Genomic DNA, 115,343 nt, shown 5'->3' on the forward strand with positions numbered 1-115,343 from the left:
GGCTCGCGTTCTGCCCGTCGGGCGTTCGTGAGACATGGTTTCCAAGGCGCTCAGACCCGCAGATCCACGGTGTCGTTCTCGGCGGCTTCGGGGTGGGCGTCCAGCAGGGGCTGCACCTCGGCGGCCAGGAACTCGCGTACCTGGTTGCCCGCGCGTCCCGTGAAGGCCCGCGGGTTCATCATCACGGTCAGGTCGGTCAGACTGAAGGGAATGTTGGGGTCGTTGGCCAGCCGTTCCAGCAGGTCGTTGTCGCCGCCTTCCTCCTTCACCCGGCGTGCGGTGGCCATGGAATGGCGGCGGATCACCTCGTGCAGGCGCTGGCGGTCGCCGCCGCGCTTGACCGACTCCATCAGCACGGTCTCGGTGGCCATGAAGGGCAGCTCGGCCATCAGGTGTTTCTGGATCACGCCCGTGTACACCACCAGCCCGTCGAAGAGGTTCTGGAAGATCAGCAGGATCGCGTCGGCGGCCAGGAAGCCCTCGGGAATCGCGATGCGCTTCTGGGCGCTGTCGTCCAGGGTGCGCTCGAACCACTGGGTGGCGGCGGTGGCGCCCAGCCCGGCGGGCAGCGCCATCATGAACTTGGCCAGGCTGCTGATCCGCTCGCTGCGCATGGGATTGCGCTTGTAGGCCATGGCGCTGCTGCCGATCTGGTGTTTCTCGAAGGGCTCCTCGATCTCCTTCAGGTGCTGCAGCAGACGCAGGTCGTTGGTGATGCGGTGGGCGCTGCGGCCCAGCCCGGCCAGCCAGTCCATGATGCGCGCGTCCTCCTTGCGCGGGTAGGTCTGTCCCGTGACACGCCAGAGCCGCTCGAAGCCCATCTTGCGTGCGACACGCTCGTCCAGCTGGCGCACCTTCTCCTCGTTGCCCTCGAAAAGGGTCAGGAAGCTGGCCTGGGTGCCCGTGGTGCCCTTGACGCCGCGGAAGCGCAGGCAGGCCAGACGCTGCTCCAGGTCTTCGTGATCCATCATCAGGTCCTGCAGCCAGAGGCTGGCGCGTTTGCCCACCGTGGTGGGCTGGGCGGGCTGGGCGTGGGTGTAGCCGAGAGTGGGTGTGTCGGCCCAGGTGGCGCAGAAGGCAGCCAGCCGCCGGATCACACCCAGCAGACGGCGCTGGAGCAGCAGCAGTCCTTCGCGCATCTGCAGCAGGTCGGTATTGTCGCCCACGAAACAGCTGGTGGCCCCCAGGTGGATGATGCCCGCGGCCTCGGGGCATTGCAGGCCCCAGGCGTGCACGTGGGACATCACATCGTGGCGCGTCTCGCGCTCGCGGGCTTCGGCCACCTCGTAGTTGATCTCGTCGGCGGTGGCGCGCATGGCCTCCAGCTGGGACGTGCTGATCTCCAGACCCAGTTCCTGTTCGGACTCGGCCAGAGCGATCCAGAGCTTGCGCCAGGTGCGGAACTTGGTGTCGGGGCTGAAGATGCGGCTCATCTCCGCACTGGAGTAGCGGGCGGTCAGCGGGTTTTCGAAGCGATCGCGCGGAGAATTCATGGGGCGGGTCCCGGATTGTGTGAATGACCGCCCAAGATAGTCATGCGTTCCGGTTGGCGCTCCCCGGCTCCGGGGGGAGTTCCCTGTCATTTTCTCGTGCGCCGGAATGGATTCGCGGGGGGCGTCTGTCGATAAATGCACTGGCAGGTACTGTGATCTCCCCTTGCGAGGAACCCCATGAAGCATACCATCCTGGCTCCCGACCTACGAAACCGGGAAGCACTGGAATCCTTGTTGGTCGAACATGAAGCGCTGGGATACAGCGTGGTGGGCATGGGCAACATCTCGGGCGAGCGGCTGTTCATGTTCAAGGACGGCAAGCAGTGGAGCCATCAGGTGGTGGCGGTCACCGGGCGCAAGGACGACACCCTGAAGAAGATCCTGCTCCAGCGCGAGCATGAAGGCTGGATGGTCTGCGCCATCGGAGCCTGCGGCGAAGCCACGGTGATGATTTTGAAGCGCCCCGCCCCCAGCGAACCCAATTGATCCCACCCGACCTTGATTGAAGAAGAACCCCGACGCCCTCCGCCGGGGTTTTTCGTGAGACAGCCATTGACGGCCTGCCCAATCCGGGGCGCATTCCTACCTTGGCCCCGTGTTCCCGCAACGGACCTTAGACCCCCTGAGGAGGATTTCATGTTCGAGATCATTGATGTACACGCACGCGAGGTACTCGACTCCCGCGGCAATCCCACCATCGAAGTGGAAGTTCAGCTTTCCGGTGGCGCATTCGGCAGCACCATCGTGCCCAGCGGAGCCTCGACGGGCGCCTACGAAGCCATGGAACTGCGCGACGGCAATGCCAAGCGCTATGGTGGCAAAGGTGTCAGCAAGGCGGTCTACAACGTCAACGAGCTGATCGCTCCCGCCGTGCTGGGCATGGACGCCAGCAGCCAGGTGGAACTGGATCATGCCCTGATCGCCCTGGACGGCACGGCCAACAAGAAGAAACTGGGCGCCAACGCCCTGCTGGGAGTGTCGCTGGCCAGCGCGCGCGCCGCGGCCGACGCCGCCGAGCTGCCGCTGTACCAGTATCTGGGCGGCGTGCACGCCCACGTGCTGCCCGTGCCGATGATGAATGTGCTCAACGGCGGTGCCCACAGCGACAACAACGTGGACATCCAGGAATACATGATCATTCCGCGCGGGGCCAGCAGCTTCTCCGAAGCCCTGCGCATGGGGGCCGAAACCTTCCACTCGCTGAAGAAGGTGCTGCAGAAGAAGGGCTATGGCACAGCCGTGGGCGACGAGGGCGGGTATGCCCCCAGCCTGGGCAGCAACACCGAGCCGCTGGACCTGATCGTGGCCGCCATCGAGGGCGCGGGTTACGAGCCGGGCAAGGACATCTTCCTGGCTCTGGACTGCGCCGCCAGCGAGTTCTACAACAAGCGCAAGAAGCGCTATGTGCTGGCCGGCGAGAACAAGGAATACACCTCCGAGCAGCTGGTCGAGTTCTACGCCAAACTGGCGAAGAAGTACCCGATCCTGAGCATTGAAGACGGCATGGACGAGAGCGACTGGACCGGCTGGAAGCTGCTGACCGACGCTCTGGGCAGCAGGATGCAGCTGGTGGGCGACGACCTCTTCGTCACCAATGTCACGCGCCTGCAGATGGGCCTGGACAAGGGCGTGGCCAATTCCCTGCTGGTGAAGGTCAACCAGATCGGGACCCTCACCGAAACCCTGGACGCCATGAGCCTGGCCATGCGCAACCGTTACACCTGCGTGGTCAGCCACCGCAGCGGCGAGAGCGAAGACACCACCATCGCCGACCTGGTGGTGGCCACCAACGCGGGCCAGATCAAGACCGGCTCGCTGAGCCGCACCGATCGCATCGCCAAGTACAACCAGTTGCTGCGCATCGAAGAAGCCCTCGGCAACGCCGCCGTGTATTACGGCTCCATCTGGCGCTAGGGCGGCATTCAAGGATTCGATTGATCGCGCCGGCGCGCAACCTGCTGCGCGCCGGCCATCGCTTCAAAGGCCGCTGTGAACGTTCTCTCGCCCAAATACCGCTGGATGCTGCTTGCTGCCGTGCCACTGCTGGCCTGGCTGCTGCTGTTTGACGGAGGATTCCTGGAACAGCGCGGGTATCACGCCAGACTGGATTCGCTGCAGGGGCTCAAGCTCCAGCTGGAAGGCGAGAATGAGCGCATCTCGGGCGAGATCAATGCCCTGCGCCGCAAGGACCCCCGTCTGCTGGAGGAAGAGGCCCGCAAGATCGGCATGGTGCGTCCCGGCGACGAGGTCTACTATCTGGTGACCGACGAGGATACCACACGCCTCAACGATCAGCGACGCGGCGAGCCGATTCCCGGTCCCGACCAATCCGGATCCTCCACGGACCCTCCCGCGGAGCCGAGGTGAGCTGCCGGTTCGCACCTCGCTGCCGTCCGCTCCGGTCATGAGAGGGAAGGCGATACTGCCTCTGCTGTTGCTGCTGGCTTCTCCCGCGCTGGCCCGCATTCCGGGCCTGGGAGCCCGACTGGAGCGCGGGCTCGAGTATCACACCATTACCCTCGATTCCCGCCTGGAACAGCCTTTCTGGGCCGACACCCTGCGTCTGCAACTGCAACTGGATGTCCGTCAGGGATTTCGCCAATACAACAAGGAAAGCGCGCGCCTGCAGCAGAGTCTGGTGCTGGGCTGGGAACGTCCGGCCGGGGACTGGAGCTGGTTGCTGGAAGGACGCAACAGCGCCTTCTCGGAGACTTTCCAGGGCGACCGCGAACGGCGCCGTACTCTCCAGGGTGATCTGGCGGCCGGCCTGGCCCATCGCTGGCCGCTGGCCCGGGTGAAAGCCCTGGCCGGTGTCGGTGGCGATGCCCGGCGGGAAAGCACCGAAGGCGGCCCCCTGTTCCGGTTCTCGGGCGAGAGCCGTGGTGAGGAAGGTCCCTTCAACTGGGCCGGGCAGAGTTCGGGGCGACTGGAAAATCTGGACCGTCGGCGCAACCGCGGAGCCGATCTCTCGCTGGACGCCCACTACGGAGCCAGCCCCATCGCGCGGGACGACGCCCGGCTGGCCCTGCAGTACCAGCGCGAGGATCTGTACCTGGACACGGAGTCCCGCCAGCTGGAACGGCGCACCGAGGTATCCACCACTTTCGGCAACACCCTGCTGAGCCGCCCCGTGGACTGGAGCGAATCCCGACTGGAAACCAATGTCTGGCGCCTGCGCCAGGATCGTCTGCCCTGGGAAACCCCGGCCGAGGTCACCGCGGCGCTCAGCCAGCCCACTCGCGAAAGTCGCCACGAGGATCTTGGTTTCGAGGCGCGCTTCAGCCAGCGCGCCTGGTGGGGACCCTGGGAAGGACGCTTGGGCTTCGCACTGCGCCGCCAGCGCCAGGACAGCCGCTATCGCTCCCCGGGCGAGGCTCTGCAGACCACCCTGAGCCGCATTCTGTCCAATCGAGTGGACAGTGGAGTGAGCTGGCAGCAGGGGGCCGACAGTCTGGGGGTGGGCGCCAGCCTGGAACTGCGCCGCCGCGACACGGACCAGCAACGCGGCGAACAGGTCCGCGATGCCGATTACACCGATCGCCTGGCCCTGGATCTGCTCTCCGGGTGGCGTCACGAGCTGGGGCCCTGGGCCCGGATCTGGCTCTCCGCAGGTCTGGCCCGCATGGGCGAACAGCATCTGCAGGCCAGTCGCAGCTCGGCCAACCACGAGAACCGGCGCTGGCTGCTGGAGTTTCGGCACCAACTGGCTCCTCAGGGGGCCTGGCGCCTCGAGGGCAGCGCACGCACGCTGGCGGCCTACCGACTGTTCCAGTATGAATCCGTCGAAGATCCGCGCAGCACTCTTCAGCGGCGCTGGATCCTGGAGGAAACCCTGCTGAGCGCCCCCTTTCCTCTGATCGGGCGCCTGTCCTTCTTTCCGGGCTGGCGCGAGCGCCTGCGCGTGCGGGCCGGGCTGGTGCTGGAAGATGGCGGACGCTACCTGCGCCAGAGTCATCTGGAACTGCTCTCCGATTCCGCCAACGAACGCCAGCTGCACCTGCAGTGGCGCATGCAGCGCGCAGGCCTGCTGCTGGCGCCGGGCCTGCGCTGGTTCAGCCATCGGGACTATGTCTGGGAACTGGACCAGGGCCAGCGCGAGCGCCTGCAACGCCGCGACCTGTTCCGCCGGGGGCCGGATCTGGAACTGGAGTGGATGCGTCAGGGGCTCAGTTCCAGCCTGACCCTGTTCGGCGAGCGCGTGGATGACAACGCGCGGCGCGACTGGAATCTCTGGGCCACCCTGAATCTGCGCCTTGAATTCTGACTCGTCGCGGGCGGGCTTTGCCTGTTCACCCGATTTGCCCGCAAGCTCAGGCTTCGTAAGTTCTGCGCCTGTTTTCACCCGTAGATGATCCGCACGTCCGCAGCCAGGAAATCCCAGATGAGCCAGCAGAAATCCAGCAGCCCGCGTCGCCTGAGCGTGCAGCACTTCGCCCGGAGCAAGCAGGAAGGCAACAAGATCGTGGTGCTCACGGCCTACGACGCCCTCTTCGCGCGCCTCGAGGACCAGGCCGGCGTCGATGCGATTCTGGTGGGCGACAGCGCGGGCATGGTGGTGGCCGGACACGAGACCACCCTGCCCGTGACCATGGAGCAGATGCTGTACCACGCGGCCTGTGTCACACGCGGTGTGAAGCGCGCCTTCGTGATCGTGGACATGCCCTTTCTCAGCGTGCAGATCTCGCGCGAACAGGCCCTGACCAACTGTGGCCGGATGCTGGCCGAAACGGGTGTGCAGGCGGTCAAGATCGAAGGCGGTGGAGCCATCGCGTCCACCATCGCCAGCATCGTGGACGCGGGCATTCCCGTGATGGGCCATCTGGGGCTGATTCCCCAGAGCATTCACAGTCTGGGCAGTTACCGCACACGGGGCACCGAGACCAGCGAGGCCGAGACCTTGCGCCACGACGCACTGGCCCTGCAGGATGCGGGCTGTTTCTCGCTTGTGCTGGAGAAGGTGGAACCGGGACTGGCCAGGGAAATCAGCGCCTCACTGCGGATCCCCACCATCGGCATCGGCAGCGGTGTGGACTGCGACGGCCAGGTGCTGGTGAACGTGGACATGCTGGGCCTGTTCGAAGAGTTCAAACCACGCTTCGTGCGTCAGTTCGCCCATCTGGCCGAGGATGTGCGCCGGGCCGTGGGAGACTACGCCACGGCCGTGCGTTCCGGCGAGTTTCCCGGGAAGGATGAAGTCTGATGAGCGACACTCCGCGTCTTCTGCGGACCCTGGACGAGATGCGCCTGCAGCGCGCGGGCTGGCATTCGGCGGGCCTGACCATTGGACTGGTGCCCACCATGGGTTTTCTGCACGAGGGACACCGTCGCCTGATGGAGCTGCTGCGGCCGCAGTGCGACAGGCTGGTGGTCTCGGTTTTCGTGAACCCCAGCCAGTTCGGCAAGGGCGAGGACCTGGCCAAGTACCCGCGTGATCTGGAACGTGACACAGCGCTGTGCGCCGGGGCCGGGGTGGACGTGATCTTTCACCCCGAGGCCGAGGAAGTCTACCCGGCGAGCTTTGACACCTGGATCGAACCGGGTCAGGCCGTGAAACATGCCTGCGGGCCCTGGCGCCCGGGGCATTTCCGCGGTGTGCTGACCATTGTCTGGCGACTGCTCAACTGGGTGCAACCTCATCACGCCATCTTCGGGCGCAAGGACGCCCAGCAGCTCTGGCTGATCCAGCGCATGGTCAAGGATCTGGAGATGCCGATCCAGATCCACGAAGGTCCGCTGGTGCGCGAGGCTGACGGCCTGGCCATGAGTTCGCGCAATACCTATCTGGATCCAAGGGAACGCCAGGCCGCCGGGGAGATCAACCGGCTGCTCAAGGCGGCCGCGAAGCGCACCATCGAGGGCGAACCTCTGGAAGCGATCCGCCAGGCCACCCTGCGCTCGCTTGCCGACCACCCCCTGCGGGCTCCCCAGTATCTGGAATTCATCGACTGGGAAAGCTTCACCCTGCGCAGCGACCGGCCGCTTTCGCGCCGCACGGCCCTGCTGACCGCCGTACAGGTAGGGCCGGCGCGCCTGATCGACAATGTCTTCATCCGTGGGGATGGCCACCTGGAGATCTAGTTGACCGAGCCCGGCCAAGGTGCGGGCCTGCCCTGCCGATGACACAGTGTCCGCCACAGCGGGCCGGACCATGAATCAAGCCACCGGGAGACGCACGTTGACACAGGAACTTTCCGTCATCATTCTGGCAGCGGGCAAGGGTACCCGCATGAAATCCGATCTGGCCAAGGTGCTGCACCCGGCCCTGGGGCGTCCCATGATCGACTGGGTCATCGACCAGGCCCGGGCCGCCGGCTCGTGCCGTACCGTGGTGGTGGTGGGCCATCAGCGCGAGGCGGTCATCGATGCGGTCAGCGCACGCGGGGTGGAATTCGCCGTGCAGGCCGAGCAGAAGGGCACGGGGCATGCCGTGCAGATGTGCGCACCGTCATTCGGCTCCGCCAGGGGAGATGTGCTGGTGCTGTCCGGGGATGTGCCTCTGCTGCGTGGCGAGACACTGGCCGACCTGCTCAGGGAGCATCGGGCCGCTGGCCGGCAGGCCACCGTGCTGACCGCACTTTTTGACGATCCCACCGGCTATGGCCGGGTCATCCGGGACGCCGACGGCGCCGTGCGGCGCATTGTGGAACACAAGGACGCCAGCGACGGCGAACGCGCGGTGAAGGAGATCAATTCGGGGATTTACGTCTTCGATATCTCCTTGTTGTTCCAGTACATAAAGAAGCTGGACAGCAACAACTCCCAGGGGGAACTTTACCTCACCGATGTGGTTCGTTTTCTGGTGGAAGACGGGCACTCCGTGGGCGCGGTGATCGCCGCCGACCCCAACGAAATCAACGGTGTCAACACCGTGGACCAACTGGCCGAAGTCGAAACCCTGCTCCGCGCCCGCCGCTGAATCTGAGTCATCAATCGACGATGTGACCGCACGAGCGGAGCTGCCCGCACTGAGCAGCTTTCCCGAAGAGCCCGCCCTTTTTCCCCCGCCCCCCGGCGGGGGCAAAAAGGGCGGAGCTGCCCGCACCACGAGGCATCGCCGAAGCGCCCGCCCTTTTTCCCCCGCCCGCCGGCGGGGGCAAAAGGGCGGAGCTGCCCGCACCGCGGGCAGCCAGTTGTCAGGGTGACGGGGCAATGTTTAATTGGCGCCACTGCCGCCGGCAATCATGTGGCAGGGACGCAGAGAGGGAGACGCACATGGGAACCACATGCCATCCACTGGCTTTGGCCGGGTTGGGAGTGCTGCTGGCCAGCTCCGCGGTTCTGGCGGGTGCACCCTATCGCGATGCGCCGTCCCGCACCGGCCTTTCGGGAATCGTGCTCAATCCGGGCACCTCGTTCAATCGGGGCATTTCTCCCCTGTTCGACCCTTCGCGCACCCAGTGGAGCCACAGCCTGAGCTACGGGATGGCCAGTGGCGGGGGCGGCAGCGTGGGGCAGGGACTGTTCATGAATTCAATGGACATGCGTCTGGGGCAGCGCACCGATTTCAAGTTGCACATGGGCGTGCTCAACACCACCTACAACAGCTACAATCCCGCGGCAACGGGCAGTGATCTGGTTGGAGGAGCCGAATTCATGTGGAGCCCGACCGACAATCTGCACCTCCAGGTCGGCGTGTTCCGCGGCATGGGCTCGCCCACGACACCCTGGTCGCCCTGGTCGGGATCCAGCGGCCTTGGATACAGTGGTTTTCGCGGCGGAGAATGACACACCGGAATTGCTGTCCATCCTCGTCTTGTCCTTGCCCGCCGTTCTGGCTCGTGCGGGCCCCGTTCAACAGAATCAATCCAACCGGCTGAGCGGCTTCTGGTCGCTCACTTTTTTGTGTGGGAGCCATGTCATTCAAGCGTGATGCCGATTCGGGAAACCCCACCGGTGCCAGTCGATCCCGTCAGGGGAATCACAACTTTCTGCTGATCCTGTGTACCACAAGTTGCCTGCTGAACACCCTGCTGCTTCTGCTGCTGCTGTTCCGTGGGCAGCCACCGCTGTCGGCGGCCCAGCAGGTAAGCCAGGAATCACAGCCGGTTCACGAAGCCCTCACGAGTGAGAGTTCCCCACCGGAACGTGCTGGCGAAACCGTGGCGGAGGCCGTGATCGACAGTGTGGGCGGGATTCCCGATTCGCTGCTGGCCGATCACGTGGACGCGCCCACCGAGTCCGTCGCGCTCGCGGAAACGCCCGCCCCGACGGTTGCACCACCGCCCGTGATCAAGCGCTCGAGCATCCGGATCCAGGTGCTGAACGCGACCAATGTGTCCAAACTGGCGGCCCGGGGCGGAGAGACCCTCAGCCGCAAGGGCTACGATGTGCGTGAGACGGGCAATTCCCAGCGGGAACGCGGCGGGAACACGCGCGTGTACAGCCGGATCCAGGATACCGCCGCCGCTCTCCAGGTGGCCAGTGATCTGGGGCTGGGTTCCGAGCGGGTAAGCCTGAAGCCCGACCGGGAGCTGGTGGATGTGGACGTGACTGTGGTGATCGGTGTCGATCATCGCACCATCGGCGCACTGGGCGCCGGCAACTGAAGCGGGAGTCTGTCTTGAAGAGTATCTATCTGGCCCGTCGCCTTGCGCGCATGGCCTGGGCCAAGAAAGCGGAAGACATTGTGCTGCTGGACGTGCGCGGCCTGTCCGATGTCTCCGATTTTCTGGTGATCTGCACCGGCAGCGTGGGTCTGCACGTGCGCGCGATCACCGATTTCGTGGTGGATCAGGCCCGCGAACTGGGCGAGCGCGTTTACATCACCGAGAAGGACTCGGACGAGTGGATGATCGCCGACTTCGTCACGGTGGCCTTCCATTGTTTCCAGCCCGCGAAGCGGGAGTATTACGATCTGGAACGCCTCTGGCGGGACGGCATCCGCATGCCTGTGGATGAGGAAACCGGTACGGCGATGAGCCTGAAGGATGCCCAGGACCAGGCGGAGGCGCGTCGCAAGACGGCCGATGCTCCCGGCAAGAAGAGGAGTGCCCAGGGGTGAGCAAGAGCATTTTGGTGGTGGGATCGACGGCCCTCGACTCGGTGGAGACCGTGGCCGGTCGGGTGGACGACGCGCTGGGTGGCAGCGCCTTTTTCTTTTCGGCGGCCGCCAGCCTGCTGGCACCCGTGGGACTGGTGGGCGTGGTCGGAGGGGACTTCCCCCGCGACGAAATCAACTTTCTGGCCGAGCGCGGTGTGAACCTGGACGGGCTCGAAACGGTGCCCGGCGGGCTCACCTTCCGCTGGGGCGGACGCTACCACGAGAACATGAATGATCGCACCACCCTCTTCACCGACCTGAATGTCTTCGAGAGCTTTGACCCGCACATTCCCCACGACCAGCGCAGCGCTCCGGTGCTGTTTCTGGCCAATATCCAGCCCACCTTGCAGCTGAACGTGCTGGATCAGATGATCGGACCGGAGCTGGTCGTGACCGACACGATGAATCTCTGGATCAACCTGGCGCGTCCGGAGCTGCTGGAAGTGGTGCGCCGCACGGGCATCTTCATCGTCAACGACGAGGAAGCCCGCATGCTCACCGGCGAAACCTCGCCTCTGCGCGGGGCACAGGCCCTGCAGGCGATGGGGCCGCATACCGTGATCGTCAAGAAGGGCGAGCATGGAGCCCTGATGGTGGGCCCCGAAGGCCGGCTGTTCTCGATGCCCGCCTGGCCGCTGGCCGACATCACCGACCCCACGGGTGCCGGCGATACCTTCGCCGGCGGTTTCGTGGGCAGCCTGGCCCACGATGGTGCCTGGGGCTGGAGCCAGCTTTGCCGGGCGATGGCCTGGGGCAGCGCGATGGCCAGCTTCTGCGTCCAGGACTTCTCGGTGAATCGTCTGCGTACCCTGGACCTTGCCCAGGCCCGCGAGCGCTTCGAGGGCTTCAGGGCTCTCACCACCATTCCTGCCTGAGGAAATCCAGATGCCCTCATCCCCCGTGCCTCTGCTGGGGCTGTCTCCGCTTGAATGGCGTGACGCCCGCATCTGGCTGGTGGATCAGTCCTCCCTGCCCGGCACCCTGCAGGAACTCCCGATCAGCGACTGCGAACGCCTGGTGCAGGCGATCCAGCGCCTGGAGATCCGGGGTGCTCCGGCTCTTGGTCTGGCGGGCGCCTGGGGAGTCGCGTTGGCCTGTCATCAGGCCTTGCCACAACGTGCATTCAAAGCGGAGGTCAGGCACTGGGCCGCCCGTTTGCGGGCCGCACGCCCCACGGCGGTCAACCTGGTCTGGGCCGTCGATCGCGTCATGGCCCGACTGGACCAGGAAGCCGATGGAACCTGCTGGCCCGCTCTGGCAGTAGAAGAGGCCGGCCGCATCCAGGCAGAAGACCGACAGGCCTGTCATGATCTCTGCACGCATGCGCTGGACTGGATTGTGGATGGATGCTGGCTGACGATCTGCAATGCCGGGCCTCTGGCCACCAGCGGCATCGGCACGGCGCAAGGAGCCCTGCTGAGGGCCCACGCCGAAGGACGCCGGATCGAGGTGCTGGCCTGCGAGACCCGTCCGCTGTTGCAGGGAGCGCGGTTGACCACCTGGGAAATGCAGCGGGCAAACGTGCCCTGCCGCCTGATCACCGACAGCATGGCCGCGGCGGCCATGCGCCAACTGGAGGTCAAGGGAGTGATCGTGGGAGCTGACAGGATCGCCGCCAACGGGGATACTGCCAACAAGGTGGGAAGCTACAGTCTTGCCCTTGCCGCCAGATTCCACCAAATTCCGTTCCTCGTTGCAGCGCCCGAAAGCAGCCGCGATCCGCAGTGTCCGCAGGGAATCGACATCCCGATCGAAGAACGCGATCCCGCCGAGGTGCGGGGCTTTGCCTGTCATGGCTGGGATCCGGTTCGCTGGGCCCCCGGGGACGTCGCCTGCTGGAATCCGGCATTCGATGTGATTCCCGCTGAACTGATCACCGCCATCATCACTGAAAAAGGTGCCACCCGGCCAACCTCTCACCGGGGTGCCGGACATCCCCACAAGGACTGATGCCATGAAACGCACGATCATCACCCTGGCCCTGCTGGGCCTCATGAGTCTGCAGGGCTTTGCCAAGTCGATGGAGCAGACCAGCGCTCTCATCTATTACAAGCAGGGCGATTACACCAAGGCCCTCGAGTTCGCCGAGGCCGGTCGCGACAAACACGTTCAGGAAGCTCCCTTGTATTCGCTGTTGGTGGAGCTCTACGCTCGCCAGGACCGCTTTACCGAGATGAACGAGGCCTACAAGCTGATCTCCAGCGTGTCGGACACGGAGAAGAACATCCAGAAGGCACTGAAATCGGCGGACCAGGTCATTGGCAAGATCTGGGTCCCCAACTTCAATCAGGGCGTGGAAAATCTGACCAAGGCCAACGAGCAGTTCGAAGCTCATGATACCACGGCCTGCCGCGCCAGCTACGACCAGGCGATCGCCGGATTCGTTCAGGCTCTCAAGATCAAGCCCGAAGATCATCCCACGCGCAAGGCGCTGGCCAACACCTGGCGAACCTCGTGTTACACCTATCCGCGCGAGGAGCAGTTGCGCCGCGTTGGGGAATCCGTGGCGATCTGGCAGAGCATGCTGGACGAGCACCCCGATTCCTCGGCCTTCCAGCTCGAAATCGTCAAGTTGTGGGACATTCCCCGCGAATCACGCAAGACCATCGAGGCGGCGGATCTGTACACCGAGCACTTCGGTGAGAACAGTGAAGTACTCAAGCTGGCCGGCTACGCCCACTCGGAACTGGCCAATGACGAATCCGACGAGGCCCAGAAGAAGGCACTCAAGCTTGAAGCCATTGAGTACATGCAGCGTGCCCTGTCCCTGGACCCGACCGATCCCGACCTGAGTTTCGACATGGCCTTCCTGTATGGCCAGCTCAACGATTTCGAGAAGTCGCTGTCGCAGTACACGGCCACCCTGGCCCTGCCGGGCCTCGATCCCGAACTGACCTTCGAGTGTCACAAGCAGATGGGGCTGGTGGCCCTGATGGCCTCGCAGGAAAGCGATGACGAGAGCTGGCTCGAGCGCAGCATCGCCGCCTACGAGAAGGCCTATGCGCTCAAGCCGGAAAGTGCCCATGTGCGCAACAACCTGGGCATTGCCCTCCTGCGCCTGGGAGCGGCGCGCGGTGACGCGGAGATGATTGGACGTGGCAACGGGCTGATCGGAGGCTGAGAGACAGTTGGCTGCCGGAGCGTTCCAGGATCTGCCCGTCCACGTGGCGGTGATCATGGATGGCAACGGCCGCTGGGCGAAGTCCCGGGGGCTGCAACGGGTTGCGGGTCATCGGGAAGGTGTCAACTCGGTGCGCGAGCTGGTGGAAGTGGCGGGCGAGCTGGGCATTGGCTATCTCACCCTGTATACATTCAGCTCGGAAAACTGGGAACGCCCCAAGGCCGAAGTCTCCGCCCTGATGAACCTGCTGCTGAACACCATCCGCAAGGAGGTCAACCGCCTGCACGCCAGCAATGTGCAGGTGCGCGCCCTGGGGTTTCTGGAACACCTGCCCTCCGGGCCCCGCCAGGGGCTGACCGAGGCCATCGAGAAAACCCGCGACAATACGGGTCTGGTGCTGAGCCTGGCCCTTTCCTATGGCTCACGTCAGGAGATTGCCCACGCCATCAACCGGATCATCGCCGACGGCCACAAGCAGGTCGATGAAGCGCTGATTTCCCGCTACCTCTTCACGGCCGACCTGCCCGATCCGGACCTGCTGATCCGCACGGGAGGCGAGTACCGTCTCTCCAATTTTCTGCTCTGGCAACTGGCGTACACCGAAATCTACGTGTGTGACCGTCCCTGGCCCGAGTTCCGCCGTCAGCAGTTCATGGATGCGCTGAAGGTCTACGGCAACCGCGAACGGCGCTTCGGCAGGACTTCCGAACAGCTTCAGACATGAAACCCCGCCGCTGGGTGCTTGTGAGCACACTGGTCCTGCTGCTGGTGGGCACGTTGCTCACCGGGGCCTGGTACCTGCTGGACATGCCCGAGCGACTGCGCCTGCAACTGCTGTCCGGCATGGAGCGCGCGGGTCTGCGTGATGCCAATCTCGAGCAGGTGCTGCCGCGCCTGATGGGTCTGGAACTGCGTGGCCTGACCTTTGCCAGTGCCGACACGACGGTGCACGTGGAGTGCCAGCGTGTCACCGTGACCGTGTCACCCGTCCGCTGGATGCTGAATCCCCGCCAGACTCTCTCCCTGATCAACAGCATTCGTCTCGACAAGCCACGCCTGTTCTGGCGCCCCGGCTCCGGCCGGAGCACGGACGCGGGCTTTTCCTTCGAACTGGACAGCATGGTCGGGGAAGAACTGCGTCGGCTGCTGCCCACCGTGCCGCGGATCCGTCTCACGGATGGCTCGCTGGTTCTGGTTGGCCAGGGCTGGAACCTGGCCCTGCTGGATCATCTGGAAGGATTGGTCTGGCACAGCGAGCATCACCTCGAAGTGCTGGTGGAAAGTGATGTGCCACGCGGTTCGCTGGCGGCGTCCGACACGCCGGGGGCCGAGTCCCGTGGCTTGAAACTGCGGGTGGACCTTGAACCGGAAAGTCTGGATGGGGAGTTCCGCCTGGATGTCCAGCAGCTGCGTCTGGGCAGTCAGCTGCTTCCCGGGCTGGATCGGCACCTGACGGGAGAGCTGCACGCCCGGGCGTCCCTCTATGGGCGGCTCCAGGCCGGAGTGCTGGACAGTCTGTCCGGTGGTGGCGAACTGGATGCGCCCCGACTGAAGGTGACCGGCCTGGATTCCCTGCTGGATTTCAGGGCGGAGATGGAGCTGGATCGCCACGAGTTTCGACTGCTGTCCGCCGAACTGCAGTGTGCGGGCCAGACGCTGGTGGGGCAAGGCAGCGTGGACCGCGAGTATCACCTGGACTGGACGCTGCACGAACTGCAGCTGGCGAAACTGGCCTCGATCCTGCCAGCCGGAATCATCCAGAGTGATCTTTCCGGCAAGCTGAATCTGGCACTGTCGCTGCGCGGTGCCCTGAAATCCCCGGGCCTGCGCGCGGAGATGGATGGCCAGCTGGTCCTGGACGGAGTCACCTGTGATGCCTTCGGAGTTCGGGTAGCGGGCGGATTGGACAGTCTGGTCGTGAGCGATCTGCGTGCCAGCGGCCCCCGTGGGACGATTCGCGGTTCGGGCCTGGTGAAGCCGTGGCTCTCGTCGCCCAGAACGGTGCTGGAACTGAATCTGGATCTGCCACTTGCCCAGGGCACGGGAGCTGCCAGCCTGCTGCGCGCGGATCAGGCACTGGAGCTGCTGGCGGTGCTGCAACTGGACTCAGAGGGGCCTCGTGTACACTTCACGGGAACCCTGGGACGTGATCCCGTGGCCCTGCATCTGATCGGCCAGTGGCGCGATCAGGTACTGAGCTGCCAGTTCCTGGACACTTCCCAGAACGCGACCGGCAATCTGGAACTGTCGACCAGCGCAGGCCTGCCCCGGCTGCATCTGGAGCTTGCCGAACTGCTGGACCCGTTGCGGGCCCTGCTAGCCGACTCACACCCGCTGCCAACGCACACCGGATTGTCACTCACGCTTGACCGACAGGGCAGCCAGTGGTTCCTGGATCTGGGCCTGCAGAGCCCAACGGCCTCCGGTCAGATCAGTGGCCAGCTGGCGACGTCCGGCACGGGCGCCCTCGCTTTCGACGGCATGTTTGACGGCCAGACCCGTTTCAACGACCCCCTGGAAGGCAGTGTGTCCTTGAGGCTTGAGGATCAGCGTCTGGAGCTGGACAGTCTGCGCCTGCTGAACAGTCTGGTGCTCACCGGGGGCCTGAATCTGGCCACCCGCGATTACCGGCTGGAACTGGACTCCGGGCCGCTGCCCCTGCGCACCCTGATGAACCTGCTTCCCCGCGAGGAAGCGGCCCCCGAGATGGGGCAGGTGACATTGCTGCTGGCCGGCGAAGGCAATCTGGACGATCCGGGCCTGCGGGGCGCGATTGACTACAGCCTGCAACTTCCCGACAGCAGTCTGTTGCGCTGGTGGTCGCCGCTGGAGATGAGCATGCACTGGATCCATGCCCCGGGAGGACAACTGCGTCTGGGGCTGACCGATCTGGCCCGCACGGAGATCGGGTTCGCGCCCGACCTGAGCACGGGTGCCGGGCAGCTCTGGCTGGATGAACTGGAGCTGTCCAGCCTGCTGCCCAGGAACCCCTACAAGCTGTCGGGACAGATCATGGGGCAGGCGCGCCTGCGTCTGGATCACGGCAAACCCCGCCTGATGCTGGCCGAACTGGACATGGCCCGGCCCTCGGGAATCGGGCTCAGCTTCGACCGCTTGAGCGTGCGTGCCTCACAGCTCCCCACGCCCGATGAGGATGGCCGCCCCGTGATCCAGCTGGACAGTCTGGTCCTCAGGCGTGATGGCATCGAGCCGCTGACCCTGCGAGTCGAGGGGCAACTGCCCACCGAGCGTGAGGCCGAAATGGACCTGAACGCCACGCTCTCGGGCAATCTCTTCCAGCTGGTGGCCCGGGAGAACACATTCATCGAAGCGGGTCAGGGCCGAACCGACGCCCAGGTGCGCATCACGGGCACGCCGGCCAATCCTCTGGTGCTGGACGGCAACCTGACGCTGAGCAATGGACGCCTTGATCTGGAATCCGTGTTCACCCGGGTGCGGGATCTCAATCTGGACCTGCGACTGGTGGATGGCGAGCTGGAGATCCGCCGCTGCGAGTTCCATTCCGGCAAGGGCAGCGTACGGATCCGCAATCGGCCGGGTTGGGTCACGGAGTCCGGCGAGGAACTGCAGCCCTGGCAGATCTTCGGTACCAACCTGGGTGTGCTTGAAGTGCAAATGGGCGATCGGGACCACTATCTGGACACGGTGATCCCGGGCCTGATGCAGCTGGACTGGAACTCGGAAGTGCGCCTGCGCGGACGGGTTCCCGGCGAGAACTTCGTGCTGGCCGGACCTTTCGAGCGCCCTGTCGTACGCGGAACCATTGATGTGCGCAACGCGCGCTTCACCTTTCCCTTCATCGTGAGCGAACGTGAGCCGACACCGATCCTGCTGGCCACGGTGGGTTTTCTCAACACGATCGAGTGGGACCTGCAGGCCGTGCCCGGACGCAATTGCAACTACTACAAGGAAATCCAGGGCTTCGAGGACGTGACCTTCTTCGATTCCTTCCAGGGATATCTGGACCGGATCACGGTGGATGTGTATCTGGACCGCGATCGTGACCCCATGCTCTTCCGCGGCCAGATCGATGACGACAGCTTCCGCATCGAAGGCACCGTGACCAGTGGCCGCGGTGATATCAAGTACCTCTTCCTGAACTTCCAGGTCGACGAGCTGGGCATGGAGTTCGACAATACCAGCCTGCTGCCGATCGTCTGGGGTACTGCCGATTACTATGTCTACGATTCCGGGGTGAATGCACTGCCGGGCCAGCTGGACTTCGGGGCGAACTCGCGCACGTTCTTCCTGAAACTCGTGGTGGAAGACGAGTTCGGCAACCAGCTCGAGCGGGGGCGTTGGTCGGTGATCAGTCTGAAGCTGGAGGACGAGCAGGGGCGTGCGGTGGAGCAGTTCCTGCCCGAGCTGGGCATCGATCCGCTGGATCCATTGGGAAGTTTCCAGTCGGTGCTGCCCGGTGTGGTGGCCGGTTTCCTGCCCTTGCCGCTGACTCCCGTGGAAAGCCGTCTGCGCCGCGCCCTGGGGCTGGACCTGGTACGCATCTCGCTGCCCGTGCTGCAGAATACCGCCGAAGACCTGCTGGGTACCCAGAAGGACTACCGGACCTCATACTGGAACTACCTCCAGGGCAGCAGGGTGACCGCCGGCAAGGAACTCAGCCCCAAGTACTTCCTCTCCTGGACCGGACAGCTGCAGTCCAGTTCGGGTCTTGAAGTGCGCCAGAACGTGAACCTGTACCAGCTGTATTCACTGGAGTATTCGGTGAACCGGGATCTGAGCCTGACCGGTGAGCTGGTCTTTGACCCGCTGAACGAGAACAGCGCCTTCAAGGGCGATCCGCGTCTCTTCCTGCGTTATCGCGTGGACTATTGAAACCCTCAGGTGCTGTGAACCACCAGGACATCGCAGGGCACCGAATTGATGATGCGTTCGTCGATGGAATCGGTAAGCCAGCGCGTCATCAGGTTCTGGTGTTCATGTCCGATGATCAGCAGATCGGTGCCTGTGCAGGACTCGCGAATGGTCTCGATCAGGTCATCGGTGGCGACCACCTCCACCTCGATGGGCACTCCACCGGTGTTGTAGGGCTGAATCAGCTCCTGGATCTCCTCCCGCGAGTAGCGATGGTCGTAGGTGACCCGGCCATAGAGTCCCACCGCACCCGCATCACTCTCGTTGATGTGCAGGAAGCGCAGGCTTGCCTTCTGTTCGCTGGCCAGTTCACAGGCTCGTTGCACCAGCTTGACATCGGTTTCGGCGTGACCGAACAGGGCCAGGATCTTGTGGAATGCCATTGGATTCTCCTTTGGAAGTGGCCGGCGGTGGCAGGGCTGCAATGTGCTCAATCCGGCGGGCCGAATGAAGTGTATCGGCTTTCCTGCGGGAAAAACCAACCCATACCCGGCATTCCTTACTTCTGGCGGGCGGGCATCGGTCTTCAGCTTGCGGGCGCAGGAGTGATTTGCAAGGTTGCGCGCTGGAGTCACCAAGAGCCTGCGGGCAGGAGTCATCATGCTGAGTGAAAAATTGGGTCAGATGCTGAATCAGCAGATCAACATGGAGTTCTATTCCTCCAACCTGTATCTGCAGATGAGCGCCTGGTGCCAGAGCAAGGGACTGGAAGGCTGTGCCGCATTCCTGCGTCGCCATGCGGGCGAGGAAATGATGCACATGCAGAAGATGTTCGACTTCGTGAACGAGTCGGGCCGGATGGCCCTGGTGGGTGCCATTGAAGCGCCCACGGCCACTTTCGAAAGCCCGGCGGCCCTGTTTCAGGCGGCCTTCGAGCACGAGCAGCAGGTCACGGCCAGCATTGGCCAACTGGTCGAAGCCAGCATGGCCGAGCGTGATTTCTCGACCCTGAACTTCCTGCAGTGGTTCGTGAGCGAGCAGCACGAGGAAGAGGCTCTCTACCGCAACATTCTGGACAAGTTCGAGCTGATCGGAACCAGTGGGCAGGGGCTGTTCTTCATCGATCGCGAAATCGCCCAGCTGGCCGTCGGTGCCGGCGACCCCGGGACCCCCGCCACCTGAGCTTTGGCACACACTGAGTCACCGACTTTCCACGCAACGGCGCACATGGTGCGCCGTTGCCGCTCCGGGCGCGCGCTGAGACGGGACCCGTGACGAAAACGAAGAAGGGCGCCCCGCGGGGCGCCCTTCCGTGCTTGCGATCACAGGAGCGTGTTACTTGACCAGCATCAGCTTCTGGCGGTCGGTCACGCTGCCGGCCTTCATCTCCAGCAGATACATTCCGCTGGGCAGATGGGAGGCATCCCAGTCGAGACTGTGGCTGCCGGCTTCCAGCGGGCTGTCCAGCAGAGTATCCACACGCTGTCCCAGCATGTTGAACACCACCAGCTGAACGCGTCCACTCTGGGCCAGGTCCAGGCTGATCCGGGTGGTCGGGTTGAAGGGGTTGGGGTAGTTGCCCGCCAGACGGGTGGTCAGGGGCAGGGTGGGATTCTCATCCACATCCACACCGTCCACGATCATCTGCAGGGGCACCACGACTTCGGACGCATCCGGGTCGTTGGTGGCGATGTGCAGGCTGGCGTTGTACTCACCTGCGGGCAGTTCGTAACCGGCGGTGCTGCTGAAGGCGACGGGAATCATCACACTGGAGCCACCCACGACCACGCCGCTCTCGGATCCGAGCACGGCCCAGGCCGGCGGACTGATGCGCACGGCGTAGGGCGTTTCGATGACCTGGTTGTGGAACACGCCAATACCGGTATCACCGTCGGCGCCCTGCAGACCCGCGGTGCCACTGTGACCACTGCCCACCGACTGGTACTGCAGGGTGATGTCACCATTGGCCCGCAGAATGGCCTGGAAGGTGAAGGGACCACCGTTGGCGCCCGGGTTGTAGTGGGGCACGCCGGTCCAGCTGACCACCAGGCTGTCCTGGTTGTTGGTGTACCAGCTGCAGTAACCTTCGGTATCATCCACGGGGCGCAGGTCGTCCCACCAGACCAGCACGGAGTTTTCGGGAGCCAGCGAGGTCGGCAGCTCCTGGTTGCTCCAGGCACCGGACCAGGAGGAGAAGCTCAGGAACCCGTTGGGGCTGATCCGGACACGATCGTAGGGTGTGCCGTACAGATAGAAGTCGAAGCCCAGATCGAACCAGCCCGCGGTGCTGTCGTTGTGGGCGAAGGTCACGGGCGTGGCGTCCGCTTCATCGACCCAGTTGAATTCAGGACCCAGATCTTCGTTGCTGTCCAGCCATTCATACCCATAGGAATCGGGGCCACCGCTGTCGCGTGCGTCAAAGGTCAGCCACAGATCGTAGAGCATGGTGACTTCACCCACGTTGCCGATTTCGTAATCAGCCGTGGTGCTTTCGCCCTGGACCAGATTCACCGTGAGACCGGCGGGGTCGAAATTCAGCGAAGGCGGAGTCAACACACCGTTGATGGTGGTGGTGAAGAGCACGGCGGTACCCGCTCCGATGCTGTGCATGGTCGGGTTCAGGATGTTGTAGTGCTTGAGTGTCATGCCCTGGAAGGAGGTGTGATCCTTCATGCCCACGGTGCAATAGGGGAAGTCCGTGCCTGCGCTCTGGTTGTCATTCCAGACCTGGTACTGGAACATGAATTCGCCATCGCCGGTGCCCGTGGGATAGAAATTGGGGTCGTAGAGAATCACCTGGAAGGTATTGGGGCCGCCACTCTGGTTGGCGTTCACGTTGTACCACTCCACCACCCAGCGGTGGGCGGGGGCGTCGAACCAGGTGTAGACATTGCCCGAGCCGGTGGTCAGGTGGTCGTCCCACATGGGGGCGATCATCGCATCGGGACCCTGGCCGCTGGGCAGGTAATGGTTGCGGAAGTCGGTCTCGTAGAGCGTGCCCATGTCGGCGAAGGCCAGGAACCCGTTGGAGCTGATGTAGGCCTGCGTGTAGTACTCACCATAATAGGTGAAGCCGAAGGGCATGGTCACGCGCACCATGTCATCCTGCTCGTCGCCTTCGTCGCTGAGGGGAACCAAGGTGCCGGGGCCACCGGCCACGGGCGAGATTTCCACCCAGTTGAAGGTGGGCGCCTGGGCGTAGGTGTTGTCTTCATCCTCGTAGGCCCAGTAGCCATACTCGTCGGGACCGGTGGGGTCGTTCTGGCCCGGGTTGCCCACGGGAACCAGCAGATCCACTCGCTGCATCACCACGGTGTTGGCCGCGATCTCAAGGTGCAGGGGCAGGTTCATGCCCACCAGGGCGTCCTGGGTGATGTCCACGTTGAAACTGAAGGTGCCGCTGGCCGACGGGGCGATGTCGGATCCGGTCTGGGCACCGCTGGTGACCACCACGAAGTCTTCGGCATCGGAAACCAGAGTCACCGTGGGGGCTTCGGCAGCCATCGAGCCACTGTTCTGCAGCACGACCTGCAGGCTGCGGCTGCTGGCGGGCAGCCAGACGCCCATGGGGTAGGTCTGGGCGGTGGGCAGGATGCTGGGGCCGGCCACCGTGACACGGGCCAGGAAATCGGCCGAGCCTTCGTTGCTGCTCAGGTGAATGATCACGGGGATCGTGTCACCGTCCATCAGATCGGCCGCGGGGCTGATGGTGCCCCCGGTGACCGCGGCACTGGTATTGCCGGCAGGCAGGTCGGCGGAGGTGAGATCGGTGCCGGTGATGCTGCCGTACATCGGATCCATTTCCAGATCCATGCTGATGCCGGTCAGGGCGCCGGAGCCGGCGTTGCTGAAGGTGAATTCGAAGGGCTGGGCCACCACACCGGGCAGGGCTTCACCGCCGTTGACGTTCCAGGTGGCAAGGGTGGGATCGACGCTCTGCGGACCCACGGTCACCACTTGCTGCACCGGGCGCGCGCGATGGTGGCTCACGGTCAGGGTCATCGGACCGTCGCTGACACCGTCCAGATCCAGCCAGACGTGTCCGTTCTCGTCGCTCATGGTCACGGACTGATAGTCGCCCGCACCGCCGGCCTGCCAGGCCGCCACGATGATGCCTTCGGCGGGCTCGCCATCGATGCTGACGTCGAACTCGAGGAAGCCGGCGCCATCACTGATCGAGCTGGGCACGGTGAACTCCAGTTCGTTCAGCAGGCCGCCCCACATGCGCATGCCCGGATCGCCCATCAGGTTGCCCCAGTTGGCGAAGTTCACCGCCTGCTGGTCGCCCGCGGGCAGGGTCATGTACAGTTCGTACTTGGAATGCACCAGGCAGCTGCCCACTTCGGGGACATCGCCCTGAAGGAAGGCATGATAGAAGCCCACGGCCATCACGTTGTTGTAACGGGTATGCGTCGAGGCGGTGGCGTAACCCATGCAGGCCACGGCGGCACCGGGGGTGGTGGCATTGCCGCCACGGAAGAAGTTCTCGGTGAGGTCGTCACCGCCCACGAAGTCGCCCGTGGAGCAGGTGAAGATGGTGGCCACCGGAGTCCGGGGACCCTGGGTCAGCGCTTCGATGGTGGATCCGCTGAGACCTTCCATGCCGATCCAGCCGCGATAGTTGTAGAAGCTCATGCCGGCGTTGAACAGTCCGGGCACCGGGGTGGAGCTGCTGCACCAGAGGGTGTCGATGTCGTTGTAACCGCGGATGGACACCAGTCCGGACGCGATGTTGCGTGATACCTGACGCATGGACAGGTAACAGGCGCTGCTGCCCACCACCAGGCCGGCGTGCTGCAGCCAGGACGGGTTGGTCACGTAGGGGTTCTGCTCGTAGGTCAGAATCTTGTTGCAGACCGTGGTCAGCTGGGTGGCATTGTCCACGGACAGGCGGCCCACGGCCACATCACCCAGGATGTCGGTGCCTTCGATGCGGGTGTAGTAGTTGTCGTAACCACTGGTGCCGTCGGCGGCCACCGCATAGGAACCGTCGGTATCTCCCACGAGCATCACGAACTTGACCGGCTCGTCGCTGTTGTACTCGGTCGTGATGCGGTTCTTGATCGAGACCGCGTTCGAGAGAATGCCGGACGAGGATTCGATGACCACCGTGTGACCACGCTGGCGCTTCCACTGCAGGAGGTCCAGCAGACGCTGGTTGGTGAGAGCCGCGGTGGGCGCGAAGACCAGGTACTTGCCCGGCATCTTGCCCGGATCACTCCAGACAGCGTCGAGGGTGCTGTCTGACTGACGCGGGTTGACGATCGCATTGGCCAGCTCGGCTTCCAGCACCCTGGCGGAAGCGGGCAGCTGCCATTCGCGCTGGTTGACGGGGTTGACCCCGTCGAAGGTCACATCCAGTTCCATCGAGGTCCAGACCCGGGTCTCACCCGTGAAGGCGTTGACCTGCACGGGGAAAACGCTGAGTTTGGCCACGCGGTGGTTGCGCACCAGAGCGGGTTCGTCCAGCAGCACGTTGTAGGACGGGTACCAGGCATCCTCACCGTAAAGAGCCTGATCCTGGAGCCAGGGCTGGGGGACTTCGGCCTCGTTGTGCAACTGGTCCTGCACGGGCATGGGCAGGACGTTGCCGATCACGTGACTTTCGCCTCCGACCACGCGCACCTGGACGTCCGAATGGTCGGGCAGTTCCAGCAGGCGATGGATGGCGGGCAGGTCGGGGCGCCCCGGTTCACCGATCAGACCCGCGTCTTCCATGGTGATGAGGGTGTAGACCTGCCCATTGACCGGAATCGTCTCCAGATCCGCCGGGGCGAACTGGATACTGAGGTGAAGCGGATCACCCACTCCGGAGCCCTCACTCCGGACCTGCAGGTCCAGGGCGGTGCGGGCGGCGCAGAGGGAGACAGCGCCGGCAAGCAGAAAGCAAGCCGCAAGAGCTCGACGCATGGAGTACTCCTTGTTTATGACCGAAAGCTTGAGAGCGTTGCGAGCCGTGCCGGCGGGAAGGAGGGCCGGCAAACGGTCCGGGTTTCCCCGTTCCAGTTGAACCAGCCCGACAAAATGGAATTATCCTCAGCCAATGCAAGGCAATTCTCCAGCGTGAAAAAACACTGTCATGGCATGGCTGTGAATGGGATCCGAATCCTGGGGCCCGACAACAAGATCTGCGGCACCTGACGAGGATCCGGAGCTCCCCGCGCGAGGATTTCACTTTGCAAGAATAGTGCCGGGAGGGATTTCTTTCGCAAGTCTTTTTCCCTTGGCGGGCGGGCGGCGAATCGCCTCCTTTTTCGCGGCTCCCCAAAGCCGGAACCCAGGAATCCGCCGGGCGTGAGAACGCTGACGCCCGCAAGGAACTTGATCCGGCACTGTCGAAGCCCCCCCGCATGTTCGCGCTGCTTAACAAATTGTAAGCCTTTGTCCTGCCGCACGTCCACGACCGAACTGGATCCCGGAACGGATGTCCCGCGGAGGGGCCTTTGTGCCGCTGTTCAGCATGCAGGGAACGTCCTGGATCTGGGGGCCGTAAACCGGAACGGAAGTTGCATTCGACCCCGGTCTGATTGTCGCCTGCTGCAGGAGCATTCAGCCCCCACCGCGCTTGACACAGCTTGATCGAAAGGAACTGGAATGAACCTGTTGCGTTGGTCGCTTCTGCTGGCCATCTCGGCGAGCCCGGTACTGTCCGCGGAGCAGACGGCTCCCATGGCTGTGCCCGGAATGCACGTCTTCCAGTCCGCCGATCGCGACTGGAGCATGGAAATCCTGGATCAGTCGCCCGCGGGTCTCACGGTGGAGTTCCGGCTGAACCGGCTTGAGATCCAGCAGGATGGAGACCGGCACCTGCTCTTCGTTGACGGGCTCAACACCCTCTCCACGCCCTCCCTTCCCGAACTGCCCAGCTGGTCCGGAGTGTTCGCGGTGCCGCCGCGTGCCGGCCTGGGGCTGAACGTGCTGGAGAGTGATTCCCGTGTGATCGCGGGAGTGGTGCCGAGGGCTGCCGAGGACTGGCAGAGCGATTATCCCGGCAGCGGCCTGCCCGAGCGACGCGAGAATGCGCAGGTCTACGGCGGGGGACATTTTCCCGCACGTGTGTCCAGCTATGGCGAGCCCGCCCTCTGGCACGGAGTCCGGGTGGTGCCCCTGGACATCACGCCCTTCGACTGGAATGCCGCCAATGATGAGTTGACGGTATACACGCGTCTGCTCGTCCGCCTCGATTTCCAAGGCAATGACACACGCAACACGCGTGAGATCGATCGTCCTCTCTCGCGTCTGGCACGCGACATCGTCCGGCCCGACCTGCAGAATCCCGCCCAGCTGGACGCCGACGTCCGCCTGGATCCCCTCGAGCAGAGTTCACTGGGGCGCTATCTGGTGGTCATCATCGATGCGGGCATACCCTACCTGCAGCCCTGGGTCGACTGGAAGCGCCAGATGGGCTACGAAGTCACGGTGGTGGCCCAATCCGAGCTGGGCGGAACCCCGACCTTCGCCACGGTCAAACAGCGTGTGATGCAGGAATACACGGACAACGGGCTTGACTATCTGCTGCTGGTGGGGGACTACGATCTCACGCCACAGCTGTACAATCTGCCCTCCAACACGGTCCAGAGTGGTCAGCATGCCGAGGGGACCTGGGGTGGCGACATCGTCAGTGATCACGAGTACACCCTGCTGGAAGGCACCGACTATTTCCCCGAGATTCTGGTGGGGCGACTCTCGGTGGACTCGCACCAGCAACTCTCGACCCTGGTCACCAAGCTTGTGGCCTACGAGAAGACCCCGCCGATCAGCCAGACCGACAACTGGTACCGTGATGCATTGATGATCTACGATGTGGCGCTGGCCGGCAGCCGGCGTGAGACCAAACTGGCCGTGCGCGACCTGCTGTTCGCGGATGGCTTCGCCCACATCGACACGGTGCACAACGATTACTACAACAACAACCTCTCGCCGAGCATCGTGACCAACTTTGTCAATCAGGGCGTCAGCTTCGTGAATTATCGGGGCTACGGGCATCGTTACCAGTGGGTGGGCCCCGAGTTCGGTGTCACGCAGATCATGAACGACCTGAACAATTTCAATGCCTGGCCCGTGGTCACGTCCATCGTCTGTGGCGGGGGCGATTTCGGTTCCAACCAGTTCGATCCCTGTTTCGGCGAAGCCTGGCTGCGCGCCGCCACCGGTCCCAATCCCCGAGGCGCCGTGGCCTTCATCGGGCCTTCCGAGCTGGATACCCACACCAAATGGAACAACGCGATCGATCTGGGCATCTACCACGGCCTGCTGCACGAGCGCATCCACAAGATCGGCGCGCTGATGATGCGCGGCAAGACCGAACTCTGGACCCAGTTCCCCAACGAACGCATCGAGGACTGGAGTCCTGCGGGCGCCGGAAACTGCGTGCCACACTACTTCCACTCCTACAATCTGCTGGGTGATCCGGCGATGGAGGTGCGCACCATGGAGCCGCTGGCGCTTGCCCTGGATGCCCCTTCGGCCCTGGCCGCGGGCCCGCGCCAACTGCATCTCCGCGTCACGTCCAGTGATACTGGACAGGCGGTCGCCGGAGCCCATGCCTACTTCTACCAGGCCGCGTCACTCAGCGGCAAACTGGCCACCACCGACGCCAACGGCGATGCCTGGCTGGATCTGGGCGAACTTGAAACCGGAGACTATCTGCTGACCGTGCATGGCGTGAACCTCTATCCCGTGCAGCGCACGGTCACGGTCAGCGACATGCCCAGCGCCCTGGCCCTGACGGGTTTCACCGTGCAGGACGAAGACGGCAACGGCGACGGAACGCTGAACCCCGGTGAAGACATCGAACTGGTGCTGGACCTCTACGAGGCCGGCACCGATGGTCTGGCGCAGGCCGGCATGCTGAGTCTGGTTTCGACCGACGAAGGCCTGACCGTGACACAGTCCGAAGCCAGCATCGACCCGCTTGCCCCGGGTGGCGAGCAGCAGGTCGGCGGTTTCCTGCTCTCTCTGGACCCGCAGGCGCTTGATGGCGACACCTGTCCGCTGGACCTGTATCTCGATGGTGAGTGGGTGTCGCGCCTCAACCTGTCCGTGTCCGCGGCGCATTTTGCGGTGGATGCCATCAGCATCAGCCAGGGCGAATTCGAACCAGGCGCGATGGTGGAGTTCTCACTGAGGTTGCGACTGGAAGGCGAATACGATTCTCCCGAAGGATCGTTGCGCCTTCACGTGATCAGTGGTGGCGTGGACCTCCAGGACGAGCTGGGCAGCCTGCCGGCCATCTCCCGGAACGGACAGGGTACCGCCGGACCCTTCACGATGACCCTGTCGGAAGAGCTGCTGCCGGGCACCCAACTGGCCTTCGAGCTCGAGTTCACGGCTCTCGATTCCCGGCCGCTCGACCGGCGTCCCTGGAGCGTGACCATCGGCACACCCGGTGTCCAGGATCCGCTGGGCCCCGATGCGGCCGGCTACGTGATCTACGATTCCGGTGACACGGGTCACGAGCAGGCTCCGGCCTTCATCTGGGAAGACATCAGCAGCTTCGGTACTCCCCTCAACATGCACGACGAACAGGATTCCTGGTGGAATGGTGGCATCGATGGCGACAGCCGCGTGGTGGACCTGCCCTTCATGTTCACCTACTACGACCAGATCTGGGCCACGCTCACCGTCAACAGCAATGGCTGGGTGGCCATGGGCGACCAGCACGAGCACGTGAGCGGTCACAACACCACCCTGCCCGCCGCCCAGGGAGCCCCCGGAATGGTGGCCGTGTTCTGGAACGATCTCTACAACCACACCGGCAGCGCCCCCTTCGGGGATGTCTACACCTGGTACGAGCAGGGCACGGGCGAATTCATCATCCAGTGGCACAACATGCGCCCGACCGAATCCTCCAGTTTTCAGCAGTTCCAGCTTGTGCTGCGGGATCCCCAGGTCTGGCCTACCGAATCGGGCAATGCCCAGATGCTGATGTATTACAACCAGGTGACTCCCGCCACCGGCGAGAATGCCACCACGGTGGGCATCCAGGACTATCTCCACCAGGTGGGGCTGCAGTACGCGTTCAACAATGTGCTGGCCAGCACGAGCGCTCCTCTGGCCAATGGTCTGGCCCTGCTGGTGACCCAGGGACCCGTGCTCGAGAGCACGTCCGTTGGCGCACATGACGCGCGCCCGACCGATTTCCAGTTGCTGGCGATGGCGCCCAATCCCTTCAATCCGTCCACCATGGTCAGCTATTCGCTGGGCAGCGAGGCCCGCCTGGGCTGGACCCTGTGCAATCTTCTCGGGCAGCAGGTCGCCAGCGGGCGCACCGAACGAGTGGCGGCCGGCGAACACAGCTTCCGTCTGGATGGCGCCAGCCTGGCCAGCGGAGTCTACTTTCTGAGGCTGGAGGCCACCATGGCCGACGGCACGAAGCACTACCGGACCGGCAAGCTGGCGCTGGTGCGCTAGCCGTTCCGGATTGACAGGACATTCAGCGCACCCCGGTGGGTTCCTCCGCCGGGGTGCGCTGTCCCAGGGCCTTCGGAACGTCCTCACGCCTGCTTTGGCCCTGCCCGTGCAGTTCCCTCCGCCTTCCTATCTTCCTGCCCAAAAGAAACCGCCAATCGCCCATGTCGTGCCACCAGTCATGAATCGCCTTGCCCTCATCCTCCCACTCCTGCTCCTGCTGAGTCTGCAGCTGAAGGCGACCGTGACCCTGGAAGGGCGGCTGCGTGACCGCACGGACGGTGATGCAGTGGCGGGCGCGCTGCTCAGCATTGACGTGCTCGCGCGGCTGACCACCAGCGACGGGCAGGGAGCCTGGCAGTTCCAGAACCTGCCGCCCGGCAGCTGGGTCCTGCGCGTGCATCATCTGGCCTACCGGGATCTGGAGCAGGTGATTCATGTCGGCAGCGCCGAGACTCCTCCCCTGGAGTTGATGCTGGAGCCCCGGGTGCTGGTGCTGCCTGAGCTGTCCGTGCAGGGCGGCGGGGAGCCGGGTGTGATCCAGCAGGACGGACCCGGGCGCAGTCATCTGCGGGTTCCCGCTGGCGCGACGGAGGATCTGGCCGAACTGGCCGCGCACTTTCCCGGCGTGCGCGTGATCCGGGAGGGCGGAGCGGGTGCGGTGGCCACACTCAGCGTGGACGGCAGCCCGGCCAGGGAAGTGCTGGTCTGCGTGGATGGTGTGCCACTGAATGCGGGTGGCAGCCATGCGGTGGATCTCAACCGACTGACACTGGGCCCACTGGAAAGCCTGGAATTCCGCCGCGGCGCGGACCCGGCCCGCGGAGCACTGGCCGGCGTGCTGAACCTTGTGACACGACGACGCCCCGATCCCCGGCAGCGTCTGGATCTTGAGTGGGTGAGGCCGGATGCCCGCTCGCTGGCGCTGGGGCTGCAGCATCGTCCGGGGCGCGGGTTGCTGGATGCGGGGCTGCGTTTCCAGCGCGGAAATGGGCGTTACGACTACACCGACCCCCAATCCGGCCTGCGGCTCGAGCGCCGCAACACGGACTCCCGCCGTGATGCGTTCTCGCTGGGCTGGCGCCCCGATCGCGGAATGCTGGAATCCGTGGGGCTGTCCTGGCACCGGCGGGAGGGCGGCATTGGTGACCGCATCGATCTGAGCGACCAGTGGCCCCTGCGGGAAGAGGAGTCCAACAGCAGCCTGCAGGCCCTGTTCCGCAAGGGACCGGCCAGCAGCGGCAGGCTCTGGATCCAGGACGACCGGCGTGTGACGCGTGGATCGCTCTGGGGCCCGCGCGAGGAGCGCGAGCGCAGCATCGGTCTTGCCATGGAACACGAAGTGGTCCGTGCCGGGCGTGTGTTCCAGCCGGGTTGGCGCCTGGAGGGGCGCGCCCTGACGTTTGATGCCGAGTACAGGAACGATGTGCTGAACGCCCGGCGTGACGAGCTGCGGCCCGTGCTGTGGCTGCGTTCTTCCCGGCTCAGGCTGGAAGCCGGACTTGAAGGCTGGCGTGACGAGCGCCGTCTGCACGCGGTACCCATCGCGCTGCTGGAAGCCTTGCAACCGCTGCGGGCGACGGGAAGCGGTCCCGAACTGGGTCTGTGGGCGCAGGCCAGCCAGGGAGCGCGCATGCCTTCCTTCCTTGAGAGATTTCCCGTGGGCGGCACGGAGCTGGAAGCCAATCCGGACCTTGATCCGGAACGCTTTCGTCAACTGACTCTGGGGCTGCGCGCCCGCATCGGCACGGATGCCCGCTGGGTCAGTGCCGAAAGCGGTGTCTCACAGCGGGACGCCCGCGACCTGATCGTCTGGCGCCAGAGTCAGGCTGCGGCCTGGAAGCCCTTCAATCTGGGGCAGGCCCGGATCCGGCAATGGTACCTGTCGCTGCAGGCCCGGCCGGCCGCAGGTTGGGACTGGCTGGGCGAGCTGCGGCTGGCCGATTCGCGCAATCGGACGCCGGGCATCAACGCGGGACGCTACCTTCCCCTGCGTCCATTGAACGAATGGCGTGCGCGTCTGGACTGGAGCAGCCCGGGAGTCGACCCCTGGAAACTGGGGCTGGAATGCCGGGGAGCCGGGCGCAGTTTCGCGGGCGAGTCCAATCTGGACGGGCTGGACGCTGCCGCGCTGGATCCTTGGTGGGTTCTGGACCTTTCGCTGGGACGTGAGCAGCGCGTCAGGCGCTTGAGCTGGGGATGGGGCCTGTCCCTGGAGAACCTGCTGGACAACGAGTTGCGAATGGTCCCCAAGGTGCCGCTCCCGGGGCGCAGTCTGCGACTGGGAGTCTGGTTGATCCATTCATGAAGGAAGCGATGAAGCCGACTCTGACAATGATGATGTGCCTTGCACTTGCCAGCCTGCTGTGTTCATGCGAGGACTCGACGAACTGGCAGACGCTGGAGGGCGGATTGGCCGGGCAGGTTCTGGTGCTCAATTCCGGCTCGGGCACCAACAGTCTGTCACTCTGTGATCCCGGGCGGCTGCAGGTCCAGCGGGATGTGGCCCCCACGGCGCTGCTGCCCAACCATGCCTTCCAGCAGGGCGATCGTCTCTTCGTGACCTGTTCTGGCGATGATCGCATCGTGTCCTACGCCCTGGGCGACAGCAGCCTCGAGGTACTCGAGAGCTGGAGCCTGAACGCTCTCGACGGGCGCCAGGCCGGAGAATTGGTCTACACTCCGTGGAGTTCACTCTTTTTTGGCGGCGAGATCTATACCAGTCTCAGCGCGCGCAACGAAATCTCGGCGATTCCGGAGACCGGTGACAGCCTGCGGGCTTTCGCCACCGGCAGTTGGCCTCAGGGACTCTGTCTCTCGGGTGACACTCTGTATGTGGCCTGTACCGGTTTTTCCCTCAGTACTCTGGAATTCGGCCCGGGCACCGTGCGCGCACACCGGCTGCCGTCGGGTGAGGAGCTGTGGCGCACGGAGGTGGGCGCCAACCCTCAGCGGCTGGCTCTGACTCCCGCGGGGGAGCTGCTCGTGCTCTGTTCGGGGGACTACGTTCTGCGGGAGGGCCAGCTGGTCGTGCTGGATCCCCGAAATGGTGCGGAAAGCTGGAATCTGCCGCTGGGAGATTTTCCCGGGGCGATGGCTCTGGATGGACGTGATCTCTGGCTGGCCGCCTGGGGCCAGTACGACCTGCAGCCCGGAGGCACCCAGGAAGGGCATGTCACGCGCGTGTCGCTGGACGAGCGCGCCTTCGATCGGGGGCCGGAAAATCCCTGGCGCGTCCAGGCCGGAGCCACGGACCTCTGCCTGGCCGGCGGTCGTCTGTTCGTGAGCTGCTATGCCCAGGACGCACTCTGCGTGATCCAGGGTGACAGCCTGCTGGAGTGCCTGCCCGTGGGGCACGGCCCCGGCGCACTGTTGCTTCTGGAATGACACGCACACACACGCCCGACAAACTTCTGGAGGGAGGATTGCCATGGTTCGGTTGACCCGGATCTACACCCGTACCGGCGATGGCGGCCACACGCGTCTGGGCGACGGCAGTGAGACGGCCAAGAACAGTGCCCGGGTGGAGGCCTACGGCTGTGTGGACGAACTGAATTCCGTGCTGGGCATGGTGCTCTGCGAGACGGAGCTGGACGCGGACACGCGCCGGGAGCTGGAGCGGATCCAGAATGAACTCTTCGATCTGGGTTCCGATCTGTGTGTGCCCGGCGAAGCGGGTGCATCCCTGCGCATCGGGGCCGAGTACGCCCAGCGATTGGAGCAGGCCATTGACCGCGCCAACGCGGATCTGCCCAGTCTGGACAGTTTCATCCTGCCCGGTGGCTCGCGCGCGGCGGCGACCCTGCATCTGGGGCGCACGGTCTGCCGACGGGCCGAGCGTCGTTTGCTGACCCTGATCGATGAAGAGGGCGACGCGGTCAATCCTCAGGCGCTGATCTATCTGAACCGGCTCAGCGATCTGCTTTTCGTGCTGGCCCGGGTGGCCTGCCGCGGTGGACGCGAGGTGCTCTGGGTTCCGGGCGGGCAGCGAGACTGAGCCCTGCCCATGCCAGTGAGCGCTCTCCGGCAGCCGCGCCGCCTTGCTCTTGTGAGAGCCAGATGCTAGACTTGCGGGCTCCGGCCGGAAGCCGGATCGGGTTTCCCGGCCACGACACTGCCGGGTCCCGCTGGGCGATCCAGGGGCGTCCGCAAGCGAACGCCTCGCCAGTTTCAGGTGTGCAAGCGGCCAGATTCCATGTTCGACTCTCTCCAGGACCGTTTTGAAGGCATCGTCCGCTCACTGAGGGGACAGGCCCGGATCTCGGAATCGAACATCGAAGAAGCCGTGGCGGACATTCGCCGCGCCCTGCTGGAAGCCGACGTCCATGTGAAGGTGGTGCGCGATTTCATCGCCACCATCAGCGAAAAGGCCCTGGGTGCCGAGGTGCTGAAGAGCGTCTCCCCGGGGCAGCAGTTCACCAAGCTGCTCAATGATGAATTGACCGAGCTGCTGGGCGGCCACGCGGAACCGATCCGCTGGGTGCGCGGTGGCCCCACGGTGATCATGATGGTGGGCCTGCAGGGAAGTGGCAAGACCACCTCCGCCGGCAAGCTCGCCGCCCTGTTGAAGAAGAAGGGGCGCAAGCCCTTCCTGATCGCCGCCGACATCTACCGCCCCGCGGCCGTGGAACAGTTGGTGGTACTGGGCAAGCAGATCGGAGTCCCGGTCTTCACGCCCGTGGACCAGGATCCTCTGCGCACGGCCGTCGAGGGTCTGGCCGAAGCGACTCGCCGGGGTGCCGACACGGTTCTGCTGGACACAGCGGGCCGGCTGCACATCGCCGAAGACATGATGCAGGAGCTCGAGCGCATTCGCGAGACCCTGCAACCGGCTGAAATCCTGTTCGTGGCCGACGCCATGATCGGTCAGGATGCGGTGAACGCGGCGGGCGAGTTCAATCGCCGGCTCGAATTCACGGGCGTGATCCTGACCAAGCTGGATGGCGACACGCGCGGCGGTGCCGCGATGTCCATCCGCAGCGTGACGGGCAAACCGGTCAAGTTCGTGGGCGTGGGCGAAAAGCTCGACGCCCTTGAGCAGTTCCACCCCGATCGCATGGCCCAGCGCATCCTGGGCATGGGCGATGTGGTCACTCTGGTCGAGAAGGCCCAGGAGCAGATCGACCGGGTGGATGCGGAAAAGATGGCGGGCAAACTTGCCCGCGCTGAATTCGACCTGGAAGACTTTCTGAGCCAGATGCAGGTGATCAAGCGCATGGGTCCTCTCGAGGGCCTGTTGAAGATGATCCCGGGCATCGGCTCGAAAATCAGCCAGCTCAACATGGATCCGAAATCGCTGGTGCGCACCGAGTCGATCATCCATTCGATGACGAAAGCGGAGCGCAAGCAGCCCACCCTGATCAACGGCAGCCGCAAGCGCCGGATTGCCCGGGGAGCCGGGCGCAGCGAGAATGAAGTGCAGGCCCTGCTGACCCAGTTCACCCAGATGAAGGGCGTGCTGAAGCAGATGGCCTCTTTCGGCGGGTTGGGCAGTCTGATGGGTGGTGGAGGCGCAGGTGCCGAACCCGGTGCGGCACCGGGTCGGATGCCCATGCTGCCGGGAATGCCCGGCATGCGGCAGTTTTCCACCAAGCCGGGTCGGGCCAAGAGCAAGAAGAAAAAACGCTGAGATTGCCGGAGTAAGGATTCCGGCCCCACTGACGACAGGAGTATCATGGCTGTCAAGCTGCGGCTGACCCGTCTGGGTCGCAAGAAACGCCCCTTCTACCGCATCATCGCGGTGGACTCGCGCCAGCGGCGCGATGGTAGTTACCTGGAGAGCATCGGCACCTACAATCCCCTCGGGGAATCTGCGTCGATCTCCATGAACCATGAGCTGGCCCTGAAGTGGCTCGGTTACGGTGCCCAGCCTTCGGACACGGTCCGTTCGCTGCTCTCCCGCAGTGGCGTGCTGCTGCGCTGGGACCTTACCAAGCGCAAGGCCACCCCGGAGCAGATCGAAGAAGCGGTCAACGCTCACCTCAAGCTGCATGGCGACAAGATCCAGGCCCGTGTGCAGGAGCGCAGCGCCAAGGCCGAAGCGGCCCGCAAGCTCGAAGAGGAGAAGGCTGCCAAGGAATTGGCCCAGGCGCAAGCTCAGGCTGCCGCCGCCGCCGCTCCTGCCGAGGAAGCTGCTCCCGAGGACGCGCCCGCTGACGAGGCCCCCGCAAGCGAAGAGAACGCCGGCTGAGCAATCCGCCGGACCGGGTTTTCGTGAACCGGTGCGCCCTGCATGCAAGAATACATTGACATCGGTCGCATCCTGCGCCCCAAGGGCCTGGATGGGGAACTCTGGGTCGAGGCCTGGTCCGATGATCCGGGGCGCCTGGTCGATCTGGATGAGTTCTACTTCCTGCGGGACGGACGACGCCAGCGCCTGGAGCTGAGCGACGCGGTATTCGAGAACGGCAAGCTGCTGGTTCGCTTCACGGGTGTGGACGATCGGGATTCGGCCGAGTTGCTCAAGGGCATCGTGTTGCAGATCCATCGTCGTGACCTGCCGGAGCTGGACCCCGATGAATTCTTTCTGGCGGATCTGGTCGGTCTGGCGGCGGAACTGGAAGATGGTCGCCCGGTGGGCCGCGTGGATGATGTCATGGACATGCCCGCCAGCCCGCTGTTGGTGATTGTCTGCGGCGAACACGAGGCGCTGGTGCCCGTGATCCGCGAGTTCCTGACCGAGGTTGACGTGCCCGGTGGACGAGTGGTGATTCGCCCCATCGACGGAATGCTGCCCAAGGGCATGCTGGACACAGCGGCCCGACTGAAGGAAGAGACCGATGGTCATTGAGATCATCACACTCTTTCCCGAGATGTTTCGCGGGCCGCTGGATGAATCCATCGTTGTGCGCGCACGGCGCGCGGGTCTGGTGGACATCCGGGTACACGATCTGCGGGACTGGACCGACGGCCCCCACCGCAAGGCGGATGACGACCCTTTCGGTGATGGCGCGGGCATGGTGATGAAGGCGGAACCGTTGATCCGCTGTGTCACTGAACTCAAGTCGAAGGCCACCCTCCCGGTGACGGTTGTGCTGCTGAGCCCCCAGGGGCCACTCTGGAAGCAGGAGCAGGCCCGGGTGATGGCCAGGGAAGAGAGCCACCTGCTGTTGGTGTGTGGCCACTACAAGGGCGTGGACGAGCGCTTCATCGAGCGCTGCGTGGACCGCGAGATCAGCATTGGCGATTACATTCTCTCCGGTGGGGAGCTGGGCGCGATGGTGCTGGTCGATTCTCTGGTGAGACTGCTGCCCGGTGCGATTGGTCGGGCGGAATCAGCGGGCACCGATTCTCTTGAAGACGGCCTGCTGGATGCACCACAGTACACGCGCCCTGCGGAATTCGAAGGGATGGCGGTGCCCGAGGTGCTGCTTTCCGGGCATCACGCCCGCATCGAGAGCTGGCGAGCCGAGCAGCGCCGCCAGCGGACACGGGAAAAACGGCCGGATCTGTTCCGGCTTTTCGAAGAGAAACTGAACAAGACCCAATAGAACGAGGATTGACCCATGAGCCTGCTCAAGAACTCCTGGGACCCCGGCCTGCGAACGGACCTGCCCGAATTCGGCCCCGGTGATACGGTGGATGTGCATGTGCGCATCATCGAGGGCAACAAGGAACGTGTGCAGATCTACACCGGCGTGGTCATCGCCCGCAGTGGCGGAAACTCCATCACCGCCACCTACACGGTGCGCAAGGCGGAGAAGGGCTTCGGCGTCGAGCGTATTTTCCAGCTGCACAGCCCCAAGATCGAGAAGGTGGTCGTGCGCCGTCGCGGCATGGTGCGTCGCGCCAAGCTGTACTATCTGCGCCAGCGCTCCGGCAAGGCGGCACGCATCCGCGAAAAGTCCACTCGCTAGTTGATTGCGGGCCCCGCCGGTTCAGGCCGGCGGGGTTTCCCTGCCCATGACTCCTGCCTCCTCTCCCGCGGCCCTGCGCCGCAGCGTGCGGCTGGCCCTGCTCACGGCGGTGGCCGTCTCACTTGGTTACACCCTGATGACACTTCCCATCGAACTGGTCACCTTCACCGTGGTGCTCGCCGGTGTGCTCTGTGGTCCACGGGGCGGTCTGGCCGTGGGACTGATGACCCAATTCATCTATGGGGGGTTCAATCCCCTTGGCAGTGCCTTCGGCATGCCCTGGCTCTTCGCGGCCCAGTTGCTTGGCATGGGTACCGCCGGTTTGCTGGGCGGAATCCTTGCCCCTTTCCTGCGGCGTCCCGGTTGGAGCGCATCGTTGTTGGCCAGCCTGCTGGGCCTCCTGATCACCGCTTTCTCGCAGGCACTGCTCTCACTGTCCTTCGCTGTGGTCAGCGAGAACCCCGGTGTGTTCTGGACCTGGTTGCTGACCGGTTCCGTGTTCACCGTTGGATATCTGGCCTGGAACGCCATGGTCTTCGCTCTGCTGCCTTCCCTGAGTCGCCGGCTGCAGGGTTCCTTCATGGATGAGGACCTGGTCTGATGAGGCACCCAACGAGAATCTGTCAGGATGCTGGCCTTGCAGCAGGCGTTGTGCCAGCGGAGGGTGCTGGCCTTGCAGCAGGCATGACGCCAGCGGAGGTTGCTGGCCTTGCAGCAGGCGTTGTGCCAGCGGAGGATGCTGGCCTTGCAGCAGGCGTGGCGCCAGCGGAGGCTGCTGGCCTTGCAGCAGGCGTTGTGCCAGCGGAGGGTGCTGGCCTTGCAGCAGGCGTCGTGCCAGCGGAGGATGCTGGCCTTGCAGCAGGCGTCTTGCCAGCGGAGGGTGCTGGCCTTGCAGCAGGCGTCGTGCCAGCGGAGGTTGCTGGCCTTGCAGCAGGCGTTGTGCCAGCGGAGGGTGCTGGCCTTGCAGCAGGCATGACGCCAGCGGAGGTTGCTGGCCTTGCAGCAGGCGTTGTGCCAACGGAGGTTGCTGGCCTTGCAGCAGGCGTTGTGCCAGCGGAGGTTGCTGGCCTTGCAGCAGGCGTGGCACCAGCGGAGGTTGCTGGCCTTGCAGCAGGCGTTGTGCCAGCGGAGCTTGCTGGCCCTACAGCAGGCGTTGTGCCAGCGGAGGATGTTGGCCTTGCAGCAGGCGTTGTGCCAGCGGAGGGTGCTGGCCTTGCAGCAGGCATGACGCCAGCAACCAGATCCCGCACACCCAGCTTCGCCCTGTGGCTTGGCATGTGTTGTCTGCTGCCGATGCTGGCCAGAGCGCAAGCACCGGCAGACAGTGCGAATGTGTCCAATTCCCTGCGAGTGTTCACCGCGCTCGACTCCAGCCATGTCGTCATCGTACCGGAAAGTGACATTGCGGATTCCAGCGGCAGCCTGGCATTGCCGGACTCGCTCCGCCCGGCCCCGGATACCGTCCTCACCGGCTACAGAGCATTGCGCCGCAGTTTTCGGCGACTTGCCCCCCGCACCGGAATGGCCGCACCGGGAAGCCTGTTGCCTGACAACGGCACCGCCGGAGATCTTGTGGCAAGTGTTGTGGACACACGTCCCGGCCAACACCACCAGAGGCCCTGGCCGGACCGCAGCGTTGAGGATCTGGCCGACGAGCTGCAGCGCTGGACCCTGGGCCCACAACTGGATGCCGGGCAGATCGGGCAGCGCCAATTCCTGGCGCTGGATGGCATCGACGACCGCTCGGGAGGAGTGCTGCTGGACGGCGAGCACCTGCACAACCGCCTGGATGGCCGCAGCGACCTCAGTTGGCTCAGCGCCAACCTGCTGCGCCGTGAGACTCTGGATCCCTGGCAGCGCATGGCCCCCGGCTATCCGGGGGGCGTGATCCAGCTTGAGACACGCTCCGTGGGTGATTCGGTGGAAGTGCAAGTCGACTGGATGGACGGCTTCCTTGGGCTCGTGACCAACGATGTGGTGGCAAGCAGGCCGCTGGGGCGTGGTGGGCTGCAGGTGGGCACGCGTCAGGTATACACACACGAACGGATTCCGGGGGCCAAGGCCCAGGAGAACCTTTTCTTCGGGCACTGGGAGCATCCGCTGCCCGCGGGCTGGCTGGTGCGCCTGGACAAACGCCTGCTGCGCATCAACGGCAGCCTGCTGAACACGGGCGACGATCGCGAGATCCACCAGAATCTCAACCGCCTGCGACTCTGGCAGGAACGCAGTGCGTGGCCCCTGTTGCTGGCGATTGACGCACAGAGCCGCTGGGATCAGTACCTGTACAAGGTCGATCGCCGGGTGGACGACCGCGGCGATTTCAAGCGTCTGGAACTGCAGGGACGCAGCAAGGCCGACAGCACGGGGAAGGCGCTGGGACTGGGTGTCTGGGCCGAGCGCCAGCATCTGGGCAGTGTGGATCTGAACCGCGTGTTGACGGAACAGGGCACACATGGCAACTGGACTCTGAAATCGTCCACGGGCCTGCGCTGGACTGGCAGCGGGCGTCTGGGAGCGCGCAGCGATCGTCGGACCGCATTCTGGGATCTGGGACTGGGGCTTGACGGGCGACTGGACGGGCTGCCCCTGAGCTGGCAGGTTCTGGGACAAAGAGGGCGGCATGCTCCCTGGCCGGACCAGCTCTGGATGACCCGAGTACCCGGCGAGCGCGAGCAGACGTCCAACCCATGGTTGCGTTTCGCGGAAGCCACGCTGCTGCCAGATCCCCGTCTGCCCGACACACGCTGGCAGCGCGAGGAACTTCGCCTCGGCTGGCACGGTGCCTGGCCCGGAAACGGCCAGGGACAGGTTTCCCTTCGACTCTGGCGCCTGCACCTGCACGACCAGCCCACGGAGCGCGAGCTGGCGGACGACAGCGGAAACTGGCAGTGGGAGCCGGTGAATCGCGTGCAGGATGGCGCTCAACTCATCGTCGAAGGTCAGCCCGCTCGCCGTCTGAGCCTGCGGATCGCCCAGGCCTGGTTCCCCGAGAGCGAGCAACCTCTGACACGCGAAGCGCCCACCTTCATCAGCGATGGCGCTCTGGGCTGGCACAACCGCTTCTTCGGTAGCGAACTGGACTTTCACGCCACGCTCGGCGCGCATCACGAATACGGTGCGGTCAATTCTCTGGGGCAGGATCTCTGGACACGCCCCGAGCTTTGGTTGCAACTGCACGCCCGCCGCGGCCACTTCACCCTCTGGTGGACCTTCCGCAATCTGCTGCACGCCCGCAATGCCCGCATGGAAGGGCTTCCTCTGAATGGCTACGAGGAGATTCTTGGCGTACGCTGGGACTTCGCGGATTGAGAGATCCCGCGCGGGAAGCGACTTCACCGCTCACATCACACAGATACGCGAAGAAACCCGGGCACACGGATTCCGCAGAATCGTGTGCCCGGGCTTTTCAATCCAGGATCAGAACGAGGTCTGCTTCTCGGTCTGGTTGTTGGCGTCGATCACCGTGATGCCGGTGAAGGCCACTGGGGCCAGGCTGAGAGTCATGGTGCCGGCACCGACCATGGTGAACGAGGACACGCCTTCGCCAAGGAGAAGGCTGGCGCGCACAGGTCGCTGAGTGTATCGCAGCAGATGGTGGTCACCCTCAGGGTCGATGGTCCAGTCGAAAACATGCAGCCCTCATGCCGGGCCGGAACCTGTCTGCCCTGGAACATGCACCGGACCTGTTGCAGGACACCGACAGCATCACGAGTGCTTTTCGCGGCAGCACCGGGAGTTTCGCCATTCCAGTGACTCCTGTCCCTGCTCCCCAGGCTGAAGCATGACCAGCTCTGGAAACAGCCGCGACAGTACTCCTGGAGCCCGGCGGATGTCGCGGACCCGCGCTCGTTGGCGACAGACAGACCAGATCGCTGACCGAGAGTGCTTGCTTTCCTTCAGGACCTCCAGAAGAGCCGAGTTCCGGTGGGACGACCCCGACTTGAACGAGGGCGTAGCCTGACCCGCGCCGCGATCCGCTGGGTGTGATCGGCCCGCCGTCAGTGCTAACGATGTTATTGAATTCTGACACGAACGAGCCCGGGGCGAGGAGCGCGGAATCGTGATCCAGATTGCGACAGATTTTACACAGCGTGAACAAATCGCAGGCTGGACAGATGTGGCAAAGTCAATATTGACAAGGGTCTGATCACGAGGATTTCTGGCACTCTCCTTGCAAAACCAACAACAGCAATCAAACACATCAGTCAAGCCATCAATCAACGCTTCGCTCGGCAGGGGCCTCGCTCCGTGCCGCTGACGCTCCGGGAGGTTTCATGAGTCCAGCACGCATTCCATCCAGTCTGTTCCACGCTGTGCTGCTGGCCGGTTTCTGCGCTCTTGCGGCGCAGGCGGTGCCGCAGTACACGGTCAGCAATGGTTCCAGCATCATCGATGTGCACGTCGATCCCTACTTCCTCGATCCAGGGGACGATGTGATCGACTTCTACAGCTACGGCAGCCCGCAGAGCAGCTCGGCCAACACGGGCTTCGAGCAGCTCAACACGGCCCTGATCTATCTGACGCTCGACGATCAGGGCAACTATGGCCTGGTGACGGTCATGGACAAATGGGGCGGGGGCGGCGGCAGTGCCAGCCTGAGCTACTCGGGCCTGCCACTTGGGTCAACCGCGTCGCTCAATGACGATCCCGGTGATCCACACTCCTTCAACCCGGCCACGGGCAGTGGCACGAACTCCTGGAACTGGTCCAACTGCTGCACCGACGGCGCGGCCTGGAGCCTGCCCGATTCCAACAATTTCCAGATCACGATGAACTACACCTTCAACTCGGGTCTGGACACTCTGCGCTTCATCACCTTCGATCCCTGCGACCAGAGCCAGCTGCTGTTCTTCGACCTGGATGTGAGCCAGCCCGTGGTACTGACGGCCACCGACGGCGGCCAGCCGCTGCCCGACTGCAACGACAACGGCGCCGCGGACTTCTGCGACATTTCCGATGGCACCAGTCAGGACTGCAACAGCAATGGCATTCCCGACGAGTGCGAGGAAGACTGCAACGGCAACGGGCTGCACGACAGTTGCGACATCGCCACGGGCGCCAGTCTCGACTGCAATCTGAATGGCATTCCCGACGAATGTGAGACGGACTGCAACGCCAATGGCATCCCGGATGACTGTGACATCGCCAGCGGATCCAGCGCCGACTGCAACGCCAACGGCATTCCCGATGACTGCGAGATCGACTGCAACCTGAACGGCATCCCCGACGACTGTGACATCGCGCTGGGCACCAGCCAGGACTGCGACCAGAACGGCGTGCCTGACGAGTGTGATCCCGATTGCGACGACAACGGCACTCCCGACGCCTGCGAAGCTGATTGCGATGGCAATGGCACGGCCGATGTCTGCGAATGGACTGACTGCAACAACAACGGCCAGCTTGACATCTGCGACATCCTCAGTGGCGCCAGTCTGGACTGCAACGCCAACGGCCTGCCCGATGAGTGCGAGGACGGCTATGTCGACTGCAACGTGAACGGAATCTGGGATCTGTGCGACATCGCCATGGGCACCAGTCTGGACGAAGACCAGAACGGCGTGCCCGACGAATGCGAAGGCACGGCGGGAGCCAATGACCGTCCGGTCGACTTCGGCCTGCTGGGGAACTACCCCAACCCCTTCAATCCGAGCACGGTCATCGAATTCGGTCTGGCCGAGACGTCTCCGGTCCGGTTGGCGGTGTATTCCGTGGATGGGGCCCTGGTGCAGGTGCTGGTGAACGGCATGCAGGAACGTGGTCTGCATCGTGTGGTCTTCGATGCCGACCGGCTGGCCAGCGGCGTCTACCTCTACCGCCTTGAGAGCGACGGAAAGCTCGACAGCCGGAAGATGCTCCTGGTGAGGTAGTTCTCGCAACCCATGCGACATGAACCCCTTGCCGGCGCCCTGCGTTGGCAAGGGGTTTTTCCGCCCCTCAGGTTCCTGTGATCCTTGGCGGAATGGACTGTCGACCCGGCGGACGGCCACTGCCGTGACCCAGTTGCAGTACAGAATCCAGACAACGAACGACAGCTGAAGGAACAGATGATGAAGCGAACACACACCATTCTCGGGGTCCTGGCGCTTGCCGCCCTGGCGACACAGGCCGGCGCGGCAACCGATGTCTCCGGGAGCGCATACGGTGCCTGGGCGGCCGGGACCTACCGCGTGACCGGCGACCTCTCGGTGGCCACCGGCGATACACTGACGCTGGCTGCCGGAGTCGTGATGAAGTTCCTGCCCGGAGCGGGCCTTAACTGCAACGGCACCGTGCTGGCGCTGGGCACTTCCGTCGACCCGATCGTCTTCACTTCGCGTGACGATGACAGCCACGGCGAAGTCCTGGGGGATTCGGATGGCACTCCTGCTGCCGGTGACTGGGACGGTCTGTACTTCAATGGATACCTGGGCGGTATCGGAGGCGGAGACTTCAGCAATTGTCTGCTGCGCTATGGTGGTGGAAACTCCAACTCGTCCAACCTGTACACGTACTACACGGACGGGTTCCGCTTCATCGACTCCCGTTCCGAGTTCAGCTTGGTGCACGGCATGAGAGTGCAGGCGGGATTGCTGGAAATCAGCGGAAGCGAATTCCACGGCAATGGTCTGCATGGCATTTCCGGGGAGTCGAACGCCGACCTGATCATCGTGGACTGCCTGTTCAGCGACAATGTCGATAGCGGCGCCCGGTTGAGCGGCGTGAGACCCGCTCGCATGGGTGGCAACGGCGGGACTGGCAACGGGATGAACGGCCTGGCCTTCCAGGGCACACTGTCAGGGCGCTGTGCTCTGTCGGCCAACGCTCCCGGTTTTCCCTTCGTGCTGTCAAATACCCTGACCGTCGGAACGGCAGATACCCTGGAAATCGGGCCCGGCTGCATCATCAAGTGCGAAAACGTGGCAAGCATCAACTCCACCGGCCATCTGATGTTGAACGGGACCCAGGACAGTCTGATCGTCTTCACCTCGATCCATGACGATTCGATCGATGGTGACACCAACGGGGATGCGGAGTCGATTCTGCCCGGCCCGGGTGACTGGTTCGGCATCTACTCCAATGGCTACCTGAGCTCGCTGGGTATCTGCCATGCGCAATGGGCGTCCTTCCTCTATGGCGGCGGCAACTCCTGGAATGCTGCCCTGTATCTGTACTACTCGGACGAGGCGAACCTCACCCACTGCGAATTCGGCTACAGCGCCGTGTCCGGTGTGCGTGCCACATCCGGATCTCCCGTGGTGCAGAACTGTTCATTCACCGGAAATCAGGGCAATGGCATTCTGGGCAGCAATACGGGTATGTCTCTGGAAGCATGCAGTTTCAGTGACAATGTGCTCTACGGTGCCCGGCTGGACGGAACACCCAGTTCGCATGGCGGAGGCAACAGCGGGTCCGGCAACGGATCGAACGGTATCGCGATGAGCGGTACTGCTGCCGGATCCATCACCTGGGGTGCCAATCAGTCCGATTTCTGCTACATCTTGCTGGGCCTGCTCAGCATTGGATCGGGTGACACGCTCAGTCTGGCTCCGGCCACGGTCGTGAAGGCGACCAGTACCAGCCAGTTGAACGTCTACGGAACCCTGCTCTGCCCCGGCACCGAAGCGGATCCGATCATCTTCACCAGTCACAATGACGACAGTGCGGGCGGTGACACCCACAACGACATGGATGCGGTTGCCCCGGCGCCCGGCGACTGGCGCGGCATTCAGCTGTACGGTTACCTGAGCAATCAGGGGATGGCCGATTTTGATTGGTGCAACATGCGCTATGGCGGCGGGAGCAGCCTCAACACGAATCTGCTGGGATACTACAGTGATCAGGGCAGTTTCGACAATTGCCGATTCGACTACAGTCTGCAGGATGGAGTGCTGACCCAGCATTCTCTGTTCGAGATGCAGGACTGCAGTTTCACGGGCAATCTGGGCAACGGCCTGCGCACGCCGAGTGGGGCCTCGCCTTCGCTGTTCGGTTGCATATTCAACGGCAATGGCAACTACGCCGCCCTGCTGTCTGCCGACCAGAACAACTACGGAGGCAACTCGGGCAGCGGCAATGGATTCAATGGCATCGGAATTCAGGGAAATCTTGGATCGAACCTCACCTGGCAGGCCAATGATCCGGATTTCGTCTACATCTTCAGCGGCGATTTCTCGATCGGTCTGGGCGATACGCTCTGGCTTGAAGAGGGACTGACCGCCAAGTTCCAGCCCGCGGCCACCTGCGCCGTCTATGGGGTGCTTCAGGCCATGGGCAGCGAGCTGAACCCAATTCTGATCACATCCATCCGCGATGATGCCTGGGGCGGCGACACCAACAACGATGGCGCGGCCAGTGATCCGGCAGCCGGTGACTGGGAAGGGTTCTATCTGTATGGCTATCTGGGCAACACGGGCGTGGGCGAATTCACCCACACACATATGCGCTACGGAGGCGCCGCGCCCTTTGGTGCCATGGTCAAGCACTACTACTCCGACTCGGGGCAGTACTCACATGTGCAGCTCAGCCAGAGCGCCGATCACGCCATCGAGACGATTCAGTCCTCGCCCGTGCTGGCACACAGCCAACTGACGGACAATGCAGGGAATGGTGTCCACATTTCCTCGGGCACTCCGGTGCTGGGAGCCGTCGATCAGTCGGCCGGGGGGTTCAATACCTTCACGGGCAATGATGGAGGAGGATATCAGGTCTGGAGCAATACGGCGTCGGTGATCCAGGCGTACTACAACAACTGGGGCACCTATGATGCCATCACGATTGACGATCATATCCGCGACAACGAGGAATCCGCGGCGGGTGAGGTGCGGTTTGCTCCCTTCATCACCCTCGAGGGACCGCCGCAGTTCGTGACCATCCAGGTCGACAATCAGGCCGACACCGTGCACCTGTACTGGGCGCCCGTGCTGAACGCCATTGGCTACACTGTCTACAGCAGCGACTCGCCCTGGTCGGGCTTCACCCTGGATGAGAGCGGCACCTTCAGTGATGCCAGCTGGGTGGCGCCCAGGACCTCCGACTTGAAGAGCTATCTGGTGCGCGCCGTGACGCCGTGATGACACGGAAGCGCCTTCTCGGATGAGACAATACCACAAGGGGCAGGGTCACACGACCCTGCCCCTTGCTCTTTTTCGGTCGAATGTGCTCAGCACCCGCCCGACTTCTTCTTCTTGCCGGCATTGCCGCTGGAGATCACGGGCGGCGGTGCGCTGACCGTGGGCTTGGTCTCGGCGCCACTGAACCAGGCGGCCAGTTCGGCCCGGCGCTGGTCCGCGGCCCTGCCCGCCTCGCTCCAGTCCCCGCTGGGAGTGGGTTCCAGCACCGAATGGATCCAGTTGTCGACTCCTCCCTCCAGCAGCAGATAGCTGGGACCATTGGGCCAGGTGCTGAGGAAGTCCGTGGCCGTATCCTTCTCGGCCAGCAGCACGACTCGCATGCCCGGCAACAAACCGGCAGGTGCCACGGCCGGGTCGTCGATCGCATGCAGGTTCGGCAGATGCAGGGCATCTCCCCGGCCGCTGAGATCCACCAGATACAGGGAAGGATCCCGGCGGATCACGGCATCGGCCAGTTCCACAGGGGCCAGGCTACCGGGTGTCCGGGCCAGCGCGGCACCCGGAGTGACCGGTCCTCCCGTGACGGCCGCGATCACGCCCAGCAGCACCAGAGCACCCACGACCGCATACTTGGCACCATGGTCCCTGACCACGGTCTTCTCAAGGTGCAGCCCGGAGTTCTCAAGGCGCTCCTGCATGATGCCTTCCACCTTCTCGGCACCCACGAAGGCCGCCAGAGCCACCAGCGCGATGATCACCGCCAGCCAGGAACCGGAGAGTCCCAGCAAGGTGGGGAAGGTGCTCACCTCGCCCGCCCCCGAGTGATACAGGGCGTCCATGAAGGGAATGCCATCCACGCCCAGCGCGAAGGCCATTGTGCCGATGAAGACTCCCAGCAGCACCACCAGCGCATCCAGCTTGCCCGAGACGAGCGACACGAAGGCCGTGCCGGGGCAGAGTCCGCTGATGATGAACCCGACTCCCAGCAGGAACCCCCCCACGATCTGGGGGGCCAGAAAGGTGGGATTGATCCAGACCTGCCCCAGGTCCACCAGATTCCAGGACTGCATGGCGTACAACCCGCCCATGGCCACGATGATCGCGGTGAACATGACCTTGAAGACGGTCATGTCGTACAGGTAGAACTGGGCGGCCAGCTTTCGACCATTGCCGAATCCGGCGCGTTCGAGGGCGAAACCGAACACGGCGCCAATCACCAGGGCGGTCAGCAGACCGCCTTCGTTGCCCAGGATGCCGCTGGGCACGACGGGAAATGTCACAGCCATTGTTTCCTCACGAACCAGGCGACCGAGTACCCTCCCGCGAACACCATCATCATGAAGGCCCAGCTGCCGCTGGCCAGCGCCGCTCCGCCGGAGAGCGCCTGGCCCGAGGTGCAGCCGCGCCCCAGTGCGGCCGCGAATCCCATGATGATGCCACCCAGCAAGGCCAGCCAGAGACGCCCGCCCCGGCTGATCCGCGGGCTGCGCACGACTTCGGACTTCAGGCGGCCAGCGGTCAGTGCCGCCAGAAAACCCCCGATGAGCACACCGATGACCTGGATCACCAACCAGTTGGAAAGGGGATTGCCCCGTGTCACGTAGCTGCCGAAGGCGGAACTGCCTTCGGTCCATTCGGGGCTGAAGATGTCGCACGCCCCGGCGAGCACACGCTTGGGAAACGCGCTGGCGCCCAGGCCCTGCCCGGCGACCACGAAGGCGGCCAGCAGGGCGAGGCCCAGCAGCAGTCCGGCGAGGTAGGGGTTCCAGTAGGGTTTTGTGTTCATGGCACCCTCAATTCAGGCTGATGCTGCCGGCGGACATCCAGTGCGAATGTTGTCCGGCGTAGATCATGATCCAGCGCAGCGCAAAACCTCCGGCCAGCACCATCAGGGCAGCGGCGCGACCGGGCACGGCGCGATGTTTGTACTCGATGAATTCGGCCAGCGCGGGAGTGAACAGGCCAAGGCCCACCACCAGGCTCCAGAAGGCGGCCGTGTACGGTCCGCCGAAGATCAGCTGCACGGCCTGCAGCGAGGCCTCGCCGCCCGAGGCCAGCCCGATGATCCAGAGCGCCAGGATGCCCAGTTCCGAAAGGATCAGCAGAAAGTCGATGAAGCCCAGAAAGCGCCGCTCCGACTCCTTGAGCTTGAACAGCAGCATGAATGCGGCGCCCGTGGAGACTCCCGAGACCAGGAACAGGGGCCCCAGCAGGGAGCTGTTCCAGAAGGGGCGACTGGGAAATGCGCCCAGCAGAATGCCCGTATACAGCCCCAGGATCGAGCCGCTGATGATGCTGAGGGCGGCGAAATTGCGCTGGGAACGCAGGCTCCAGTCCGACCAGGTCCGCAGAATGGGCAAGCGGCGCACAATGGCCTCACGCCAGCTGGCGGGTGTGTCAACCCAGGCCATGTGTGCCGACACCGGATAGACCAGCAACAGCACCCAGGCACCCCAGCTCATGGGTGTGTAACTGCGCAGGATCAGGTAGAAGCGCCAGGCGTTGAAGCGGTTTTCCAGATCGATGAACAAGCAGAGCATGCCCGCACTGATCAGCACCAAGTTGGCCCAGGGCAACAGGCCCAGAGCCAGCGAGGGCGGATCGTCGCGCCGCCAGAGACGCATCGCGCCGGACAGAACCATGATTCCGGCCACGATGCCACCCAGAAACAGGTAAACGGCCACTTCACCGTGCCAGACCTCGAGGCTGGGGTCGATCATCGGATTCTGCCGGGTGGTGGTGATTTCCAGCAAGATGACCTCCTACTTCAGATAGAAGTGCATGGGCCGGGTGCCCGCGTCGGGTTTCAGGGTGTACGACTCCCGGCGATCCAGCAACTGCGACAGCTCACTGCCGGGGTCGTTGAGATCGCCGAAGACGATGCTGCGTGTGGGACAGACTTCCTGGCAGGCGGTGGTGGCCATGCCGCGGGCCATGCGGTGCGCGCAGAAGGTGCATTTGTCCACGGTGCCCGTGCGAGGATCCACATGGCGCGCGTCGTAGGGGCAGGCCGCGATGCAGGCCTTGCAGCCCGAGCATTTGGCTGGGTTGATGCGTACGCTGCCGTCATCGCCATAGTGGCTGGAACCTGTCGGGCAGGCGCGCACACAGGCGGCATTCTCGCAGTGATTGCAGCGCTCCGAACGCACCGTCATGCTCAGGTCGGGAAAGCGGCCCCGGGTTTCGGTGGTGACCCAGTCGCGCACACAGCCCACCGCCAGATCATTCTCGGTCTTGCAGGCGATCACGCAGGCGCCGCATCCTACGCAGGTGCGGGTGTCCACGGCCATCCCGAGGCGCTTGCTCATGCGTGGGTCCCTCCCTCGTCGCTGGCCGGGATGACCGTGACGAAGTTCACGTTCATGCCCGTACCACCCATGATTGGATCCACCTTGGTGCTGGTGACCAGTTCGGCCGTATCGATTCCGCGCCCGTGCACGAAGTTCAGGCCGCGAGCCTTGCGTCCATAGCCGTGCACCAGAAAGACCGCGTCGGGGCGGATCCGGTCGGTGACTTTCAGCGGGGCGCTGAAGGTGCTGAGCGCCCCGTCCTGGTTCTGCAACCGCACACGCTGGCCGTGGCTGAGGTTCCAGCGTCGGGCTGCCGCGCTGTTCAACCATACTTCGTTCTCCGAGAATGTTTCGGAGAGCAGGCGGTTGTTGGTGGTACGCCCGAAGGTGTGAGTCGGGGCGCGTCCGAAGAGCAGCCGGAAGTAACCCTCGGGGGGGTCGCCATGGTCGGTGTACACGGGCATCGGGTCAAACCCCTGGGCCAGCAGTTTGTTGGAGAAGAGCTCGATCTTGCCGCTGTCGGTGTAGAACTCGAGCTGCAGCCCGTCTTCGACGCAGGTCGGCACCGGAGTGGGAGCCGTGATCACCCCATCACGCTGCAATGCGTCACAGTCGAGACCGGCCCCGTGCGCCCGCTGGGTCGCGTACTCCAGGCTGTCCTTCCAGGGAAAGAACTCCTGCAGATTCAGCTTGCGGGCCAGTTCGCTGGCGATCCACCAGCCCGGCTTGCTCTCGTGCATGGGCGGCACCACTTCCTGGCGCACGGCCACGAAGGGCACCTTGTAGGGCGGATTGAACAGGTCGTCGCAACGTTCCAGATAGGTGCATTCGGGCAGTACCACATCCGACCAGCCGCAGATTTCCGCGGGCAGCACATCCACGGTCACCAGAAAATCCAGTTTCTGGATCGCCTCGTAGGTTTTCTTGGGGTCGGGCAGGGTGGTGGGCAGGTTGGAACCATAGACCATCCAGCCCTTCAGGTCGTACTCGGAGTAACCGGGAATCGTGGAATTGCACACGCCCTGGGCCAGCAGCTGGTCGGCCAGTGGATAGTGGCTGGGGACCGGCCGATCCACGGCCTCCCGGTGGTGTGTGCCATAGGCGGGAACCGGGAAGCCGGCAAGCTCGATGCTGGACTGATTCAGGAACCCTCCGCGATGACCCCAGGAGCCCAGCAGGGCATTGAGGATCGCGATCATCCGGCTGCGCTGGGTGTCATCTCCATACCAGGTCACGTGGCGCCCCGGGTGAACAATCGCCCGCGGGCTGGCGCCGGCCATCAGCGCGGCCGTTTCGCGGATCACGCCAGGGTCGATGCCCGTGCGTGGCCAGGCCCATTCCGGGGTGAAACTCTTCAGGTGCTCGGAAAAGGGACCAAAACCGTAGGCATGTTGCTCGATGTACTCACGTGCGTAGCCGCCTTCGTGTACCAACACATGGGCCCAGGCCAGCAGCAGAGCCATGTCGGAGCCGGGTCGCACGGGCAGCCAGTGACGGGCCTTGGACGCGGCCACCGAGAAGCGGGGGTCCACCACGATCAGGTCCACACCACGGCGAATGGCCTCGCTGAAGTCCTGCACCTGGGTGTTGTGCATGTTCTCGCCCAGATGGCTGCCCATGAGCACAAGGCAGCGCGTGTTCTCCATGTCGGTGTTCTCGGGAGATCCCACTCCGGAACCGAAAGTCAGATCAAAACCGACATCGCGAGGGCCACGGCACTGGGCGAAGGAGGGTGCCGTGATGTTGGGGCTGCCGTAAGCCTTGAAGAGATGCTTGATCCAGTTGGCACCGTATCCATGGTAGAACAGGGCGAGCGCCTCGGGGCCGTATGTCACACGGATCTTTTCGAAGTTCTCGGCCACTTCACCCAGGGCCGTATCCCAACTGACGGCTTCGAATTTCTGTTCGCCGCGTGAGCCAACCCGCACCAGGGGCGTCTTCAGACGATCCGGGTCATAGAGCAGGCCCGTTCCCCCAGCGCCTCTGGGACAGAGACGCCCGTTCGAAAGGGGGTGTTTGGGGTTGCCGGTGATCTTGGTCACCCGCCCCTGCTTCACATGGGCCAGCACTCCGCACTTCCAGAAGCAGAGTTCGCAGAATGTGGGCACCACCCGATCCCCGTCGGTACCCGGGTCGGGTACCGGATCGTCATAGGTGCCGAACCAGTTGCTGCTCAGTCCTCCCAGCAGCACACTTCCGGCGGCGCTGGCACCTGCGATCTTGATGAACTCACGTCGTTGCATGCTGCATCTCCGCTGGATCCGGGGCGAATTGCCAGAAATCGCGGAGAAAATGAGGGCAGCGCAGCAGTCCGTCCTTGATTCATCTCATATCTGCGTGGGAATATTCCCATGAAGTCGCGGGGGTGGCGGTTCTGATCAGAAAAGAGAAAAGGCCCTCCCCGCGCGGTGCGGAGAGGGCCCGAAGTCTTGTGTTGCAAGACCTTACTTGGTCAGGATCATCTTGCGGGTCTCGACGATGCTGCCGCTGTTCAGGGTGTAGAAGTACACGCCGCTGGACAGGTTGGAGGCATCGAAGGTGACCTCGTGGGAACCGGCACCGACCAGGCCATTCACCAGGGTGGCGACCTTCTGGCCGGCCATGTTGAAGACGGCCAGCTCAGCATTGGCGGTCTCGCCCATGTTGAAACGGATGCTGGTGGTGGGGTTGAAGGGGTTGGGGTAGTTGGCTTCGAGGCCAAAACCACTCACCACATCTTCCGTGGCACCGGTGCGGGTGGTCAGGCAGACCTCGCCCATCAGGAAGTCTTCTCCGATGCCGTCGTCGGCATAGGATCCGGAGAAGCCGCTGAAGTTGAAGCACAGTTCATTGCCGTAAGCGACAAGGCTGCTCAGGTTGCTGATGGTCATTTCCACGTCGTTGCCGAACAGGTGGGGCCCCTGGTTGCCGGGCAAAGGCGCACCGAAGGAGAAGGGCAGCAGACCCATGTTCACGAACGTGGACACGGAGTAGCCCAGGATGTCAGTGGTGGCGCCCACGCCGGCCACGATATCCGTGCTGCCACTCTGGTCGAGGTCGAGGCCGATGCAGATGGCTTCGGTGCCCATCAGGTTGGGCATGTCGAAACCCTGGTTGCTGGCAAGCCAAGCAGCCGTGTTGCCTTCGAAGCCGTCACCGTCGGCGTCACCGGCAATACCGGCGAAGTCCAGACCAATGTGGAGCTCATCCGCATTGGCGTCCAGTTCGAAGGCCACGTTCACGACTTCCCATCCGGACACCGTCAAGGGCGGTGCCTGAACGGGGATACCAACGTCAACATTGTCCGCAACAGCCACAACACCAGCGCCCGTGAAGTCCGAGGGAACATCACCTGTGAAGGTGATGGCCTGGGCACTTCCGGTGATCACGGAGATCACCAGCGCGGTGCGGAACAGCTGAACGGGTAGAGCAGAAACTCTCATCTCGTTCTCCTTGGGCAAAGATTTAGGGTGAGTCCGACTAGGGCAGTCTTCTTCTTGAAGGGAAGGCTTCGCAATCCGCATGCCATTTTGATTCAGGGGAGGAAAACGGGGCCGCGCAAAGCTGATCAATGTTTCTCAAGGCGTACTTGGCCGGGATTCAGCTCGCTGATTTCTGTCCAGTATCTGTTCACACCTGACACTCTTGGCCAACATGAGAGGGCAGGCTGAGCAGCTCGAGCGCCATTGGGTGGCAATGTGGGCGCAGTGGCGAGCATTGAATTGGAAAAACGATTGCCGGCCAATGAAAAAGCCCCTCCCGTGTGAACGGGAGGGGCTGTCTGCGACTGCAGAAGGTTGACCTTACTTGGTCAGGATCATCTTGCGGGTCTCGACGATGCTGCCGCTGTTCAGGGTGTAGAAGTACACGCCGCTGGACAGGTTGGAGGCGTCGAAGGTGACCTCGTGGGAACCGGCACCGACCAGGCCATTCACCAGGGTGGCGACCTTCTGGCCGGCCATGTTGAAGACGGCCAGCTCAGCATTGGCGGTCTCGCCCATGTTGAAACGGATGCTGGTGGTGGGGTTGAAGGGGTTGGGGTAGTTGGCGTCCAGGCCAAAACCACTCACCACATCTTCCGTGGCACCGGTACGGGTACGCAGGCAGATGGTGCCGGCCATGAAGTCTTCACCGATGCCGTCGTCGGAATAGGAACCGGCGAAGACGGCGTAGTTGAAGCAGGCTTCGGTGCTGTAGGCCAGCACGCTGCTCAGGTTGGCGATCTCGACTTCGAAATCGGGACCCATCGCGAAGGCACCCTGGAGGGCGGGCGCGGGGGCACCGAAGGAGAAGGGCAGCAGGCCACCATTGACGAACTGGGCAACCTGATAACCGGACGCGTCGGTCAGGGCGCTGACACCGGCGATGTAGTCATAGGCGAAATCATTGTCGAAGTCGAACGCGATGCAGATCGACTCGGTGCCGGCCAGGTTGGGCATGTCCACGCCACCGTTGCCCAGCAGCCAGGCGGTGGAGTTGGCGGGCAGGCCGTCGCCGTCGGCGTCACCGGCCATGCCGGCGAAATCCAGACCAACCTGCAGGGCGTCGTTGTTGGCGTCCAGCATGAAAGCGGCATTGATGACTTCCCAACCCGGAACGGTCATCGGGGGAGCCTGGACCGGCAGACCCACGTCGATGCCGTCGGCCTGGACGACCACGTCGGGTCCGGTGAAGTCCGTGGGCACATCACCGCTGAAGGCGCGAGCGCCGGAAGCGGCAACCGAAACCAGAAGAGCGGTGCGGAACAGGTGAACCGAAATTTTGCGACCAGTCATGGGATCCCCCTTTGAAGTATTGGGCACTGTTGAAACCGTGTTCGATGCGTTCGAATGTCTTGAATGGCAAGACCTGTGCCAAAAACTTCACGCACGGCCTAAAGCTAACAATTACAATAGTATGACGTATTTGGCCAGCTTTGAAAAGTTCTGGATCATCAAGTTTGGCTGTTCATATTCCGTCACATTTGACGAAAATGGCACATCGGCCAGCTTTGGAACGCGCCGCGCTCGCCGCACTCTCCGTCGCCGCATCGGGCTTCGACCAGACTCAGGGGTCAAACAATCCTGAAGCTGCCATGTGGCGGTGCGGGCGCCAGGCGGTCGTCTAGAATGGAGGACGGCCAGCGCGTCCATGGTCCGCACGGAGAGGGTCAAACAGTCCTGAAGCTGCCTTGTGGCGGTGCGGGCGCCAGGCGGTCGTCAAGAATGGAAGACGGCCAGAGCGTTCATGGTCCGCACGGAGCGTGGAGTGCCCATGGCCGGGAAAGGAATTGGCCGGGAGACGCAGGGAGTGGGAGGCTGGATTGAAACGGAAAATCCCCCGGAACCAGAGGCTCCGGGGGATTTGAACGATCGAAGATCCGTTGGCTGACGCCGACCTTACTTGGTCAGGATCATCTTGCGGGTCTCGACGATGCTGCCGCTGTTCAGGGTGTAGAAGTACACGCCGCTGGACAGGTTGGAGGCATCGAAGGTGACCTCGTGGGAACCGGCACCGACCAGGCCATTCACCAGGGTGGCGACCTTCTGGCCGGCCATGTTGAAGACGGCCAGCTCAGCATTGGCGGTCTCGCCCATGTTGAAACGGATGCTGGTGGTGGGGTTGAAGGGGTTGGGGTAGTTGGCTTCGAGGCCAAAACCACTCACCACATCTTCCGTGGCACCGGTACGGGTCTCGTCGCGGACACACAGCTCGCCGGCCATGTAGTCCTCGCCCACACCGTCATCGGCATAGGAGCCGGAGAAGACAGCGTAGAAGAAGCACACCTCGGAATTCACCGGGCTGTAGTTCACAAGACCACTCAGGTTGCTGATGGTCAGCTCGAAGTCGGGGCCGACCATGTAGGCACCCATGTGGGCCGGCATGGAGGCACCGAAGCCGAAGGGCAGCAGGGGCATGCCGTTGAAGGCAGCCACGTCGAAACCAGAGGCGTCGGTGCTGGAGCTGACACCAGCGATCACGTCCCAGGCGAAGTTGCCGTCGAAGTCGAAGGCGATGCAGATGGACTCGGTGCCACCCAGGTTGGCGAAGTCCCAACCGCCGTTGCCCAGCAGCCAGGCGCTGTTGCCGCCTTCGAAGCCGTCACCGTCGGCGTCGCCAGCGATGCCCACGAAGTCCAGGCCCACACGCAGCTCGTCCATCATGGCGTCGAGCTCGAAAGCGGCGTTCTGGATTTCCCAGCCGGAAGTGGCACCCATGGCCTGGACGGGCATACCCACGTCCATCGGATCGGAAACAACGACCACGTCGGGATCGGTGAAGTCGGCCGGAACGTTACCCGTGAAAGCCTGGGCGCCGGCGGCGGCGACCGAGACCACAAGCGCGGTCCGGAACAGAAGCGTAGGAACAGTGCGGAGTTCCATAATTCCCCCTTGGTTGACAGAATGAAAATGTGATTGCGTTCGATTTTGCTATGTCCCGCTCAGGAGACGCAGTGAATATCGCAATCCACATGCCAATCCCGCTAGTTTTTTTGCCCCGTTGATAATCAAGCACTTAGATCGTGTCGGCGTCGCAATTCTGCTTTGGACAGAAGCGTCGGATGTTCAAAATTGAACACTCGTGACCGATTGAGCGCATGATCCCGGCAAGCCATGCTGAGTCAACGCGGATGCTGGATGCCATATCGGCCGCTGGCAAGGTCCATTCAGACATTACATTGAAAGCCATGACAGAATCCTTCCCCGACGATGCCCTGAACGGTGCAAGGCAGCTTCATCAGCTTTGCAATCCGGAAATCGATCCACTCCAACTGGACGCGATCGCTGCGCCGCAGGCCCTGGATCCCGACCTGGACCACATCATGGCCGTGCACTGGCACCCTGAGCAGGTGGCCCCGGAGCTGGCATTGAAGCGCTTTCGGGCACTGTATCCCGCGGCCCGGGAGTACATCCTGATTCCCACCCAGCACAATCGCCTGACCGCGATCGACGGCTTTTCGGGTGTCGAGATCGACTGCCGCTGGACCGGGGGCAAGCTGCAGCTGCTTGCGCACTTCCATGGAACGGCGGCCGAACTGGATGCGGCCTTTCTTGCGGACCTCGAACGCACGCGCCGATATCGCAACGGGCAACTGCAGGCATTTCTCGCGGCTCTGACCGCCCAGTCCCATTCCGGGTTGCGTCAGGATCTCGCCCACGATGCCGGCCTGGCATCCGCAGGGCTGGCCTGGGCCGAAAAGCGGGCGGCAAAGCTCATGACCTTGCTGGCTCGCGAGCAGTCACGGCTGCCGCAGGATGCGCTCAAGAACAAGCTGGTCCGCGACTGGCTGCTGCATGAGCTGGGAGGAATGGGGCACCCGCAGTCCGCCACTCTGCTGCGGTGGCTGGGGCTGGTGAAGGAGCAGGTGAAGCGTGACTTTCCTCTGGACTGGTTTCTGCCTGCCTCCGAATGGATCGCGCGCATACACGAGCTGGGGGGCACGGTGACCCTGCCCCATCCGGAGTTCTTCTGGGACGCACTGGAAGCCGGACTGCCTCTCGATGGAGTGGAGGTCTGGAATCCACAGTCCTGGCGACGCAGCGAAGAACTGCTGGCGGCGCTGGTCGCCGGACGGATCAAGGGACACGGCGGTCGACCCGTGTTGCCCACCTTCGGTGACGACTGTCATCTGGGGGAAAAACTGAAACCGCTCTCCCTGCAGGACGAAGAGAAGTCCGGGCGGGAGATCGGCTGGCAACCCGCGTGGGACTGGCCGGGCATCGCCACCCTGCTGGCACAGGCTGGATGGGGTCGGCGGGAGCTGGTGCGGGAATGGATCACACGGCTGAAGGGCTGAGGAGGCTCCAGTGGAAAAAGGGCGTGAATTCGAACACAGATCACTGCAGGACGGAAACTCCATCGGGGGCTATCTGAGGGCTCTGGCGGACGGTTTCGAACGTGGTGAGCTCACGTTCAAAGGCAACGGCAGCAGCCTGACTCTCAACCCGGGCAGCCTGCTTGAGTTCACTCTGCGGGTCGAATCCGTGGGCGATCATCGTCGCCTGGTGCTGACCACGGAATGGAGCGAGAGGAGCACCACTCCCGCGCCCGATGACCTGCGGATCGGACAATGAAACACGGCGGAAACCCGGGATCCTCTCGCGGTGAGACACGGGTGGGCCAGGTGCCGGCCTACGAGCTGCGCATGGTCACCATCGAGGAGAATTTCCAGTTCCTGATCTTCGAAACGGGCAAGCAGCTCGACGCCGCGCTGGCCAATCTCGAAGATCCGGACCCGGCGCGCTTCAGCGTGGTCCAGTCGCGCGACGACTACATCGACCAGCTGAAGGCCCTGATCGAATCACGCTGTTACCGTCAGGTCCAGGACGCAGGCGGCTCGGCACGCAAACTGATGGACCGTCTGATCGCCCAGAATGTGATCACGGCCAACCTGGAGCGCATCGCGGATTACGCCGTCAACCTGTGCAAGCAGGCGCTCTACCTGCACAACACGCGCCTTCCGCGGCAGTTCAACTATTTCGAGATGTTCAGCGAGGTGCGGGCCGGCATCGATGGAATCCTGCCGGCCCTCAAGGATCTGGACGTGGACCTGGCCATGGAGATCTGCAACCGGGAGTCCACTCTGGACAACCGCTTCAAGGAGTATCTCGACCGCATCACGCTGCGCCTGCAGAGCGGTCGCCAGGCCCGTGACCTGTTGACCATGCTCTTCATCCTGCGCTACCTGGAACGCATGGGAGACTGTCTGCTGAACATCGGTGAAGCCATCATTTCCGCCGCGGTGGGCCAGCGGATGAAGATTCACCAGATGGAGGCCCTGGACTCCAACCTGCGTGCGGTGGGCAACCAGCCGCGCCTGGACAGCCTGAAGCTGCATGACTACCGTGACACGCGCAGCGGTTGCCGGATCACGCGCGTGGAGGGAATCGAAACGGTACACGCGGCCCGGGCAGCCATCTTCAAGGAAGGGCGTCTGGCCAAGATCGCGCGCGAGGAAGCCAACCTGCGCCGCTGGAGCGAACTGGATCCCGCTCTGGTTCCCCGCATCTTCGAGTATCAGCCCCATGAGGACAAGGCCTCGCTGCTGGTGGAGTACTTCACGGGAAACACCTTGCAGGCCCTGCTGCTGGGCGGTACGGAGGAGAGTGGCCGACTGGGTGTTCAGGAAGTGCTCGAGGTCCTGCCCGGTATCTGGGAGCGCACACTGATCCAGGAACCCGTGGCGCCCCGCTTCCTGTCGCAGCTCAAACGCCGGATGGGTGATGTGCGCCGTGTGCACCCCGGACTGGGTCGGCATGCCCAGGAACTCTGCGGTGTCACGGTTCCTTCACTGGGCGACCTGCTGGGATTGCTGGCCGAGGTGGACAGGGAGCTGCACGCGCCATTCTCGGTCTGGATCCATGGGGACCTCAACGTGGACAACCTGATCTACAACACCAAGCGGAACAGTCTGCACCTGATTGACCTCTACCGCAGCGAACAGCAGGACTACCTCCAGGACATCTCGGTGTTCATGGTCTCGATGTATCGCCTGCCGGTCAAGGACCCACAGCGCCGCCGCGAGATCGCCCAGCGCATCACGAGCGTGCGGCGCGCGGCCGAAGCATTCGCTCTGGCCCACGATGATCACGAGTGGCAGGCCCGGCTCTGCCTGGGTATCGCCCGTTCCTGCATCAGCTCGATCCGCTTCGTGCTGGATCGACGCTTCGCACGCCAATTGTTCCTGCTGGGCATCTACCTGATGGAAACCATGGTGGATCACGATGGGCCCGCGTCCAGCTACCGTCTGCCTCGGGACCTGTTCCGGGCATGAGCGGATCACCTGATAACCCGGGAGTTCTCCCATGAAAACCATCGCCGTGATCGGCGTGCATGATGGCTGGTCCACGGGCCAGCTCTGCCGGGCGTTCGAGAGCCTGGACTGCCACTGCCACCTGATTGAAATGGATGAACTGTCCCTGGATCTGGGCAGCGGGAGTCTCAGCTGGCGTGGCCTGGATCTGGGGTCCCTGGATGCGGTGGTGGTCAAGAAGATCGGCAATCGCTACTCGCCCGATCTGCTGTCCCGCCTGGATCTGCTGGAGTTTCTGGCCCGGGTGCGCGGTGTGCCCGTGTTCTCGCCACCGGCTGGCATGCGCCTGGCCGTGGACCGGCTCAGCTGCACCCTGACCCTGCGTGCGGCCAACATTCCCATGCCCGCCACGACGATCACCGAAGATCCCGCGGAAGCCCTGAAGGCGATTCGCGCCTACGGAAACGCGATCCTCAAGCCCCTGTACACCTCCAAGGCCCGGGGCATGCAACCCGTTTCCGCCGAGGAGGACCTGGAACGCATTCTGGCCGCCTACAAGGCCGCCGGAAACGAAATGTTCTACGTGCAGAAACGCGTGATGCACCGGGGACGCGATCTTGGCATCGTCTTCCTGGATGGCGCGTTGATGGGCAGTTATGCCAGGGTGGGCGGCAGTTCCTGGAACACCACCATCCTGCACGGCGGCCACTACGAGCATGTCACACCCTCGGCCGATCTGGTGGAGCTGGCGCAGCGTGCCCAGGCCCCCTTCGGATTGTCATTCACGTGTGTGGATGTGGTGGAAGCGCCCGAAGGACCGCTGATTTACGAGGTCTCGGCTTTCGGAGGATTCCGCGGATTGATGAAGGCCTGCGAGCTGGATGCCGCGACACTGTATGCCGAATGGGTTCTGGGACGGATTTCGGGACAGACCGGCACCGTGTCCTCCCGGGATGCGAATCGCCCTCTGGAGAACTGAGCATGGCCGATGCCATCGATCCCAACCGGGCCCGCAATCCGGTCAGCGGGGCGGCATTCCTCTTCTTCAGCGGAGGCAGTGCCCTGCGCTCGCTCTCACGCCAGCTGGTGAAGGTGAGCCACCGCAGCATGCATGTGATCACCCCCTTTGACAACGGGGGCAGCAGTGCCGAACTGCGCAGGCACTTCCGCATGCTGTCGGTGGGTGATCTGCGCAATCGCCTGCTGGCCCTGGCGGATTTCGACCGGCCCGGAGTGCGCGACGCCCACAGCCTGCTCAACACGCGCCTGGAACAGAATGCCACCCGGGGCGAACTGCTCGAGACTCTGCACGAGATCGCCGGCGGCAGTCATCCACGCACTCTGCAACTGGCCAAGGAACGCAAACGCCCCATGCTGAAAGGGTTGTCGACCCTGATCGCAGCGCTGCCGCCCGGATTTGACCCACGCGGGGCCAGCATCGGCAATCTGGTGCTCACGGGCATGTACCTGGATCACGCGCGTGACATGACTCCCGCGCTGGCCGACTTCGCCGAGCTGCTCAACGTGCGCGGCAGCGTGCATCCCGCCAGCGAGAGCGATCTGGATCTGGCCGCCGAGCTGGCCGACGGCAGCCAGATCACTGGACAGCGCGCCATCACCGCGCGTGAGACCACGCCGCTCTCGTCTCCTCTCAGCCGACTCTGGTTCTGTGATCCGTTGAGTGGTGCTGAAGCGCCCCTTCCGCGTGCCTCGGCCCGCGCGTTGGCGATGATCGCCTCCGCGGACATGATCATCTATCCCTACGGCAGCTTCTGGACCAGTCTGGTGGCCGCACTGAAGCCGGCGGGAATCCTGGACGCCATCCGCCAGAGTCGTCGGCCCAAGGTCTGGATCCCGTCGACCTGGCCTGACCCCGAAATTTCCGGGATGCGCCTCGAAGAGACCCTGGACCGTCTGCTGGGCGTGCTGGGTGTGATGCCCGGCAGCGATGCGGCCGGCGAGGTACTGGACGCTGTGATCGTGGACCCTCGCAACGGGCGTTATACGGGCGGCCTCAGCAGCCGGGCCCTGCGAGCACGCAAGGTGAGAGTCCTGGAACACGAGCTGGTCAGCCCTGAAAGCAGTCCCGGCATCGACCCGGCCCGACTGATTCCCATTCTGCAGCAGCTCAGCTGAGCGGCGCGCGGCGCGCTTTCCACCAGGCATCGAGACTGAAGCGTCCCGGTTCGTGATTCAGCAGGTGAAAACACACTCCCAGCAGGCAGAGATTCTTGACGAAATTGCTGCGCTGATACAGTTCCCAGAGCCAGCTCCATTCCAGCGGCAGTCCCGTGGGCAGGCCCAGCATGCCCCGCAGGTGCACGACCGCCGTGACCAGCACCAGAAATCCCCCCAGCATGGCCGCAGCCTGCCGTGTGTGCCATCCCGCCAGCAGCATGCTGCCCCCGCAGAGCAGCCAGGCTCCACAGAGCAGTGAAAACATGCGTTTGAAGGGCAGCATTCCGGGCATCATCTGCTGGATCAGCTGGTCGTGGAACAGATGTTCCAGGCCCAGTGCCAGGAAGATGCTGCTGAACAGTGCCCGGAAGAGCAGGTCGGTGGTGTCGTGATCCAGGCTGGGATACTTCATGGTCGGGGCCCCCATTGACGAATCCGGGGAAGGCTGCGGTAGAGCACCCAGTGATAGAGGGGCCGCGGCAGCAGGCGCCGGAGCAGGTAGAAGAAGGTGGCGTCGGTTGTGCCGCCTGTCCGCAAGGGCGGCCGGGCCGTGCGCAGGATCCGCTCGACGCGGCAGGCCACATCCGCGGCCGTGCTGCGTGATTGGCCCATCAGGCGTTCGACGAAGCGTGTCATCTGGCGATAGTATTCGTGATATGGATCGGCCGGATCGGCCAGCGCACGCTGCGCTCTCTCGGGAAGCAGCACATTGTGGAAGGAGTCCGAACGCACGAAACCGGGCTGGAGCAGAGTCACCGAGATGCCCCAGGGTTTCAGTTCGTACCACAGACTCTCGCTGGCCCCTTCCAGCGCGAACTTGCTGGCGGAGTAGGCTCCCATGGTGGGCATGGCCATCATGCCGCCCACGGAGGAAATGTTGATGATGTGCCCACGGCGCCGGGCGCGCATGGCCGGCAGCACACGGCGGATCAGTTCGATGGGTGCCAGATAGTTGACTCGCATCTGGGCTTCCTGTTCGGCGGCCGGCATCTGCTCGGTGACCGCACGCCAGGAGATGCCTGCATTGTTCACCAGGCTGTCCAGAGCCCCGTGCCGGGTCTCGATTTCCGCGACCACGGCCTCACGCTGGGCCGCATCGGTCACGTCCAGCTCGCGGATCCAGAAGGTGGAGGATTCGGCCAGCCCTTCGCGCGCGAAGCGATCCAGGGAAGTCCCCCGTGCGGTGGCGACCACGTGCCAGTGTCCGCGTTGCAGGCGCCGCACAAGCTCGAGACCGATGCCCGTGCTGGCCCCGGTGACCAGCACGACGGGCCTGGAAGATGTTGTGGGTGTTGATGTCACGGTTGCCCCGGGTTGATACACGGTTCGTGGTGAGCCGTGCGGGGCACGAAGATGGGAATGGCGCGGCAGACCACGGGTGGCCTTCAGCGGGAGCCGGGAATCAGGTCAGCAGCCCCTTGAGCAGCTCCATCAGGGAATCCAGGTCCTCCTCTTCAAGCACCAGAGGTCCGCTGCAGCTGGCAGGGCCCTGAAGTTCCAGTTCGAAACGGGACGAGCTGCAGCCCGGGTCGGTGCCAATCGGGGCCAGACGGAAGCTGGCGGTGCCGATCGGGATCGGGGAATTCAGCGGAAGGGACGAGTTCGCAAGGGGCGTTTGCATGAAGCCTCCGGGTTGACCCGGATCCATCGGCGATTGCAGGTGCCCGCTTTAGTGTGGCCCGACTCAATCCCTGCGCAACCGCCCCCCGGTCACCATTTCTCCGTGGCTGGCCAGCAGGCCCAGCACGGTCAGGGTGGCCGCACAGATCGCGGCGATCCAGAGCCCCGGGAGACTGGGGCTGGGCAGCAGGGAATACTCGTGCAGGATCCGGGAAACGGGCAGGTGTTTCAGCAACTGTGCGCCCGGGACCGACAGCCAGCGACCCAGCACCATCGTGCAGAGCAGCAGGAATGTGACACTTGCCACCAGGGGCGCCATTCGATAGGGCCGGGGAGCAGGGCGGAGCCTGCTGTTCGCGGGAATGGCGGCCACCATCCGTCGCAAGCGCTGGGGTGGTGCGCTGGACAGGCTGGCGGAGAAGAGCTGGCGCAGCTGGCGGTCCAGTTCGTCGGGAGTGTCGGGACGCATCATTTTTCCTCCAGGGCACGGGCCGCCATGGCCATGCGTTGCCGGGCGCGGTGCAGGGTCACACGCACCGCACCGTCACTCTGACCGGTGATGCCGGCCACTTCCGCCACACTAAGCTCCTGCATGTAGAACAGGGTCACGATGCTGCGCTGGGCCGGGGACAGTTCCCCCAGCAGGCGGTCCAGCAAGTCCTTGCGTTCCAGTTCATCGGCCGCGCTTCTGCCCGTATCCGGCAGGGTCGGGGCATGCTCATCCAGCTCGTCCCGCCTGGAGGCGCGGCGCTCGCCCCGGGATTCCCGCTGCGCCAGATTCAGGATGCAGCGATGGCTGAGCGTCCAGATCCAGGTGCTCAGTTTCGAGTCGCCCCTGAAGTCGGACAGCCCGGCCCAGATGCGCACGAAGCATTCCTGGCAGGCGTCTTCCGCCCAGGCTTGCGAGTCCAGCACTTTCAGGCAGAGGGCCCAGACCAGGGGCAGGTAACGTGCGTGCAACCTGGCGAAGCCCACTTCGGGTGAGCGGCGACACAGCTCCAGCAGTTCCCGCTCTTTCTCGGCAGGATCCATGCGGGGCACTCCCGCGGACCGAGTCCTCATTGGATCGACGCCACTGACTGGTAGATGCTGGGCCTGTTGTGCTGCATGGGTTCCTGTGACGCTGAGTCCGCTGACTTCCGGGTTCACATGGTAAGGGAGGGCGTGTCGCTAAAAAGTTACCGAGGCCCGTAACCTTTTCTTGCGGGGGCATCTCCCATGGGGCAGAAACAGACAAAAACACTGGAGTATTCCATGCCCGAAGAAGCCTTCATCGTCATGCCGATGTTCATCTGTGGGGTGCTGATCGTGTACTTCACCCTCAGCTTTCGTCACAAGCGCCAATTGCTGGACCACGCCGAAGCGCTCAAGTCGCTCGAACTGGGTCTGCCGCTGCCGCCCCGTCCCATCAGCACTGCCGGCAATGTTTACAGTCTGCCCCTGTTCCTGCTCGGGGGTGGCATTGGTGTGGGCAGCATTGTGGTATTGAACGGCGAACCCGCCGCCTGGGGCATCATGGCACTGCTCTGCCTGCCGGGAGTGGGGTTGCTGCTGGCCCTGAAACTGAATGCCCCGCGCTACAAGGAAGAGCTTGAGCGGGCGCGCCAGGAATCGGAATCCTATCGCAAGGCGCTGACGGACAGGCTCGAGCACCAGACCCGGACCGTGGCACCCTTGTATTCATCCCAGGACTGAGCCGCTACCGGGCCAGGTCCGACTCGACTGCAGCCTGCCGAAGTGCTAGCTTCCTGCCGACTCTGCCGGCCCCGTTGACTCACGGGGCCGGCTTTTCTCCGCATATCCATTGACAAGGAGCTCCGCCATGAGCATTTCCCGCCAGATCGCCCGGTTTTCACTGGGGCTGAGCTACAAGGACCTGCCGGCCCCGGTGGTCCAGGAAGTGAAACGCTATCTGTACGACAGCGTGGGTTGCGCCTACGGCAGCATGGGCACCCGCGATGTGGCGGCGATCCGCAGGATCTGCGGCTCCATGGGCGGCACACCCGAGGCCACCGTGCTCGGTTTTGGCGAGAAACTGCCCGCGGTGAACGTCAGCCTGCTGAACAGCCTGATGATCCGTGCGCTGGACTTCAATGACATCTACTGGAAGGAAGACCCCAGCCACCCCTCCGATCTGATTCCCGCCGCCCTGGCCGTGGGCGAACTGGTGGACGCTCCGATGGAGAAGGTGATCACGGCCATCGTGCTGGCCTACGAGTTCGAACAGCGTCTCTGCCTCTTCGGCAAGCCCGGCGTGCGCGAGCGCGGCTGGCATCACGCCACCCTGACCCAGTTCGTGAGTCCGATCGTGGCCGGGTATCTGCTGGGGCTCACGGAAGACCAGCTGGTGCACGCCATCGGCATCAACGGCTGCCACAACCACACCATCGGCTGCCCCACGGCGGGCAAGCTGACCATGATGAAGAACACGGTGGACCCCATGGCCGTGCAGTCGGGCGTGTTCGCGGCCCTGATGGCCCGCGAGGGGTACTCGGGTACCGAACTGGTCTTCGAAGGCAAGGAAGGGCTCAAGCACTGTTTCGGCGAGGGCTGGGACGACGAGGCCCTTGTGGGCGGCCTGGGCGAAAGCTGGAAGATTCTCGAGTGCGGCATGAAGGCCTTCCCGACCGAAGCGCTGACACACACGCACCTCAGCGCCACGCTCAAGGTGATGCAGGGCCACGGCCTGACTCACAAGGATGTGAAAGAAGTGATCGTGACCACCATCGCGCGGGCCTGCGACATTCTCTTCGACCCGCACAAGTACCGGCCCGAAAGCCGTGAGACGGCCGATCACAGTCTGCCCTACTGCATTGCCGCGGCCATCGTGGACGGCAAGATCACCACGGCCAGTTTCAGCGACGAGAAGATGAAGGACCCGGCGATCTGGGAAACCATTGACAAGATCAAGGGCGAAGCCAGCCTGGAGTTCGAGGCGATGTTCCCGGCCAAGCAGCCCAGCCGCGTGCGCATTCTCACCACCGACGGACGCGAGTTCAGCGAGTATCTCGAGTATCCCAAGGGCGATCCGCGCGAGCCGATGACCCAGGCGGACCTCGATGCCAAGTTCGGGGGACTGGCCGCCGGTCGCCTGAGCCCGCAGAAGCAGCAGCAGGTCAAGCAGGACATCTTCGCCTGCGAGACCCTGTCCTGCCGTGAGCTGATGCAGCGCCTGGTATGTGATCTCTAGAACGTCGAGCATGCGCCGGGCTTGCCCGGCGCTTTCATTTGAAGCCCTGCCATGACCATTGATGACTTCATCGGACTGCTGGAATCCCTGCCTGCCCGCGCCTTGTGTTTCAATCCTTACAGCAGCGGGGATGGGGCCTGCGATGCGATCCGGCGCCAGAACCTGCGGCTGTATCTGACTGAGATGAAAACGGCGCATCCCGACACCCTGCTCGTGGGCGAGGCTCCCGGTTACAATGGCTGTCACTGGAGCGGCATTCCCTTCACCAGCGAACGTCAATTGGTGCGCGGTGTGGCTCGCCATGGCCTCTTCGGCCCGGGCAAGGGCTATCGCTGGACCAGCGGGCGCGAACAGGGTTACACCGAGCCGTCGGGCACCATTCTGTGGGACATCATCGGCGAGCTGCCACGGCTGCCCCTGGTCTGGAACGCATTCCCGCTGCATCCCTACAAGGCGGGACTTCCCCTGTCCAATCGCACGCCCACCGATATGGAATTGAACGAACTGTCTTTCGTGTTGCACGCATTGGGTGAACTGTTCCATATTCGGCGCCACATCGCCATCGGACGCAAGGCCGAGGCCGTGCTGGCGGGTCTGGGCATTCAGGCGCCCGGCGTGAGACACCCGGCCAATGGTGGCAAGAATGCCTGCCGCGACGGATTGCTGGCACTGTTGGGGACGCCCCATGCGCGGGCATGATGCACGGCTGCGAACCCGCCTGGGGCTTCAGCTGCTCTGCGGGGTCGATGAAGCCGGACGCGGCCCTCTGGCCGGACCCGTGACCGCCGCGGCCGTGATTCTGCCCCGCGGCTGTCGCCTGCCCGGACTGGACGACTCCAAGAAACTCAGCGCCTCCCGTCGACTCGAACTGGAACACGAGATCCGTCAGGTGGCCCTGGCCTGGGCCGTGGCCGATGCCAGCGTTCAGGAAATCGACCGGCTGAACATCCTGCAGGCCACCTTTCTGGCCATGCAGCGCGCGGTGCAGGCACTGACGCACCAGCCTGAGCATGTGCTCGTGGATGGTCGGGACTTTCCCTTCCAGGGGCGTGCGGGGTCGGCCCTGATCAAAGGGGATGGCATCAGCGCCAGCGTGGCGGCGGCCAGCATTCTGGCCAAGCAGAGCCGCGACCGCCAACTGGAATCAGCGGCCCGTCGCTGGCCCGGATACGGGTTCGAGCAACACAAGGGCTACGGCACCGCCCGGCATCTGCAGGCTCTGCGGGAACTGGGCCCCTGTCCGCTGCACCGGCGCAGTTTCGCCCCGGTCAGTGCCTGTCTGTCACTGTTCCCCGAATGCCCTGCCGGCGAGAGTCAGGACTGAGTCCTGCAGCAGGATTTGGTGGGCCGGAACACGTGTGATCCACCCGCGTGGTGGGATCCAGCTTCGGAAACAACACATGCTGCGTACCGTGATCATCTTCCGTCATGCCAAGTCCGACTGGGACTCGGAGTACTCGCACGACCGTGAACGCCCGTTGGCCCGCCGGGGCAGCGAAGCCGCGCGCGCCATGGGACGTCTGCTCTCCGCGGCCGGGCTGGTGCCCGACATGGTCATCAGTTCACCCGCCGTGCGTGCGGCGGCAACCGTGGACCTGGCGATCATCGCGGGTGATTGGCCCTGTACGCGCGAGACCAGCGAATCCCTGTACCAGTGCGGAGCCAGCGAGATGCTGCACGCGCTGCGCGGACTGCCGAACTCGGTGGAACGTGTTCTGTTGGCCGGGCACGAGACCTCATGCAGCGAGACCGTGAGCCGCCTGATCGGTGGCGGCGACATCCGCATTCCCACCGGATCGATGGCCTGCATATCACTGGAGCTGAAGAACTGGAAGGACTGCGCCTGGGGTGACGGCGAACTGTCCTGGCTTGTGCCGCCCCGCATGCTCACCGAGGGGCCACGTCCGCTGTTTCGTGACCCGCGTGTTCAGGACGACTCTCCCCGACGCAGCAAGTAGACCCGCTCGCGAATGCCTTTCAGCCCCCGCTCGGCAAAGCGCGGGGCCACCGGCATCTCCTGCTCCTCCAGCAGTTCCACGCTCCAGTGCGGCCCGAACAGGGACATGACTTCCTCGTGATCCACGCTGAAGGGCGGGGGCTGCATCTGGCTCTGCTCGTACACCGGCACGATCAGCAGGCTGCGGCAACCGATGGGCGCCACGCGCGACAGCGTGCTCGCGTAGAGCTGCCGCATCTCCGGAGGCAGGGCGGGCAGTGAGGCCCGGTCGTAGATCGCCCGGCAGTCGCTGGTGTGTTCGGGATTCAACCGGAAGAAATCACCCTGCAGCAGCTCCAGGCCCTGGGCGCACCAGCGGCGGAAAGGCGGCAGGTCCTGGCAGACCGGTTCCTGCCCAAGTTCGTCAAAGAAGGCCCTCACCGGCTCCGGGGCCAACTCCACACCCAGCACTCGGCATCCCTGCGAGGCGATCCAGCCCATGTCAAGACTGCGCCCGCACAAGGGCACCAGCACACGGGCGTCCTTCCCCGGATCCAACCGGGACCAGTGGGCCTGCAAGTGTGGATTGATCCGGCGCTGGTGAAAGGGTTTGTGGTCGTGACGCCAGCCGTCCAGCCAGTATTCTGCATCCATGGGCATTCCTCCGGGTAGTCTGCCGGGCAACTTCCGGAAATCGGGGCATGCGACAAAGCTGTTGGATAAGCGGAAAGGGCTCCCGTTCTTCAGATGGCCGGATCCAACCCCGGTGCAATCTTCAACAGGACCGGAATCTGGATGGGTGCCCTGGCTTTTTCATCCCTGAACGCGTACGCCCGGCTGGCCTTTCTGCTGGTCTCGCTGCTGGGCTGTGCCCTCGGCTCGCGGGCGACGCTGGTTGAAGAAAGCGGTTCCCTGCGCGAGTTCGTGGCGGGCAATGAACCGGGCAGTGCCTATGACAACTGGCTCAGCCATGTCTCGGAACGGGTGGCGCGCCCCGGATACAACGTCTACGCCCCACCCTTGCTGGATCCCCAGCTGGACGGCTTCGGCCAGTTCAGCCTGCTGGATTCCGGCCCGGCTGGCGATTCGCTGCTGACGGCCTTCCATGGTCTTTTCGGCCACCTTCTGCTGAATCAACCCCTACTGGCCGACAGCCTGCTTGCCGGAATGGGACTTCCGGCTTTCGAGCTGGTGCGGTTCCAGGACAGCGACAGCGGGCACGAGCTGCTGATGCTGCGGGAACGTCTTGATTCGACCTGGGTGGACCCGGGACTCAGCCCCTCGCCCGCGGACGATGTGGTAGGAGGATTCGCCCTGGGCTGGGGACTCTATGTTTGCGACCCCCAGGCCGCACGCCCCGAGATCGCCCTGCAGGTGCCCCATCCCTGTGATGACTACATCACGCCCGCCATCGGGCTGGAGGCTTTCCTTGAGCTGGGTGCCGGAATGCTGATGATCAATGGCGCCGGGCGCGAGGTCCTGTTCAGCGGCTCGACCTACAGCAACAGCGTGTCACTCTCCGACCCCTCGCGCAACGGACGCCATCCCTTCCAGATGGCGCACGAAGCCTTCGTGGACCACTGGCAGGCGCAGTCGGTCAATGAACTGGTGCTGCAGGTGCATTCCTACGACGACCTGTCCCATCGCAACCTCAAGAGCTGTGTGGTGTCGGGCGGTCCGTACACGCGGCTGGCCCTGCCCCCATTGTACGACGCGGGGCACAATGGTCTGGGTGCGCTCAACCGATTGGCGCACCCCGTGCTGGGTGCCGATGCGCTGGGATTCCCGCATGCCCCTCTGCCCCTGACGAGCTATGTGTCGCATGGTGCGCTGCAGGCGCTGACGGTGCACGGAGGACTTCCCGACACGAGCTTCAGTCTGGTGGTCTCGCCCTCCCTGCTCGGCTACATCAACAATTCCCAGTTCGAATACACCTTCGGCCATCATGGCCTTGGCTACGCGGAGTGCGATACGCCCGAACGCCTGCTGCACATCGAGCTGGATGAACTGCCCCTGCCCGCCCACGGTCTGGGGGAGAGCGCCTTCCATCTTGCCGACAGCCTGCAGCTGGCCACATGGCACAACTTCCAGCCCGCCTGGACCGTCTACCGGCCACTCTTCGTGGCCATCGGCGAGGCCTTTGATGCCTGGACGGCAGCGCCGGTCACGCCCGCGCCCACGGCACCCACGGCCTTTGCCGTGCTCAGCACGGGCGAGGACCGGGTGCGCGTGAAGTGGCGTCCCAGCGAATGCAGCGAGCTGTATACCTATGAAATCCTGCTGGACAGCACGGGTGCCATCGGTCCCACGGCGATGGTCGTGGATCGCGCGACCATTGACAACCTTTGCTGGGCGCCCCTGAGCTCCACCTGGATCACGGGGCTGGAGTACCACGTGACCTACACCATGGCAATCCGTGCGGTGGACCGCCTGGGCCGCGTGAGCGCCCTGTCCAACACGGCCAGCGCCTACACCAATGAACTGGTGCCCCCTCTGGTGGACCTGCAGCCCGGTGCCCTCGCGCACTTCTGGACCCGCAATGACACGGTTCAGGTGACCCTGCGCGTGCGCGACCAGGCCCACCTCGTGGATCTGTCCAGTCTCCAGGCCCGCCTGGATCACGAACTGGATGGAGATTACGACGGTCCGGGAGAAGATTGGTTCTCCCTGGGCCTGAACGGATTCGTGGCGGACACCAGCCTGCAGTTGCCGCTGGTCTTCGCGCAGGGCGGCCCCCGCATGCTGCTGGAACTGCGGGCCCACGATGACCAGAGTTCCCTCTGGGGCTACAGCGGCAGTTCGCGGGCAGAGGGAGCCGCCGATGATTTCTGGGCCATACAGGACACAACCGCCCCGCCACCCTTTCCTGGCGATCTGACGCTGGCCACGGGCGGCACTCTGGCGGAACTGGTACTGGCCTGGAGCCCGCAGCCCGTGGATTCCACCTGGGCCGGCTACCGCATCGCCCTCTCGGACAGCTTTTTTCTGGACCCCGCTGCGGCGGCGATTCGACTGGACGCGGCCAGCGATTCGCTGCTGGGTCTGCCCCAGACCGATTCGCTGGTGATTTCCGCCCTGCCCTGGGGGCCGGGGCCGATCTGGGTGCTGGCCTGGCAGGAAGACCATGCAGGCAATCGCTCAGGCCCCGCCGGGCCGCTGCTGTTCCAGTATCCCGGCAGCCGGTATTGCGAGGTGACGGACCTGCGGGCCAGTCTTCAGGCCGGTTCCATCCGTCTGGAATGGGACAGCCTCTGCCACCAGCCCGATCTGCAGATCACGGGCTGGCGCGTGCACTGGCTCAGCAGCCCCTGGGAGGCCGTTTCGCTTGAAAACCTCTGGCTGGAGACGGCGGAACCCTTCGCGCTGGTGCCGCTGGGGCTCAATTCCAGCGGGATCTTCAGGGTGGTCGCCCTGCATTCTCCTTAGAAGTGGGACTTCTGACAGTCATGGCGCACCCGATGGTTCCGGGTCCTTGCGCTTTCCTCGCCCGCTCCCTACCTTTCGCGGTTTCTGCGCCGAATGTGCAGGGATCGTCGCCTCCGTAGCTCAGGTGGATAGAGCAACGGTTTCCTAAACCGTAGGCCAGAGGTTCGAGTCCTCTCGGGGGCATTGGGAATGCCAGGCCACGGGAGCTCTGCCAGACCGGCGCGAATTGTTTCAGACACAGGATGGGCCCAATACAGATGAACTTGAACGCGACCCGCATCAAGGACGATGACGATCACGACGCCTTCATGGAGAATGCTCTCAGGGCCGCTGATTTCGCCACCCGAAATCGTACGCCCATGATCATTGCCGTGGTCGTCCTGCTGGCCATCGTGGTGGGAACCCTGGCCTGGCGCCGGGCCGCCGAAGCCGACAAGGCCGATGCCGCCGTGCTGATGAATCGTGGCCTTCAGGCTCTGGACGCGGGCGATCTGGCCGCTGCCGGCCCGTGGTTCCAGCGCACCATTGACGAGTTCTCCAGCACCCAGGCCGCCGGCGAGGCGGTGTACATGCTGGGTGCCATCGCCCTGCGCGAAGGAAAGTTCGAAGAAGCCGAATCCCGTTTCGAAGAGACGGTGCACGCCGGGCTCGAGAGCGGGTTCATCACCGCCGCCGCCCATGCCGGTCTGGGCCTGTGCCTGGAGCAGAAGCAGGACTTCGCCGGTGCCGCCAGGGAATATTCCACGGCGGGTCTGACCTTCGAGGACAACTTCAACGCTCCGGCCCACCTGCTGGCCGCCGCCCTGTGCTGGGAACGCGCCGGCAAGCTGGACGAAGCCAAGCCCCTGCTTGAGCGCATCGTCGAGAAGTACAAGGATTCCACCGAGAAGACCCGCGCCGAGCAGATCCTCAGGCGTCTGGAATTCGAAGCGAAGTAGGGTCCGGTCCCTTGCGGGGCGGACCACCCCACCCGGGTTCCGGGCGCTGGTCAAGGGCAGGTGGACTTCCGGTCCCCGGCCCGGGTCGAAACGGACATTGCGGTCGAGGTGTGTGTATCGCCTGACCCGTTCTGCCGGTTCGACCGCGTGCGAACGCACACCCCCACTCCTTCTGGAAGGAGTGGAAGTCACGCCCGGGCCTCCGGTCCACGGCGTGCCCATGGCAGCAATTACCGTGGTGGGGTTTCCCACCATTTTTTTTGGGAGTCACCATGCTGGATCTGGCGCGCATCCGCACGCTGGTCTGCGAGCAGCTGATGCCCGGTGGGCCCGAACCGGATTCGGCCTGGCTGGTGGACATCGAGCTGAGCGGAGACGAGAAGGGCCGCGTGGTACGGTTTCTGGTCGACACCGACCAGGGCATCACGGTGGAAGAGCTGGCCCGGCTGAATCGCAGCATCGGCGCCCTGCTGGACCAGGAGGACCTGGTGAACTTCCGCTATCGCCTGGAAGTCTGCTCACCCGGGCTGGGACGGCCGCTGAAACACCTGCGGCAATTGGCCAAGGCCATCGGTCGGCGAGTGCGCGTGCGCTGGCAGGCCACCGAAGAGAACACGGCAAGGCAGCGCAGCGTCGAGGGACGCCTGCTGGCCGCCGACGATAGCCACCTGCGACTGGATACCGGTTCCGAGGAACTGGAGATCGACCGGTCGGTGGTGGATGACATTGTCTACAAGCTGGATTGGTAGCACGAAGGGCATCGCCGCATGAAGCGAAATCAGGAACTGGAACCCGAAGGGATTGTCGACGCCATCAAGGACTTGCTTGGCAGCAAGGCCATCGACAAGGATGATTTCCAGGAAGTCGTCGAGTCCGCCTTCATTTCCGTACTGAAGAAGAAGTACACGCAGGAAGAAGTCTTCTATGTGACCTTCAACATGGAAAAGGGCGACATCGAGATCTACCGCGAATGGAAAGTGGTGGACGACGAGGAACTCGAGGACGAGGAAGTGGAGATGCCCCTCTCCCGGGCGCTGGAGCTGGATCCCGAGATCGAGGTGGGCGGCGAGTACGTGGAGATCATCGACTACCGCAAGTTCGGGCGTCGTGCCATCACCAACCTCAAGCAGGCCCTGATGCACAAGATCCGCGAGATCGAGAAGAACGCGGTCTACGAGGAATACAAGGACCGCATCGGCGAGATCATCCATGCCGACGTGCACCAGGTGAACCGCCGGGGCGTGATTCTGAACATCGAGCGCACCGAGTTCATCATGCCCCCGCGCGAGCAGGTGCGCAGCGAGCGCTACTACCGCGGGTCGGCCCTGCGCGTGCTGATCAAGGATGTGGTCCGGGAGAACAACAAGGATCCCGAAATCATCGTCTCGCGCAGTGATCCCAATTTCATTCGCCGCCTGTTCGAGGTGGAAGTGCCCGAGATCTCCGAGGGCATAATCCAGATCAAGGCGATCGCGCGCGTGCCGGGACGTCGCACCAAGATCGCCGTGGAATCCAACGATCCGCGCATCGATCCGGTGGGCTCCTGCGTGGGCATGAAGGGTGTGCGCATCCAGGCCATCGTGCGTGAGCTGGACAACGAGAAGATCGACATCATCAATTATTCCTCCGACGCCGAGAGCTTCATCAAGAAGGCCATGAGCCCCAACAAGCCGCTGATCGTGAGCATCACGGGCATGGGCAGCGCGGTGGTGGTGCTGAACGAGGAAGAGTACGCCAAGATGGTCGAACGCCAGCAGCGCCGCTGGGAAACCCGCGAGGACATCGCGGGCGAGTTCGTCTTCAACCCCATGGACGACATGGTCTTTCGCCTGGCCCAGGAAATCACGGGCTTCAGCCTGACCCTGGTCAACGAGAGTGATCACCTGGCGGCCCAGCTTCATCAGGAGCAGATCGAGGAAGACCTCAAGATCGTGGACGTGGCGGGCATCAACGACGTGGTGGCCGGCAAGCTCATCGATGGCGGTTACTTCCTGGCCGAGCGTCTGCTCGACGACGCCACCGAGACCATCACCGAGAAGACCGGGCTGACCGCCGAAGAGATCGGCGACATCCGGCGTCGGGTGGCGGCCTACTTCCAGGATATCAAGATTTCCGATGTGGCCGACCTGCCCAAGGCCTACAAGGACGCTCTGATCACGGGCGGGTATCACAACGTGGAAGAGTACCTGGGGGCGCGCGCCGAAGAGATCGCCGAGCGCACCGGGCTGGATCCCCAGGACCTGGAAGAGGTGACGCGCATTCTGAGCGCCTTCGATACCCAGGTCGAGGACGAGGAGTAGGAATCCATGTCACGGGCACTCCAGGCGGACGAGCGCTTGCTCGGCCTGCTGGGTCTGGCCCGGCGCAGCGGAAACCTGATTCTCGGGTTGGAGCATCTACAGGCGGGCATGCGACGCTGTCACACGGTGCGCATCTTCGCCGATCCAGGGCTGGCTGAACGCAGCCGGCGCGAACTGGAGCGCATGGAAGAAAAACACCGGGGTTGCCGGTTGTTCTGGATGGATAACTATGACCGGATCGCGGACCTGCTCCGCAAGCCCGGTGTACGGATGGTTTCGGTCGTGGATCCCGGCTTTCTCAAGGGCCTGGATGCCTGGCTGGACCGTGAAGCAAAGGACTGAGGCGTTTGTCGAACAGCAACATCAAAGTCATCACGCTGGCCAAGCAGCTCAAGGTGACCTTCGCCCACCTCAAGGACTACCTGAAGGCCGAGGGTTTCGAGGTTCCCACCTCGCCCAATGCCAGTCTGAGTGAGGACGTGTACCTGAAGGTCCTGGAACACCGTGCTCCTGACCTTTATCGTGAGGTCATGGCGGCCAATGCTCCCGAGCCGCCCGCGGCGGAGGCTCCGGCTGACATCCGGCGGGCCGAGGTGGAAACCATTCTCCACCAGGGCGATGCCGAACCCGAGGCGGAACGCTTCGAAAGCGAGCGGCTTGAGACACTCAAGCGCCTCAAGGTGATTTCGCAGCCCGAGGCACCGGCCCCACAGCCCGAGCCTGTCGAGCCCCCCGTGGAAGCCGAAGCCCCTGCCCCGACCGAAGCCGAGCAGGCTCCCGAGAGCACGCCCACGGCCGAGACTCCCGCTCCGGTGGAAGAGCCCGTGGAGCCCAGATCCGACAACGGGCCCGTGATCGTGACACGTCAGCCTCTGGGTGCCGGTTCGGGCGACAAGATCGGTCTGCCCGTATTCACCGCGAGCAAGGTGCTCGGGTATCACCACGAAGAGGAGCCACCCAAGGTGGTTCCCGCCAGGACGCGCAAGGTCAAGGGTGTCACGCCCGAAGCCCAGCCCACCGACGTGGTCAACGGACCGCCGCCCACCGATGCGGAGGCCGCGGCCGCCGCAGGCCGCAAGCGCAGCTCCAAGCGTACCAAGTCCGAGGAAGAACGCCTGAAGCGCATCGAGCACGAACGTACGCTGCCCGCCACTGCCGGTGGTGGGGGTGCGGCCGGAGCCAACAAGAAGCGCAAGAAGGGCAAGAAGGAGAAGATCGACCAGCGCGAGATTCTCAAGACCATCAAGGAAACCTCGCGGGCAATGGAGTCCGGTGCGGGCAAGAAGCGCAAGCACCGCCATGTCCAGGGTGTGGGCGAGTTCAACGAGGAAACCAACACCCTGCGTCTCACGGAGTTCATCTCGGCCAACGAGCTGGCCTCGCTGCTGGATGAGCCGGTGGGCGAGCTGATCAAGAAGGCCTTCCTGATGGGCACCATGGTCACCATCAACCAGCGCCTCGAGCGCGAGGTGATCGAACTGCTGTGCGCCGAATACAACCAGGACGTGGAATTCCTTTCGGAATTCCAGGAAGCCGTGATCTCCGAGGAAGCCGCTGAGGAAGGCGAACTGACCTCGCGTGCGCCGGTCGTGACCGTGATGGGTCACGTGGACCACGGCAAGACCTCGGTGCTGGACTACATCCGCAAGGCCAACGTGGTGTCCGGGGAGTCGGGCGGCATCACCCAGCACATCGGTGCCTACGAGGTGATGCACAACGGCCACCCGATCACCTTCCTCGATACTCCGGGTCACCACAGCTTCACCGCCATGCGTGCCCGCGGAGCCAAGGTCACCGACGTGGTGGTGCTGGTGGTGGCCGCCGATGACCGCGTCCAGGAGCAGACCCTGGAGGCCATCGATCACGCCCTGGCCGCCAAGGTGCCCATCATCGTGGCGATCAACAAGGTGGACAAGTTCAACGCCGACCCGCAGAAGATCCGCAAGGAGCTGGCCGGCCGCAACCTCCTCGTGGAGGACTGGGGCGGTACCTACCAGTGTGTGGACATCAGCGCCAAGACCGGCCAGAACATGGACAAGCTGCTCGAGGAAATTCTGGTCTGCAGCGAAGTCCTGGAGCTGAATGCCGTATTCGAAGGCCCCGCACGCGGAGCCGTGATCGAATCCCGGCTTGACCGTGGACGCGGCGCTCTGGCCACCGTGCTGGTGGAGCGCGGCACCCTCCGCAAGGGCGATGCCATCGTGGTGGGCAGCACCACGGGCCGTGTGCGCATGATGTTCGACGAGCTGGGCAAGGAACGGCTGGAAGCTCCGCCCTCCACACCCGTGCAGGTGATCGGCCTCAGCGAGGTGCCCCAGGCGGGCGACAGCCTTCAGGTCTACGAGAGCGAGAAGGAAGCCCGTCAGGTGGCGGCCAAGCGTCGCCAGATCCAGCAGGAGCAGAACCAGCAGCGCATCGCGCGTTTCAGTCTGGCCAAGCTTTCCAGCCAGATCGCCGCGGGCGAGATCGCCGAGCTGCCCGTGATCATCAAGGGCGACGTGAACGGCTCGATCGAAGCCATCGCCGACGAACTGATGAAGATGCAGACCGGCGAAGTGCGCGTGCAGGTGGTGAGCCGCGGCGTGGGCACGATCACCGAGAACGACGTGCTGCTGGCCAAGGCCTCCGGCGCGGTCATCGTCGGTTTTCACGTGACACCCAACCAGAACGCGCGCGAACTGGCCCAGCGCGAACACGTGGACGTGCGCCTCTACAAGGTGATCTACGACGTGGTCGAGGAGATGAAGGCCGGTCTGGAAGGCATGCTGCGTCCCGAACTGGTCGAGGAGACCGTGGGTACCGCCGAGGTGCGCCAGGTCTTCCGTATCTCGCGCAAGGTCATTGCCGGCTGCATGATGCTGTCGGGCAAGATCGAACGCTCCAACAAGGTGCGCGTGGTGCGCGACAACCAGGTGATCCACGAGGGCACCCTGTCCAGCCTCAAGCGCTTCAAGGACGACGTGCGCGAAGTCTCGCAGGGTTACGAATGCGGTATCCAGGTCGATGGTTTCAACGCACTCAAGGAAGGCGACCTGATCACGGCGCTGACCGTGCGCGAAGTGACCCGTCGTCTGGAACTGACGGAAGGCGGCTCCTGATCCATGGCCAGTGACAAGCGTGTAGCCCGGGTTGCCGAGCAGATCCGCAAGGAAATCGGGCAGATGCTCGCGCGCGGAGTGATCAGTGGCCTGGGCTTCGTGACCCTGGTGGAAGTCCGCCTCAGCCGCGATCTGGGCCTGGCCCGGTTGTTCGTGAGCATTCAGGGCACTCCCGCCGAACGACGCAAGAGCATGTCGCGCCTGGTGGCCGGAAGCAAGGAATTGCGCCATCTGCTGGCCGGTCGCCTGCTGATCCGCGCGGTACCCGAACTGCGCATCGAACTGGACGAAAGTCTCGACCGGGTGGAATCGGTGACCCATCTGCTGGCCCAGCTCGAGCAGGAACGCCAGGAGCTGGAAGGTGATAGCCCCTCCGAACCGGTCGCGGATCCGGACGGGGAGCCCCGGGAAGACTGAATCCATGGAGTCCGTGACCCCCGCCCCGTCCCCCAGCTCTCCGGGAGTACTCCCGGAGCTGCTTCCCCTTCAGGCCAATGCAAGCGCGCCCGTGGACTTCTCCGCGGGCGCTCTGGTTCTGCTGGACAAGCCCGAAGGCAAAAGTTCCTTCTGGCTGGTGCGCCAGTTGAGGCGGATCACGGGAGTGCGCACCATTGGCCATGGCGGCACTTTGGATCCCTTCGCCACCGGACTGATGGTCCTGCTGGTGGGCAAGTCCGCCACGCGCCAGCAGGACCGCGTGATGCACGGCGACAAGGGCTACCGGGCTCTGCTGCGCCTGGGTGTCACCAGCGACAGCCACGATCGCACCGGACAGATCGACGTGGTCTGTGATGCGGCCACAGCCCCCTTTGACACGGCACGCCTGCACGAGGTTCTGGCGGGTTTCCGCGGCCCCCAGCTGCAGGTGCCGCCGATGTTCTCGGCGATCAAACAGGGCGGCGAGCGGCTCTATCGCAAGGCCCGTCGCGGAGAAGACGTGGTTCGCGCGCCACGCGCGGTCACGATCCACCGACTTGAGGTCCTGAGCTGGAACTGGCCCTTGCTGGAGCTGGACATTCTCTGCAGCAAGGGCACCTACATCCGCAGCCTGGCCTCCGATCTGGGGCGCGAACTGGGCACGGGGGCTCTGGTCCAGGAGCTGCGCCGGACTTCCAGCGGCGACTTCAGTCTGGACCAGGTGCTGGATCTGGACACGGTTGAGCGGCTGGCGGGGCGCACGCCCGGGGAGTCGCCCGCATGAGCGCGCCCCTGGACGTGATCACCATCGGCAGTTTCGATGGAGTGCATCTGGGGCATCGCGCGCTGCTCGAACGCGTGCGCGAGCGGGCCAGCGAAGTGGGCGGGCGCAGCGGGGTGGTGACTTTTTCCCCGCATCCCCGTCAGGTGCTGAATCCCGATGGCGCACCGGCCCTGCTCTGCAGCGACGAGGAAAAACTGCAGCTTCTGCGCGACTGCGGGCTGGACCGGGTCGTGGTGCTCGAGTTCACCGCCGACCTGGCGGCCTTGAATGCGGAGCAGTTCATCCAGCGTCTGCTGCTGCCGGAAGTCGGCTTTTCGCATCTGGTGATCGGGCACGACCATGGTTTCGGGAGAGGCCGAAGTGGCAATGCCACCACGCTTCAGGAACTCTCGCCCCGACTGGGTTTCGACCTGGAGGTGCTGCCCCCGGTGGAGATTCTGGGTGGGCCGGTCTCGTCCACCCGGATCCGTCACAGCCTTGCGCTGGGGGAGATCCAGCTGGCCGCCACGCTGCTGGGACGCCCCATTGTCCTCAAGGGACGGGTGGTGTCCGGGCACGGGCGCGGCAAGGGACTTGGCTTTCCCACGGCCAATCTGGCTCTCGCCCCGGAGCATGGCCTGCTGCCCCGGTCCGGAGTCTATGCGGTGCTGGCACTGCTGGATGGCGAGCGGATGCCCGCGATGATGAATCTGGGGCCCCGCCCGACCTTCGGCGAAACCAGTCTGGTGCCCGAGATCCATATCCTGGACCGTCAGGTCGAGCTGAATGGTCGGGAGCTGGGCGTTGAACTTGTGGAATTCGTACGCGACATTGCGCGGTTTGAATCCGTGGCTGAGCTGATGACCCAGCTTGCACGGGACCGCGAACGCATTCAGGGACGGTTCGCCCGTTAGGACGCCGGACTGCTGACCCTGGACGACAAAGGAGATTCTCATGTCCATCACGCGTGAACGTACAGCCGAACTCTGCACCGAGTATGGTGCAGGCCCCCAGGATACCGGCAATACCAAGGTTCAGATCGCCGTATTCACCGAGCGCATCCGCAACCTCACCGAGCACGCCAAATCGAACCCCAAGGACCATCACAGCACCCGCGGGCTGCTGATGCTGGTCGGCAAGAGACGCCGTCTGCTGAACTACCTGATGAGCCGGGACCTGGAAGGCTACCGTACTCTCATTCAGCAGCTTGGTTTGCGCCGTTAACAAGCGGAACGCCTGCCCGACGATGTCCTCCGGGGCATCCCGCGCATGGAGCTCCACTTCATCGGTGCCCCTGCTCGCTTCGCGCGTGTTCTCCAGTGCGGAGGATGCGTGCGAAGCGATTCTGTTGAAAGGGCCTGAAACTTTGGCACAGCGGCGAGGCGACACACGCGCACCGGAACGGTGCTCGCGTGTGTCGCCCGGCCGGTGTGCCTCAGAGTTGGACCTTGGCGACAGCGGGGATCGTTGTCAACAGCCTTCCTTCATCGAGAGGAGATCAGAAATGATCGAGAAATCCATCCAGCTGGATGGGCGTACGCTGACCATGCAGGTCGGCAAGGTGGCCAAGCAGGCACATGGTGCATGCTGGATCCGCCTGGAAGACACCATCGTGCTGGCCACCTCCTGCGCCCAGGAGAGTGCCCGCCCGGGTCAGGAATTCTTCCCGCTGTCCGTGGAGTACAAGGAGAAGCAGTATGCCGCCGGTCGCATTCCGGGCGGCTACTTCAAGCGTGAAGCACGGCCCAGTGACCGGGAAACCCTGGCCTGCCGTCTGATCGACCGCCCCCTGCGTCCGCTGTTCGCCGACGGGTACATGAACGAAACCCAGATCATGGCCGATGTGATCAGCTACGACGGGGCCACTCATCCCGGACCCCTGGCCTGCACGGCCGCCAGCCTGGCGCTGTGCTCCAGCGTGATTCCCTTCGAGACTCCCATCGCCAGTGTCACCATCGGCCGCATCGACGGACAGCTGATTCTGTTCCCGACCCAGGCCCAGGAAGCCCTGAGTGACATCGAGGTGGTGGTTGCCGCCACCAAGAAGGACATCGCGATGGTCGAAGGCGAAGCCCGCGAGATCAACGAGAGCGAACTGCTCGAGATCATCCGCTTCGCCCACGAGAAGATCCGCCTGATCATCGAACTGCAGGAAAGCATCCTGGCCGAGCTGCCCAAGCCGGTCAAATGGGAGGTGGCCCTGCCCGAGATCAACGAGGAGCTGAAAGCCGCCGTGACCACCGAGGTGGACAAGGACATCGCCGCCATCTGCGAGATCGCCGACAAGACCGCGCGCAGGGTGGCCGTGAAGGCTCTCAAGGAGCGTGTGCTGGCGATCTGGGCCGAACAGCCCGAACTGCAGGCCGAAGTGGCCGGGCTCACCGGCGAGGTGATCCACGACCGCATGAAGGACGTGATGCGCGCCAACATCCTGGACAAGGGACGGCGTCTGGATGGCCGCGAGACCACCACCATCCGTCAGATCACCTGCGAAGTGGACCTGCTGCCCCGCGCCCACGGCAGCGCCCTGTTCACCCGTGGCCAGACCCAGGCCCTCGGTGCCGTGACCCTGGGCACCAAGAAGGACCAGCAGCGTCTGGACGGCATCTTCGGTGATACCACGCGCAACTTCCTGCTGCACTACAACTTCCCCCCCTTCAGCGTGGGCGAAGTCAAGCGTCCGGGCACCTCGCGCCGCGAGATCGGCCACGGCAACCTGGCCGAGCGTGCCCTGAAGCATCTGATCGACAAGGAGAACTTCCCGTACACCATCCGCTATGTCAGCGAGATCCTGGAATCCAACGGTTCCAGCTCGATGGCCACGGTGTGCGCCGGGTCCATGGCCATGATGGCCGCGGGCGTGCCCATGACCAAACCCGCCGCGGGCATCGCGATGGGCCTGATCAAGGACGGCGACAAGGTGGCCGTGCTCTCCGACATCCTGGGAGACGAGGATCATCTGGGTGACATGGACTTCAAGGTCTGCGGCACCAAGGACGGCATCACCGCCTTCCAGATGGACATCAAGATCGACGGCCTGTCCTACGAGATCATGGAGAAGGCCCTGCACCAGGCCCGTGACGGCCGCATGCACATTCTGGGCAAGATGGCCGAAGCCATCTCCGAGACCCGCAAGGAACTGAGCATGTACGCGCCGCGTCTGGAATACGTGATGATTCCGGTGGACAAGATCGGCATGGTCATCGGACCAGGCGGCAAGATGATCCGCGAAATCACCGAGGCCACCGGCACCACCATCGACATCGAGAACGACGGCAAGGTGACCGTGGCCAGCGACAACGGCGAAGCCCTGGCCCGTGCCCTGGACTGGATCCGCAGCCTGGTGGCCGAACCCGAAGTCGGCGCCACCTACGAAGGCAAGGTCGTGGGCATCCAGACCTTCGGTGCCTTCGTCGAGATCATGCCGGGTCGTGAAGGCCTGCTGCACATCAGCCAGATCGACTGGGGCCGCACCGAGCGCGTCGAGGACGTGCTGAAGGTGGGCGACAAGATCCAGGTGCTGCTCCAGGAAGCCGAGCATGGCAAGCTGAGCCTCAGCCGCCGTGCCCTGCTGCCCCGGCCCGAAGGGTACGTCGATGCTCCCGAGCGCGACCGTCGTCCTTCCGGTGATCGGCCCCCGCGTCCCGGTGGCGACCGTCCCCGTGGTGGTGGCGACCGTGGCGGACCGCGCGGCGGTGGCGATCGTGGTGGCCGGAGATAACATCGGCGCTATGTGACGAGTGACAGGGGCGCAGCATGCTGCGCCCCTTTTTTCCCTGAACGTGTGATGCAAACCCGGATTGCCACCCATGCAGATCATCCGACGCAGCGAGCTGGACAATGGGGTGGTGGTACTCAGCCAGCGCATTCCGGGCGAGGTGCTCAGTTGCGGGATCTGGTTCCGTGAAGGCAGTGCGGCCGAGGCGGGTTTTCCCGAAGGCATCACCCATGTGCTGGAGCACATGAACTTCAAGGGGACCAGGCGGCGCTCGGCCTTCGAGATCAGTGCCACCATCGAAGGACGGGGTGGCATGATCAACGCCGCCACCGGCCGCTGCGATACCTGTTTCTACACCACGACCCTGCGCCGCGACTGGCGCCTGGCACTGGATGTGCTGGCCGATCTGTGTCTGGAAAGTGTCCATGACCAGGCCGAGCTGAACAAGGAACTCTCGGTGATCCGCGATGAAATCCGCATGGTCAGCGAGTCCCCCGAAGACGAGCTGGGCGATCTGGTCTTCATGGATCTGTATCCCGATTCCCCTTTCGGTCTGCCCATCCAGGGCACCGAGGCCAGCGTGGCGGCCATCGATGCGGGCAGGCTGAAGCAGTACGTGAGCCAGTTCCTGCGGGGCCGCAACATCGTGCTGGCGCTGGTGGGCGATCTGGATCACGAGGAACTGCACCGCGAGGCGGAACGGCTGCTTGGCGAACTGGAAGCGGGCGCCGCGCCTCACGAACCCCGGATCACGCGACTTGGCGCCGGTGTCTTCGACTACCCGCGTCAGGCGGCTCTCCAGACCCATCTGGATCTGGCCTTCAACGGCCCGGCCTACGGCAGCCCCGGATATCGCGAGCTGAACCTACTGAACGCCTTGCTCGGCGAAGGCATGAGCAGCCGCCTGTTCCAGGAGCTGCGCGAAGAGAATGCGATGTGCTACACGGTCTACAGTTGGCTGGACGTGCATCGCACGGTCACGACCTTCGGGGCCTACATCGCCTGCGACAACGCCCGGGCCGACGAAGCGGTGGAACGGATCCGGCGTCAGTTCGCCGATCTGGCGCTCAATGGCCCCGGCGATGACGAGCTGGAACGCACGCGTCACCAGTTGCTGGGCGGACTGGCCATCGGCAACGAGCAATCGATGAATCGCCTGATGCGGCTCGCTCGTCGTGAACTGGCGGGCCTGCCCGCGCTGGACGATGCAGGCATCGTGCAGCAGATCCTGCGGCTCGACCGCGACTCGCTCATCGACTGTGCGCGCACCTGGTTGTCCGTGGACGCTCTCTGCGAAACCCGCATCACAGGAACGGAGGACGAATGACCGAGATCCTGGTGCAACGCCTTCCGCACAGCGAAGGTCTGGAACTGCCGGCCTACCAGACCAGCGGCAGTGCCGCTTTGGACTTGCTGGCGGCCCTCACGGAGGACCTCGTGCTGCCTCCGGGTGAGATGCGTCTGGTGCCCACCGGGCTGAAGATCGCGATCCCCGAAGGCTTTGAAGTGCAGGTTCGTCCGCGCAGTGGTCTGGCCCTGAAACACGGGCTGATCGTACCCAACAGTCCCGGGACCATCGACAGTGACTATCGCGGTGAGGTGCAGGTGATTCTGGCCAATCTGGGGCACGAGGACTTCGTGATCCAGCGCGGCATGCGCATCGCCCAGGCCGTGCTGGCCCGTGTGGAACGCGCGCTGCTGGTGGTGGTGGAGGAGCTGCCCAGCAGCGAGCGTGGTGCAGGCGGTTTCGGTCACACGGGTGTCTGAGCCCATGTTGTTCGCGACTTCCGGAGCAGAGGAGATTCCCTCCGACCTGCGGACCGGCCTTCCGAATGTCGGCGATCCGATTGCCACCGAAGCGGTGCCCGTTTTCTGCTGGCATGGCATCTCGGGGGGAACCCTCCCTTCGTCCACGCGTGTCTCGCGCGCGCGGTTCGCCGCCCAGCTGCAGGGTCTGGCCGACGCGCAAGCCCAGCCCCTGACTCTGGAAGACTACGATCGGCAGCGCGGCCTGCGCCCGGTTGGTTCCCGCCAATGCCTGCTGGTTTTCGACGACGGCTATGAGAGCGTGTTGCATCACGCCTTTCCATTGTTGGCCGAGCGGGGCTGGACCGCCACGGTGTTTCCCGTGCTGGACTTTATCGGGCAGCGCGCCCGCTGGGATCCCGCCGCCTGGCTGCATGCTCCCCGCCATCTGGATCGCCGGCAGCTGAACACCCTGCTCGACGCGGGCTGGCAGCTGGGCCTGCACGGACGCAGCCATCGGCCCCTGGATCGCTGCGGCCTGGAGGTGCTGGACGCGGAGCTGGTGAGCGCGCGGGCGGATCTGGAACTGGAATTCGGTCTGCTGATCCGGGTGATCTCCTGGCCCTGGGGACTCAGCGACCGCCGGGCCCGGCGCCTTGCCGAAGCCGCCGGCCTGCATCTGGGGTTGGGGCGCGCCGGCAGTGCCGATCCGATGGATCGGCCGCGCCGGATGATCTACGGCAGCCATGGGCCGCGAGCGATGGCCCGCATGCTGGCAGGCGCCGAGGAGGATTTTCGCCAGCGGTTGGCGGCCCTGGGTGCGGGGCTCTCCGCCGAACTGGCGCGTCGCAGCAGTGACGGGAACCGATCGACGGCACAGAATTCAATGCAGGCAATTGGAAGTGAATCGCTGGATCGTTAAACTTGCGGACTCTTCGGGAGGAACCCAACTGGGGAGGCGACCGTGGCCGGTCCGGAGCTCAGGAAGCTCTATCACTCAATCGGCGAAGTCTGCCGCCTGACCGGTCTGGAAGCTCACGTACTGCGGTTCTGGGAGAACGAGTTTCCCCAGTTGGTGCCCCACAAGACGGAAGGTGGCACGCGCAAGTACCGTCACGAGGACATCGAGCTGATCCGGGAAATCGGTCGCTTGGTGCACGACGAGAAGTACACCCTGGAAGGGGCTCGTCGACAGCTTCGCAAACGCGACAGCCTGCGTTCTCTCGATCGCGAGGCGCTGTTGGCGGAGCTCAGGGAATTGCTGAACATGATCGATCAATCGGGGCGTGGCGCAGTCCGGTAGCGCACTTGACTGGGGGTCAAGGGGTCGCTGGTTCGAATCCAGTCGCCCCGATTACAATGGCAGGGCCGTTCATCGCGAACGGCCCTGTGTTGTTTCCGGCTCATGCCTCGAGAATCATCGCCCCCACAGGTCCCCAAGCCCCCCTGCAAGTCATTGTCCACGCCCGATTTCTGGCTGCGCGCGCCCGACATTGGACGCTCTCTCCATCACCCGCCCGGAGAGAAAAATCCAGTAAATGGCCTTTTTTTCAGGGCTGCAAGTTCGTCCGGGCTTAACTGCCACAGAAACAAACGCCTTCGCAATGCTCAATCCGAGTGTCCAGATCGATTAACACGAGTGTCATCACTTCTTGACAAGGGCATAATTATTGCTCCTTTTATTGCTCCTGCCCAGAAACCGGTGGGTGCGGACGAGGGGAGACTGTCCGCTTTCCGATGAGCAATTCGTTTCACTTTCCTCTAAACGGAGGTGCTTCATGCACTGCAGCGCCAAGTATTTCAGTCTGGCACTGGTTCTGTCCAGCGTCGGTCTGGCCGGTGCCCAGGGTGTATTCTTCAGTGAGTACATCGAGGGTTCCAGCAACAACAAGGCTTTCGAGGTCTACAACGGCACCGGCGCCCCCATCGATCTCGAAGACTATGTCATCGAGCGCCTCAACGGCGGGTCGACCACTCCCACCCTGCGCGCCTTCACGGGAATGCTTGCGGACGGAGATGTCTTCGTGATCGCCAATGCCAGTGCCGATCCGGCGATTCTGGCTGTGGCCGACGTCACCAGCGACCTGACCTTCTACAACGGTGACGACTTCCTGGGCCTCTACGAGGTTTCCGGTACCGATACCACCCTGATCGACGGCATCGGTGAGCGCGGAGTCGACCCGGGCACCAACTGGCCCGTCGGAACGGGCGCCACTTCGGAGTATACACTGGTCCGCATGGCTGGCGTGACCCAGGGCAACACGGTCTGGGCCGGAGCCGGTGACACCGAATGGGATGTGTATCCCCAGAACACCTTCAGCTACCTCGGCTACCACGGACTGGCCCTGCCGATCATCAGCAACATCGTGCTGAACCCGGCCAACCCCTCCCCCCTGGATGCGGTTTCCGTGAGTGCCGACCTGAGTGACAACGGCAGCATCGTGTCCGCCGAACTGGCCTGGGGTCTGACTTCCGGCAGCCTGACCAACACCATCGCCATGAGCCTCTCCGCGGGCAGCACCTGGACGACCGACAGCGCCATCCCGGCCCAGCTGGTCAACACCGACGTGTTCTACACCATCTCGGCCACCGATGACGAGGCCAACGTTTCCACCACCCCCGAGCAGAGCTACACCGTGCTGCCGCTGGCATCGCTGAATCCCGGCGACCTGGTGGTGAGCGAGATCCTGCAGAATCCCAACGTCGTCTCGGATGCCGTCGGTGAGTGGTTCGAAGTGTACAACGCCACCGACAACGCCATTGACCTGCTTGGCCTGACCTTCAACGACAACGGCGTGAACACCTTCACGGTGGACGTGAGCGTCGTCGTGGCGCCCCACGACTACGCCGTGCTGGGCCTGAACGGCGACACCATGCTCAACGGTGGCGTGACTCTGGACTATGTGTATCCGGGCAGCTACAACCTGGGCAACGGTGCCGATGCCATCATCATCCTCGAGGGTGCCACCGAGATCGATCGCGTGGAGTACGATGGCGGTACCGCCTGGCCCGATCCCACGGGTGCGTCGATGTACCTGCTGGACCTGAACTCCGACAACAACGTGGGCGCCAACTGGAGCACCAGCACCACCCCCTTCGGCGCTGGCGACCTGGGCACCCCGGGCGGTGCCGCTCCTTCGGCCCCCAGCATCCTGAGCGTCGATCGTGACATCCTGGCCCCCATCGACACCGATGTGGTCACCGTGACGGCCGATGTGGTCGATGACGGCACCCTGGTCAGCGTGGACCTGATCTACACCATCGACGGCGGTGCCGACAATGTGGTGGCCATGTCCCTGCCCGCCCGCGCGATCTACACGGGCGTGATTCCCGCCCAGGCCGATGGCAGCATCGTGGCCTACCGCGTGGAAGCCACCGACGACAACGCCGAGACCACGGTCAGCGATGTCTTCGGTTACACGGTCGAAGCCCTTGGCTGCGCCGACATCACCGTCGATCTGCGCACCCAGGACGCCAATGAAGTTCCCGTGAACCTGAACGCCGTGGTCCAGGTCTGCGGTATCGTGACCGTGGGTCACGAGTTCGGCGCCGCCGGACCGGCCTGTGTCGAGAACTCCACCGGTGCCATGGCGATCTACGGCCCCACCGGTTCGCCCTTCATCGGCGACGCCACCGCCATCGGCGACGAAGTGGAAGTGATTGGTGTGCTGACCCAGTACAATGGCCTGAGCGAAGTCAACGTCACCTCGATCAATGTGATCTCTTCCGGCAACCCCGTGACCCCCACCGTGATCCTTGGCGACGGCATGAATGAGGCCACCGAGGCCATGCTGGTGACCATGGAGAACGTGGTCTTCGATACCCCGGGCGTGCAGCCGATCACCGGCAGCGGCCTGAACTTCACCGCCATGGTGGATGGAACCTTCCCGATTCTGGTGCGTGTGGACGTGGATGTGGTGGGCGTGGGCAACTCCTTCACCTTCCCCGCCGGCCCCACCAGCGTGACCGGTATCGTGGGCCAGTTCGACACCAGTGCCCCCTATGATGGTGGATACCAGCTCCAGGTCCGCAACCAGGGTGACGTGCCCATTGGTGCCGGCAACCTGCCCCCGGCCATCGCTGGCCTGAGCAACGATCCCGGCTATCCCGACGATACCGATATCGTGCTGGTGACCGCCACCATCACCGATTCGGACGGCACCGTCAGCGGCGCGACCCTGCATTACAGCCTGAATGCCGGCGCCGACAACACCGCCGTGATGAGTGCGTCCGGTGATGTCTATTCGGCCCTGATTCCCGTGCAGAGTGCGGGTACCGTGGTCGCCTACTACGTGACCGCCACCGACGACATGAGCGACACCAGCACCAGCCAGACCATCAGCTACACCGTGACCGCACCCCTGAGCTGCCTGCCGATTTCCGACGTGGCCGCCGATGATGCCAACGGCGTGGCGCTGCTGGTCGGCAGCACGGTCAAGGTCTGTGGCACGGTTACCGCCGGCACGATCTTCGACGCCAGCGGCCCCGTCTACATCGAAGATGGAACCGGCGGCGCCGCGATCTTCAGCGGCGACGTGGTGGGCATGAACCTGCAGCCCGGTGACCAGATCGAAGCCACCGGCGTGGTGAGCAACTACAATGGCCTGACCGAGATCAGCAGCAATCCCATGGTGGTCGTCACCGGATCCGGACCCGCTCCCGTGGGCACCCTGGTTCCCGCGGCCAGCATCACCACTCCCGCGATCGTCGAGAGTCTGGAGAGCACGCTGGTCCGCATCGAGAACGTGGTGTTCCCGACCAGCGGCCAGGTGACCATCGCCGGCAGTGGCCAGAACTACACCTGTACGGCTGACGGCGAAGTCTTCACCGTGCGCATCGACCGTGACATCGCCTACGAGATCGCCGCCGTGCCCGACCAGTTCATTCTGCCCGCCGGCCCCGTGACCCTGACCGCGATCGTCAGCCAGTTCGATTCCTCCGCCCCGCATGACAGTGGCTATCAGCTGCTGGTGCGCTTCCAGTCCGATATCGCCGAAGCCCTGCCCGCTCCCGCACTGAGCGTCGTGCGTGTCGCCGGCGACATCCAGCTCAGCTGGGACATGGTCAGTGGAGCCACCAGCTACAATGTCTATCGCAGCAGCACCCCCTACGGTGGCTTCACGCTGCTTGGCAACACCGCCAGCACCAGCTACACCGACTCGGGTGCCGTGGTTCTTGGCAAGCGCTTCTATCTGGTGACTGCCGCCAACTAGTTCATTTACAGGATCTTCGGATCCCGGGGGGCGCTGCCTGTGCAGCGCCCCCTTTTTTCATGGCGGAAACTGAACGATAAGACCGCTGGTGTTCCTGCACGTGTGGGTTCAAGTCATTGAATATCAATGGTAGACGTTCTGGTCTGGGATTTGCGGCGCAGGAGAACAGCAAAATCGACTCTCAAGACTCCTGCCAACGGGCACACAGCATGCAGCGGAATAGTCCGCAACGGTCGCTCGGAATGGCGCGGGGGCCTTTCTTCATCACTCTATCCAGGAACACCATGAATCACTGCCAGAAATTCCTGACAGTCCTTCAGCAACGTTCATCCGCCTTCCTGACCTGGTCAATGCTCGCGATGATCTGCCTGCATGCTGGCAGCGCCATGGCCATCGATTGCAACCAGAACGGCCAGGACGATGATCTGGACCTACTGGCCGGCACAAGCCAGGATTGCAACGGCAACAGCATTCCCGATGAGTGCGAGGCCCCTGTACTGCAGCGCCTGCTCGGGGAAGTTCCCTTTCTCAGTACGGCGCTCCCTGCCGACGTGGATGACGACGGCGATCCGGACCTGATCGTGACCAGCCTGATCGGGCTCTACTGGCAGGAAAACGTGCATGTGGACAGCCTGATGGTGACCCACATTCTCAGCAATGACAATTCTCCCGCCCGCAGCCTGCGGGCCGCGGACATGAACCACGACGGTCATACGGACATCCTGGCCGATCTGGGGTCAAGCATCCGGATCTTTCGCGGCAATGGCACCCACCCCCCGCAGTTCTCGGTGCAGTCCGTGCCCAGCAGTCTTGGAGCCATTGATGTGCTGACCGTGGCCGATCTGGACCAGGACGGTGATCTGGACATGGTGGCCGCCGACAGCAATGATGATGTGCTCTGCCTGTTCCTTCAGGATTCAGGTGTCTACACCGAACAGATCGTGCCCGGAATCGGAGTGGGCATCACCTCGATCGCGGCGGGCCACTTCAACGATGACCAGTACCAGGATCTGGTCCTGGCACTCTATGAGGACGACACGATCCTTGCACTGCTTGGAACGGGCCAGCCTGAAACTCCCTATGTCCAGCTGGCTCTCAGCCAGAGTGTGGGTGGGCCGCTGGATCTGAAACTGGTCGATCTGGACCAGGACCAGAATCTGGACGTGGTGGTGGCCGCCTTCGGTGATGAAGAAATCGTGCTGCTCAGAAACCCCGGTGGAACGCTGCCCGTGATGCAGCGCCAGACCCTCGACAGTGGTGCGGCCGGCGTCTGGTCCGTGGACGTGGCGGACATGGATGGGGACGGTGACATGGACCTGCTGTCCGCGCACAAGCTGTCGCATTCGATCTGGATGTACTCCAGCAGTGGAGGAAGTCAGCCCGTGTTCCTGCCCCAGGTGATCGCCGAAGGCATTCTCTTCGCCGAGGAAGTCTACCACGGCGACACCAACAGCGATGGCCTGCTCGATATCGTCGTGCCGTCAAGATCCCAGCACGAGGTCTTCGGCTTCAGCAACTTCGTGATCGACTGCAACAACAATGGCGTTGCCGACTGGTGTGACATCACCGACGGAACAAGCCTGGACTGCAACGGCAACGGGCGCCCGGACGAATGCGAAATCGACTGCAACGGCAACGGCCAGCCGGACATGTGTGACATCCTGGCTGGCACCTCGCTGGACCTCAACTCCAATGGCCAACCCGATGAATGCGAGAAACCCGAGCCCCCCCAACTGCAGCTCAGTCTGCTTCCCAGTGGCGATATCCTGCTGCAGTGGGAACCGGTCCTCATCGCCAATCGCTATCGGATTCTGATGACCTCCACCAGTGACACGGTTCAGATCTTCGGAGAAACATCGGGGACATCCTTCCAGATCGGCCCTCCGTATACTGAACCTGGCTTCAAGTTCAGCCTGCAGGTGGTGGCCATCAGCGAACAGCCCTGATTTGCCGCGTAGAATTCCATTGAGCCGCCCGGACGCCTGTGTGCCCGGGCGTTTCCATTGGCCCCCATCCATGGAAAGCCCTGCGCGCTGCCCTATCTTGTCGCGTCACCCGGGCGCGGCCGGAATGGCCCGGCATCGCGGCCCGGCCTTCGCGGCCCGGCCTTCGTGGCCCGGCCATCGTGGCCCGGCCATCGTGGCCCGGCAGCATGACACTTCCATTCAATTGTCCCATCCGCGTGCGACTCAACACCTCAGGGGGCAGGTGATCGCGCAGCGGATTCTCAGAACCTGGAGGAAGACCGGTGAAACGTTTCCTGCTCTGGATGTTCAGCCTGCTGGCACTGCTGCTGCTGATGATCTTCGTGATGGGGCTGGTGGCCGTACGCCAGTTCAAGGGAGGCACACAGGCGGCCGTGGGTGGCAACAGCCTGCTGGTGCTGCGCTGGGATGGCACTCTGCCCGGGCACGGGGTGCCTCTGATGGAGCGTTCCACCGGACGCCAGTTGAGCCTCTCGACCCTGATTCCGGCCATCGAACGGGCCGCCGAGGATGACCGGATCAAGGCGATCGTGGTCGAAGGCGATGCGTCCATGTCGCGTGAACACCTGTTCGAGCTGGCCCAGGCCCTCGAGCACTTCAGGGCTTCGGGCAAGCCGATTCACGCCCACCTTGCCATGGCCAGCGACGCCCAGTATCAGCTGGCCTGTCTGGCCGACCGGCTCAGTCTGAGTGATGCCAGTTCCTCCGGGCTGATCTTCATTGGCACCGCCATTCATCAGACCTACCGCCGCGAACTGATGGACCGCCTGGGAGTCAGGATGCGCGTGCGCCATGTGGGCGAAGCCAAAGGCTTTGGCGAGAACTGGGTGCTCGATTCGATGTCCGTGGCCGTGCGCGAGAACATGTCCCTGCTGGTCGAAGACCGTCAGCATCTCTATGCCCAGTGGGTCGGGTCCGCGCGGGACATCAACCCGGAGGAGTTCCGGGCATTGAGCGAAGCTCCCGACCGTTTTCTGCTGACGCCTTCCGAGGCTCTTGAAGCCGGACTGGTGGATGTGCTGGAGAGCCATCGTCAGTGGGAGGACTACCTCAAGGAACAGTTCGGTGCCTACCAGCTGCTGGAAGTGGGCGAATGGGTGGCCAGTCAGCCCGAACCCGCGGTCGGCGATCACGTGGCCGTCGTCTGGGCCGAAGGCGAGATTCTGCCGGGCCGCTCGAACGATACGGGCGCCGTGCGCATCCATGGAGAAACCCTGGCACGGGATCTGGGCCGACTGGCCGAGGATCCCCAGGTCAAGGCGGTGGTTCTGCGCGTCGAAAGTCCTGGCGGTGCCGTCCAGCCCTCGGAAGAGGTCTATCTGGAACTGCAGCGGCTGGCCGGAATGAAACCGCTGGTGGTCAGCATGGGCAGCATGGCCGCATCCGGTGGGTACTACATCAGTCTTCCCGGAGCGATGATCATGGCCAGCCCCTGGACGGTCACCGGTTCCATCGGGGTGGTGGCGATGCTGCCCGACCTGGAAGGAAGCTTCAAGAAACTGGGGCTGAATGAAGATGGAGTCTTCAGCACGCCCCTGTCCCGGCTGGTGATCGGGGAGCCTGTGCCCCAGGGGCTGCTGGACGCGATGGGGCGGTCGATGGAAGAAATCTACCGGGTCTTCACAGGGCGAGTGCTGCAGCACCGGCCGCTGAGCCCCGAAGATCTGCCCGCCTGGGCAGGGGGCCGGGTCTGGAGCGGGCTTCGAGCCAATTCAGCCGGGCTGGTGGACAGTCTGGGAACCCTGGCCGACGCCATTTCCGCCGCCTCGGGCCTGGCGGGAGGCGTGGACGGGATCCGGCACTATCCGCTGCAGGAAGACCTGCTGGAACTGTTGTTCTCGGGACGGCTTCGCCCCCGCGACCTGTTTCCCATGCTGGGGCAGACTCAGCTTCCAGCCGAAGTACTGGACTTGCTTGCCCCCCTGGATACCGACCCCCGGAGCATGATCCGCAGCGAGTGGGAGTGGGAGTTGCTGGAGTAGCATTCAGCCTTCAAGGCTTTTCCGGATCGGTCGATAGGAAGGCTGTCGCCAGGCGGAAGGTTCCGCCGGATGCAGCAGACTCCAGGGTGCCTCGCAAGCTGGATGCAGGGAAGGCCGACGCCACTCCCCGACTCCAACCCGGAACGCTGCACGGACCAAATCCGGGATGGAAGATGCATTCCTCTACTGTTCTCGCATCCTCCCCGAGGGGAGACCAGGTGATTCTGTTCGCCAGTGACCGGCTGGCGATCGCCTTCGGGGTGGTGATGCTGCCCCTGACGCGCCAGCGTCTGCTGGCACTTTCCGGGACTCTGGCCGAGATTGCCGGAGACTTCGGGAGGTACGCCCGGGATGGACTTGCGTACGTGCATTGCGACCGACTGGTCCTGCGTTTCGGGCGCGAGGAACTGGCGGATTTCATGGGCCTGGTGATTGACGCTCTGGCCCGGCTCCAGGAGGTGGAGCTGAAATCCATGGGAGCACCCGGCAGGGCGCTCACCCAGCGCCTGCCCTGTTGAGCGACCATGGCCATCGGGTGCGTCCGGGAGGTTGAAAGATATCCGTTCCTCGGTGTATCACCGATTGAACCAGGAAGCCGGCCCGCGAGGGCCGGTTTTCATGTGTGGTCCAGATCCGGTCGCGGGAGAACATGAACGGGCACAAGTGCGTTCTGCCGCCGTCGCCGGTGTTGCCAGAGTCCGATGATGCTGGCCGTGCTCACCAGAGCATCCGAGAACAGGCCCGGCAGTGATCCTACCAGCAGATTGTGCGCCACCCAGCATGGAATGGTGGCCAGCAGGATGATCCGGAAAGCCAGCACGTTCACCTGATAGCGTCCCAGGCTGAGTCCGGCCATGGCCAGTGCCGCGAAGATCGACGGCCAGCCCTGCCAGCTCAGCAGCAGTGCTGTCGCGATCAGGGGCAGCGTCAGGAGGTATGCCATCCGGAATCCAGGGCGCAGCCCCAGCGGGATCGCCGCCAGTGCCTGCAACGCCGCCAGCGCGTTCATCAGACTGCCCGTCTGTGCTCCGATCAGTGCGTAGTGCGCCGTGAAACACGAGCCGGATACGGCCTGCACCAGCAGCATTGCCCGCCGGTCCTTGAGCAGCGGCCAGAGGAAATTGAGAGCGACACCACAGAATCCCAGCAGGGACGGGATGGAAACCAGGGAAAGGGACGGCATCCGGAACTCCGAAGTGTGGTATACGGCAGAATCAGATTCGCATGCGCAGTCGGTCTGTGGCACAGCATGTGGGACCATCTGAGGTCAGGAATCGCCCGCATGTGTCACGGAATCGACGAACATACCGTGCCGGGCCGGGGCATGGCGCACTTGCCGCGCCCCGGGAGCCGGTTTCAGGTTCGTGGAGGAAACTGTTGCAAGCCCAGCGCGGATTCAGTGTTTTCGGCGACGATCGGGACTGGTCGGCGTCCGGAAAGACCGGCTGCCCCAGATTCCCGCTCCGGCTGACCCCCGTCGGGTCATTCGCGGTCCCCAGCAAACGAGGTGCTCCCATGGGCGACAAGGGCGGCAAGAAGGACAAGACCAAGCTCCAGAAACAGGTTCAGGTCAAGCACGCCAGCCAGGAAAAGAAGAAAATCGACAAGGCTCCCGTGGCGAAGCCCGCCAAGGGGTGAGCCCCGTCTCCTGTCTCGAGCGACGTCCAGCGGCCCGTGAGTTCTTCACGGGCCGTTTTCATTGTCCCGCCAGGGCCGTGGTCAGATCGGGAGGCACGACGCGGTCTTCGGTCGTGATCCGTGACCAGTCGAAGACGTCCAGCAGGTCGTGGGCGCCGATGGGCCGGGGTGCCGGCAGCAATCCCAGGCTCCAGCCCAGCCAACCCAGCACGGTGCCGGGCCGGACTCCCGCACGACGCAGGGTGGCAAGCTCCAGATCGGACTCACGCTTGCTCAGTTTGGCCCCGTGACCGGCTCGCAGCAAGGGCAGATGGGCGAAGACCGGCGGTGTCGCCCCCAGGGCTTCCCACAACTGCAGTTGGCGCGAACAACTGTCCAGCAGATCGGATCCGCGGACCACATCGGTGATGCCCATCAGGGCGTCATCCACCACCGCGGCCAGCTGGTAGGAGAAGACGCCGTCGCGACGGCGCAGCACGAAGTCGCCACAGCGCCGGCCCGCGTTGTCCCGCTGCTCGCCATGGAGCAGATCCTGCCAGGTGTCGTCACGATCTTCGCAGAGGAACCTCAGATTGCATTCCCCGCTGAACTCCCCGTGAAACCATCCTGGAGCGGGCAGCGGATCCGGGCGCAAATGCGGTGGATAGCGACGGTCGCCACCACCTGGCTCTCCGGGTTCCCCGGCGTGGGGCGCACTGGCCAGCTGACGCAGGTCCTGGCGACTCAGCGCACAGGGAAAGAGCCGGCCGCGGCGCGAAAGTTCAATCAAGGCACTCGTGTACAGGTCCTGCCTGAGTGTCTGCTGATAAGGTGCGCAGGGGCCGGTCAGCGTGTCGTCCTCGTCCCAGTCCAGGCCCAGCCATTCCAGGTCCCGGGCGCACCGCTGCGCACCGCCCGGGAGAACGCGATCCTTGTCCAGATCTTCGATGCGCAGCACCAGGCTTCCGCCCCGGTGTCGCACCGACAGCCAGGCCCCCAGGGCGCTCTGGGCATTGCCCAGATGCAGTTCCCCCGTGGGGGAGGGGGCCAGGCGGCCCCGGACAGCGCCCTGCGGGCGGGAAGCCAGCAATGTGTTCCAGTCGGGAATGCTGCCGGATGCACCAACCATCAGGCTTCCGGAATCACGGAATCCCCGATCCGCAACTCGCCCGGGACCAGACAGATCAGGTTCTGCCCGGCCAGCACGCCCCCGTCGGCGCCCCGACGATATCCGGCCAGGGCGCGCAATGGTTCCGGCCCCGGTTCCAGCGTGCGTGGGTCCAGAGTCGTGACCTTGCAGCGCGCACAGGGTTTGACCCGTTGGAACACGCACTCGCCAATCCGGATGCGACCCCAGTGGTCTTCGGCCCAGGGTGTCTCCCCGTTGACCCAGAGGTTGGCCCGGAAGCGTTCGCGCTCGAGCCGAAATCCCACACGTGCGGACAGTTCATCCAGGGATGCCTGTGACATCAATAGGTAGGGGTAGCCGTCGGCGAAGCCGAAAGGCTGAGCCTCGGGCCAGTGATCGACAGCCGTGACACGTCGTGCCTCACCGGCCATGCGCACCACGCGACAGTCTCTGCCCAGCACGGTCGAGAACCAGGCCTCGGTGTCCGCGCTCTCGCGTGGGGCACGGATCCTGTCGTCCCAGACCTTCACATCCAGACTCTCTCCGGCTGGCATGTCGTACGCCAACATCAGTTCTGGATTCCCGGGAGCGGTCAGCTGCAGTCCCCGGGAAGTGGGCAGGGCCCGGATCCTGGCCAGTCCGGGAGTGTCGCGCTGTGTCAGAGCCATGCCGTCGGAGTCGGTGGCCAGCCAGTGGCGATCCAGAGCCAGGCCGCTGTACTCTGCCCGGATCTGCTGGGGCCGATGGCCGGCGATTCCCTTGACCGGGTAGACATTCATTTCCACCAGGGTCAGGTTGGAGCTGCCCATGGGTCAATTCTCCCCGGCCGGCGCGAGGGCGCGTGGACGTCCCTGCTCGTCAATGGCCACGAAGACGAAATTGGCTTCGGTGACCCGTTTCATTCCATCCAGTTCCTCGCGTCCGGCCCAGACTTCCACTGCGATATGCATTGAAGTGCGGCCCTGGCCCGTGAGTGTGGCGTAACAGCTCACCAGATCACCCACCACCACGGGCAGGTGGAAGTTCATCCGGTCGATGGCCACAGTGGTCACGCGGCCTCCGGCCAGACGGCGGGCCATGATCGCGCCCGCAAGGTCCATCTGGGAGACCAGCCAGCCTCCGAAGATATCCCCATTCGGATTGGTGTCCCGTGGCATCGCAATGGTCTGGATGCACAGCGTGCCCGATGGCTGTGCGGTGTTTTCCGTGGAATTCATCATTTCTCCTGCTGTGCTCTGGTGGCGCGGAAGGTATCAAAGGATCCGCGTTCCGCCCCGGGCCACCTGCCGGACCACCGGCTGTGCCGTCTTCTTCGCCCTCTTCCGTGCCACCCGACCCGTGCTCCAAGCGGGCAGCTTTGCCCGGAATTCCGCATCTTCTGACCGTTCAAATGCTTGAAGAGTCCGGCGCGGGTCAACACTCAGGCCTCCGGGCGGCGCTGCCAGCGGGATGAATGACTTGCATGCTGGCGTCTGCAACCTGCCCGGGCTGCCAGTTGGAGGTGTGCGGTGGCGTCCTTGCCATCCCTGAGGGGACAGCGGGTGATTCTGGAACTGCCGCCTCCCCGGGAAGCGCCAGCGGCGCTGGATTATGTACGGCGCAACCGCTTCCTGCTGGAGCCTCTGGAACCCTTGCGCCAACCCGAGTACTACACCGCAGACTGGTGGAGAATCGCTCTGGCCGTGGCCCGGCGTGAGGCCCGTGCGGGCCTTGGTGTGCGTTTCCTGCTGCGCCCGGTGGAAAACAGCGCGCTAGTGATCGGCACTCTTGCCTTCAGCGCGATCCAGCGTGGAGCATTTCAGGCCTGCAATCTGGGCTACAGCCTGGATGCCGGGTGGCAGAGGCAGGGTCTGATGGGAGAGGCCCTTGCCCTGGCCCTCGAGTACGCCTACGGCGATCTGGGCCTGCATCGTGTGATGGCCGCCGTCCAGCCCGACAATCCACGCAGCCTCAAGCTGTTGCGGACCCTGGGATTTCGCGAAGAAGGTTACGCACCGGATTATCTGAAGATTGCCGGAGAGTGGCGCGATCACCGGCTCTTTGCCCTGCACGCCGAAGACTGGCACTCACACCCCGTTGCGCGGATGTTCAGAAAGAAGGGAGCCTTGAGGTGATTTACACGAGTCTCGCTGCCGATACCATGGACGACCCACTCGATCTGCCTGTCGCCTCCGACCGCCAGCAGAAAGGATTGCCCATGACCCGCCGCGTCGCCCAGGACCCCCGTGCCATCCATCTCCAGGTACGTGGAAACATGCTCGAGATCCAGCTCAACAGCATGGACAGTTTCCGTGTGCCCGTCTACCGACTGGGCCGTCTCCAGGAAGCCCGCAAGGAAGAACTGGAAGATTGGCGAATCAGCGAGGACGGTTGTGCCATCAGCTGGCCCCGTCTGGGCGAAACCCATCGCCTGGATTTCCTGCTGCGTCGTTACGAACGGCAACAGGATCGCGCGCAGCACCAGACCCGTTGAGTCAGGCGTCGACACCGCTCAGACGCTGCGATCCGCAATAGAGATTCAGTCTGGCCTCCCGCAGAAAACCAGCCAGCAGCATGCCATGCCGGCCACCGAGTTCCACGGCCATTGAGCTGGGTGCGCCCCGGGCCAGCAGACAGGGCAGACCGGCACGCAGGCACTTCTGCACCAGCTCCCAGCTGATGCGTCCCGACACGAGCACCACCCCCCCGGACGCGTCCGTGAGCGCGCGTTCTCCGTTCTCCAGCAGCAGACTTCCGATCAGCTTGTCCAGTGCGTTGTGGCGACCAATGTCTTCATGGACTCGCAGCAGCTGACCGTCGGCGGAAAACAGGCAGGCGCTGTGGAGTGCTCCCGTCCGGCGGAATCCGGCGACTTCGTGCAGAGGATGACGCGCGATGGCCAGCAGGGTGTCCGCCGCCAGCGTCGTCTGGGGCAGCTCGGGCAGTTCCTCGAGCAGGGAGTCCATTCCGGCGCTGCCGCAGAGGCCACAGCTGCTCAGGCTGGCGCCCAGGCGACGCCGGGCCTCGATGCGTCGGGCGAACACATCCGGATCCGCGCTGGACTCCATGAAGAGCGTGATCAGTTCTCCACTGTGGCCGGTTTCCCGCGCGCAACTTTCCGTCTCACGCAATTCGGAACTCTTTCGCAGCAGTCCCTCGCTCCAGGCATGCCCCACCGCCAGCTCCAGGTCTTTACCGGGGGTGCGCAGCGTGATGCCCAGTGGGTGCGCTTGCGGTTCGCCCCGGGCATCCAGTGCGACCAGTCGCATCTGCAAGGGGGCTTCTTCGGCCAGGCAGTCGCCCACGGGTGCGGACAGGCCGCTGGGCGTCAGCTGTCGCACGGATACCCGGCAGGATTCGTGCGGTTTGGCCTGCCTGCCCGGACGCGTGAGATCCATCAGGGTGCCTTTTCCACGCGAACCCGCACATCCCGATAGGCTGGAATGCCACAGCGTGGATCCTGTCTGCCCGACGGAATCAGCACGTTGGCTTCGGGCCAGCAGAGCATGACCGTGCCACGGGCAAGGCGGCCCGTGCGGACCCGACCCTCGAGCGATCCCGTCTCGCTTGATACACGCACCCGGTCATTCTGCCGAAGTGTCAATGCAGCCATGTCCGCCGGATTGAGCACCACGGCCTGGCGGTTTTCTTCGCTGAGCATGTCCTTCTCGCCGAAGACCATGCTGTTGAACTGATTGCCACGCCGGGTGGAGATGGCGAAGAGTCCATCCACGGGCGGTGCGGGGTCAGGGCGATGGCTCACGAAGCGGGCACGCTGGTCGGCCGTGCCGAAGATTCCATCCACACCCAACAGGGGCCCACCGATCTGGAACGAGTCCCCGCCCATGCTCAGGTTGGCGATGGGGGCGTAAGGTGTCACGCAGCGGGAGATCTCGGCTCGCAATTCGGCCGTGCTCTGCCAGGACAGCGCGGTGGCCCGGTCGGGACGGGCTCGGCTGACCGCGTCGCGCAGCACGCGCCATTCGTCGCGCGCATGGGGGACCCGGCTGCCGGGAATGGGTGAGTTCAAGATCACGCGGCGTTCGGTGGTCGTTTCGGTTCCGCCACCTTCCAGTTCATAGCGTGTGGTCGCCGGAAGCAGCAGCACATGTTCCAGGGCGGGCACCAGGGCCTGGGGATTGAGCACGATGTCGTGATGCACGCGCAGGGGAATGTTTTCCAGAGCCGCACGCACACGCCGGGGGTCGGGGAAGACCGCGAACAGGTTGCTGCCCACGCACCAGAGCGTATCCAGCTGACCGGCCTCGGCCCGCTCGAGCATCTCGGCGGCGAATGGCCCCGCGTGCCCGGGCAGTGGAAATCCCCATTCGGCTTCGAATCGGGCCAGGTTGTCCGTGGAGAGGGGCAGGCCACCGGGCAGCAGATTGGGAGCGCAGCCCATCTCGGCTCCGCCCTGGACACCGGAATGGCCACGAATGGGCATGACCCCACAGCCGGGGCGCCCGATGTGTCCGCCCGCCAGCGCCAGATTCACCAGGGCCTGCACCGTGTCGGTGCCGCGCTCGTGCATCGTGATGCCCATGGACCAGACCACGATGGTCGACCGCGAGGCCGCCAGCATGGCGCCCAGCTGCTCGATCGTCTCACGGGGGAGACCGGCACTGGCGCAGAGCTCATCCCAGCCCTGAGCCGCCAGATCCTGCTGCAGCTCGGGCCAGCCATTGGTGTGCTCGCGGATGAAGGCGTGGTCCAGGGCATCCTTCTCGATCAGGTACTTGAGCAGCGCATTGGCCAATGCCAGGTCGCCGCCCACGCGCACGGGCACCTGCATGTCGGCCACACGGGTGCCCAGCAGGGCGGAGTCCAGATTGCTGGGCACCCAGTAGCGGTCCATGCCCGGTTCGTGGTAGGGATTGATCACCACCACCTTCAGGCCGCGCTTGCGGGCCAGGTGGATGTACTTCATCATCACGGGCTGGTTGTTGGCCACGTCGCTGCCGAAGAGCAGCAGCAGCCCGCAGTCGAACAGGTCCTTGTAGGAGCAGGTGGTGGCGCCAAAGCCCAGGCTTTCCTTGAGCGCCACCGTGCTGGGGGCGTGACAGATGCGTGCGCTGTTGTCGATGGCATTGCTGCCCAGTGCGCGCACGGCTTTCTGGCAGGCGTAGTAGGTCTCGTTGAGAGTCCCTCGTGACACAACATAGAAGGCCAGCCGTTCCGGGTCGCCGCTGAGACCCGCACCCGCGAGAGCCAGGGCTTCGTCCCATTCCAGCTCGCGAAAGCGGTTCTCGCCCGCACGGCGGAGCAGAGGTCGATGCAGGCGTCCCAGCCCACGCAGTTCCTTCTCGCTCAGGGTCTGGAGGGCGGAGATGTCCTCCAGCCGGGCGGGGTCCAGCGGGCCCATGGTGTTCAGCCGAAGCAGGTTGAGGCGGATCCAGCAGAGATGCACGCCGTCGATCGTCCAGTCCTTCAGCCCCCGTGTGCCCAGGGCGCAGCCGTCACACACGCCCTCGTTGAGGATGCGCCAGGCCCGGGGCAGGCTGTCGCGATTCTGCCAGAGAGCACGGAGGATTTCCTTGTGCGGGCCAATGCGGCGGCGCAGTCCGTAGAACATGGGCGGGTACCGTGCTGTGTGTGGGAAAGTGAAAAGCCCCCCTGCCATGCAGGGGGGCTCGTGAGTCAGTGTGAATGACCGCAGCCGCAGCCGTGATCGTGGTCATGGTCGTGGCCATGGTGATCGTGGCCGCAGCCCTCGTCGCCACAGCCCTCGTCGCCGCAACCACCGTGTCCACCGCAGCAGCCCTTGGGCACTTCCACGCCGATTTCCATCAGCTCGATCGAGAAGCTGAGATCCTGCCCGGCCAGCGGGTGGTTGCCGTCGATCAGGATGCTTGCCTCATCCACCTCGGTGATGGTGACCAGCATGCGCTCGCCATCGTCGGCGGTGGCTTCAAGCTGCAGGCCGACTTCCGGCTCGATTTCCTCGGGAAAATCTTCGCGCGGGACGCGGCTCAGCAATTCTTCGCGGTAGCTGCCGTAGGCCTCATCCGCGGGAATCGTGATCTCGGCGATGTCCCCGGGTTTCATTCCGATCAGGGCCTTCTCGAAGCCCGGAATCAGCATGCCTTCGCCAATGACGAATGCCATGGGCTCCCGCTCGCGGGAACTGTCGAAAATGGTGCCATCGCTCAGCTTTCCCGTGTAATGCACGCTGACGCTGTCTCCGGACAATGCCGTAGCCATGTTTCCTCCTGTGGATATGCCCTCTTCAGGGCGTGCCGGCAAACTCGATCACATGTCCATCGGGGTCGGCCACGCGGAACATCGCGAAGTCCTCCCCATGCTGCAGCCAGGATTCCACGACGGGAACCCCGTGCTCCCGAAGGTGAGTCCAGATCCTGCGGATGCTGGGGCCCTGCAGGCACATCGAGACGGTGCAGCCGACCATCTCCGGTGCCGCCAGCACCTGGCGTCCGCCTTCGAGATACAGAACCGTCTCGCCCGCCTTCAGCAGGACTCCCGGTTCCATGGGCCCAGCCTTTTCCAGGCCCAGCAGACCATGGTAGAATTCAAGGGCCCGGTCCAGGTTGCTGACATAGATGGCAATCACTGCAAGGCCGCTTATCAGGGGTGCGTGCGTCTCGTGTGATTGGGTGCTCATCGGCTCAGTTCCGGTCCTGTTCCGCCTGGATGATGCGGATGATGTTGCCCTCGCTGTCGGGCAGGTCGATGAAGGCGGTGGTGTCCTCGCCCGAGACGATGCCCTCTTCCAGTTCCAGGCCTCGCTGCAGCAATTCTCGCCAGAATTCGACCAGATTGTCGCAGATCAGGTGAAAATCGGCGCTGCCCCCGGGTGTGCGGTCGCCGCCGCCCTCGCCGGGCAGATACAGCGCCAGAGCGATGCCATCGCGGTCGAGCTGGGCCCAGCCGAACTCCTCGACCTGGAACAGCAGGCGAAAACCGAGCATGTCCCGGTAAAATGCAACGGCCCGTGCCATTTCCTGCACGGGCAGTTTGAGAATGTTCAAGCTGAGCTGGGCCATCGCCCGTTCCTCCTCGCCCGTCCCACTTAGGGGGCCATCCATTATATTACACATTTTTCTGTCCTCAAGGTCTTCGGACGGACCTTGAAGCCAAGGGCGGACGGACGGAAGCAAGGCGGGGGCACATGGCTGAAATCATCGCACTGGCCAACCAGAAGGGCGGAGTGGGCAAGACCACGACCGCCGTCAATCTTGCGGCCAGCATCGCCATCGCGGAACGCAATGTGCTGCTGGTGGATCTGGATCCGCAGGCCAACGCCACGTCCGCACTGGGGGTCGTGCACCAGCATGTGGAAAAGTCGGTCTATGACGCACTGCTGGAGCCCGCCGCCACCTCCGACTGCATCCGCAAGACGGGCATCCAGTGGCTGGATCTGCTGCCCAGCCACATGAATCTGGTGGGTGCCCAGATCGAGCTGGTGGGCATGATGGCCCGCGAGTTCCGCCTGCAGAAGGCACTGGAAGCGGTGTCCGACCGCTACGAATACATCTTCATCGATTGCCCGCCCAGTCTGGGTCTGCTGACCCTGAACGGACTCAGTGCGGCCGACAGCGTGCTGGTGCCCATCCAGACCGAATACTTCGCCCTGGAAGGTCTGAGCCAGCTGATGAACACGGTGGAGCTGGTACAGCAGAACCTGAACCCTCGCCTCAAGCTACGGGGGATCCTGCTGACCATGTACGACAGCCGGCTGAATCTGAACAATTCGGTGCGGCAGGAGATCGAGAACTATTTCGGCGACAGAGTCTACAAGACCATCATCCGCCGCAACGTGAAGCTGGGTGAAGCGCCCAGCCACGGCAAGCCCATTCTGCTGTACGATGCCGGCAGCGCGGGCTCGCAGAATTACATCGCCCTGGCGGAGGAGTTCCTCAATGAATCACAGCAAGCCGCTCGGTAAGGGACTGGCGGCCCTGATCCCGGACAATCGCACCCCGCGCAGCGAGCACGCGGGCGATGAGTCGGTGCGTGAGCTTCCGCTCTCCGAGATCCGTCCCAACGCCGCACAGCCCCGCCGGGAAATGAATTCCGAGGCGCTGACCGAACTGGCCGCCTCGATCAAGGTGCACGGTGTGCTGCAGCCGATCCTGGTCTTCGAGGAGCATGGTGCCTACACCATCATCGCCGGAGAACGGCGCTACCGGGCATCCATCCAGTCGGGGCGCACGCGCATCCCGGCCATCGTGCGGCCACGGCCCGAGCCGCGCGAACTGCTGAAACTGGCCCTGATCGAAAACATCCAGCGCGAGGACCTGGGTCCGCTGGACCTGGCGGCCAGCTACCGCCAGCTGCTGGACGAGCACGGCATGACCCAGGAGGAACTTGCGGACACGCTGGCCGTAAGCCGTTCCATGATCACCAACACCATGCGCCTGCTCAAGCTGCCCGCGGTGATCAAGCTCAGCATCAAGAACGGCGAGTTCAGCGTGGGACACGCCAAGGTGCTGCTGGGAGTGGCCAGCGACGACGACCGTGTGGCGCTCTGGCATCGCTGCATCAAGAAGCAGCTCTCGGTGCGCCAGCTTGAAGAGTTGGTCACCGCCAATCGCGATGGCGCGCGCAAGGGCAAGACGGCCACACGCGTTGAAAAGCCCTTCGACCTGCTCGAGGCCGAGGATCGCATGCGCAGCAGCCTGGGCACCCAGGTGCAGATATCCCCGCGCCGCAAGGGTGGGCTGATCACGATTGAATATTACAGCGGCGAGGAGTTGGACCGGCTGCTTGACATGCTGACCAACGACAGGGATTCCGACCTGTAGGGGTGTTCCTTCGGGAACCAGGACGGAATTCTGCGCCATGCCCTGCCAGGGGCGACACACACCATGGGGGAAACATGAGACACATGATTGCACTGCTGGGGCTGCTGCTGGTCAGCGGCCTGGCCGGAGCACAGGATATTGATTGCGGAGCCGGCAGCGTCAGCTGGACCTATTCGCGGATTCCGTTCCCGCTGGGGTTCGCCGGCACCATCGCCTTTTCCGGAGACAATCCGGCGGAAGAGCTGGTGAACGGCCTGCCCGTGGTCAATGGTGGAATCCAGGGCGACGGCACGGGAGCCGAGCAGTTTCTGGCCGTCTCGGCCCGTACTCGCGGCACGGGCCTGGTGGATGCCCTGGTGCTGTATGCCTCATCGGCCACGGCCATGGTGCCAGGACCGGTGTCTTCGCCCTCAAGCAACACGGGCTGGATCTTCATCTCGGGCGCCAGCGATTTCACCCTGCCCGATTCCACGGCTCTGGACAGCCTTAACCAGGACAACGCCCTCGAGTTTCTGAGCTACATCACGGCCGAGCACAAGATCGCCGGGGTGTTCAACTCATTCAGCATTTCCAGCCGCAGCGCGTCCGGTGTGTCCCTGACATTCGGCAGTGGACTGGGTGCGGACGTGAATGACACCTCCTTCCTGGTCAGCCTGGGCGGAAGCCTGACCCTGTACGCCTTGCCGGGGACTCCGGCGCTGGCGATTTCGCTGGGCGACAATGGCCTGGAACTGAGCTGGAACCAGGACCCGCTGGCCGACGACTGGCTGGTGGAGGCTGCACCCGAGGCGGGGGCGCCCTTCCTGCCCCTGCAGGTGGTGGCCAGCCCCGGCCTGGTGCTGGGATTTCCGGCGGCGGACAGTCAGGAACTCTACCGGGTGACGGCCCGCCGCACTCTGCCCTTCTGAAACCGGGAGCCCCGTGATGCAGTGGATTCTGTTCGAAGACGCCTGCGATGAGTTCTATCCCCTCTGTGAGCTGCGCCCCCAGTGGGAGCTGCGCACGGGGCTGGGTACTCTGGCCGAGCGACTCACCTGGCGTACGGGAGTGCCCTTCACGGGCTGGCTCTGCCGCAGCGAACTGCTGGACCTGCTGGCTGAGCGTGGTCTCGAGTCCCCGCATGCCGGCGATGCGCTCTGCGTGAATGCCCGGGTGCTTGAACTGGATCGCGAATCCCTTGACCTGCTTCAGCCGGGCGAGGCATACGAGCGCGATGGGGCACTGCTTGCCGCCCGTGTGACGCTGCCCGCGGGCTGCCGCACGCCCGAGGGCATCGCGGCGCTGGTCACGAGCAGGCGACCGGCGCCTGAACGCTGGAGCCTGGCACACCATCTCTGGGATCTGGTGTGCGACCTGCCCGAGCATCTCGAGTGCGACTGGCGCTGTCACACTCCCCGCACTCTGCCGGGCGGACTGCACCCGAGCGTGGTCCTGATGCGTCCTGAGCGAATCAGCCTGGCCGAGGATATCCGACTGGGTGCCTACACGGTCATCGATGCGCGTCAGGGCCCCGTGCTGATCGAGGAAGGTTGCGAGATCCTGCCCTTCTGCTACATCGAGGGGCCGTGCTTCATCGGACCCAACAGCCGTCTCAAGGCTCATACGCGGCTCTATGGTGGCTGCCATCTGGGGCCCGTTTCGCGAGTGGCGGGGGAAGTGGCCGAGAGTGTGATCCAGGGTTACAGCAACAAGCAGCATGATGGCTTTCTGGGCCACGCCTATCTGGGTGAGTGGTGCAACCTGGGGGCCGACACCAACAACAGCGACCTGAAGAACAACTACGGCAACGTGGTGGTCACCCTGAAAGGCCGCCCGGTCAAGACCGGACGGCGCTTCGTGGGGCTGATGATGGGCGATCACAGCAAGACCGCGATCAACACCATGTTCAACACGGGCACCGTGGTGGGCATCTTCGCCAACATCTGGGGGGGCGGTTTTCCCCAGACCGAGATCCCGGCCTTCAGCTGGGGCGGCCCTCCCGGGGGCTTCGTGCCTTACCGGGTCAACAAGGCACTCGATACGGCACGGGTGGTCATGGACAGGCGGCAGCAAGTACTCAGCCCCGCGATGGCGGCTCTGGCGACCCTGCGATCCGCCGAAGCGGGACACCGTGAAGACTGAGGCCCGGGGAAACACGACCCAGCCGGGTTACGGCACTCTGACCGCAGCGGCCCTCGAGGAACTGCGCTCTCTGCTGGGGCCACAGTCGCTGATCGAGGACTCCAGGCGCGAAGCCTACGCCGAGGATGAGCTGAAACGATCGTTCCTGCCGGATCTGGTCGTCGAGCCCCGCGCGGTGGAGGAAATCTGCTCCCTGATGCGCTGGGCGAACCGGCATCGCATACCCGTGACACCGCGTGGGGCGGGTACAGGATTGTCCGGAGGTGCTTTGCCGGTTTACGGCGGAGTGGTACTTTCGCTCCGGCGATTCGATCGCATCCTTGACATCGATCCGGTAAACCAGATCGCGGTGGTGGAACCCGGCGTGATCAACCGGGACCTGCAGCGTGCCGTGGAAGCGCGCGGATTGTTCTACCCGCCGGACCCATCCAGCAATGATTCAAGCTGTATCGGCGGGAACATCGCCGAGGATGCGGGCGGACCGCGGTGCTACAAGTACGGGACCACGCGACAGTGGGTCCTGCAACTTGAGGTGGTGTTGCCGGACGGCCAGTGCGCCACACTGGGAGTGCGCACGCGCAAAGGTGTCGTCGGATATGATCTCAAGGATCTTGTGATCGGCAGCGAAGGCACGCTGGGCATCATCACCCGGGCGGTGCTGCGCCTGGTGTCGCTGCCGGAAGCCACTCGCACACTGTTGGCACTGTTTCCGGACTTCCGCAGCGCATCGTCCCTGGTGGCTCGCCTGGCGGGCACAGGACTGGTGCCGAGTGCGCTGGAATTCATGGACGAGCGCTCGCTGGATCTGGTCCGCGCGACCTTGCCGCTGCAGCTGCCCGACAGCTGCCGTGCGGTGTTGCTGCTGGAAGTCGATGGCTCGGAAGCGGCACTGGACGCCCAGTCCGAAGCGCTGGGGGCCTGTTGTCTGGCCGCGGGCGCGCTGGACATCCTGGTGGCCCAGGGCGGCGAGAAACGCGAACGGCTCTGGGAAGTGCGACGCTCGCTGAGCCGGGTCACGCGCAAGGCATTCGCACAGAAGCTGAGCGAAGACGTGGTGGTGCCCGTCGACCGCATCGTGGACTATCTGGGGCGCGCCCGGGAACTGGGCGATGGGGCGGGCCTGACCGTGCTGGGTTACGGGCATCTGGGCGACGGCAATATCCACGTGAATGTGCTGTCGGCCATTGAAGGCGCACCGGAACGACGGAAGATGCAGGTGCTGGTGGGCAGACTGTTCGAACTGGCCCTGTCCATGGGGGGCACCATCAGCGGCGAGCACGGTGTCGGTTGCGCCAAGCAGCCCTGGATCTCACTGGAGATTCCGCCGGTGCTGATGGAATTGCAGAAAAATGTAAAACGGTTGCTGGACCCCAATCTGGTCCTCAACCCGGGTAAAATGTTCGACTGGCCGGCACCGGGAGCGGCGGAGAGACTGGGTCTGGACCTTGTCCCGCAGCTGACGGCGGAGGCTTCAAATCTTTCAGGAAGGCAATCATGAAATCCCTTACCCTTCGTACCGGGGCACTCGCCCTCTCCCTGCTGCTGGTGATCGGCCTCAGCTCCTGCGGCAACAAGAAGCGTCTGGCCGACGAGACCGCAGCTGCCGAAGCTGCCGCTCGTGCCGCTGCCGCCGCCAAGTTCACTGCTGACAGCCTGGCCCAGGTTCAGGCCACCGCCGACAGTCTGGCCGCCGTTGCCGCCGAGCTGAAGGCCAAGGCTGACGAAGAGGCCCGCATGGCCGCCCAGAAGAAGGCCGAAGAGCTGCAGGCCGCGCTGGCCAGCATGCAGACCGTGTACTTCGATTTTGACAAGTACAACCTGCGCAACGACACCCGCACCAAGCTGGAAGCCAATGCGGGCGTGATGACCGCCAACACCGAGCTGAGCGTGATGATCGAAGGTCATTGCGACGAGAACGGCAGTGACTCCTACAACTTCGCCCTCGGCGATCGTCGTGCCAACGCCGCCAAGGATTACCTGGTGAACATGGGCATCGATGCCAGCCGCCTGCGGACCATCTCCTACGGCAAGTCCCGTCCCGTGGCCGTCGGCGAAGGCGAAGAATTCTGGAAGCAGAATCGTCGCTGCGAATTCACGTCCGGCAAGTAAGTCCAGTATCGGGTCGCCCCTCCCGGGGCGACCCGTTCTGAAGCTGTCCCTTCGGGGACAGTTTTTCCATCCGGGGAAAAGGGCCTGCCTCCATGCACCTGCTTCAATTCGTCCGCGACGCGTCCCTGTTTTCCCAAGGCATCCTTGTTCTGCTGGTTCTGCTTTCGGTGGTCTCCTGGGCTCTGATCCTCGACCGTATCCTCTATTTCGTCAAGGCCCGCAAAGCCGGTGAAGACTTCGCCGATGCCGCCCTGCAGAGTCCCGGCCTCTCCGATCTGCTGCAACTGGTTGCCTACCATGGGGATGCTCCCGCCGCGCGCATGCTCGAGGATGCGGCTGCCGGGCTGGCCCGTCGCATGGGCTCGCCACTTTCGGCCACGGCCAACGACTGGGAGCGCCAGCTCCAGAGCCGAGGTCTGGCCGAGATGGAACAAGCTGAGCGCGGATTGGGTTTTCTGGCTACCGTCAGCTCCGCCAGTCCCTTCATCGGATTGCTGGGGACCGTGTGGGGCGTGATGGTGGCCTTCCTGCGCATCGGCAGCCATTCGGGCCAGGCGATGCTGGAGGTGGTGGGGCCCGGCATCGCCGAAGCCCTGATCGCCACGGTGGCCGGGTTGGCCACCGCGATTCCGGCCACCATCGCCTACAACTTCTTCAGCGCCCTGTCCACGCAACAGCGTCGACGTCTGGAGGAGATGGCCGGCCAGGTTGAAGGACTCAGCCGTGCAGCCCGCGAGGACCGATCCCGATGAAACTGCCCGAAGGGCGCGCGCCGCTCTCGGAAATCAATGTGACTCCCCTGGTGGACGTGTTTCTGGTGCTGTTGGTGATCTTCATGATCACGGCGCCTGTGCTGCGTCACGCCTTCGAGCTCTCTCTGCCCACCGCGGCCACCACTCCCACCGCAACCAAGGACGGCCTGACCGTGCGCCTGGATGGAAAAGGGACCCTCATGGTGGAAGATGCCCCCATCGAGCGCAGCGAACTGGCCGCCTTTCTGACGGACTGGCGGGCCGCATCACCCGATGCACACGCGGTCTACATCGAGGCGGATGCCAGCATCGCCTATGGCGAGGTGGTGCGTCTGCTGGATGATATCCGTTCCGCGGGCATCAGCGACGTGGGCATCGTCACCCGCCCCGGTGCACGTGAGACCACCAATGGGCCGTCCCGGTGAGCGCGCGCCTGCCCCGTGGCCTGCTGCTGCTCTCACTGTTGTGTCACATTCTGGCGCTGGCCGGACTTCAGTACTGGGGCATGGAATCCCGTGTGCCGGACATGCCCGAGATGAACCTGCGCATGGTGCAGCTGGTCGGTGGAGGCAACAATCGTCCCGGGTGGGTGCGCCCTCCGGATGCGGCCCCGGCACCCCCGAGCAGCCCGGTCCAGGAACCGGTTGCCGAACCCCTGACCACACCGGCCCGGCCCACTCCCCGGGATGTCGCGGTGGCGCCGGCGGTGGAGCCGTCACCCGCTGTGATCCAGGAACCGGCATCCGTGGCAACGGAAACTCCGCGGGAAGAAACTCCCGTATCCGAGACGGCAGTCAGCGGCCAGGGCACCGATACCCAGGCCACCACGCAGACACCTTCCCGCACGGTGGACCGACCGGGTCCCAAGGGACCGGGTGTGGACATGACCAGCGACAACACGGGCAACCCGGGCATCAGCAACTGGTTGCGCCGGAATCAGGCCGTGATCTATCGCAATTTCCGCTATCCGGCCCGCAACAGTGGGCGCGCGGTCGTGTATCATTTCATCGTCCAGGCCAACGGGACCATCAGCGAACCCGAGTTGCGCCGTGAATCGGGCGACCCGGTTCTGGATCACGCCGGTCTGGTGGCCGTGCGCAGCAGCCAGCTCTCGCCCCTGCCGCCGGATTCGCGGCTGAAGGCGCTGGGCGTCACCATCACATTCAGGGATTGAACATGAGTCGTCGGGAAATGGGACAGTGGCTGGCTTTGCTGGTCCTCTTGCTGTTGGGGTCGGCTCCTCTGGCCCTGCATGCCCAGGACGGATTGCCCGACGAGATTCCCGAAGTGGCCATCGAGATCCAGGCCAGTCAGTACTTCCGCCCGGCCCTCCAGTTCGCCTGGAATGACACCAGCGCGGCCTTCGTGCCCTTCCGTGATCGCCTGCGGCTGGGGCTGGAACTCTCGGGCAGCCTGCTGATCCTTGGCGAAGACGCGCTGGACACGCTCAGCGGCAAGGGCAGCTCGACCCCCGAAGCCCGTTGGGGCAGCATCACCGTGCTGCACCCGGACAAGCCCCGCGTGAACGGGGAAGAGCTGGGCATCAAGGTGGGTCTGCGTGATCGTCAGGACCGCAAGGACTTCGCCCACTGGACCATGAACTGGACCCCCGAGCGTGCGGATGCCGCCGCCGACAGCCTGGTGGACGCGATCCTGTATCTGTTGACGGGACGGACATCGCTGGTGGACAGCCGCATCATCATGGCCCGGCGCGGACGCGAGGGCGACAACATCTTCCTGTGTGACCACTACGGAAGCGGACTGCGGCCACTGACATTCACTCCCAGCCCCAAGTTCAGCCCGCGTCTCTCACCCGATGGCCGCTGGCTGGTCTATGGAGTCGTGCGTGATCCAGGAGGCGCGGACCTGTTCATCCAGCAGATCGACAACCAGCTGAATCCGGTTGGCTCTCCCGAACCGCTGCTCACGGGGCCCGAGTCGGATTCGTCGCCGGCCTGGTCTCCCGATGGACGCTGGCTGGCCTGTGCGTCCACGCGCAATGGCAACACGGATCTCTATCTGCTGCCAATGGAAAACGGCCGGATCAACGGCAGCGAGCGCCGGATCACATTCGACAGCGCCATTGACACCTCGCCCTCCTGGTCACCCGATGGGCGCTATCTGGTCTTCTGCAGTGATCGCAGCGGCGGCCTGCAGATCTACCGGATTTCCGTGGACGGACTGGAGACCGAACGCCTGAGCTGGTTCGGTTATGCCAATGACTGTCCCGACTGGTCGCCCGATGGCGACTGGATCACGTTCGTGACCCGCGAACGCAAGGGATTCCAGCTGGCGATGATGCGCACCGACGGCAGCGAAGCAATGAAACTGACCGACGAACCGGGCAACCATTTCAATCCGGTGTGGAGCCCCGACGGCACCCAGATCGCCTACAGCTGGAATGGAGTGGCCTGGATCACCTTCGCCGATGGCAGCGGCCGTCGCCGGCTGTGTGCGGGCAATGGCGCCAGCCCCGACTGGAGCACGGGACCACGCACGCGAGAAGGTCAACGATGAACACCGATCACCTTGAACACGGGCTGCGAGTGACCATGGTGGGCCTGTTGGGCAACACCATGCTGGCCGTGATCAAGGTGGCGTCGGGAATCCTGGGCAATTCAGCCGCGCTGGTGGCCGACGGAGTGGAATCCACGGCCGACGTGTTCAGTTCCATCGTGACCTACACGGGGCTGAAGGTGGCCTCGCGGCCCCCTGACCAGAACCATCCCTGGGGACACGGCAAGGCCGATTCGCTGGCCGGAATGATTGGCGGACTCAGCCTGCTGCTGGCCGGGCTGGGAGTCGCCTGGAGCGGAATCGAGCGTCTGCTGGAACCCCGGGGGCTCCCCGAGCCTTTCACCCTGGCCGTGCTGCTGGGCGTGGTGATCCTGAAGGAATTCCTCTATCAGCGATCCATGCGGGCCAGCAAGCGTCTGGGTTCCACCGCCCTGGCCTCGGACGCCTGGCATCACCGGAGCGATGCGCTGACGTCGCTGGTGGCGCTGTTCGGCATCGCGCTCAGCCTGACCGCAGGCGAGCGATTCGCCAATGCGGATGCCTGGGCCTGCCTGCTGGCCTCACTGATGATCGTCTACAACGGTGCCCGCATGCTGCGCATGGCTCTGAGCGAGATCATGGACGAACAGGTGCCGGAGAACACCGTCGAGAACATCCGAGTGGTGATCGGCCGCGTGCAAGGCGTGCATGCGGTCGAGAAATGCCTGGTACGCAAGAGCGGCATGCAGTTGCTGGTGGATGTGCACATCGAGGTGGACGGGGAGATGAGCGTGCGCGAAGGGCACACGCTGGCGCACAAGGTGCGCGATGCCCTGCGTGGTGCCGGCCTGTCGATTCTCGATGCCCTGGTGCACGTCGAACCGGTCGAGCCGGTCGCACACGCCCAGGTGGATTTTCCGCGCAGCAATGCGCCGACCGCAAGTGGAAAGGAACGTTTGCCATGACACGATTCCGCAGGGTCCGCCCATGGCTGGCTCTCGTTGCCCTCTGGATGCTGGCCAGCGGCTGCGCCTCACGGCGCGAAGTGGAGGGCATGCTCTCCGATGTGCAGCAGATGCGTTCGGCACTGGATCGCATCGAACAGTCTCAGGCGGCGCAGGACAGTCTTCTGCTGGACCGTACTGAGTTCATCAATGGACGGATCACCGAAGGCGAGACCTTCCAGCGGCGCAACAAGGCCGACCAGATGGAAAGTCTGGGCGAGATGCGCCAATTGATGGCCAGTCTGTCCGTGAGCCTCCAGGAAGGCCAGCAGTTCAGCCGCAGTCTCAGCCACCGTCTCGAGGAACTGACCGTGCTGCTGGCCCAGAGCGGCGTGAAACAGATGCGTGACAGCCTGGTGAATGCCGACCCGGAGTGGCTGTACAACCAGGCCACACTCGATCTCTACCGTGGCTTCCCCGAGTTGTCACGTCTGGGCCTGCGCGAGTACCTGCACCGTTTCCCCAAGGGGCCGCGCGTGGAGTACGCCCACTACTGGCTTGCCGAAACCTGGCTCAGCGAGCAGAATCCTGATTCGGCCCTGGTGGCGCTGGATGCTTTCCTGGGGGACTATCCCAACAGCAGCAAGCGCCCGGCTGCCCAGGTGCGCAAGGCCCTGCTGGTCGCCTCCCTCGGGGATGGCGCCACGGCCGAGAGACTGCTGGAGGAGGTGCTGCAGCGCTGGCCCCAGAGTGCGGAAGCCCGCATTGCGCGCCAGCGGCTGGAGGAAGGAAACCTGTATCAGGTGGTGCCCGACTCGCTGAAGGCCCCGCAGGATCCGGTGGAGAAGAAGGGGCTGATCCGCGAAACGGACAGCAAGTCCAAAGGCAGGAAAGCACGCTGAGGCCCTTGGCGTTCGCTTGCCGCAGGGCCATCGTGCGGGGGGCGTGGTTCAGAACGCGTCCACGGGAACCGGATCGGGACTGGTCTCGTCACCCGGACTGCCCTCGCGCACGGCCTTGAGCATGCTCAGCACCGTGTCGCGGCGCTGGAGCCTGGCTTCGACGGCTCCCCAGGGGCGATTGATGCTCAGCATGCCCCCCGTGGCTCTGTCATGATAGACCCGGATGCGATGCGCCACTCCGGCTTCTTCCAGCAGAGCCGAGAGGAACTGGGCTTCCATTTCGTTTTCAAGTTCGGCCAGGGCGACCATTTCTTCGGGACGCGGGGACATGGGACCTCCGGTTTGCGTCACCGATGATGGCAAAGCAAGCCGGCACACCGAAGCAGAATCGTTCACCATTGCAGCTGGATGGCCTGTCGCCCGTGCTGCCTGAGCTTCCGAGTAGACAGAAGGACGACATGAACTCATTCGAAACCCGACACCGGCTGGCGGCCCTGCTGATCTTCCTGACTGCCCTGGTACTCTATCTGAGCACCATGGCGCCCACCACCAGTTTCTGGGATTGCGGGGAATTCATCACCGCCAGCTACACGCTGTCCGTGCCGCATCCACCTGGAGCGCCCTTCTATCTGCTGCTGGGGCGCCTCTTCAGCATGCTGCCCTTTCCGGCGGACATCGGCGCCCGGGTGAACCTGATCAGTCCGGTGGCCAGTGCGCTGACCGTGATGCTGCTCTATCTGAGCGTGATCCATCTGCTGGCCTACTGGAAGACGCGCACCGAGATGGGGCTGAACGAAATCTTCGGCGCGGCCACCGGTGCGCTGGTGTTCATGGCCAGCGACAGTTTCTGGTTCAATGCCGTGGAGGCCGAGGTCTACGCCATTTCCATGCTCTTCACGGCTCTGGTGGTCTGGTTGGCCTTCGTCTGGCACGACCGGGTCAGCAGCGGTCGCGGCGATGGCTCGCGCATGCTGCTGCTGGTGTTCTACATCATCGGTCTGGCGATCGGCGTGCATCTGCTGAACGTGCTGGCGCTGCCGATGGTCTTCATGGTGATCTATTTTCACAACCGGCCCAAGGACGAGCTGCACATGCGCCTGTTCTGGCTGGGGCTGTGCACGCTGTCGATCCTGCCGGTCTATCCCGGTGTCGTGCTCTATTTTCCACGGCTTGTGGCCGCCTACGGTGCGGGCGCGATTCCCGCGGTGCTGCTTGCC

General features: G+C 64.0%; 100 protein-coding genes and 2 tRNA genes (1 of these 102 running past the window's edge). 75 read left to right on the forward strand and 27 right to left on the reverse strand.

The window, feature by feature from the left end:
• Nucleotides 1–50: 50 nt before the first annotated feature.
• Nucleotides 51–1,493 carry an adenylosuccinate lyase gene (locus H6678_04140; protein MCB9472981.1) on the reverse strand — a complete coding sequence of 481 codons (1,443 nt, stop codon included), beginning with the start codon at nt 1,491–1,493 and terminating at the stop codon, nt 51–53.
• Between the two features lie 177 nt (nt 1,494–1,670).
• Here H6678_04140 and H6678_04145 point away from each other — a divergent pair, with 177 nt between their 5' ends.
• From H6678_04145 to H6678_04215, 15 genes are all read left to right on the forward strand, one after another.
• On the forward strand, nt 1,671–1,979 hold the full coding sequence (locus H6678_04145; protein MCB9472982.1) for a hypothetical protein: 309 nt from the start codon (nt 1,671–1,673) through the stop codon (nt 1,977–1,979).
• 150 nt (nt 1,980–2,129) lie between these two features.
• Nucleotides 2,130–3,407 (forward strand): phosphopyruvate hydratase, encoded by a 1,278-nt coding sequence (gene eno, locus H6678_04150; protein MCB9472983.1) that lies wholly within the window; start codon nt 2,130–2,132, stop codon nt 3,405–3,407.
• A 75-nt stretch (nt 3,408–3,482) separates the two neighbouring features.
• Complete coding sequence (locus tag H6678_04155; protein MCB9472984.1) at nt 3,483–3,860, forward strand: septum formation initiator family protein; 378 nt, start codon at nt 3,483–3,485, stop codon at nt 3,858–3,860.
• 37 nt (nt 3,861–3,897) lie between these two features.
• Nucleotides 3,898–5,757, forward strand: coding sequence for a hypothetical protein (locus H6678_04160; GenBank protein ID MCB9472985.1), 1,860 nt, complete (start codon nt 3,898–3,900; stop codon nt 5,755–5,757).
• A gap of 117 nt (nt 5,758–5,874) precedes the next feature.
• Nucleotides 5,875–6,693 carry a 3-methyl-2-oxobutanoate hydroxymethyltransferase gene (gene panB / locus H6678_04165; GenBank protein MCB9472986.1) on the forward strand — a complete coding sequence of 273 codons (819 nt, stop codon included), beginning with the start codon at nt 5,875–5,877 and terminating at the stop codon, nt 6,691–6,693.
• The gene (locus H6678_04170) at nt 6,693–7,571 is read left to right on the forward strand and encodes a pantoate--beta-alanine ligase (GenBank protein ID MCB9472987.1); all 879 of its coding nucleotides are present in this window, start codon (nt 6,693–6,695) and stop codon (nt 7,569–7,571) included. The genes panB and H6678_04170 overlap by 1 nt, the downstream gene beginning before the upstream one ends.
• Nucleotides 7,572–7,641: 70 nt before the next feature.
• Nucleotides 7,642–8,409 carry an NTP transferase domain-containing protein gene (locus H6678_04175; protein MCB9472988.1) on the forward strand — a complete coding sequence of 256 codons (768 nt, stop codon included), beginning with the start codon at nt 7,642–7,644 and terminating at the stop codon, nt 8,407–8,409.
• Nucleotides 8,410–8,705: 296 nt separating this feature from the next.
• A complete protein-coding gene (locus H6678_04180) occupies nt 8,706–9,218 on the forward strand; it encodes a hypothetical protein (protein MCB9472989.1) in 513 nt (170 codons plus the stop codon).
• A gap of 128 nt (nt 9,219–9,346) precedes the next feature.
• A complete protein-coding gene (locus tag H6678_04185; protein ID MCB9472990.1) occupies nt 9,347–10,039 on the forward strand; it encodes a LytR C-terminal domain-containing protein in 693 nt (230 codons plus the stop codon).
• A 14-nt stretch (nt 10,040–10,053) separates the two neighbouring features.
• Entirely contained in the window at nt 10,054–10,494 is a 441-nt protein-coding gene (gene rsfS, locus H6678_04190) for a ribosome silencing factor (GenBank protein MCB9472991.1), read from the forward strand.
• The gene (locus H6678_04195) at nt 10,491–11,408 is read left to right on the forward strand and encodes a sugar kinase (GenBank protein ID MCB9472992.1); all 918 of its coding nucleotides are present in this window, start codon (nt 10,491–10,493) and stop codon (nt 11,406–11,408) included. The genes rsfS and H6678_04195 overlap by 4 nt, the downstream gene beginning before the upstream one ends.
• A gap of 10 nt (nt 11,409–11,418) precedes the next feature.
• Entirely contained in the window at nt 11,419–12,483 is a 1,065-nt protein-coding gene (gene mtnA / locus H6678_04200) for an S-methyl-5-thioribose-1-phosphate isomerase (protein ID MCB9472993.1), read from the forward strand.
• Between the two features lie 4 nt (nt 12,484–12,487).
• Nucleotides 12,488–13,654 (forward strand): hypothetical protein, encoded by a 1,167-nt coding sequence (locus H6678_04205; GenBank protein MCB9472994.1) that lies wholly within the window; start codon nt 12,488–12,490, stop codon nt 13,652–13,654.
• A gap of 55 nt (nt 13,655–13,709) precedes the next feature.
• Entirely contained in the window at nt 13,710–14,378 is a 669-nt protein-coding gene (gene uppS / locus H6678_04210) for a di-trans,poly-cis-decaprenylcistransferase (protein MCB9472995.1), read from the forward strand.
• Complete coding sequence (locus H6678_04215) at nt 14,375–18,508, forward strand: hypothetical protein (GenBank protein MCB9472996.1); 4,134 nt, start codon at nt 14,375–14,377, stop codon at nt 18,506–18,508. Before uppS ends, H6678_04215 begins: the two co-directional genes overlap by 4 nt.
• Nucleotides 18,509–18,513: 5 nt before the next feature.
• Here the strand turns inward: H6678_04215 and H6678_04220 are convergent, their stop codons facing one another.
• On the reverse strand, nt 18,514–18,930 hold the full coding sequence (locus H6678_04220; protein ID MCB9472997.1) for a universal stress protein: 417 nt from the start codon (nt 18,928–18,930) through the stop codon (nt 18,514–18,516).
• A gap of 217 nt (nt 18,931–19,147) precedes the next feature.
• On the opposite strand from H6678_04220, the gene ftnA reads away from it, so the two are divergent.
• Nucleotides 19,148–19,669 carry a non-heme ferritin gene (ftnA, locus tag H6678_04225; GenBank protein MCB9472998.1) on the forward strand — a complete coding sequence of 174 codons (522 nt, stop codon included), beginning with the start codon at nt 19,148–19,150 and terminating at the stop codon, nt 19,667–19,669.
• Between the two features lie 153 nt (nt 19,670–19,822).
• Here ftnA and H6678_04230 read toward each other — a convergent pair whose 3' ends face one another.
• On the reverse strand, nt 19,823–24,397 hold the full coding sequence (locus H6678_04230) for a T9SS type A sorting domain-containing protein (protein MCB9472999.1): 4,575 nt from the start codon (nt 24,395–24,397) through the stop codon (nt 19,823–19,825).
• Between the two features lie 684 nt (nt 24,398–25,081).
• On the opposite strand from H6678_04230, the gene H6678_04235 reads away from it, so the two are divergent.
• The 13 genes from H6678_04235 to H6678_04295 all read left to right on the forward strand — a co-directional run bounded on the left by H6678_04235 (nt 25,082) and on the right by H6678_04295 (nt 45,803).
• Nucleotides 25,082–28,900 (forward strand): hypothetical protein, encoded by a 3,819-nt coding sequence (locus tag H6678_04235; protein ID MCB9473000.1) that lies wholly within the window; start codon nt 25,082–25,084, stop codon nt 28,898–28,900.
• A gap of 178 nt (nt 28,901–29,078) precedes the next feature.
• A complete protein-coding gene (locus tag H6678_04240) occupies nt 29,079–31,205 on the forward strand; it encodes a TonB-dependent receptor (protein MCB9473001.1) in 2,127 nt (708 codons plus the stop codon).
• Between the two features lie 8 nt (nt 31,206–31,213).
• Nucleotides 31,214–32,284, forward strand: a complete 1,071-nt coding sequence (locus H6678_04245; GenBank protein ID MCB9473002.1) for a PQQ-binding-like beta-propeller repeat protein — start codon at nt 31,214–31,216, stop codon at nt 32,282–32,284.
• Between the two features lie 43 nt (nt 32,285–32,327).
• Nucleotides 32,328–32,894: a cob(I)yrinic acid a,c-diamide adenosyltransferase gene (locus tag H6678_04250; GenBank protein MCB9473003.1), complete on the forward strand. Its 567-nt coding sequence runs from the start codon at nt 32,328–32,330 to the stop codon at nt 32,892–32,894.
• A gap of 198 nt (nt 32,895–33,092) precedes the next feature.
• Nucleotides 33,093–34,526, forward strand: a complete 1,434-nt coding sequence (ffh, locus tag H6678_04255) for a signal recognition particle protein (GenBank protein ID MCB9473004.1) — start codon at nt 33,093–33,095, stop codon at nt 34,524–34,526.
• Between the two features lie 45 nt (nt 34,527–34,571).
• Nucleotides 34,572–35,087 (forward strand): 30S ribosomal protein S16, encoded by a 516-nt coding sequence (rpsP, locus tag H6678_04260; protein ID MCB9473005.1) that lies wholly within the window; start codon nt 34,572–34,574, stop codon nt 35,085–35,087.
• 42 nt (nt 35,088–35,129) lie between these two features.
• Nucleotides 35,130–35,687, forward strand: coding sequence for a 16S rRNA processing protein RimM (gene rimM, locus H6678_04265; GenBank protein MCB9473006.1), 558 nt, complete (start codon nt 35,130–35,132; stop codon nt 35,685–35,687).
• On the forward strand, nt 35,677–36,387 hold the full coding sequence (trmD, locus tag H6678_04270; protein ID MCB9473007.1) for a tRNA (guanosine(37)-N1)-methyltransferase TrmD: 711 nt from the start codon (nt 35,677–35,679) through the stop codon (nt 36,385–36,387). Before rimM ends, trmD begins: the two co-directional genes overlap by 11 nt.
• Nucleotides 36,388–36,402: 15 nt before the next feature.
• Entirely contained in the window at nt 36,403–36,753 is a 351-nt protein-coding gene (gene rplS / locus H6678_04275; protein ID MCB9473008.1) for a 50S ribosomal protein L19, read from the forward strand.
• A gap of 46 nt (nt 36,754–36,799) precedes the next feature.
• Complete coding sequence (locus H6678_04280) at nt 36,800–37,354, forward strand: ECF transporter S component (GenBank protein ID MCB9473009.1); 555 nt, start codon at nt 36,800–36,802, stop codon at nt 37,352–37,354.
• A 941-nt stretch (nt 37,355–38,295) separates the two neighbouring features.
• Nucleotides 38,296–40,062 carry a hypothetical protein gene (locus tag H6678_04285; GenBank protein MCB9473010.1) on the forward strand — a complete coding sequence of 589 codons (1,767 nt, stop codon included), beginning with the start codon at nt 38,296–38,298 and terminating at the stop codon, nt 40,060–40,062.
• A 965-nt stretch (nt 40,063–41,027) separates the two neighbouring features.
• The gene (locus H6678_04290) at nt 41,028–42,620 is read left to right on the forward strand and encodes a T9SS type A sorting domain-containing protein (GenBank protein ID MCB9473011.1); all 1,593 of its coding nucleotides are present in this window, start codon (nt 41,028–41,030) and stop codon (nt 42,618–42,620) included.
• 180 nt (nt 42,621–42,800) lie between these two features.
• Nucleotides 42,801–45,803, forward strand: coding sequence for a right-handed parallel beta-helix repeat-containing protein (locus H6678_04295; protein MCB9473012.1), 3,003 nt, complete (start codon nt 42,801–42,803; stop codon nt 45,801–45,803).
• Between the two features lie 89 nt (nt 45,804–45,892).
• On the opposite strand, the gene H6678_04300 is transcribed toward H6678_04295, so the two are convergent.
• The 8 genes from H6678_04300 to H6678_04335 all read right to left on the reverse strand — a co-directional run bounded on the left by H6678_04300 (nt 45,893) and on the right by H6678_04335 (nt 55,434).
• Nucleotides 45,893–47,089: a YeeE/YedE family protein gene (locus tag H6678_04300; GenBank protein MCB9473013.1), complete on the reverse strand. Its 1,197-nt coding sequence runs from the start codon at nt 47,087–47,089 to the stop codon at nt 45,893–45,895.
• Entirely contained in the window at nt 47,080–47,589 is a 510-nt protein-coding gene (locus tag H6678_04305; GenBank protein ID MCB9473014.1) for a YeeE/YedE family protein, read from the reverse strand. The genes H6678_04300 and H6678_04305 overlap by 10 nt, the downstream gene beginning before the upstream one ends.
• Nucleotides 47,590–47,596: 7 nt before the next feature.
• Nucleotides 47,597–48,556: a polysulfide reductase NrfD gene (gene nrfD, locus H6678_04310; GenBank protein MCB9473015.1), complete on the reverse strand. Its 960-nt coding sequence runs from the start codon at nt 48,554–48,556 to the stop codon at nt 47,597–47,599.
• A gap of 9 nt (nt 48,557–48,565) precedes the next feature.
• A complete protein-coding gene (locus tag H6678_04315; GenBank protein MCB9473016.1) occupies nt 48,566–49,111 on the reverse strand; it encodes a 4Fe-4S dicluster domain-containing protein in 546 nt (181 codons plus the stop codon).
• Nucleotides 49,108–51,336: a molybdopterin-dependent oxidoreductase gene (locus H6678_04320; GenBank protein ID MCB9473017.1), complete on the reverse strand. Its 2,229-nt coding sequence runs from the start codon at nt 51,334–51,336 to the stop codon at nt 49,108–49,110. Before H6678_04320 ends, H6678_04315 begins: the two co-directional genes overlap by 4 nt.
• A 201-nt stretch (nt 51,337–51,537) precedes the next feature.
• Nucleotides 51,538–52,515, reverse strand: coding sequence for a T9SS type A sorting domain-containing protein (locus H6678_04325; protein MCB9473018.1), 978 nt, complete (start codon nt 52,513–52,515; stop codon nt 51,538–51,540).
• A gap of 360 nt (nt 52,516–52,875) precedes the next feature.
• Complete coding sequence (locus tag H6678_04330; protein MCB9473019.1) at nt 52,876–53,847, reverse strand: T9SS type A sorting domain-containing protein; 972 nt, start codon at nt 53,845–53,847, stop codon at nt 52,876–52,878.
• 603 nt (nt 53,848–54,450) lie between these two features.
• On the reverse strand, nt 54,451–55,434 hold the full coding sequence (locus H6678_04335) for a T9SS type A sorting domain-containing protein (protein MCB9473020.1): 984 nt from the start codon (nt 55,432–55,434) through the stop codon (nt 54,451–54,453).
• Between the two features lie 305 nt (nt 55,435–55,739).
• Here H6678_04335 and H6678_04340 point away from each other — a divergent pair, with 305 nt between their 5' ends.
• From H6678_04340 to H6678_04360, 5 genes are read left to right on the forward strand one after another with little or no spacing between them, the layout of a single operon-like run.
• Nucleotides 55,740–56,849, forward strand: coding sequence for a hypothetical protein (locus tag H6678_04340; protein MCB9473021.1), 1,110 nt, complete (start codon nt 55,740–55,742; stop codon nt 56,847–56,849).
• A 10-nt stretch (nt 56,850–56,859) separates the two neighbouring features.
• On the forward strand, nt 56,860–57,126 hold the full coding sequence (locus H6678_04345) for an amphi-Trp domain-containing protein (protein MCB9473022.1): 267 nt from the start codon (nt 56,860–56,862) through the stop codon (nt 57,124–57,126).
• The gene (locus H6678_04350) at nt 57,123–58,826 is read left to right on the forward strand and encodes a phosphotransferase (protein ID MCB9473023.1); all 1,704 of its coding nucleotides are present in this window, start codon (nt 57,123–57,125) and stop codon (nt 58,824–58,826) included. The genes H6678_04345 and H6678_04350 overlap by 4 nt, the downstream gene beginning before the upstream one ends.
• Nucleotides 58,827–58,857: 31 nt before the next feature.
• Nucleotides 58,858–59,784 (forward strand): GAK system ATP-grasp enzyme, encoded by a 927-nt coding sequence (locus tag H6678_04355; protein ID MCB9473024.1) that lies wholly within the window; start codon nt 58,858–58,860, stop codon nt 59,782–59,784.
• Nucleotides 59,785–59,786: 2 nt separating this feature from the next.
• Nucleotides 59,787–60,941: a GAK system CofD-like protein gene (locus H6678_04360; GenBank protein MCB9473025.1), complete on the forward strand. Its 1,155-nt coding sequence runs from the start codon at nt 59,787–59,789 to the stop codon at nt 60,939–60,941.
• Here H6678_04360 and H6678_04365 read toward each other — a convergent pair.
• The 5 genes from H6678_04365 to H6678_04385 form a co-directional block, all read right to left on the reverse strand.
• A complete protein-coding gene (locus H6678_04365; protein MCB9473026.1) occupies nt 60,934–61,395 on the reverse strand; it encodes a DoxX family protein in 462 nt (153 codons plus the stop codon). The genes H6678_04360 and H6678_04365 overlap by 8 nt on opposite strands.
• Nucleotides 61,392–62,285, reverse strand: a complete 894-nt coding sequence (locus tag H6678_04370) for an SDR family oxidoreductase (GenBank protein ID MCB9473027.1) — start codon at nt 62,283–62,285, stop codon at nt 61,392–61,394. The genes H6678_04365 and H6678_04370 overlap by 4 nt, the downstream gene beginning before the upstream one ends.
• A 100-nt stretch (nt 62,286–62,385) precedes the next feature.
• Entirely contained in the window at nt 62,386–62,604 is a 219-nt protein-coding gene (locus tag H6678_04375) for a hypothetical protein (GenBank protein ID MCB9473028.1), read from the reverse strand.
• Between the two features lie 63 nt (nt 62,605–62,667).
• The gene (locus H6678_04380) at nt 62,668–63,075 is read right to left on the reverse strand and encodes a hypothetical protein (GenBank protein ID MCB9473029.1); all 408 of its coding nucleotides are present in this window, start codon (nt 63,073–63,075) and stop codon (nt 62,668–62,670) included.
• Nucleotides 63,072–63,635 carry a sigma-70 family RNA polymerase sigma factor gene (locus H6678_04385; protein MCB9473030.1) on the reverse strand — a complete coding sequence of 188 codons (564 nt, stop codon included), beginning with the start codon at nt 63,633–63,635 and terminating at the stop codon, nt 63,072–63,074. The genes H6678_04380 and H6678_04385 overlap by 4 nt, the downstream gene beginning before the upstream one ends.
• Before the next feature lie 222 nt (nt 63,636–63,857).
• Here H6678_04385 and H6678_04390 point away from each other — a divergent pair, with 222 nt between their 5' ends.
• The 5 genes from H6678_04390 (at nt 63,858) to H6678_04410 (ending at nt 67,751) form a co-directional block, all read left to right on the forward strand.
• Nucleotides 63,858–64,298, forward strand: coding sequence for a hypothetical protein (locus H6678_04390; protein MCB9473031.1), 441 nt, complete (start codon nt 63,858–63,860; stop codon nt 64,296–64,298).
• 127 nt (nt 64,299–64,425) lie between these two features.
• Nucleotides 64,426–65,793, forward strand: a complete 1,368-nt coding sequence (locus tag H6678_04395) for an MmgE/PrpD family protein (protein MCB9473032.1) — start codon at nt 64,426–64,428, stop codon at nt 65,791–65,793.
• Nucleotides 65,794–65,844: 51 nt separating this feature from the next.
• Entirely contained in the window at nt 65,845–66,492 is a 648-nt protein-coding gene (locus H6678_04400) for a uracil-DNA glycosylase (GenBank protein MCB9473033.1), read from the forward strand.
• The gene (locus tag H6678_04405; protein MCB9473034.1) at nt 66,479–67,117 is read left to right on the forward strand and encodes a ribonuclease HII; all 639 of its coding nucleotides are present in this window, start codon (nt 66,479–66,481) and stop codon (nt 67,115–67,117) included. The genes H6678_04400 and H6678_04405 overlap by 14 nt, the downstream gene beginning before the upstream one ends.
• A 76-nt stretch (nt 67,118–67,193) precedes the next feature.
• Nucleotides 67,194–67,751, forward strand: coding sequence for a histidine phosphatase family protein (locus tag H6678_04410; GenBank protein MCB9473035.1), 558 nt, complete (start codon nt 67,194–67,196; stop codon nt 67,749–67,751).
• Here H6678_04410 and H6678_04415 read toward each other — a convergent pair.
• The gene (locus tag H6678_04415; GenBank protein ID MCB9473036.1) at nt 67,721–68,383 is read right to left on the reverse strand and encodes a thiopurine S-methyltransferase; all 663 of its coding nucleotides are present in this window, start codon (nt 68,381–68,383) and stop codon (nt 67,721–67,723) included. The genes H6678_04410 and H6678_04415 overlap by 31 nt on opposite strands.
• 141 nt (nt 68,384–68,524) lie before the next feature.
• Here H6678_04415 and H6678_04420 point away from each other — a divergent pair, with 141 nt between their 5' ends.
• The 21 genes from H6678_04420 (at nt 68,525) to H6678_04520 (ending at nt 93,833) form a co-directional block, all read left to right on the forward strand.
• Nucleotides 68,525–71,155, forward strand: coding sequence for a fibronectin type III domain-containing protein (locus tag H6678_04420; protein ID MCB9473037.1), 2,631 nt, complete (start codon nt 68,525–68,527; stop codon nt 71,153–71,155).
• Nucleotides 71,156–71,264: 109 nt separating this feature from the next.
• A tRNA-Arg gene (locus H6678_04425) sits at nt 71,265–71,338 on the forward strand.
• A 74-nt stretch (nt 71,339–71,412) separates the two neighbouring features.
• Complete coding sequence (locus tag H6678_04430) at nt 71,413–72,093, forward strand: tetratricopeptide repeat protein (GenBank protein MCB9473038.1); 681 nt, start codon at nt 71,413–71,415, stop codon at nt 72,091–72,093.
• Between the two features lie 272 nt (nt 72,094–72,365).
• Entirely contained in the window at nt 72,366–72,842 is a 477-nt protein-coding gene (locus tag H6678_04435; protein MCB9473039.1) for a hypothetical protein, read from the forward strand.
• An 18-nt stretch (nt 72,843–72,860) separates the two neighbouring features.
• On the forward strand, nt 72,861–74,393 hold the full coding sequence (gene nusA, locus H6678_04440; GenBank protein MCB9473040.1) for a transcription termination factor NusA: 1,533 nt from the start codon (nt 72,861–72,863) through the stop codon (nt 74,391–74,393).
• Between the two features lie 6 nt (nt 74,394–74,399).
• Complete coding sequence (locus H6678_04445) at nt 74,400–74,735, forward strand: hypothetical protein (protein MCB9473041.1); 336 nt, start codon at nt 74,400–74,402, stop codon at nt 74,733–74,735.
• A 5-nt stretch (nt 74,736–74,740) separates the two neighbouring features.
• Entirely contained in the window at nt 74,741–77,491 is a 2,751-nt protein-coding gene (infB, locus tag H6678_04450) for a translation initiation factor IF-2 (protein MCB9473042.1), read from the forward strand.
• A 3-nt stretch (nt 77,492–77,494) separates the two neighbouring features.
• The gene (rbfA, locus tag H6678_04455) at nt 77,495–77,908 is read left to right on the forward strand and encodes a 30S ribosome-binding factor RbfA (GenBank protein MCB9473043.1); all 414 of its coding nucleotides are present in this window, start codon (nt 77,495–77,497) and stop codon (nt 77,906–77,908) included.
• 4 nt (nt 77,909–77,912) lie between these two features.
• The gene (gene truB, locus H6678_04460; GenBank protein MCB9473044.1) at nt 77,913–78,692 is read left to right on the forward strand and encodes a tRNA pseudouridine(55) synthase TruB; all 780 of its coding nucleotides are present in this window, start codon (nt 77,913–77,915) and stop codon (nt 78,690–78,692) included.
• Entirely contained in the window at nt 78,689–79,585 is an 897-nt protein-coding gene (locus tag H6678_04465) for a bifunctional riboflavin kinase/FAD synthetase (protein MCB9473045.1), read from the forward strand. Before truB ends, H6678_04465 begins: the two co-directional genes overlap by 4 nt.
• A 40-nt stretch (nt 79,586–79,625) precedes the next feature.
• Nucleotides 79,626–79,895, forward strand: coding sequence for a 30S ribosomal protein S15 (rpsO, locus tag H6678_04470; protein ID MCB9473046.1), 270 nt, complete (start codon nt 79,626–79,628; stop codon nt 79,893–79,895).
• Between the two features lie 280 nt (nt 79,896–80,175).
• The gene (locus tag H6678_04475; GenBank protein MCB9473047.1) at nt 80,176–82,392 is read left to right on the forward strand and encodes a polyribonucleotide nucleotidyltransferase; all 2,217 of its coding nucleotides are present in this window, start codon (nt 80,176–80,178) and stop codon (nt 82,390–82,392) included.
• Between the two features lie 88 nt (nt 82,393–82,480).
• Entirely contained in the window at nt 82,481–83,716 is a 1,236-nt protein-coding gene (locus tag H6678_04480; protein ID MCB9473048.1) for an insulinase family protein, read from the forward strand.
• Entirely contained in the window at nt 83,713–84,156 is a 444-nt protein-coding gene (gene dut / locus H6678_04485; protein MCB9473049.1) for a dUTP diphosphatase, read from the forward strand. The genes H6678_04480 and dut overlap by 4 nt, the downstream gene beginning before the upstream one ends.
• Before the next feature lie 4 nt (nt 84,157–84,160).
• Entirely contained in the window at nt 84,161–85,057 is an 897-nt protein-coding gene (locus tag H6678_04490) for a polysaccharide deacetylase family protein (GenBank protein MCB9473050.1), read from the forward strand.
• 42 nt (nt 85,058–85,099) lie between these two features.
• Nucleotides 85,100–85,438 carry a MerR family transcriptional regulator gene (locus H6678_04495; protein MCB9473051.1) on the forward strand — a complete coding sequence of 113 codons (339 nt, stop codon included), beginning with the start codon at nt 85,100–85,102 and terminating at the stop codon, nt 85,436–85,438.
• A tRNA-Pro gene (locus H6678_04500) sits at nt 85,416–85,489 on the forward strand. Before H6678_04495 ends, H6678_04500 begins: the two co-directional genes overlap by 23 nt.
• A 424-nt stretch (nt 85,490–85,913) precedes the next feature.
• Nucleotides 85,914–89,348, forward strand: a complete 3,435-nt coding sequence (locus tag H6678_04505) for a lamin tail domain-containing protein (GenBank protein ID MCB9473052.1) — start codon at nt 85,914–85,916, stop codon at nt 89,346–89,348.
• A 284-nt stretch (nt 89,349–89,632) separates the two neighbouring features.
• Nucleotides 89,633–91,294: a VCBS repeat-containing protein gene (locus H6678_04510; GenBank protein ID MCB9473053.1), complete on the forward strand. Its 1,662-nt coding sequence runs from the start codon at nt 89,633–89,635 to the stop codon at nt 91,292–91,294.
• A gap of 302 nt (nt 91,295–91,596) precedes the next feature.
• Nucleotides 91,597–93,315, forward strand: coding sequence for a S49 family peptidase (locus H6678_04515; protein ID MCB9473054.1), 1,719 nt, complete (start codon nt 91,597–91,599; stop codon nt 93,313–93,315).
• A 218-nt stretch (nt 93,316–93,533) separates the two neighbouring features.
• Nucleotides 93,534–93,833 carry a hypothetical protein gene (locus H6678_04520; protein ID MCB9473055.1) on the forward strand — a complete coding sequence of 100 codons (300 nt, stop codon included), beginning with the start codon at nt 93,534–93,536 and terminating at the stop codon, nt 93,831–93,833.
• Between the two features lie 98 nt (nt 93,834–93,931).
• Here H6678_04520 and H6678_04525 read toward each other — a convergent pair whose 3' ends face one another.
• The 4 genes from H6678_04525 to H6678_04540 form a co-directional block, all read right to left on the reverse strand.
• Nucleotides 93,932–94,498 carry a YgjV family protein gene (locus tag H6678_04525; GenBank protein MCB9473056.1) on the reverse strand — a complete coding sequence of 189 codons (567 nt, stop codon included), beginning with the start codon at nt 94,496–94,498 and terminating at the stop codon, nt 93,932–93,934.
• 513 nt (nt 94,499–95,011) lie between these two features.
• Nucleotides 95,012–96,061 (reverse strand): tRNA glutamyl-Q(34) synthetase GluQRS, encoded by a 1,050-nt coding sequence (locus H6678_04530; protein ID MCB9473057.1) that lies wholly within the window; start codon nt 96,059–96,061, stop codon nt 95,012–95,014.
• Nucleotides 96,061–96,870, reverse strand: a complete 810-nt coding sequence (locus H6678_04535; protein MCB9473058.1) for an MOSC domain-containing protein — start codon at nt 96,868–96,870, stop codon at nt 96,061–96,063. The genes H6678_04530 and H6678_04535 overlap by 1 nt, the downstream gene beginning before the upstream one ends.
• Before the next feature lie 3 nt (nt 96,871–96,873).
• Nucleotides 96,874–97,281, reverse strand: a complete 408-nt coding sequence (locus H6678_04540; protein MCB9473059.1) for an acyl-CoA thioesterase — start codon at nt 97,279–97,281, stop codon at nt 96,874–96,876.
• Between the two features lie 288 nt (nt 97,282–97,569).
• Between H6678_04540 and H6678_04545 the strand changes: the two genes are divergently transcribed.
• Nucleotides 97,570–98,175: a GNAT family N-acetyltransferase gene (locus H6678_04545; protein MCB9473060.1), complete on the forward strand. Its 606-nt coding sequence runs from the start codon at nt 97,570–97,572 to the stop codon at nt 98,173–98,175.
• Entirely contained in the window at nt 98,172–98,534 is a 363-nt protein-coding gene (locus H6678_04550; GenBank protein ID MCB9473061.1) for a hypothetical protein, read from the forward strand. Before H6678_04545 ends, H6678_04550 begins: the two co-directional genes overlap by 4 nt.
• A gap of 1 nt (nt 98,535) precedes the next feature.
• On the opposite strand, the gene H6678_04555 is transcribed toward H6678_04550, so the two are convergent.
• The 5 genes from H6678_04555 to H6678_04575 form a co-directional block, all read right to left on the reverse strand.
• The gene (locus H6678_04555; GenBank protein MCB9473062.1) at nt 98,536–99,438 is read right to left on the reverse strand and encodes a formate dehydrogenase accessory sulfurtransferase FdhD; all 903 of its coding nucleotides are present in this window, start codon (nt 99,436–99,438) and stop codon (nt 98,536–98,538) included.
• Nucleotides 99,438–101,612, reverse strand: a complete 2,175-nt coding sequence (locus H6678_04560) for a molybdopterin-dependent oxidoreductase (protein MCB9473063.1) — start codon at nt 101,610–101,612, stop codon at nt 99,438–99,440. The genes H6678_04555 and H6678_04560 overlap by 1 nt, the downstream gene beginning before the upstream one ends.
• Before the next feature lie 65 nt (nt 101,613–101,677).
• Nucleotides 101,678–102,241, reverse strand: a complete 564-nt coding sequence (locus H6678_04565; GenBank protein ID MCB9473064.1) for a peptidylprolyl isomerase — start codon at nt 102,239–102,241, stop codon at nt 101,678–101,680.
• Between the two features lie 25 nt (nt 102,242–102,266).
• Entirely contained in the window at nt 102,267–102,659 is a 393-nt protein-coding gene (locus H6678_04570; GenBank protein ID MCB9473065.1) for a VOC family protein, read from the reverse strand.
• Between the two features lie 4 nt (nt 102,660–102,663).
• Nucleotides 102,664–103,041 (reverse strand): VOC family protein, encoded by a 378-nt coding sequence (locus H6678_04575; GenBank protein MCB9473066.1) that lies wholly within the window; start codon nt 103,039–103,041, stop codon nt 102,664–102,666.
• Between the two features lie 125 nt (nt 103,042–103,166).
• On the opposite strand from H6678_04575, the gene H6678_04580 reads away from it, so the two are divergent.
• From H6678_04580 to H6678_04635, 12 genes are all read left to right on the forward strand, one after another.
• Nucleotides 103,167–103,943, forward strand: coding sequence for a ParA family protein (locus tag H6678_04580; GenBank protein ID MCB9473067.1), 777 nt, complete (start codon nt 103,167–103,169; stop codon nt 103,941–103,943).
• On the forward strand, nt 103,918–104,802 hold the full coding sequence (locus H6678_04585) for a ParB/RepB/Spo0J family partition protein (GenBank protein ID MCB9473068.1): 885 nt from the start codon (nt 103,918–103,920) through the stop codon (nt 104,800–104,802). Before H6678_04580 ends, H6678_04585 begins: the two co-directional genes overlap by 26 nt.
• 74 nt (nt 104,803–104,876) lie before the next feature.
• Nucleotides 104,877–105,710, forward strand: coding sequence for a hypothetical protein (locus H6678_04590; GenBank protein MCB9473069.1), 834 nt, complete (start codon nt 104,877–104,879; stop codon nt 105,708–105,710).
• Nucleotides 105,711–105,726: 16 nt separating this feature from the next.
• Nucleotides 105,727–106,923, forward strand: coding sequence for a hypothetical protein (locus H6678_04595; GenBank protein MCB9473070.1), 1,197 nt, complete (start codon nt 105,727–105,729; stop codon nt 106,921–106,923).
• The gene (locus H6678_04600; GenBank protein ID MCB9473071.1) at nt 106,913–108,421 is read left to right on the forward strand and encodes an FAD-binding protein; all 1,509 of its coding nucleotides are present in this window, start codon (nt 106,913–106,915) and stop codon (nt 108,419–108,421) included. The genes H6678_04595 and H6678_04600 overlap by 11 nt, the downstream gene beginning before the upstream one ends.
• Entirely contained in the window at nt 108,418–109,032 is a 615-nt protein-coding gene (gene pal, locus H6678_04605; protein MCB9473072.1) for a peptidoglycan-associated lipoprotein Pal, read from the forward strand. Before H6678_04600 ends, pal begins: the two co-directional genes overlap by 4 nt.
• Before the next feature lie 92 nt (nt 109,033–109,124).
• Nucleotides 109,125–109,784, forward strand: a complete 660-nt coding sequence (locus tag H6678_04610) for a MotA/TolQ/ExbB proton channel family protein (GenBank protein ID MCB9473073.1) — start codon at nt 109,125–109,127, stop codon at nt 109,782–109,784.
• Complete coding sequence (locus H6678_04615; protein ID MCB9473074.1) at nt 109,781–110,209, forward strand: biopolymer transporter ExbD; 429 nt, start codon at nt 109,781–109,783, stop codon at nt 110,207–110,209. The genes H6678_04610 and H6678_04615 overlap by 4 nt, the downstream gene beginning before the upstream one ends.
• Nucleotides 110,206–110,958 (forward strand): TonB family protein, encoded by a 753-nt coding sequence (locus H6678_04620; GenBank protein ID MCB9473075.1) that lies wholly within the window; start codon nt 110,206–110,208, stop codon nt 110,956–110,958. Before H6678_04615 ends, H6678_04620 begins: the two co-directional genes overlap by 4 nt.
• Nucleotides 110,959–110,960: 2 nt before the next feature.
• Nucleotides 110,961–112,301, forward strand: coding sequence for a PD40 domain-containing protein (locus H6678_04625; GenBank protein MCB9473076.1), 1,341 nt, complete (start codon nt 110,961–110,963; stop codon nt 112,299–112,301).
• Nucleotides 112,298–113,245, forward strand: coding sequence for a cation transporter (locus H6678_04630; GenBank protein ID MCB9473077.1), 948 nt, complete (start codon nt 112,298–112,300; stop codon nt 113,243–113,245). The genes H6678_04625 and H6678_04630 overlap by 4 nt, the downstream gene beginning before the upstream one ends.
• Nucleotides 113,242–114,126 carry a tetratricopeptide repeat protein gene (locus H6678_04635; protein MCB9473078.1) on the forward strand — a complete coding sequence of 295 codons (885 nt, stop codon included), beginning with the start codon at nt 113,242–113,244 and terminating at the stop codon, nt 114,124–114,126. The genes H6678_04630 and H6678_04635 overlap by 4 nt, the downstream gene beginning before the upstream one ends.
• 48 nt (nt 114,127–114,174) lie before the next feature.
• Here H6678_04635 and H6678_04640 read toward each other — a convergent pair whose 3' ends face one another.
• Nucleotides 114,175–114,456: a hypothetical protein gene (locus H6678_04640; GenBank protein MCB9473079.1), complete on the reverse strand. Its 282-nt coding sequence runs from the start codon at nt 114,454–114,456 to the stop codon at nt 114,175–114,177.
• 128 nt (nt 114,457–114,584) lie between these two features.
• Here H6678_04640 and H6678_04645 point away from each other — a divergent pair, with 128 nt between their 5' ends.
• Nucleotides 114,585–115,343, forward strand: partial view of a DUF2723 domain-containing protein gene (locus H6678_04645; GenBank protein MCB9473080.1) — the start only. The gene runs 1,605 nt beyond the window's last position; 759 of the gene's 2,364 nt are visible here — the first part of the coding sequence; the start codon lies at nt 114,585–114,587; its stop codon lies beyond the right edge, outside the window.

It is taken from the genome of Candidatus Delongbacteria bacterium, from assembly GCA_020634015.1.
In the GTDB taxonomy this organism is placed as follows: Bacteria; CAIWAD01; CAIWAD01; order CAIWAD01; family CAIWAD01; genus JACKCN01.

Coding starts and splice junctions, on each gene's coding strand:
- H6678_04140 (MCB9472981.1), bottom strand. CDS start 1,493: ATGAATTCTCCGCGCGATCGCTTCGAAAACCCGCTGACCGCCCGCTAC.
- H6678_04145 (MCB9472982.1), top strand. CDS start 1,671: ATGAAGCATACCATCCTGGCTCCCGACCTACGAAACCGGGAAGCACTG.
- eno (MCB9472983.1), top strand. CDS start 2,130: ATGTTCGAGATCATTGATGTACACGCACGCGAGGTACTCGACTCCCGC.
- H6678_04160 (MCB9472985.1), top strand. CDS start 3,898: ATGAGAGGGAAGGCGATACTGCCTCTGCTGTTGCTGCTGGCTTCTCCC.
- panB (MCB9472986.1), top strand. CDS start 5,875: ATGAGCCAGCAGAAATCCAGCAGCCCGCGTCGCCTGAGCGTGCAGCAC.
- H6678_04170 (MCB9472987.1), top strand. CDS start 6,693: ATGAGCGACACTCCGCGTCTTCTGCGGACCCTGGACGAGATGCGCCTG.
- H6678_04175 (MCB9472988.1), top strand. CDS start 7,642: ATGAATCAAGCCACCGGGAGACGCACGTTGACACAGGAACTTTCCGTC.
- H6678_04180 (MCB9472989.1), top strand. CDS start 8,706: ATGGGAACCACATGCCATCCACTGGCTTTGGCCGGGTTGGGAGTGCTG.
- H6678_04185 (MCB9472990.1), top strand. CDS start 9,347: ATGTCATTCAAGCGTGATGCCGATTCGGGAAACCCCACCGGTGCCAGT.
- mtnA (MCB9472993.1), top strand. CDS start 11,419: ATGCCCTCATCCCCCGTGCCTCTGCTGGGGCTGTCTCCGCTTGAATGG.
- H6678_04205 (MCB9472994.1), top strand. CDS start 12,488: ATGAAACGCACGATCATCACCCTGGCCCTGCTGGGCCTCATGAGTCTG.
- uppS (MCB9472995.1), top strand. CDS start 13,710: ATGGATGGCAACGGCCGCTGGGCGAAGTCCCGGGGGCTGCAACGGGTT.
- H6678_04215 (MCB9472996.1), top strand. CDS start 14,375: ATGAAACCCCGCCGCTGGGTGCTTGTGAGCACACTGGTCCTGCTGCTG.
- H6678_04220 (MCB9472997.1), bottom strand. CDS start 18,930: ATGGCATTCCACAAGATCCTGGCCCTGTTCGGTCACGCCGAAACCGAT.
- ftnA (MCB9472998.1), top strand. CDS start 19,148: ATGCTGAGTGAAAAATTGGGTCAGATGCTGAATCAGCAGATCAACATG.
- H6678_04230 (MCB9472999.1), bottom strand. CDS start 24,397: ATGCGTCGAGCTCTTGCGGCTTGCTTTCTGCTTGCCGGCGCTGTCTCC.
- H6678_04235 (MCB9473000.1), top strand. CDS start 25,082: ATGAACCTGTTGCGTTGGTCGCTTCTGCTGGCCATCTCGGCGAGCCCG.
- H6678_04240 (MCB9473001.1), top strand. CDS start 29,079: ATGAATCGCCTTGCCCTCATCCTCCCACTCCTGCTCCTGCTGAGTCTG.
- H6678_04245 (MCB9473002.1), top strand. CDS start 31,214: ATGAAGCCGACTCTGACAATGATGATGTGCCTTGCACTTGCCAGCCTG.
- H6678_04250 (MCB9473003.1), top strand. CDS start 32,328: ATGGTTCGGTTGACCCGGATCTACACCCGTACCGGCGATGGCGGCCAC.
- ffh (MCB9473004.1), top strand. CDS start 33,093: ATGTTCGACTCTCTCCAGGACCGTTTTGAAGGCATCGTCCGCTCACTG.
- rpsP (MCB9473005.1), top strand. CDS start 34,572: ATGGCTGTCAAGCTGCGGCTGACCCGTCTGGGTCGCAAGAAACGCCCC.
- rimM (MCB9473006.1), top strand. CDS start 35,130: ATGCAAGAATACATTGACATCGGTCGCATCCTGCGCCCCAAGGGCCTG.
- trmD (MCB9473007.1), top strand. CDS start 35,677: ATGGTCATTGAGATCATCACACTCTTTCCCGAGATGTTTCGCGGGCCG.
- rplS (MCB9473008.1), top strand. CDS start 36,403: ATGAGCCTGCTCAAGAACTCCTGGGACCCCGGCCTGCGAACGGACCTG.
- H6678_04280 (MCB9473009.1), top strand. CDS start 36,800: ATGACTCCTGCCTCCTCTCCCGCGGCCCTGCGCCGCAGCGTGCGGCTG.
- H6678_04290 (MCB9473011.1), top strand. CDS start 41,028: ATGAGTCCAGCACGCATTCCATCCAGTCTGTTCCACGCTGTGCTGCTG.
- H6678_04295 (MCB9473012.1), top strand. CDS start 42,801: ATGAAGCGAACACACACCATTCTCGGGGTCCTGGCGCTTGCCGCCCTG.
- H6678_04300 (MCB9473013.1), bottom strand. CDS start 47,089: ATGGCTGTGACATTTCCCGTCGTGCCCAGCGGCATCCTGGGCAACGAA.
- H6678_04305 (MCB9473014.1), bottom strand. CDS start 47,589: ATGAACACAAAACCCTACTGGAACCCCTACCTCGCCGGACTGCTGCTG.
- H6678_04315 (MCB9473016.1), bottom strand. CDS start 49,111: ATGAGCAAGCGCCTCGGGATGGCCGTGGACACCCGCACCTGCGTAGGA.
- H6678_04320 (MCB9473017.1), bottom strand. CDS start 51,336: ATGCAACGACGTGAGTTCATCAAGATCGCAGGTGCCAGCGCCGCCGGA.
- H6678_04325 (MCB9473018.1), bottom strand. CDS start 52,515: ATGAGAGTTTCTGCTCTACCCGTTCAGCTGTTCCGCACCGCGCTGGTG.
- H6678_04330 (MCB9473019.1), bottom strand. CDS start 53,847: ATGACTGGTCGCAAAATTTCGGTTCACCTGTTCCGCACCGCTCTTCTG.
- H6678_04335 (MCB9473020.1), bottom strand. CDS start 55,434: ATGGAACTCCGCACTGTTCCTACGCTTCTGTTCCGGACCGCGCTTGTG.
- H6678_04340 (MCB9473021.1), top strand. CDS start 55,740: ATGACAGAATCCTTCCCCGACGATGCCCTGAACGGTGCAAGGCAGCTT.
- H6678_04350 (MCB9473023.1), top strand. CDS start 57,123: ATGAAACACGGCGGAAACCCGGGATCCTCTCGCGGTGAGACACGGGTG.
- H6678_04355 (MCB9473024.1), top strand. CDS start 58,858: ATGAAAACCATCGCCGTGATCGGCGTGCATGATGGCTGGTCCACGGGC.
- H6678_04360 (MCB9473025.1), top strand. CDS start 59,787: ATGGCCGATGCCATCGATCCCAACCGGGCCCGCAATCCGGTCAGCGGG.
- H6678_04365 (MCB9473026.1), bottom strand. CDS start 61,395: ATGAAGTATCCCAGCCTGGATCACGACACCACCGACCTGCTCTTCCGG.
- H6678_04375 (MCB9473028.1), bottom strand. CDS start 62,604: ATGCAAACGCCCCTTGCGAACTCGTCCCTTCCGCTGAATTCCCCGATC.
- H6678_04380 (MCB9473029.1), bottom strand. CDS start 63,075: ATGATGCGTCCCGACACTCCCGACGAACTGGACCGCCAGCTGCGCCAG.
- H6678_04385 (MCB9473030.1), bottom strand. CDS start 63,635: ATGGATCCTGCCGAGAAAGAGCGGGAACTGCTGGAGCTGTGTCGCCGC.
- H6678_04390 (MCB9473031.1), top strand. CDS start 63,858: ATGCCCGAAGAAGCCTTCATCGTCATGCCGATGTTCATCTGTGGGGTG.
- H6678_04395 (MCB9473032.1), top strand. CDS start 64,426: ATGAGCATTTCCCGCCAGATCGCCCGGTTTTCACTGGGGCTGAGCTAC.
- H6678_04400 (MCB9473033.1), top strand. CDS start 65,845: ATGACCATTGATGACTTCATCGGACTGCTGGAATCCCTGCCTGCCCGC.
- H6678_04405 (MCB9473034.1), top strand. CDS start 66,479: ATGCGCGGGCATGATGCACGGCTGCGAACCCGCCTGGGGCTTCAGCTG.
- H6678_04410 (MCB9473035.1), top strand. CDS start 67,194: ATGCTGCGTACCGTGATCATCTTCCGTCATGCCAAGTCCGACTGGGAC.
- H6678_04415 (MCB9473036.1), bottom strand. CDS start 68,383: ATGGATGCAGAATACTGGCTGGACGGCTGGCGTCACGACCACAAACCC.
- H6678_04420 (MCB9473037.1), top strand. CDS start 68,525: ATGGGTGCCCTGGCTTTTTCATCCCTGAACGCGTACGCCCGGCTGGCC.
- H6678_04430 (MCB9473038.1), top strand. CDS start 71,413: ATGAACTTGAACGCGACCCGCATCAAGGACGATGACGATCACGACGCC.
- H6678_04435 (MCB9473039.1), top strand. CDS start 72,366: ATGCTGGATCTGGCGCGCATCCGCACGCTGGTCTGCGAGCAGCTGATG.
- nusA (MCB9473040.1), top strand. CDS start 72,861: ATGAAGCGAAATCAGGAACTGGAACCCGAAGGGATTGTCGACGCCATC.
- H6678_04445 (MCB9473041.1), top strand. CDS start 74,400: ATGTCACGGGCACTCCAGGCGGACGAGCGCTTGCTCGGCCTGCTGGGT.
- rbfA (MCB9473043.1), top strand. CDS start 77,495: ATGGCCAGTGACAAGCGTGTAGCCCGGGTTGCCGAGCAGATCCGCAAG.
- truB (MCB9473044.1), top strand. CDS start 77,913: ATGGAGTCCGTGACCCCCGCCCCGTCCCCCAGCTCTCCGGGAGTACTC.
- H6678_04465 (MCB9473045.1), top strand. CDS start 78,689: ATGAGCGCGCCCCTGGACGTGATCACCATCGGCAGTTTCGATGGAGTG.
- rpsO (MCB9473046.1), top strand. CDS start 79,626: ATGTCCATCACGCGTGAACGTACAGCCGAACTCTGCACCGAGTATGGT.
- H6678_04475 (MCB9473047.1), top strand. CDS start 80,176: ATGATCGAGAAATCCATCCAGCTGGATGGGCGTACGCTGACCATGCAG.
- H6678_04480 (MCB9473048.1), top strand. CDS start 82,481: ATGCAGATCATCCGACGCAGCGAGCTGGACAATGGGGTGGTGGTACTC.
- dut (MCB9473049.1), top strand. CDS start 83,713: ATGACCGAGATCCTGGTGCAACGCCTTCCGCACAGCGAAGGTCTGGAA.
- H6678_04490 (MCB9473050.1), top strand. CDS start 84,161: ATGTTGTTCGCGACTTCCGGAGCAGAGGAGATTCCCTCCGACCTGCGG.
- H6678_04505 (MCB9473052.1), top strand. CDS start 85,914: ATGCACTGCAGCGCCAAGTATTTCAGTCTGGCACTGGTTCTGTCCAGC.
- H6678_04510 (MCB9473053.1), top strand. CDS start 89,633: ATGAATCACTGCCAGAAATTCCTGACAGTCCTTCAGCAACGTTCATCC.
- H6678_04525 (MCB9473056.1), bottom strand. CDS start 94,498: ATGCCGTCCCTTTCCCTGGTTTCCATCCCGTCCCTGCTGGGATTCTGT.
- H6678_04530 (MCB9473057.1), bottom strand. CDS start 96,061: ATGGTTGGTGCATCCGGCAGCATTCCCGACTGGAACACATTGCTGGCT.
- H6678_04535 (MCB9473058.1), bottom strand. CDS start 96,870: ATGGGCAGCTCCAACCTGACCCTGGTGGAAATGAATGTCTACCCGGTC.
- H6678_04540 (MCB9473059.1), bottom strand. CDS start 97,281: ATGATGAATTCCACGGAAAACACCGCACAGCCATCGGGCACGCTGTGC.
- H6678_04555 (MCB9473062.1), bottom strand. CDS start 99,438: ATGGATCTCACGCGTCCGGGCAGGCAGGCCAAACCGCACGAATCCTGC.
- H6678_04560 (MCB9473063.1), bottom strand. CDS start 101,612: ATGTTCTACGGACTGCGCCGCCGCATTGGCCCGCACAAGGAAATCCTC.
- H6678_04565 (MCB9473064.1), bottom strand. CDS start 102,241: ATGGCTACGGCATTGTCCGGAGACAGCGTCAGCGTGCATTACACGGGA.
- H6678_04570 (MCB9473065.1), bottom strand. CDS start 102,659: ATGAGCACCCAATCACACGAGACGCACGCACCCCTGATAAGCGGCCTT.
- H6678_04575 (MCB9473066.1), bottom strand. CDS start 103,041: ATGGCCCAGCTCAGCTTGAACATTCTCAAACTGCCCGTGCAGGAAATG.
- H6678_04580 (MCB9473067.1), top strand. CDS start 103,167: ATGGCTGAAATCATCGCACTGGCCAACCAGAAGGGCGGAGTGGGCAAG.
- H6678_04585 (MCB9473068.1), top strand. CDS start 103,918: ATGAATCACAGCAAGCCGCTCGGTAAGGGACTGGCGGCCCTGATCCCG.
- H6678_04590 (MCB9473069.1), top strand. CDS start 104,877: ATGAGACACATGATTGCACTGCTGGGGCTGCTGCTGGTCAGCGGCCTG.
- H6678_04595 (MCB9473070.1), top strand. CDS start 105,727: ATGCAGTGGATTCTGTTCGAAGACGCCTGCGATGAGTTCTATCCCCTC.
- pal (MCB9473072.1), top strand. CDS start 108,418: ATGAAATCCCTTACCCTTCGTACCGGGGCACTCGCCCTCTCCCTGCTG.
- H6678_04610 (MCB9473073.1), top strand. CDS start 109,125: ATGCACCTGCTTCAATTCGTCCGCGACGCGTCCCTGTTTTCCCAAGGC.
- H6678_04615 (MCB9473074.1), top strand. CDS start 109,781: ATGAAACTGCCCGAAGGGCGCGCGCCGCTCTCGGAAATCAATGTGACT.
- H6678_04625 (MCB9473076.1), top strand. CDS start 110,961: ATGAGTCGTCGGGAAATGGGACAGTGGCTGGCTTTGCTGGTCCTCTTG.
- H6678_04630 (MCB9473077.1), top strand. CDS start 112,298: ATGAACACCGATCACCTTGAACACGGGCTGCGAGTGACCATGGTGGGC.
- H6678_04635 (MCB9473078.1), top strand. CDS start 113,242: ATGACACGATTCCGCAGGGTCCGCCCATGGCTGGCTCTCGTTGCCCTC.
- H6678_04640 (MCB9473079.1), bottom strand. CDS start 114,456: ATGTCCCCGCGTCCCGAAGAAATGGTCGCCCTGGCCGAACTTGAAAAC.